Source organism: Haloferula sargassicola, from assembly GCF_040362925.1.
In the GTDB taxonomy this organism is placed as follows: Bacteria; Verrucomicrobiota; Verrucomicrobiia; order Verrucomicrobiales; family Akkermansiaceae; genus Haloferula; species Haloferula sargassicola.
In genome coordinates this window covers 57,672-154,999 of record NZ_BAABRI010000013.1, presented here as the reverse complement: position 1 = coordinate 154,999, position 97,328 = coordinate 57,672, and the positions used below count along the sequence as shown (strand labels likewise).

General features: G+C 64.7%; 73 protein-coding genes and 1 pseudogene (1 of these 74 only partly in view). 31 read left to right on the top strand and 43 right to left on the bottom strand.

All coding sequences use genetic code 11. From position 1 onward, the window contains the following. Window positions 1-409: 409 nt before the first annotated feature. From ABXH26_RS12695 to ABXH26_RS12650, 10 genes and pseudogenes are all read right to left on the bottom strand, one after another. Entirely contained in the window at window positions 410-1,000 is a 591-nt protein-coding gene (locus ABXH26_RS12695) for a hypothetical protein (protein WP_353567446.1), read from the bottom strand. 162 nt (window positions 1,001-1,162) lie between these two features. Further along, the gene (locus ABXH26_RS12690; protein ID WP_353567445.1) at window positions 1,163-4,321 is read right to left on the bottom strand and encodes a type I restriction endonuclease subunit R; all 3,159 of its coding nucleotides are present in this window, start codon (window positions 4,319-4,321) and stop codon (window positions 1,163-1,165) included. A gap of 11 nt (window positions 4,322-4,332) precedes the next feature. After that, complete coding sequence (locus ABXH26_RS12685; RefSeq protein WP_353567444.1) at window positions 4,333-6,453, bottom strand: DEAD/DEAH box helicase; 2,121 nt, start codon at window positions 6,451-6,453, stop codon at window positions 4,333-4,335. A 2-nt stretch (window positions 6,454-6,455) separates the two neighbouring features. Beyond that, the gene (locus tag ABXH26_RS12680) at window positions 6,456-7,397 is read right to left on the bottom strand and encodes a HamA C-terminal domain-containing protein (protein ID WP_353567443.1); all 942 of its coding nucleotides are present in this window, start codon (window positions 7,395-7,397) and stop codon (window positions 6,456-6,458) included. A 19-nt stretch (window positions 7,398-7,416) separates the two neighbouring features. Continuing rightward, window positions 7,417-8,748, bottom strand: a complete 1,332-nt coding sequence (locus ABXH26_RS12675; RefSeq protein WP_353567442.1) for a restriction endonuclease subunit S — start codon at window positions 8,746-8,748, stop codon at window positions 7,417-7,419. A gap of 1 nt (window position 8,749) precedes the next feature. Further along, window positions 8,750-9,706 carry a hypothetical protein gene (locus tag ABXH26_RS12670; RefSeq protein WP_353567441.1) on the bottom strand — a complete coding sequence of 319 codons (957 nt, stop codon included), beginning with the start codon at window positions 9,704-9,706 and terminating at the stop codon, window positions 8,750-8,752. Continuing rightward, window positions 9,696-11,290 (bottom strand): annotated as a pseudogene (locus tag ABXH26_RS12665) (class I SAM-dependent DNA methyltransferase). The gene ABXH26_RS12670 and the pseudogene ABXH26_RS12665 overlap by 11 nt, the downstream one beginning before the upstream one ends. Before the next feature lie 289 nt (window positions 11,291-11,579). Beyond that, window positions 11,580-12,512 carry a hypothetical protein gene (locus tag ABXH26_RS12660; RefSeq protein WP_353567440.1) on the bottom strand — a complete coding sequence of 311 codons (933 nt, stop codon included), beginning with the start codon at window positions 12,510-12,512 and terminating at the stop codon, window positions 11,580-11,582. Between the two features lie 152 nt (window positions 12,513-12,664). Further along, a complete protein-coding gene (locus tag ABXH26_RS12655; protein ID WP_353567439.1) occupies window positions 12,665-13,123 on the bottom strand; it encodes a hypothetical protein in 459 nt (152 codons plus the stop codon). Window positions 13,124-13,260: 137 nt separating this feature from the next. Then, on the bottom strand, window positions 13,261-13,950 hold the full coding sequence (locus tag ABXH26_RS12650) for a PQLLE family protein (protein WP_353567438.1): 690 nt from the start codon (window positions 13,948-13,950) through the stop codon (window positions 13,261-13,263). 122 nt (window positions 13,951-14,072) lie between these two features. Here ABXH26_RS12650 and ABXH26_RS12645 point away from each other — a divergent pair, with 122 nt between their 5' ends. From ABXH26_RS12645 to ABXH26_RS12595, 11 genes are all read left to right on the top strand, one after another. Beyond that, window positions 14,073-14,405 carry a hypothetical protein gene (locus ABXH26_RS12645; protein WP_353567437.1) on the top strand — a complete coding sequence of 111 codons (333 nt, stop codon included), beginning with the start codon at window positions 14,073-14,075 and terminating at the stop codon, window positions 14,403-14,405. A gap of 458 nt (window positions 14,406-14,863) precedes the next feature. Further along, complete coding sequence (locus ABXH26_RS12640; protein ID WP_353567436.1) at window positions 14,864-16,621, top strand: TrkH family potassium uptake protein; 1,758 nt, start codon at window positions 14,864-14,866, stop codon at window positions 16,619-16,621. Window positions 16,622-16,628: 7 nt separating this feature from the next. After that, window positions 16,629-17,318 (top strand): potassium channel family protein, encoded by a 690-nt coding sequence (locus tag ABXH26_RS12635; protein ID WP_353567435.1) that lies wholly within the window; start codon window positions 16,629-16,631, stop codon window positions 17,316-17,318. A gap of 49 nt (window positions 17,319-17,367) precedes the next feature. Further along, the gene (locus ABXH26_RS12630) at window positions 17,368-18,501 is read left to right on the top strand and encodes a glycosyltransferase family 4 protein (protein WP_353567434.1); all 1,134 of its coding nucleotides are present in this window, start codon (window positions 17,368-17,370) and stop codon (window positions 18,499-18,501) included. Further along, complete coding sequence (locus ABXH26_RS12625) at window positions 18,498-19,787, top strand: DUF3142 domain-containing protein (protein ID WP_353567433.1); 1,290 nt, start codon at window positions 18,498-18,500, stop codon at window positions 19,785-19,787. The genes ABXH26_RS12630 and ABXH26_RS12625 overlap by 4 nt, the downstream gene beginning before the upstream one ends. Continuing rightward, on the top strand, window positions 19,784-23,050 hold the full coding sequence (locus ABXH26_RS12620; protein WP_353567432.1) for a hypothetical protein: 3,267 nt from the start codon (window positions 19,784-19,786) through the stop codon (window positions 23,048-23,050). The genes ABXH26_RS12625 and ABXH26_RS12620 overlap by 4 nt, the downstream gene beginning before the upstream one ends. Further along, window positions 23,050-23,490, top strand: coding sequence for a hypothetical protein (locus tag ABXH26_RS12615; RefSeq protein WP_353567431.1), 441 nt, complete (start codon window positions 23,050-23,052; stop codon window positions 23,488-23,490). The genes ABXH26_RS12620 and ABXH26_RS12615 overlap by 1 nt, the downstream gene beginning before the upstream one ends. A gap of 241 nt (window positions 23,491-23,731) precedes the next feature. Continuing rightward, complete coding sequence (gene rnr, locus ABXH26_RS12610; protein ID WP_353567430.1) at window positions 23,732-26,131, top strand: ribonuclease R; 2,400 nt, start codon at window positions 23,732-23,734, stop codon at window positions 26,129-26,131. Window positions 26,132-26,170: 39 nt separating this feature from the next. Beyond that, window positions 26,171-27,202: an NHL repeat-containing protein gene (locus ABXH26_RS12605; RefSeq protein ID WP_353567429.1), complete on the top strand. Its 1,032-nt coding sequence runs from the start codon at window positions 26,171-26,173 to the stop codon at window positions 27,200-27,202. Between the two features lie 98 nt (window positions 27,203-27,300). Continuing rightward, entirely contained in the window at window positions 27,301-28,110 is an 810-nt protein-coding gene (locus ABXH26_RS12600) for an FKBP-type peptidyl-prolyl cis-trans isomerase N-terminal domain-containing protein (RefSeq protein WP_353567428.1), read from the top strand. Between the two features lie 18 nt (window positions 28,111-28,128). Continuing rightward, window positions 28,129-28,812, top strand: coding sequence for a metal-dependent hydrolase (locus tag ABXH26_RS12595; protein WP_353567427.1), 684 nt, complete (start codon window positions 28,129-28,131; stop codon window positions 28,810-28,812). A gap of 24 nt (window positions 28,813-28,836) precedes the next feature. On the opposite strand, the gene ABXH26_RS12590 is transcribed toward ABXH26_RS12595, so the two are convergent. After that, entirely contained in the window at window positions 28,837-29,397 is a 561-nt protein-coding gene (locus tag ABXH26_RS12590) for a polysaccharide biosynthesis/export family protein (protein WP_353567426.1), read from the bottom strand. A 128-nt stretch (window positions 29,398-29,525) separates the two neighbouring features. Between ABXH26_RS12590 and ABXH26_RS12585 the strand changes: the two genes are divergently transcribed. Both ABXH26_RS12585 and ABXH26_RS12580 read left to right on the top strand, forming a co-directional pair. Beyond that, entirely contained in the window at window positions 29,526-30,509 is a 984-nt protein-coding gene (locus ABXH26_RS12585) for an alpha/beta fold hydrolase (RefSeq protein WP_353567425.1), read from the top strand. Then, the gene (locus ABXH26_RS12580) at window positions 30,509-31,714 is read left to right on the top strand and encodes a BaiN/RdsA family NAD(P)/FAD-dependent oxidoreductase (RefSeq protein ID WP_353567424.1); all 1,206 of its coding nucleotides are present in this window, start codon (window positions 30,509-30,511) and stop codon (window positions 31,712-31,714) included. Before ABXH26_RS12585 ends, ABXH26_RS12580 begins: the two co-directional genes overlap by 1 nt. A gap of 53 nt (window positions 31,715-31,767) precedes the next feature. Here the strand turns inward: ABXH26_RS12580 and ABXH26_RS12575 are convergent, their stop codons facing one another. Next, entirely contained in the window at window positions 31,768-32,346 is a 579-nt protein-coding gene (locus ABXH26_RS12575; RefSeq protein ID WP_353567423.1) for a hypothetical protein, read from the bottom strand. A 78-nt stretch (window positions 32,347-32,424) separates the two neighbouring features. Here ABXH26_RS12575 and ABXH26_RS12570 point away from each other — a divergent pair, with 78 nt between their 5' ends. Then, complete coding sequence (locus ABXH26_RS12570; protein ID WP_353567422.1) at window positions 32,425-33,579, top strand: class I SAM-dependent rRNA methyltransferase; 1,155 nt, start codon at window positions 32,425-32,427, stop codon at window positions 33,577-33,579. 515 nt (window positions 33,580-34,094) lie between these two features. On the opposite strand, the gene tnpA is transcribed toward ABXH26_RS12570, so the two are convergent. Continuing rightward, the gene (tnpA, locus tag ABXH26_RS12565; RefSeq protein ID WP_353567421.1) at window positions 34,095-34,406 is read right to left on the bottom strand and encodes an IS200/IS605 family transposase; all 312 of its coding nucleotides are present in this window, start codon (window positions 34,404-34,406) and stop codon (window positions 34,095-34,097) included. A 154-nt stretch (window positions 34,407-34,560) separates the two neighbouring features. Then, the gene (locus tag ABXH26_RS12560; protein WP_353567420.1) at window positions 34,561-36,714 is read right to left on the bottom strand and encodes a DEAD/DEAH box helicase; all 2,154 of its coding nucleotides are present in this window, start codon (window positions 36,712-36,714) and stop codon (window positions 34,561-34,563) included. Window positions 36,715-36,860: 146 nt separating this feature from the next. Between ABXH26_RS12560 and ppnP the strand changes: the two genes are divergently transcribed. Further along, window positions 36,861-37,172 (top strand): pyrimidine/purine nucleoside phosphorylase, encoded by a 312-nt coding sequence (gene ppnP, locus ABXH26_RS12555; protein WP_353567419.1) that lies wholly within the window; start codon window positions 36,861-36,863, stop codon window positions 37,170-37,172. A 1,777-nt stretch (window positions 37,173-38,949) separates the two neighbouring features. On the opposite strand, the gene smc is transcribed toward ppnP, so the two are convergent. After that, window positions 38,950-42,753: a chromosome segregation protein SMC gene (gene smc, locus ABXH26_RS12550; protein WP_353567418.1), complete on the bottom strand. Its 3,804-nt coding sequence runs from the start codon at window positions 42,751-42,753 to the stop codon at window positions 38,950-38,952. 318 nt (window positions 42,754-43,071) lie between these two features. Between smc and ABXH26_RS12545 the strand changes: the two genes are divergently transcribed. Continuing rightward, window positions 43,072-44,148 carry an Ldh family oxidoreductase gene (locus ABXH26_RS12545; protein ID WP_353567417.1) on the top strand — a complete coding sequence of 359 codons (1,077 nt, stop codon included), beginning with the start codon at window positions 43,072-43,074 and terminating at the stop codon, window positions 44,146-44,148. Window positions 44,149-44,205: 57 nt separating this feature from the next. On the opposite strand, the gene ABXH26_RS12540 is transcribed toward ABXH26_RS12545, so the two are convergent. From ABXH26_RS12540 to ABXH26_RS12530, 3 genes are all read right to left on the bottom strand, one after another. Beyond that, entirely contained in the window at window positions 44,206-44,415 is a 210-nt protein-coding gene (locus ABXH26_RS12540) for a dodecin (RefSeq protein ID WP_353567416.1), read from the bottom strand. Between the two features lie 65 nt (window positions 44,416-44,480). Next, window positions 44,481-45,224 (bottom strand): hypothetical protein, encoded by a 744-nt coding sequence (locus tag ABXH26_RS12535; protein ID WP_353567415.1) that lies wholly within the window; start codon window positions 45,222-45,224, stop codon window positions 44,481-44,483. After that, window positions 45,221-48,760 carry a hypothetical protein gene (locus tag ABXH26_RS12530; protein ID WP_353567414.1) on the bottom strand — a complete coding sequence of 1,180 codons (3,540 nt, stop codon included), beginning with the start codon at window positions 48,758-48,760 and terminating at the stop codon, window positions 45,221-45,223. The genes ABXH26_RS12535 and ABXH26_RS12530 overlap by 4 nt, the downstream gene beginning before the upstream one ends. A gap of 106 nt (window positions 48,761-48,866) precedes the next feature. Between ABXH26_RS12530 and ABXH26_RS12525 the strand changes: the two genes are divergently transcribed. The 3 genes from ABXH26_RS12525 to ABXH26_RS12515 all read left to right on the top strand — a co-directional run bounded on the left by ABXH26_RS12525 (window position 48,867) and on the right by ABXH26_RS12515 (window position 52,918). Continuing rightward, the gene (locus tag ABXH26_RS12525) at window positions 48,867-50,069 is read left to right on the top strand and encodes a bifunctional 3,4-dihydroxy-2-butanone-4-phosphate synthase/GTP cyclohydrolase II (protein ID WP_353567413.1); all 1,203 of its coding nucleotides are present in this window, start codon (window positions 48,867-48,869) and stop codon (window positions 50,067-50,069) included. 183 nt (window positions 50,070-50,252) lie between these two features. Then, window positions 50,253-52,262, top strand: coding sequence for a sensor histidine kinase (locus ABXH26_RS12520; RefSeq protein ID WP_353567412.1), 2,010 nt, complete (start codon window positions 50,253-50,255; stop codon window positions 52,260-52,262). Then, window positions 52,259-52,918, top strand: coding sequence for a response regulator (locus ABXH26_RS12515; protein WP_353567411.1), 660 nt, complete (start codon window positions 52,259-52,261; stop codon window positions 52,916-52,918). Before ABXH26_RS12520 ends, ABXH26_RS12515 begins: the two co-directional genes overlap by 4 nt. A 116-nt stretch (window positions 52,919-53,034) precedes the next feature. Here ABXH26_RS12515 and ABXH26_RS12510 read toward each other — a convergent pair whose 3' ends face one another. The 3 genes from ABXH26_RS12510 to ABXH26_RS12500 form a co-directional block, all read right to left on the bottom strand. Beyond that, window positions 53,035-55,020, bottom strand: coding sequence for a thioredoxin domain-containing protein (locus ABXH26_RS12510; protein ID WP_353567410.1), 1,986 nt, complete (start codon window positions 55,018-55,020; stop codon window positions 53,035-53,037). 49 nt (window positions 55,021-55,069) lie between these two features. Beyond that, window positions 55,070-55,957: a glycoside hydrolase family 16 protein gene (locus ABXH26_RS12505; RefSeq protein WP_353567409.1), complete on the bottom strand. Its 888-nt coding sequence runs from the start codon at window positions 55,955-55,957 to the stop codon at window positions 55,070-55,072. A 72-nt stretch (window positions 55,958-56,029) separates the two neighbouring features. After that, window positions 56,030-57,214, bottom strand: a complete 1,185-nt coding sequence (locus ABXH26_RS12500; protein WP_353567408.1) for a cysteine desulfurase family protein — start codon at window positions 57,212-57,214, stop codon at window positions 56,030-56,032. Between the two features lie 269 nt (window positions 57,215-57,483). Between ABXH26_RS12500 and ABXH26_RS12495 the strand changes: the two genes are divergently transcribed. Both ABXH26_RS12495 and ABXH26_RS12490 read left to right on the top strand, forming a co-directional pair. Continuing rightward, window positions 57,484-57,723, top strand: a complete 240-nt coding sequence (locus ABXH26_RS12495) for a DUF3253 domain-containing protein (RefSeq protein ID WP_353567407.1) — start codon at window positions 57,484-57,486, stop codon at window positions 57,721-57,723. After that, window positions 57,720-59,276, top strand: coding sequence for a cryptochrome/photolyase family protein (locus ABXH26_RS12490; protein WP_353567406.1), 1,557 nt, complete (start codon window positions 57,720-57,722; stop codon window positions 59,274-59,276). The genes ABXH26_RS12495 and ABXH26_RS12490 overlap by 4 nt, the downstream gene beginning before the upstream one ends. Window positions 59,277-59,627: 351 nt before the next feature. Here ABXH26_RS12490 and ABXH26_RS12485 read toward each other — a convergent pair whose 3' ends face one another. The 6 genes from ABXH26_RS12485 to ABXH26_RS12460 all read right to left on the bottom strand — a co-directional run bounded on the left by ABXH26_RS12485 (window position 59,628) and on the right by ABXH26_RS12460 (window position 64,965). Beyond that, window positions 59,628-61,766: a polyribonucleotide nucleotidyltransferase gene (locus ABXH26_RS12485; protein WP_353567405.1), complete on the bottom strand. Its 2,139-nt coding sequence runs from the start codon at window positions 61,764-61,766 to the stop codon at window positions 59,628-59,630. A gap of 175 nt (window positions 61,767-61,941) precedes the next feature. Next, window positions 61,942-62,199 carry a 30S ribosomal protein S15 gene (rpsO, locus tag ABXH26_RS12480; RefSeq protein ID WP_353567404.1) on the bottom strand — a complete coding sequence of 86 codons (258 nt, stop codon included), beginning with the start codon at window positions 62,197-62,199 and terminating at the stop codon, window positions 61,942-61,944. A 175-nt stretch (window positions 62,200-62,374) separates the two neighbouring features. Then, window positions 62,375-63,574, bottom strand: coding sequence for a lysophospholipid acyltransferase family protein (locus tag ABXH26_RS12475; RefSeq protein WP_353567403.1), 1,200 nt, complete (start codon window positions 63,572-63,574; stop codon window positions 62,375-62,377). 94 nt (window positions 63,575-63,668) lie between these two features. Further along, complete coding sequence (gene smpB / locus ABXH26_RS12470) at window positions 63,669-64,127, bottom strand: SsrA-binding protein SmpB (protein ID WP_353567402.1); 459 nt, start codon at window positions 64,125-64,127, stop codon at window positions 63,669-63,671. A 43-nt stretch (window positions 64,128-64,170) separates the two neighbouring features. Beyond that, window positions 64,171-64,377, bottom strand: a complete 207-nt coding sequence (locus ABXH26_RS12465) for a DNA-directed RNA polymerase subunit omega (protein WP_353567401.1) — start codon at window positions 64,375-64,377, stop codon at window positions 64,171-64,173. A gap of 192 nt (window positions 64,378-64,569) precedes the next feature. Beyond that, window positions 64,570-64,965, bottom strand: coding sequence for a DUF3147 family protein (locus ABXH26_RS12460; protein ID WP_353567400.1), 396 nt, complete (start codon window positions 64,963-64,965; stop codon window positions 64,570-64,572). Between the two features lie 46 nt (window positions 64,966-65,011). Between ABXH26_RS12460 and ABXH26_RS12455 the strand changes: the two genes are divergently transcribed. The 7 genes from ABXH26_RS12455 (at window position 65,012) to ndk (ending at window position 71,628) form a co-directional block, all read left to right on the top strand. Beyond that, window positions 65,012-65,821, top strand: coding sequence for a hypothetical protein (locus ABXH26_RS12455; protein ID WP_353567399.1), 810 nt, complete (start codon window positions 65,012-65,014; stop codon window positions 65,819-65,821). A 13-nt stretch (window positions 65,822-65,834) separates the two neighbouring features. Beyond that, on the top strand, window positions 65,835-67,520 hold the full coding sequence (locus ABXH26_RS12450; protein WP_353567398.1) for an AAA family ATPase: 1,686 nt from the start codon (window positions 65,835-65,837) through the stop codon (window positions 67,518-67,520). A 3-nt stretch (window positions 67,521-67,523) separates the two neighbouring features. Further along, a complete protein-coding gene (locus tag ABXH26_RS12445; RefSeq protein ID WP_353567397.1) occupies window positions 67,524-68,183 on the top strand; it encodes a paraquat-inducible protein A in 660 nt (219 codons plus the stop codon). Beyond that, window positions 68,180-68,824, top strand: coding sequence for a paraquat-inducible protein A (locus ABXH26_RS12440; protein ID WP_353567396.1), 645 nt, complete (start codon window positions 68,180-68,182; stop codon window positions 68,822-68,824). Before ABXH26_RS12445 ends, ABXH26_RS12440 begins: the two co-directional genes overlap by 4 nt. Then, complete coding sequence (locus tag ABXH26_RS12435) at window positions 68,821-70,479, top strand: PqiB family protein (protein ID WP_353567395.1); 1,659 nt, start codon at window positions 68,821-68,823, stop codon at window positions 70,477-70,479. The genes ABXH26_RS12440 and ABXH26_RS12435 overlap by 4 nt, the downstream gene beginning before the upstream one ends. Window positions 70,480-70,509: 30 nt before the next feature. Beyond that, the gene (locus ABXH26_RS12430; protein WP_353567394.1) at window positions 70,510-71,115 is read left to right on the top strand and encodes a PqiC family protein; all 606 of its coding nucleotides are present in this window, start codon (window positions 70,510-70,512) and stop codon (window positions 71,113-71,115) included. A gap of 81 nt (window positions 71,116-71,196) precedes the next feature. Further along, the gene (ndk, locus tag ABXH26_RS12425) at window positions 71,197-71,628 is read left to right on the top strand and encodes a nucleoside-diphosphate kinase (protein ID WP_353567393.1); all 432 of its coding nucleotides are present in this window, start codon (window positions 71,197-71,199) and stop codon (window positions 71,626-71,628) included. 260 nt (window positions 71,629-71,888) lie between these two features. Here the strand turns inward: ndk and ABXH26_RS12420 are convergent, their stop codons facing one another. From ABXH26_RS12420 to mnmM, 3 genes are all read right to left on the bottom strand, one after another. Beyond that, entirely contained in the window at window positions 71,889-74,276 is a 2,388-nt protein-coding gene (locus ABXH26_RS12420; RefSeq protein ID WP_353567392.1) for a CapA family protein, read from the bottom strand. Then, on the bottom strand, window positions 74,273-75,610 hold the full coding sequence (locus ABXH26_RS12415) for an NADase-type glycan-binding domain-containing protein (RefSeq protein WP_353567391.1): 1,338 nt from the start codon (window positions 75,608-75,610) through the stop codon (window positions 74,273-74,275). Before ABXH26_RS12415 ends, ABXH26_RS12420 begins: the two co-directional genes overlap by 4 nt. Window positions 75,611-75,672: 62 nt before the next feature. Further along, entirely contained in the window at window positions 75,673-76,212 is a 540-nt protein-coding gene (gene mnmM, locus ABXH26_RS12410; protein WP_353567390.1) for a tRNA 5-(aminomethyl)-2-thiouridylate-methyltransferase MnmM, read from the bottom strand. A gap of 119 nt (window positions 76,213-76,331) precedes the next feature. On the opposite strand from mnmM, the gene ilvC reads away from it, so the two are divergent. Together ilvC and ABXH26_RS12400 are read left to right on the top strand one after the other, a co-directional pair. Then, entirely contained in the window at window positions 76,332-77,378 is a 1,047-nt protein-coding gene (gene ilvC, locus ABXH26_RS12405) for a ketol-acid reductoisomerase (RefSeq protein ID WP_353567389.1), read from the top strand. 202 nt (window positions 77,379-77,580) lie between these two features. Next, complete coding sequence (locus tag ABXH26_RS12400) at window positions 77,581-79,236, top strand: MFS transporter (protein ID WP_353567388.1); 1,656 nt, start codon at window positions 77,581-77,583, stop codon at window positions 79,234-79,236. 38 nt (window positions 79,237-79,274) lie between these two features. Here the strand turns inward: ABXH26_RS12400 and ABXH26_RS12395 are convergent, their stop codons facing one another. The 12 genes from ABXH26_RS12395 to ABXH26_RS12340 form a co-directional block, all read right to left on the bottom strand. Beyond that, complete coding sequence (locus ABXH26_RS12395; RefSeq protein ID WP_353567387.1) at window positions 79,275-79,793, bottom strand: hypothetical protein; 519 nt, start codon at window positions 79,791-79,793, stop codon at window positions 79,275-79,277. Window positions 79,794-79,799: 6 nt separating this feature from the next. After that, entirely contained in the window at window positions 79,800-80,264 is a 465-nt protein-coding gene (locus ABXH26_RS12390) for a hypothetical protein (protein ID WP_353567386.1), read from the bottom strand. Between the two features lie 19 nt (window positions 80,265-80,283). Then, window positions 80,284-81,807 (bottom strand): uroporphyrinogen-III C-methyltransferase, encoded by a 1,524-nt coding sequence (gene cobA / locus ABXH26_RS12385; protein ID WP_353567385.1) that lies wholly within the window; start codon window positions 81,805-81,807, stop codon window positions 80,284-80,286. Then, complete coding sequence (gene hemC, locus ABXH26_RS12380) at window positions 81,804-82,733, bottom strand: hydroxymethylbilane synthase (RefSeq protein ID WP_353567384.1); 930 nt, start codon at window positions 82,731-82,733, stop codon at window positions 81,804-81,806. Before hemC ends, cobA begins: the two co-directional genes overlap by 4 nt. Next, window positions 82,730-83,722: a glutamyl-tRNA reductase gene (gene hemA / locus ABXH26_RS12375; protein WP_353567383.1), complete on the bottom strand. Its 993-nt coding sequence runs from the start codon at window positions 83,720-83,722 to the stop codon at window positions 82,730-82,732. The genes hemC and hemA overlap by 4 nt, the downstream gene beginning before the upstream one ends. Further along, window positions 83,722-84,489 (bottom strand): cytochrome c biogenesis protein CcsA, encoded by a 768-nt coding sequence (gene ccsA, locus ABXH26_RS12370; RefSeq protein ID WP_353567382.1) that lies wholly within the window; start codon window positions 84,487-84,489, stop codon window positions 83,722-83,724. The genes hemA and ccsA overlap by 1 nt, the downstream gene beginning before the upstream one ends. Before the next feature lie 124 nt (window positions 84,490-84,613). Continuing rightward, window positions 84,614-85,285, bottom strand: a complete 672-nt coding sequence (tsaA, locus tag ABXH26_RS12365; protein WP_353567381.1) for a tRNA (N6-threonylcarbamoyladenosine(37)-N6)-methyltransferase TrmO — start codon at window positions 85,283-85,285, stop codon at window positions 84,614-84,616. A gap of 38 nt (window positions 85,286-85,323) precedes the next feature. Beyond that, window positions 85,324-86,382 (bottom strand): zinc-binding metallopeptidase family protein, encoded by a 1,059-nt coding sequence (locus tag ABXH26_RS12360; RefSeq protein WP_353567380.1) that lies wholly within the window; start codon window positions 86,380-86,382, stop codon window positions 85,324-85,326. Window positions 86,383-86,475: 93 nt separating this feature from the next. Next, window positions 86,476-88,149, bottom strand: coding sequence for a ribose 5-phosphate isomerase B (gene rpiB, locus ABXH26_RS12355; protein ID WP_353567379.1), 1,674 nt, complete (start codon window positions 88,147-88,149; stop codon window positions 86,476-86,478). A gap of 114 nt (window positions 88,150-88,263) precedes the next feature. Continuing rightward, window positions 88,264-88,740, bottom strand: a complete 477-nt coding sequence (locus ABXH26_RS12350) for an arsenate reductase/protein-tyrosine-phosphatase family protein (RefSeq protein WP_353567378.1) — start codon at window positions 88,738-88,740, stop codon at window positions 88,264-88,266. Window positions 88,741-88,793: 53 nt separating this feature from the next. Beyond that, entirely contained in the window at window positions 88,794-93,341 is a 4,548-nt protein-coding gene (locus ABXH26_RS12345) for an Ig-like domain-containing protein (RefSeq protein WP_353567377.1), read from the bottom strand. Window positions 93,342-93,527: 186 nt separating this feature from the next. After that, window positions 93,528-95,642 carry a RecQ family ATP-dependent DNA helicase gene (locus tag ABXH26_RS12340; RefSeq protein ID WP_353567376.1) on the bottom strand — a complete coding sequence of 705 codons (2,115 nt, stop codon included), beginning with the start codon at window positions 95,640-95,642 and terminating at the stop codon, window positions 93,528-93,530. Between the two features lie 88 nt (window positions 95,643-95,730). Here ABXH26_RS12340 and ABXH26_RS12335 point away from each other — a divergent pair, with 88 nt between their 5' ends. Next, window positions 95,731-96,324 (top strand): HAD family hydrolase, encoded by a 594-nt coding sequence (locus ABXH26_RS12335; RefSeq protein WP_353567375.1) that lies wholly within the window; start codon window positions 95,731-95,733, stop codon window positions 96,322-96,324. Window positions 96,325-96,331: 7 nt separating this feature from the next. Here the strand turns inward: ABXH26_RS12335 and ABXH26_RS12330 are convergent, their stop codons facing one another. Further along, a protein-coding gene (locus ABXH26_RS12330) for an ABC transporter ATP-binding protein (protein ID WP_353567374.1) crosses the window boundary here: on the bottom strand, window positions 96,332-97,328 show its 3' portion. The gene runs 884 nt beyond the window's last position; the window shows 997 of its 1,881 coding nt (coding positions 885-1,881); the start codon falls outside the window, past its right edge; it ends in the stop codon at window positions 96,332-96,334.

Sequence of the window (97,328 nt, the reverse complement as noted above, 5' to 3'; positions counted from 1 at the left end):
TGGTAGATGGTAGATGGTAGATGGTAGATGGTAGATGGTAGATGGTAGATGGTAGATGGTAGATGGTAGATGGTAGATGGTAGATGGTAGATGGTAGATGGTAGATGGTAGATGGTAGATGGTAGATGGTAGATCGTGGATGCTAGATGGTAGCCGTGGCTGCGGCGGCCCGCCGCAGGCCGTGGTGGAAGCGGCCCGCTTCCCTCTTCCGCCTCACTCAAGAAATCCGATCCACCGCCAGGCGCTAAAGGCGCCAAGGAAGAGCAAAGCGGGTGGATCGTAGATGCTAGATGGCACCGTGGCTGCGGCGGCCCGCCGCAGACCGTGGTGGAAGCGGCCCGCTTCCCTCTGCGGCTTCCAGCCGCAGGCCGTTCCGGAGCCATCCTTGCTCCCTCTCACCGCCCACTTCTCACTCGTCCCGCCGGTAAGGCAGCCGCGCATCGCAGAACTCCAGCAAGGCCTTCGCCTCTTCCGTCGTTGCATCCAGCCCGTAGGGGATTCGCAGGAAAGGATAAACCTCCACACTGAAATTCACGCAGCCCCAGCAGATCGCCGTCTCCACGACCTCCTTTCCCTCGCGGTACAGACGAAATCCATACGGCGGGTCATGGCAAAGCGATTGATACCGGATGTCCGGCCGCTGCGCCTCCCACAAGCTGAGGAATTCCTCCACCTCCACCCCCTCGATCGACACGTTGCCGTAGATCTCGTCCCGTCTGCCCACATCCCCCACGGGAAACGTCCGCTCCTGCTTCTGGCCGCCTTCGCCCCTCAACAGGAAAATCTCCACCCGGTCCACGCCATCCACCTCCGAGAAGGTCTCCAATGCCTTCCGATGAGCCCGCCCGAGAAGCACGTCCCTCCACCCATCGAAGACCACCAGATAGCAGACCCCGAGGAGAAAGAAGCTCCACAGTCCGAGGATCACCCCTTTCCGCAGGCAGCCCCTCCCCTGCTTGATGCCGTCGGGCGCCTTCGAAGTCTCGCTGCGTTCATTCATGGTCGATGGTCCCCGAGTGCCTAAGGCAACCGCCGCCCCTTCTCCAGCTCCGAAGAGAGATCGTTGACCGCAACGTCGCTGCGGCTTCCAGCCGCAAACCGTTCCAGAGCCATTTTAGCTCCTTTTGCGGCTGCTCACTCACCACTCCCGCCGCAGGCGGGCTCACACCCACTCCGCACACAGCAGCTCCGCCTGAGCCAGCACCGTCTTCACCGCCTCGGCCTGAAGATCCGGTGGATACCCATACTTCCTCAAAATCCGCTTCACGATCACCTTGATCCTCGCCCGCGCGCTGACCCGCAGCGTCCAGTCGATCGTCACGCTCTTGCGGACCATCGTGATCAGCTCGGCGGCGATGACCTTGAGCTTGTCGTCACCCATCGCCCGCACCGCGCTCTCGTTGGCGGCGAGGGCGTCGTAGAAGGCCACCTCGTCGTCCGTCAGGCCGAGGTCCTCGCCGCGCTTGGTGGCGGCGTCCATTTCCTTCGCCAGCTTGATCAGCTCCTCGATCACCTCCAGCGTGGAGATCGCCCGGTTGTGATAGGCGTTGAGCGTCTTCTTCAACTTCTCACTGAAGACCTGCGCCTGCACCAGGTTGCGCTTCGAGCGCACCTTGATCTCGTCGTTCAGCAGCTTCCTCAGCAACTCCGCCGCCACGTTCTTATGCTCCAACCCGCGGACCTCCGCGAGAAAGCCGTCACTGAGGATGCTGATGTCGGGCTTTTGGAGGCCTGCCGCAGTGAAGACGTCGATCACCTCGCCCTCGGTGGTGATCGCTTTGCTCACCAGTTGTCGGATCGCCGCGTCGATCTGGTCCGGGCTCTTGCGGTTCGCGCCGCTCTGCTTGTTCAGCGCCGCCTGGAGTGCTTGGAAATACGAAACGTCGTCGCGGATCGACACGGCCTCGTCGCTCGCAGCGCAAAGGGCGAAGGCGCGGGAAAGCTCGGTCACCACCTGCACCCAACGCTGCTTGCCGTCCTCTTGTCCGAGGATGTGCTCCTGCCCACCCGGGATCAATTGAAGCCGCTCGCTCGGCTTGCCGGTCGTCCACTTGCTCCAGTCAAATCCATGCATCATGTCGCAGGCGATGTGGTGCTTCTCCAGCATCACCGCGATGGCTTGGGCGGTGTCGAACACTGGATCACCTTTGCCTCCGCTCTGGGTGTAGGTCGCCAAGGCGTGCTTCAGTTGGTCGGCCAGGCCGAGGTAGTCCACCACCAGCCCGCCCGGCTTGTCCTTGAAGACGCGGTTCACCCGCGCGATCGCCTGCATCAGGTTGTGGCCGCTCATCGGCTTGTCCGCATACATCGTGTGCAGGCAGGGCGCGTCGAAGCCCGTCAGCCACATGTCGCGCACGATCACCAGCTTGAACGGGTCCGCCGGGTTCTTGAACCGGTTCGCCAGGTCCCGACGCTGCTTCTTCGTCGTGATGTGCTTCTGGTAGGCCGGGCCATCCGCCGCGCTGCCGGTCATCACCACCTTGAGCGCCTCGTCGGCCCATTCCGGCCTCAGTTGGATCAGCGCCTCATAGAGGTCCACGCAGATGCGGCGGCTCATGCAGACGATCATCGCCTTGCCTTCCATGGCCTCCACCCGCTTCTCGAAATGCGCCACGAGATCCGCAGCAATGAGGGCGATCCGTTTCGAGTCTCCCACCAACGCCTCCAAGGCGGCCCACTTGGTCTTGAGCTTCTCCTTCTTGGTGAATTCCTGACCCTCGGTGATCTGGTCGAACTCTTCGTCGATCTTCGGCAGCTCGCTGGCATTGAGGGCCAGCTTGGCGATCCGGCTTTCGTAATAGATCGGCACCGTCGCCTTGTCCGCCACCGCCCGCTGGATGTCGTAGATGGAAATGTAGTCGCCGAAGACCGCCCGAGTATTCGCGTCCGTCTTCTCGACCGGCGTGCCGGTGAAGCCGATGAATGAGGCATTCGGCAGGGCATCGCGCAGGTTGCTGGCGAAGCCGTAGGTCATCCGCCCCTCGGCGTTCACCTTGCCGCCGAAGCCGTATTGTGAACGGTGCGCCTCATCCGCAATGACCACAATGTTCTGGCGGTCGCACAGTTCCTGCATCGCCTCGCCCCTCTCCGGCATGAACTTGTGGATCGTCGTGAACACCACGCCACCGGAGGCCCGGTTGAGCAGCTCCTGCAAATGCTCCCGGCTCTCCGCCTGCACGGGTTTTTGCCCGAGGAGATCCTCACAGCGCTGGAACTGGCCGAAAAGCTGGTCGTCCAGGTCGTTGCGGTCGGTCAGCACCACCAGCGTAGGGTTGTGCATTTCTGGGAGCCGGATCACCCGCGCCGCGTAGAAGAGCATGGAGAAACTCTTGCCGCTGCCCTGCGTGTGCCACACCACCCCTGCCCGACGGTCGCCCGGCCGACCGCCCTGCATCGAGCCCGACCAGTAACGCCCTTCATCCTCCTGAACTCCGGAGCCAGTCGTCGGTTCCGTCATCCCGCTGGCCCGCACCGTCTCCTCCACCGCTGCGTTCACCGCATGGAACTGGTGATAGCCCGCCAGGATCTTGTGCACCGCGCCGTTGTCCGGGTCTTCCTCGAAGACGATGAAATGCTGCAAGAGGTCGAGAAAGCGTCGCCGCTCGAACACACCGCGCACCAGCACCTCCAGCTCCAGCGATCCTTTCGGCGCGTCTTCCTCCCCGGTGATCGTCCGCCATACCTTGAACCACTCCTCGCTCGCCGTCAGCGATCCCATCCGCGCCTGCAAGCCGTCGCTCACCACCAGCGCCGCGTTGTAGCGGAGCAGGTTCGGGATCTCCGCCTTGTAGGTCTCGAGCTGCTTGTAGGCGGAAAAAATCGTCGCGTCCTCATCCGCCGCGTTCTTCAGCTCGATCAATCCCAGCGGCAGCCCGTTGACAAACACCACGATGTCCGGCCGGCGATTGTGGGAACTCTCGATCACCGTGAACTGGTTCACCGCCAGCCAATCGTTCGCCCGCACGTCGGAGAAATCCACCAGCCAGACTTTATCGTGCTTCGTGCTGCCGTCCGGGCGTTTGTAGCTCACCTCCACCCCGTCGCGCAGCAGCTTGTGAAAGGCGCGGTTCGTCCGCACCAGCGTGCCATCCGCCACCCGCAGCACCCGCCGCAGGACTTCCTCCTGCGCCTCCTCCGGCACCTCCGGGTTCAAGCACCGCAACGCCTCGCGCAAGCGACCTTCCAGAACCACATCACCGAAACCCTCCCGCTCCGCCGCCGCTTCACCCGGAGCCATCTCCGGCCCGTGGCCGATGGCATAGGCCAGCTCCCCGAACCATTCGAGGGCGGCGTCTTCGACGATGGATTCGGTGAGGCTCATGACTCCATTGTTCAAGCAGGCTCAATCCCCTCGAAGAAGTGACGCACGATGTATCTATCGAAGTCAGAAAGCACGGGCAATTGAAGAACAGCATCTTTCCCTATTCGATTTATAACAGCTAGTGCTGCATGAAGGTCTTCATATCGTGTTTCGAAGTCAATCAGCCCGGCGTTTTGAATCTTTCGGGCAATCATCCGAGGAAGCCCAAATTCTTCCAATTGATACACGACAGACGGAAGAAACGCATGAGAAAGCCTGCTCACGAAGCCACTGACATCAACACCAGATTTCAGAATCTCCTTCTGCAATACATTTACATCATGAACTAGAGACGCTAATGCAAACGTAACGTCACGCTCCAGCTTGAAGAACAAATTCACATCCACGTCTGGAGAAAGCGCTTGAAGAATCCTTGGCAGCCTCCAATCCCAGTTCTTAGAGAGAACCTGCACGAACTTAACAAACATATCCCGCTTTCGGCTCCATGAAACGCTCTGGGGAAACGAGTGAACAATTGGCGTCTGAAACCCAATCACCAACCCTAGCAATCTCCCCCAGTCCGCAGGATTCGAGGAATTGAGGTAGTTCAACCCATTCCAGGTCTTTCGATTTTCATGAATATGTTCGGCGATTGTGAGTATGAGCTGAGAATCATTAGATCTTAGCAGGCCGGTGCCATCGTAGATGCGATGGAAACCCTCTACACCTACCAGCTCCGTCATGCGTTCACGGAAGCTGATGATCTGCGCAACCTGCTCCTTTGTGAGGCTCTCCTTGTGCTCCGTTTCGTCGATACCCCCTAGCATTGAATCTGGGAAATCAATATCGAGCTGTGTATCGGCTTCTTCAGGAGGCTTCTCAAGAAGGTAAATCTGCCCGACGAAGTATTTAAACATCCGACCGGCGCGCCCAATGATATTCTTGTAGGTGAAAGCGTTCAACTTGCTTCGGCCGCGACCACTACCGTTTTTCCAAAGCACCACCGCCTCGGCGGAAGTGTTGACGCCCTCGATGAGCGATGAAGTGGAAACAATAGTATCTAATCCCTGAGTGGACTCGAATAATTTAATCTGGATCTGACTCAATGAACGATGAATTTGACCGTTGTGAATCCCGACTCCATGCTTCACCAATTCGATCAATTTCCAGTCGGTGCCGTAAGAGTCCGATAGCCACTTCGCGAATGCCTTCAGCAACGGTCGCTCCAACACCGCCAAGTTTTCAGAGAGAAGCAGACCCACTTTGTCAATTTGACTGTAAGATGCCGCGTATATCAACGTCTTAGTAGCGTTCTTCTTTATCAACTCAACAAGAACATTACCCTTCTCCCCCTCGCTCTTGATCCTCTTATATAGTTCATGCTTTTTCAGAAAGACAGTGCTGAAATCGAGCTTATCCACGAACTCCATCCCGGAAGTAAAAACGTTCTCCCCAAGACTGCGAATGTTGGGGGCCAAAAAATAGCGCTGTTTTGAAATCTTGCTGAGTTTGAGAATCGCTTTCAGCAGTGAGGGACATCTGTCTTGGTCAAAGTTCGAACTCGCTTTGTAGAACTCGTCCACAACCAGAAGATCAATGGAGGAAAGTGTTTCTGCGTATCCAGTGGCTCGCTCTTGAGGAAAAACAAACAGGTTCCGCTCGCCCAGAGAGGCATCTGTGGTTGTAATGATTTTGTAGCTTGCTCCAAATTTTCGATAGATGCGTCTTCGCACCTCGTCCATTAGCGCAATCGTCGGCACGATAATCATCACGTTGGCTGGTTGCGCGATTGCGATGAATGCATCGATCACAAATGTCTTCCCAAAGCTGGTCGGAGCGCTGACTGCCAAACTTTCCCCCGCGAGAAGCTTCTTCAGAACCGCGGACTGCTCGCGATGCAGCGTTAGTTCCTCGGTCTCCCCTGAGTCCACCTTGAAAACCTCAAAAACGAATCTCTCTTGCCACGAAGCTGTCGCCACCTTGAGGTAGGGATATAGGCCGGTCTCACGAATAAGGTGATTGAGGCACTCGGAGTATTCCAGCCCGTGCCTCTCGTGGTAATCCAAGACGGAAATGAGCAGGTCTCTGGCGGCCCCTTCCTTGCGCGCTTCCAGGAGATCGTTGATCTCAGAGCATTTTGTGAAAACATCCATGATCATTGACCTTTGTAATGCGCGACGTTCGCCAAGAATTTCTTAACAATCTCCTCCTTGTTCGGAACCGGGAACAGAATCACATGGAAGTTGATGTCTGAATACTGGACCACAGAGCTTCCAAGACTATTTGCCTGCTTTTTGAAGTAGGCCTTTGCCCGCTTCTTGTGATAGTCGATTATAGAATCCTTGTAAGAATCCGTAAGCGATGTGCAAACCTTCGTAATTTTGCATTCATGCAGCATAAGAATCGGTATGTGCAAATGAGGCTTCAGAGAATCGATTGAATTCTTTTGGCCAAGCGCAGCCTTGATTCTAGCCCTCATCGTTGAATCCCCAATCAACGCATCCAAGTCCCTGATGTTGGTTATGATACTGTTCTCCTTCTTAAGCTTATCTGTCTTAAGCGCATTACCGACTGATTTCACGATTTCACCCAGCCTTGCATCTTCGATGTCATTGTAAAACTTCGCCTCTCCGAGCCATAACGAAAAGTCACCACCCGAAACAACTATATGCACGCTGTCCGCACCCTTGGCGTTGTCTTGGTTATTTTGCTTATAGAAGATCTTGGGGACCACGGGTAACGCCTGGTAGTGGTGCTTCATAATTCCGTACAAGACGATTTCAGCAAGCTCGCTGCCCTTCCCAATGTCTTTCTTTGCTGCGTCCGTCAGTCGTAGAGCCTTGGCTGCCTCGGTTAGCAATGAGTGACTTTGGTGAGACAAGCTCTGCCGTTCGCCGCTCGACAACGCGGTCTCAACAATATTGTCCCAAATAAAGTTCTGAAAATTTGTGTATCTCCACTTAGCATCCTCAAAGTCATTAATCATGCTTAGCACTCGCTTATTCGCCGTTGGCGTGATGCTGGCATCGTCATTGACGACGCTAAATCCCTCGTCGATTAGGACTTCAAATGTCAGCTTTGGCTGGTTGGTTTGCATTGTGGCGTAGAAAGGAATTTCAAGGCCCGACAGGCCGGACTGCTATTTCCCCACTCAGCAGCTTCGGAAGCAGCGTGTCGCGCAGGGTGGCGAGGGTGTGGGATTGGCGAAGGCTGGCGCGGATCTGTTGAAAGATCGGTGCGGCTTGCCGGTCGAAAGCCCGCAGAACTTCGGGAGGCGGAAGAAGAACGCTCGTCGTCTCGAAAGTCCGCGTTGTGATGGTGTCGAAAACAGAGCCGTGGGCGGAGAGGACCATTCGCTCGATGAAATGCCGGGCTTGGCAGTAGAGCGCGAAGGGGGCTTCGACCTTCGTATCCAGGGCATAGCAGGTTTGGTTCATCGCAATCGTCTTGCCAAACATGGTAAGTCGCCCGGTTGTGGCTCCGCGTGCGACAATGACGGTTGCGAACTCCGGGATCATCTTCGTCGCGCTCTTGTCGAGGCCGCGTTGAGTGATGCACCGCTCGGTCGCGATCAGGAAGGCTTCGCCGCATTGAGAAACGTCTTTGGCACTCGCCCAAGGGATATCCCCGTTCCAGTAGTCGGCCACGTCGGTCTTGGGAGTCCCGCCGCTCAGCAACCTAGCCTGCTGCAAGATCGAGCCGACTTCCCACCCCTTCGGAATGTGTCCGAGTTCCGAATCTTGGAAGGAGTCGGGGAAGAGGGCGGCGGTGGCGGGGTCGAGGTTGGGGGACTGGCGGCCGTCGAGTTTGGCGCGAACGGGGTCGAAATCGACGAACCAGCTCTGGAACAGCGCCCGCGCCATCGCCTCCAGCGTCACGTTCATCCGCCGGTTCAACTCGATCTTGTCGTCCAGCGCCCCCAGCACCGCCGCGATCGATTTTTGTGTCGCCAGCGGCGGCAAAAGCACAGGGAGAGCGCGGATTGTCGGCAAATTTAACCGCTCAGCCACTGATCCATCGCGGTAACCATGGATGTGACCGGCCATGATTGGCGAATTCAGCCAGTAGCGAAGGAAGCTGAAATCGAGAATTTCTGGCTTCGGACGAATGAGAACCATTCGTTGGCCCAGGCATACGCGGGTGTTCTCGGGAACCTCAGCGGCGATGCCGAAGTAAGTTCCTTCGCGGCTGTAGAGCAGATCACCACGGCTCGGCGTCACCCGAGCGATCCGTTCGGCATACGTCTCGTCTGAAACATGCGCTGCTTGGTCGGCGCGAAAGACCCCGGTGATGATGTCCTGGGTTCGAACGACGTATAGCCCCGCGTCGGTGAGCTTCGGGGTAGAGTGCGGGCAGTCAAAAACACCTTCGCTGACATCGTCGAGGCGCGACCATGTCCAGCCATCGGGCGGTTCGCCGTAGGTTGCCGGGACATGAAGTGCCTTCAATTCAGGAGAAGATGGCATCATCGACGTCTTCGGGTGTGATTGGTTTGCCGCGTTCGACTGCCACCAGCAGAAGGTCACGAAGGAGGTGAAACGAGTCGCTCATAGCTTGTGAGATCTTTTCCTCAGCGAGCTTCTCTCCGTGGACGACTTTGCTGCGGAGGCCGTAGAGTCGCTTCACTTCTCCAAACTTGCGCTTCCTTGGATCGCCCCGCTCAGCCAGCAAACACGCGGAGTAAAGTGAGATTCGATACACGAGTTCGGAGCTAACTCCAAAAAGCGCTTCGATTCCGCCCCACAGGCGGGCGACTGCCGACCGCGGCTCCTTGGCGAATCTCCAATCGATGGCTGCCTCTAAGGCAAAACGAAACGCTTCATGATCAGAAGCCAAGCGGTTGAATGTGTCGAATCGGTTCCTGATCCATTCGGCATCCGCTTCATTCGGTGCGTCATTCCTGCAACCGGCGTCGACGAAACAAGTGAGATGGTAATCAAGCAAGTTGCCACGAAACGGAGCAAGCGAGTGCTTGGGTTGGAATACGGCTTTGTCGATTCCTTCCGAGGCTGCCTGCTTCTTGAACTGGCCAGAACTTCGTATCTGATGGCCCGCAATCAGATTCCAAGAATAGCCGCAACACGCCACGCCCCAAAGTCGTGTGAAGCCGCGCAGGACCAAGAGACCCGTCGTGAGCCACGCCCGGTTTAGCGTGTCGTAACCGGGAGTGTTGTCGGCATCCTTCGCTGATTCGATTTCGGCGGTGCACGCGTGCGCGAACTGCTCAAGTGCTGCCCATCCTCTAAATCCGACCGCTCCAGCTGCGGCTAAGTCGAAGACACTGAGAGGAGATTCCAACGGGCGAAGACCGAGGCCAGGAGCCAAGACCGACGAGGATTCAAACCGTGGTAGTCCTGCGAGCAGGATATACCAGTTGCCGTCTTCGGCTCGCGATTCATTTTCCATACCGCAGCCCCTTCAGATTTGCTTTGATCGCCTGCTCCAGTTTTGCGGACTCGGCGAACTGGGCGTTCAGCTCCGCGACGAGGCGCGGCATTTTTTCCTCGAAGGGTTCGCCGTCGTCCTCGGCTTCTTCGGCACCGACGTAGCGGCCCGGAGTGAGGACAAAGCTGTGTTTCCCGATCTCCTCGGTGGTGGCGGACTTGCAGAATCCGGGCACGTCTTCGTAGGCGGGTCCAGCGTCACGCTGGTCGCCGCGCCACGCGTGGTAGGTCGCGGCGATCTTGGCGATGTCCTCGCCGGTGAGTTCGCGGTTCACGCGGCTGACCATGCTGCCCATCTTGCGGGCGTCGATGAAGAGGGTTTCGCCGCGGCGGTCGCGGGTGCGAGCCGCACTGGCATTTTCCCGCCGTCCTTGTTGCGGGCGAGGAACCAGAGGCAGACGGGGATCTGGGTGGAGTAGAAGAGCTGGCCGGGCAGGGCGACCATGCAGTCGACGAGGTCGGCCTCGACGATGGCCTTGCGGATCTCGCCCTCGCCGGACTGGTTCGAGCTCATGCTGCCATTGGCGAGGACGAAGCCGGCCATGCCCTGCGGGGCGAGGTGGTGGATGAAGTGCTGGACCCAGGCGAAGTTGGCGTTGCCCTTGGGCGGGACGCCGAACTGCCAGCGCACGTCGTCGTCCTTGCGGTGCCAGTCGCTGTCGTTGAAGGGCGGGTTGGCCAGCACGTAGTCGGCGCGGAGGTCGGGGTGCTGGATGTTCCGGAAGGTGTCGGCGTGTTCCTTGCCGAAGTCGGCCTCGATGCCGCGCAGGGCGAGATTCATGATGGCCAGGCGGCGGGTGGTCGGGTTGCTCTCCTGGCCGTAAATGCTGATGTCCCCGAGCTTGCCGCCGTGGGATTCGACGAACTTTTCCGACTGGACGAACATGCCGCCGGAGCCGCAGGCGGGGTCGTAGATGCGGCCCTTGTAGGGGGCGAGCATTTCCACCAGCAGGCGGACGACGCAGGAGGGCGTGTAGAACTGCCCGCCGTTCTTGCCCTCGGCGCTGGCGAACTGGGTGAGGAAGTATTCGAAGACGCGGCCGAGGAGGTCCTTCGACTGGCCGGCCTCCTCCTTCAGCTCGATGGAGCCGATCAGGTCGATCAGCTCGCCGAGGCGGTGCTTATCGAGGTCGGCGCGGCCGTAGTTCTTGTTGAGTGCGCCCTTGAGCCGCGGGTTGTCGCGCTCGATGGCGTCCATTGCGTCGTCCACGTCCTTACCGATGGTGGGCAGCTTGGCGCGGCCCTGGAGGTGGGACCAGCGGGCCTCCTGCGGCACCCAGAAGATGTTTTCGGCGCGGTATTCGTCCGGATCCTCCGGATCGGCCCCGGCGTATTCCCCTTCCCCAGCGAGGAGTCTGGCGTGGTGGGCCTCGAAGGCGTCGGAGATGTATTTGAGGAAGATGAGGCCGAGGACGACGTGCTTGTATTCCGCCGCGTCCATGTTGTTGCGGAGCTTGTCGGCAGCGAGCCAGAGCTTGGCCTCGAAGCCGAGGTGGGCGGTGGTGTCTTTCTTGGCGGATTTCGCGGCGCGTTTGCGGGCTGGCACGAGTGGAGGTTAGGGAAATCGTCGCAGGGATGACAAGATGAAGTCCGACATCGCTTCGGCGTCGGGTTCGGGGACGATCATGGCTCCCCCCTCCCTTGACCCGGCGGTCGCGGGGGGCGGCCGCCGGGGGCGGGATCAGAGGCCTAGCTTGGCCTGGAGGCCGGGCTTTTTCCGCAGGGCGCCGCGGGCGATGCCTTTGGGTTCCTTCATGTAGGTTTTCAGCGCCTTGTAGGCGGCGTCACGGGTGGCGGTGTCGGCGCGGAGGTCCTTCCGGATTTCTGAGGCGTGATCATTGGCTGTCTCCTTCCTCTTCTTCCGGTTCCGCCTTCAGAAACACGACGTATTCGCTCATCACGTCGAGGGCGAGGGTCTGGCCGGAGCGCATGACCTCAATGTGCCCGTTGGTGAGCGTGACGACATCCCCGCCCCAGCGGTGGCCGAAGGGGGTTTGCGCGCCGTTGGTGGCGTCGAAAGCATCGTCCACGGTTTCGAGTGCGCCAGCCGATCCGGCCGACGAGAGAGCGGACGCCGGCAAGTGCCGGATCAATTTGGCCATCCACGGTTTGAGACCGGCCTTGCGGACAAGCTGGAAGCGGTCGAGCGCGTCGGCCATCTGCCGGAGTTCCGGGCTGACCCATGAGATCACGTCGAGGATGAGCTGGTGCTGGGCGTCGAGGTTCTTCCAATGGACGATCCGCTCGTGGTGGAAGACGTGGTTGCGAAGCACCCGGATGGTCTCCAGATCCGCTTTGCGATCCTTGCGCTTGTGGAGGCTCTTGGGGAGATGGGGAAACACCGGCTTGAAGGCCTTGGGAAGGAACGGGGTGTGCTTCTCGTAATGATCCTCGAACAGGCTGGTCCAGAAGCCGAACTGGAGCTCTGCGACGACCCTCGCAGCAGTCACGGGCTTACCGGCTTTCGTGATCTTGGCTTTGGCCTTGGAGACCTCCTTGCCAGCCCAATGCGTGAGAGGGAATCCGGGGGCGTCATACCAATCATCCCTGCCCATCAGAGACGAGGCGTGACGATGAATGGCATTTCGAAGGGCGATTTCGCAAATCTGGAGCGGAGAATAGAGGCTTTCGCACAGCGCCATATTGAGCAGATACCGGGCGAGGGTGGCGCACGGATCGGGCACCGCCCCGCTTTGACTGACCGCGTAGGCTCCCAGCCTTTCCGTGGAAAGCCCCTGCTCGATTTGCGCGAAAAACACCGGACTCATCGGATCAATGAATACCTCGGCAGCGTGAATGATTACAGGATTGCAGCGTTGACATATCAATCACTGTGGGCCAGTTTCCCCACGTTGACCCCGGAACTCCCTCTCCCGTCCTTGCGGCGGTGACTGGAGCCGGGGTTTCTTTTTGTCTGCATTCAGAGACCATAGCCTAGCCCTTGGAGGTTCTTTCGGATCGCGGATTCAAGTTTTGCGGACTCCTTAAACGGGTCGTTCAGCTCCGCGACAAGGCGCGGCATCTTTTCTTCGAAGGGTTCGTTGTCCTTCGCTACGCTCACGACCTGCGGTGAGGCTTCGCTTTGCTGAAACGCGCAAGCGCGTTGGGCAGTCTGCGGGGCGAGGTGGTGGATGAAGTGCTGGACCCAGGCGAAGTTGGCGATGTTTTCCCCGGCTGTGCCCGCGATCCATAAAGCCGCTTCGTCGACTCCTGCCGCGCTCAGGCGAGGGGCGGTCTTTGACAGTTTGTAACTGCCTGGTTTCAAAAACGGCGGTTGAAAACCGCCGCTCCATAAGGTGCCGTCGTGCCAAGCCTGCGTCGCGTGGAGAACGGTGGAGTCGTTCTTCGCGGCTTTCGCGGCGCGTTTGCAGGCTGGCACGGGTTCGAAGTTAGAGACATCCCCGGAGGGATGACAAGATGAAGTCCGACATCGCTTCGGCGCCGGTTCGGGGAAGACCATGGCTCCCCCCCATCCCTTGGCCCGGCGGTCGCGGGGGGCGGCCGCCGGGGACGGGATCAGAGGCCTAGCTTGGCCTGGAGGCCGGGTTTTTTCCGCAGGGCACCGCGGGCGATGCCTTTGAGTTCCTTCATGTAGGTTTTCAGGGCCTTGTAGGCGGCGTTGCGGATGGCGGTGTCGTCGATGGCCTCGCCCTGGGCCTGATCCTGCTCGCCGCTTTCGGCGGTGAGGTCGTCCAGGTCCTGCTGGAGTGTGGCGAGGCGGGTGGCGGGGTAGCCGCGTTTGCTCATCTTGGTGGCCTGCGGGTCCTTCCGGGCGGCGGCGTAAGAGGCCTCGGCGACGGTGATGAAGCGCTCGGTGTCGTCGGGGACCTCGCCTTTGAGGCCGAGGGTGATCCGGTCGGCCTCGTCGGGAAACGCGGCGCGGGCGATCTCGCGGAAGGCGGCATAGTCCTCGCGCGCCTTCTGGATGGCGGCAAGGAGGGCTTCGCCGGTGAGCTTCTGCTTGCCCATGCCGGCGGCGCGGCCTTGGTAAGCGCTGTCGGCTGCATCGGCGAGGGCGAGGCCTTCGTCGAACTCCGCCTGGTCGTATCCATGGGCTTCGAGAATGGGGCGGATTTCCTCGTCCTCGGTGGCGACCTTGAGGAACTTTTTGGCGTCGGCGATGTAGGCCTCGATCATCTTGTCCTGCGCGCTGCGGGAGCGTTTGGGTTTCGAGGCGTCGGTGTTGGTGTTGGTTTCTTCAGGCATGGTGGTGGTTGGGTGGAGATGGGAGATCGTGGATTGTGGATTGTGGATTGTGGATTGTAGATCGTGGATGGAAGATGGAAGATGGAAGATGGAAGATGGAAGATGGAAGATGGGAGATCGGGATGTCAGCCAGAGAGGTGGCGCGGCGTGGCAGTGGCTCCGGCGGGCTTTCCGAGGGCTCCGGCGGGCTTTCCGAGGACTCGGGCGGGCTTTCCAAGCACTCCGGCGGGCTTTCTGAGGGCTCCGGGAGGCTTTCCGAGGGCTCCGGCGGGCTTTCCGAGGGGTCCGGCGGACTTTCTGAGGGCTCCGGCGGGCTTTCTGAGGGCTCCGGCGGGCTTTCTGAGGGCTCCGGCGGGCTTTCCGAGGGCTCCGGCGGGCTTTCCAGGCACTCCGGCGGGCTTTCCAGGCACTCCGGCGGGCTTTCCAGGCACTCTGGCGAGGAAATCAGGCGCTGAGGAACGACGAGGTCGATCGTCGCGAGGGGCGCGAGGGCGGGCAGACCCGCAAGGGATGGGGAGATAGGAATCCACGGGAACCGCACGGAAGACTCAACTCCCTAACTAGAAAAACCGTTTGGAAGGCGGAAAGCAAAAAATGCGTAATGGGGCGGGCTTGAATGGATCGGAGGGACTGCCGAACGAAAGGCGCTTCGATCATTTCCCAGGGCCGCCGTTCGGGCTGGGAAACGCAGACTCCGAGGTCGGTCCGGCTGGCGCGGATCACTCCAGGTCCTGAGAGACGGCAGCCGTCGGCAGCCGCACCTTTCGCTCCGCGGAGATACCGCAGCAGGCCCGTTCGTCAAAGAAACGGCAGCCGCAGGCAGCGGCTCCGTTCGTTCCGCGCCCCCATTGACGCCCCGCGGTGGTCCCGCTAGCTTCGCCCCCACCCCGCAGACGCCGGGGCTGTTTTTCCCGTGACGCTCTCGCCTCGCTCGGTCCGCATCCTCAACCTGACCGCCCTCGTTTTCGGGATCGCGACCTGCGGGCTGCTCGTCCACGAAATCGGATGGGACATCAGCCGCCACAGCCGCGAGCGCGACTCGCTCCTGACGGCCATCCTCGCCTTCGGCATCCTCGCCACGGAAACGCTGCGACTCATCGGGGTCCGCACCGAGCGCCGCAAATGGCGCAGCCGCGTCACCTTCCTCGCCATTCCCTTCATCGCGCTGCTGGAGATTTTTTTCAGCGAGTGGCTGCGCGATGTCGGCGCCAGCGGCTCGGCGGTCCGCAGTCTCGGGCTGTTCCTGCTGGCCATCAGCCAGCTCACGCTGGTCGGCGACACGCTGCTGCGCTTCGTGCGGCTCACCAGCGAGGGGCGGTTCCGCAAGATCCCGCCCGCGCTGCTGGTGGTCGGCACCTTCCTGCTGGCCATCCTGATCGGCGCCGGGCTGCTGATGACGCCGAACGCCACGACCCGCGGCATCGGCTGGATCGATGCCCTTTTCACCAGCACCTCGGCGGTGTGCGTGACCGGCCTGGCCACGCTCGACACCTCGGCGGATTTCACCTTCACGGGCCAGGCGATCATTCTCGCCCTGATCCAGATCGGCGGCCTCGGCGTGATGACCCTCGCCTATTTCCTGACCGTCATGAGCGGCCAGGGCATTGGCCTGCGCGACCGCGCCCTGCTCGGGGAGATTCTATCGGAATCGAACATCCACCAGGTCGGCCGGGTGGTCTCGCGCATCGTCGGCATCACCGTGATTTCCGAGGGCATCGGGACCCTGCTGCTCTATCTTTGTTGGAGAAATGAAAGCTCGCTCGACAGCCCGTTCTGGCAGGCGCTGTTCCACGCCATTTCCGCCTTCTGCAACGCCGGCTTCTCCACCCTTTCCGCCGGCATGATGAATCCCGTGGCGATCGATGACCACGCCGCCCAGTCGGTGATCATGGCGCTGATCATCATCGGCGGGCTCGGCTTCGTGGTGGCCGGGCAGATCCACCACGTGGTGATCGCCCCGTTGCGGAAAAACCAGCTCATTCCCTGGCGGCGGACCCGCCACCAGCGCCATCGGGTGCCGGTGCACGTGCGGCTGGTGCTGATCACCACCACCGCCCTGCTGGTCGGCGGTGCGGTGGGATTCTGGGTGCTCGACGTGACCCTGAAAGAGCCCGCCGGCCGGGTCTGGACCGCGGTTTTCAACAGTGTGACCGCCCGCACCGCCGGCTTCAACGTCTCCGACATGGGCGCGCTGCCCGCCTCGGCCGTGGTGCTGATGTGCTTCCTGATGGTCATCGGCGGCAGCCCGGGCGGCACCGCCGGCGGCGTCCGCACGACCACCTTTGCGCTCTCGCTGCTGGAGCTGCAGCGTCTCGTCCGGGGCCGGTCCGACGTCCACTTCGGCGGTCGCCGGATGCCCCGCGCGGTGATGGAGCGCTGCCACGTCACGATCTTCCTGTCGCTGCTGTGGATCCTCGTTTCCACCCTCTTCGTGGCCGCCGCCCAGCCGCGCATGCATTTCGATGACGTCCTCTTCGAATGCGTCAGCGCGTTCGCCACCGTGGGCCTCAGCCGCGGCATCACGGCCGAGCTCGGGACCTTTTCCCAGATCGTCATCATGCTCTCCATGCTGATCGGCCGGATCGGCATCTTGACCTTCGCCTTCACCCTCGCCGGCTCGCCGCGGCCGCACCACTATCGCTACCCGGAAGCGCGCCTGCCCCTCAACTGACCACGCCATGAGAATCGCCATCATCGGACTCGGAACCTTCGGCCGCAGCCTCGTGCGGGAACTCACCCGCATGGACCACGAGATCCTCGCCATGGACCTGCGCGAGGAAATGGTCGAGAAGGTCAAGGACGACGCCACCTTCGCCGTGGTCGCCGATGCCTCGATGAAGGAAGTCGTCGACGAACTCTCGCTGCAGTCGATGGACCTGATCGTGGTCGCCATCGGCAAGGGCTTCGAAAACAGCATGATGGTCACCGCCCGCATGAAGCAGGTGAAGGGACCGAAGCTCTTCGTGCGCTCGATTTCCGACCTCCACTACGACCTGCTGGAAATGACCGGTGTGGACGAGGTGATCCGTGTCGAATCCCTCGCCGCCAGCAATTTCGCCCACCGCCTGGACCACCTCGAATTCATCCGCCACATCCTCATCGATGACGTCCACGCCGTGGCCGAAATCCGGGTGCCGGAGGAATTCGTGGGCCGCACCCTGCGCGAGGTGGCCCTGCGGGCGAAGCACAAGCTCAACCTGATCACCGTGCTCTCCCGCGGATCGAACCCCGACAAGGAAGGCCGCCGGGCGCTGGAATCGATCCCCACGCCCGACCACGAATTCAAGCGCGGCGACGTGCTGGTGCTCTACGGCCACGAGCGCGATCTGAGCGAATTTTCCGCCACCTATGCCCCGCAGGAGGCCTGACAAAAGCCCTTCACTCCTGCCGTAAGCAGGTGTAGGCCAACCCGTCCGCTTGAAGCTCCTCTTCTACAACGACCGACCTGTTTTCGGCGGTCATGAGGCGATGACGCTTCATGGCCTGGAGGCATTGTTGGAAAACCCGGCCTGCCGCCTTCATTTCATCGCCTCGGAGGAAAACTCCATCCTCCTCAAGCGCCTCGCCGCCCTCGCCGCGGACCACCCGCAGCTCACCTTTGAGGAGACCGATGAGCAACCGTCGCGCTTCGAGGCGCTGCGCCACATCTTCTGCCGCGGCCGCATCGCCGACCTCGCCGCCACCATCCAGCGCTTCGGCCCGGACGCAGTGATTTCCGTGCAGGGCGGGCTGGAGCTTTCCTCGCTGGGCATCCAGGCCGCCCGCCAGGCCCGGGTGAAGGCGATCAGCTACCTGGCCATGCCGCACACCTATCAGACGATGGGTGCGCGCCTCGCCGGGCTGCTCGACAGCCTCACGCCCACCCTGCTCACCGTCCCGGACGCCTTCATCACGCTGTCCGACGAAATGGCAGAGCTGCTCCGCCAGCGCGGTGCCAAGGGGCCGGTCGAGGTGCTCTACCCGGGCATCGACACCGCGCTCTACTCGCCCGGCGACCGCGCCGGAGCCCGCCGCCATCTCTCCTTGCCCGAAGAGGCCCCGGTGTTCGCCTGCGTCGGGCGGATCGATTTTTCCCAGAAACAGCAGGACCGCCTGCTGCGCGCGGTGGCCCGGCCGAACCTCGAAGACTGCCACCTCGTGTTCGGGGGAGACGGGCCGGACTCGTCGGAGCTCGACGAGCAGATCGAGGCCCACCAGCTCCGCGGCCGGGTCCGGCGCCTGCCGTGGATCGATACCGTCGCGCTCTACCGCGCGGCCGATGCGGTCGTCATTCCCTCCCGCTACGAGGGCGTGCCGCTGGTCATGCTGGAGGCGCTCGCCTGCGGCACCCCGGTCCTGGGCACCGACCGCGATGGCATGCGCGATGTCCTGCCGGAAAACTACCGCATCGACACCAGCTCCAGCCTCGCCCTCTCGCGGGAGCTGCGGAAATTCCTCGACGAAGGGACCCCCGCTCCCGATCCCGCCCTTTGCCAGGGCATCCGCAGCCGGCTCAGCCTCGACTCGTTCCGCGACCGCTTCCGCGAAATCATCACCCATCTGGTCGGGTGAATGCCGCCCGTCTGGCCGCGCTGGTCCTCGTTTTCCAGCTCGCCTCCGCCGCCCCGCCCGCCTTCTGGGTCTGGAACCGGCCCGATCCGCTGCCCGAACCGGCGCTGGCGGAGCTGCGCGAAAACGGATCGCCGCTGCTGTATTGGCAGGCCGCCGAGGTCACCCTTGCGCACGGTTGGCAGGATCGCCTGCCGGCGGAAATGCCTGCCCCGGCGGTGGTTCCGGTGTTCCGCTTCGAGGCGGACCCGGCGATGCTGTTCCGGCCCGAGGGAATCGCCGGCCTGCCGTCGAAAATCGCCGATCCCCGGCCGGGCTGGATTCAGATCGACTACGACTGTCCCGTTTCCCGGCTGCCCGACTACGCCGCCGCGTTGCGTCGCCTCAAGCCAGCTCTCGGGTCCACCCGGCTCTCGATCACCGCCCTCGCCAGCTGGATCGGCTCACCCGGATTCGAGGAGCTGGCGGGCACGGTCGATGAGATCGTGCCGATGTTCTACGACCTCCTGCCCGACCGCGCCGAGGACGTGCGGGCCGGCCACCTCGTTCCGATGTCCGGCCGCGACACCTTGGTGTGGATCCGCCGCTGGAAAACCTGCCCCACCCGGTGGCGGGCGGGACTGCCGAACTTCCAGCGGCTCACGCTGTTCGAGGCCGACGGGAGCCTCGTCGGGCATCTGCCGCCCTTTGATCCCGCCTCGCTCGACGGCCACGCCGGGCTCCGGCTTTCCGCCCCTCCCGCCGGCGGCACGGCCATCTATCAAGTGACCGCGGATTCGATGCCCGCCCACCGCCCGGTTCACCGGAACCAGCTGCTGGTCTGGCGTCGTCCCGACGAAGCGACGATGCGCCAGGCCATCCAGGCCGCCACCGAGGCCGGCGCGGCCGGCGTGCTCTGGTTCGCCCATCCGGCCTCCGCTCCGGCGCCGTGGCACTCGGTTTCCCACCTGATTCATCTCACGGAAAATCCACGGCCCCGCCTCCAGTTGAAGGTGACGGATCAGGGAGCGATCGAACTTTTCAATGCCGGACCCGGCGATCTGCCCTGCCGGCCCGGTGCGAAGCCGTGGACGCTGACCCTCCAAGGCGAGCCGGGTGATTTCGTGAAACCCACGCCCGGCCACTTCGCCGACATCGCGGGGTCAGACGGATCGCTTCATCGACCTCGCTTTTCCACGACGATTTCGCTTCGATTTCATCAACTCCCCGCCGGTCACTCACTCGTCACGGGAACCCATTTTTCAGAAGCCAGCGCCGAGCCGGACTGGCAGATCGATCCCCGCCCATGAACCGTCCGAATCGCCGCTGGCTCCTCCTCACGCCGCTCCTTCTCGCGTGCGGGCCGTTCTTTTACCAGGCACCGCCGCCGCTCGATACCTACCCGGACCGGACCCCGGGAAAGCGCTGGGACGAGCTCGCCGACGAGGCCCTGCCACCGAATGACGACCAGTCGGAGATCCTCCGCGCCGAGGCGTTGGAGCTGTTTCGCGGCATGGAGGGAAAGAACCCGCTCGAGGCCATCGACGCACTCGCCGCGCGCAACCGCAACGCCCCGCGCCTCGACATCCACCTGGCCAACGTCCTGCTCGAAGCGCGGGAACTCGCCGACCACCCTGACGCGGCGACCGTCGCCTACCTCGTTTCGCGATTGGAAAACCCGGACTCCGATCGTCCGCCGGCCCGTCCGGTTCGGAACTGGGGCGACACCGAGGAGGAATATGCCGTCCAGATCAGGAACTGGGAAAAACAGATCACCGAGCGCATCCGCGAGTCCGGCAAGGCGATGGGTGCCGCTCCGCCCAAGCTGGCTCCCTACCTGCGGATCCGTCACGCCGTGCTGCTGAGCCGGCTCGACCGCTTCGAGCCGGCGCGGGCGCTCTACCAGAGCATCCTCGACGAGTCGCCCGATCATCCGCGGGCCGAGGTCGCGCGCTTCATGCTCGGGAGACTCGGGCTCGATGAGTCCAAGCCGCTCACCACGGAAGATCCGCGCCGGCTCGAAGCACTCGATGCCGCCCGCGAGCAGCTCACCGGCTACCTCGCCGACTACCCGGCCGGCCGTTTCCGCGGCGATGCCCTGGGGTGGCTGGGCGCGGTCGCCCTGGCCGAACAGCAGCCCGGCGAGGCCATCAACCAGCAACTCCGCCGGCTCGACGAACAATCCGGCCGCGAGGCCCTGCGCGCCGTGCTCCGCGAGTGCGACCAGATCTTTGCCTCGCTCATCGACGAGGCGTCGGAAAGCAACTACCTGAGCGACTCGGAGTCCTACCTCGACGAGCCCGACTACCGGCTGGTCGCCAAGCATCCCCTGGTCACCCGCCTTTTCCTCTACCACTGCCTCGACCCCGCCTATCAAGTACGGCTTCCGCGGTACTTCGACAACACCAGCGGCGACCGCGGCACGCTCCAGTTCCTGAAACAACGCATCGTGCGCCCGTCCGGCTTTACCCAGGCCGCGCTCAGCCACCTCGCCACCGCGGTGGCCTCCACGCCCACCGCCACCCAGGACCCGACCTCGCTGCTGATCCTCGGCTGGTCGGCGCTGCGCGATGACCAACCGCAGCAGGCGCTGGTCCTGATCGACCGCGGGCTGGCCGCTGAAACCACCGACGAGCTGCTTCACGCCCGCGCGATCGCGCTGGACGATCTCGACCGCCCGTCCGACGCCGCCGAGGCTTTTGCCGTGCTGGCGGAAAAGTTTCCCGACAGCCCGCTGACCGCGCCGTCGCGCTTCGACCACGCCATCGCCCTCCAACGCGCCCACCGCGGCGGCGAGGCCCTGCTTCTGCTGGATGAAATGGACACCTCGGAGGAGCGACCCACGCTGCGGCCCTCCACCGAATGCCTGCAGTGGATCGACACCATCGCCCAGTTCGCACCGATCGACGAACTGGCCGCGCCCCTGCCCGGGCTGCCGCCTGACTCGGAGGAGGCCGTCATGCTTCGCCGGATCGTCCGGCTGCGGGCCCTCGCCGCCGGTGATTTCGGCCGCGCCCATGATTTCCTCGATCCGCCGCTGGCCGCCAGCGAGCCGGTCGACCGGTGGTCGGAACGCTGGATTGCCGACGACTTCATTCCCCTGGACGAAGCCCGTTGGGAAAAGGAGGTCGCTCCGCTGGCGGAGCTTGATGCCGCGGCGTCATCGCCCGCCGACCACCTCGCGCTGGCCCGCCTTTGGACATCGCTGCGCGGACGGCTGACCCTGCCGCTTTACGGCATGTTCGACTACAGCGGCAGCGAGGAGCCGAAACTCGACCAACTGCGCCGGCGCAACGCCCGCGTGCTCGGCATTCCCGACAGCGTCGCCACCGCCCAACTCGATTCCCGCGACGAGCTGTTCCATGCCCTGCGGCACTACCGTCTCGCGGCCCAATCGGACGATCCCGACATCGCCGCGCCGGCGCTGGAAGGTGCCAACGAGGCCGTTCGCTCGCTGGCCGAGTTCTCCCGCTACCGCTGCTCGCGGGCGGTGGAAACCCAGGCCGGCGAGCTGTCGGCGGAACTCGTCGGCCAGCTCCGCAGCCGTTTCCCGAAGCGTTCCGAGGCCCGCCGGGCGATCGCCTTCATCTTTACTCCCCCGCAGGCGATTCCCGACTGGATGCCGGGCGATTACAACCCCGCCAACGCCTCCGCCGCCTTGCTTTCCACCCTGTCCCCCGAGGCCGATGCCGACCACGGGATCGACGACGGAGCCCGGCTGACCCGCGACCTCGACCAACTGGTCTCCCGCGAGCATCCGCTCGAGGAGGTGCGCTTGAAGCTCGACCAACTGGCGAAGGATTTCACCACGGCGCGGCCGACGCTTTTCCCGGAGGATATCAACGGGATCGGCGACCTCATCCGCGACCTGACCGCCGCCGCCGGGGTGGCGGGACTCGATTCCGCCTCGTTCCAGAAGTACGCCATGTCCCGTAGCTCTGAAACCGACCCCGCCGAACCCATCCCGGTGCTGGCGTCGTTCGTCGAGTTCAACCGCCTCGCCCGCGATCCCGAGACCCGGACGCAGGCCTGGCGTGATTATCTGGAGTCGTTTCCGGACAGTCCGAAGACCGCCGCCGTCGAGCTGCGCCTGCTGCGGGCCGACGTCCGGGCCTATGCGCCGGTCCCGATGATCCGCGCCTTCCATTTCCCGGAGGCTCCGATCGCCGGCGGCTACAAGCATGCCGTGATGAAACCCGCGGACGACGCCAAGGACCCGCGGGCCTTGGTGGCAGCGCTCGCCGCCTATCTCCGGAAGTATCCGGAAACGCCCTACCGCACCGATCTCGACCTGCTCGAAGCCGCGGTGCAGGGCCGCAACGGTCATCTCGAAGCCGCCCTGCCCGTGCTTGCCCGGATCATCCGGGATCCGGACCACGCCGAGCTGCGGGTCGATGCCGGCCTCTACTTCGCGTGCTTCGTGCAGGACCTGCTGGATCCCGCGAAACGCCGGCCGGTCATCGAGGCGGTCGCAGGACAGCCCGAAGTGCTATCCGTCGTCGATGAACTCGCCCGCGGCGACACCTTCCTGTTCCGCTTGCTTCCGCTGCTTCCCGCCCTGACCGACTCCTGATGCCCATCGCCGAACCTCACAAGGAACTCCGTTTCACCCGCGCCGGCCAGGCCACCGGGCTGTGGATCCTCGCCGCCATGGCCGCCGCGGCCGCCGTGATTCTGTTCTCGATCACCATCCAGCGCGAAGCCCCGCATCCCGCGTGGGCGCTGCTACCTCTGGGACTGGCCGGCGGGCTGGTTTTTCTCGCGCTGCACTGCACCCGCCACGCCTACCTCATCCTGTCGCCCATCGGCGTGGAGATTTTCCCGCTGATCCGTCCCGCCGCCGGCATGCAGGTCATCGGCTGGAGCGAGATCGCCGCCATCGACATCGACGACCGCCGCATCACGCTTCACTTCAACCGCGACCGCACCGCGGGCATCCACCTCACCCTCTCCCCCATCCCCAAGGCCCGCCGCCCCCTTCTCATCCGCGCCCTCGAAGGCCGGGCCGGATAGGGACGACGGCCCCCGGTCGTCCGCGGAGAGCGGGCTTGCTTTTCCGGAAAACCCGGCCATCTTCCCGCCGTCGCCCGCTTCCCGGGCCACTCCGGATCCGGCCGGTTTTTCCCGGAAAACCCCGCTGCCGATGCCTTTTTGTTGCCGGCAGCGGAACCATCGGCCCTTCCGGCCGTCGCGAGCATCCTGATTCCATGCTTGCCGCCGCGGGGGTCCACGCCTTCCTATCCTTATCGAAAACATGTCTCGCATCCCACTCCGCGACCGCCTCCTTGAAATCCTGCGGTCGCCCGGCGCACGCCCGATGAACAAATCGGAATTCGTCCGCGCCCTTGACCTCCCCGCCAGCGCCCGCCCGATGCTCCGCAAGGAGCTGGCCGCGCTCGAGCAGCAGGGGAAAATCACCGCCACCAAGAAGGGCCGCTACGAAATCTCCAGTAGCAAGCCCGACCAGCTCCGCGGCTCGATCAAGTTCATGCCCAAGGGCAATGCCTGGTTCTTTCCCGACGCCGGGGATCCCGACAACCTCGCCACCGACCACGACCTCGAGGAGCTGTCCCGCATCCACGTCCCGCGCCACGCCACCGGCACCGCCCTCGATGGCGACCGCGTGCTGGTCTCCGTCTCCCGCCCGAAGCAGAACGCCCGCGATTTCCGCCGCGGTCGCCGCAACGACTCCGACGCCGAGCCCGAGGCCCACGCCAAGGTCGAGAAGGTCCTCAACCGCCGCTCCGGCAAGCTGGTCGGCATCTACCGGCAGAAAAACCGGATGGCCTGGATCGAGTCGGACGATGCCGCCATTTCCGGCAATATCGAGCTGATCGGCGACACCACCGCGCGGCCCGGCCAGATGGTCGTGGCCCGCGTCGAACAATGGCAGCACCAGACGCCCCACGCCCGCATCATCGAGGTCCTCGGCTGGCCCGACGAGGCTGGCGTGGATATCCTGGCCATCATCCACAAGAACGGCATCCGCACCTCGTTTCCGGATGAGGTCCTCGAAGAAGCCCGGAATTTCGGCGACAGCGTGGACGCCGCGGAAATCAAGAACCGCGAGGATTGGCGCGACCGCCTGGTAATCACGATCGACCCCGCCGACGCCAAAGACCACGACGACGCCATCTGGGTTTCCAAGACCGACAACGGCTGGCAGCTCGCCGTCCACATCGCGGACGTCTCCCACTACGTCAAACCTCGTACTCCGCTCGACAAGGAGGCCATCGAGCGCGGCAACTCGACCTATCTCGTCGACCGCGTGATCCCAATGCTCCCCGTCGAGCTCTCCAACGGCCTCTGCTCGCTCAAGCCTGACGTCGACCGCTTCACCAAGTGCGCGGTGATGGACGTCAACCGCCAGGGCAAGGTGATCAAGTCGCGCTTCTGCAACGCCGTCATCCACTCGCAGGCCAAGCTTTCCTACGAACAGGCGCAGGAAATCCTCGACGGCGGCAAGGCTCCGAAGGGTTCGATCAAGGGCCTCGCGGAGATGGTCAAGGAAGCCTGGGCGATGGCCTCGAAGATGCGCCAGCGGCGCTTCGCGGTCGGCGCGCTCGATCTCGAAATGCCCGAGATCCGCGTGCGGCTCGATGATGAAGGCAACGCGACCAAGATCGAGAACGTCGTCCACACCGAGAGCCACCAGCTCATCGAAGAGTGCATGCTCGCAGCGAACGAGTCGGTCGCGCGCATCCTCAAGATCCGCAACAAGCCGACCATCTACCGCATCCACGAGGACCCGGACACCGGACGCCTCTTGGAATACGGGGAAACGGCGAAGGCCTTTGGCTACAACTTCGGCGACCTCACCAACAAGGACCACATCCAGAAGCTCCTCGATGCCGCCAAGGGCAACCCCGACGAGCACGCGATCAAGATCGGCCTGCTCAAGTCGCTCAAGCGCGCCGCCTACTCGCCCGACCCGCTCGGCCACTACGGGCTGTCGAAGGCGGACTACTGCCACTTCACCTCGCCGATCCGCCGCTACGCCGACTTGGTCGTCCACCGCTCGCTCCAGCCCTTCCTCGACAACCCGCCGAAGCAGCCGGACAAGACGCCGCGGCAAACCGAGCTGCACGAGATCGCCCGCCACATCTCCGACACCGAGCGCGCTTCGGCCGATGCCGAAAATGAGTCGAAGAACATCAAGCTGCTCGAATACCTCGACCACACCACGCAGCTCGACGAGCCGGTCATTTTCGACGGCCTCATCACCGAGGTCCGTCCGATGGGACTGATGGTCGAGGCCACCGACATCTCGACCCGGGGCGTGGTCAAGCGCGAGGACCTCGGCCAGGGCTGGCGGGTCGATGCCCGCTACGATCGCGCCGAGCACCGCGACGGCCGCCGCCTGCTGATGGGCCAGCGGATCAAGCTCCAGGTCGCGCGCATCGACCACGAACGGAAGTTCGTCGATTTCCGCCTCGTCGATGACGGAAACGCCGGCAGCCCTCCGCTTTCCCAGCAGGACGGGAAGAAGCCGCGCCGCTCCTCCTCGAAGAAGCCCGCCCGCTCGAGGTCCAACTCCGTCCGCGAGCCCGCCATCGCGGGGAAAGCGGGAAAGCCGGGCAAGGCGAAGAACTCCGGCAAGTCCCGTAGTTCGAAGCGCCCCAAGAAAATCGCCCACAAGCGCCGGCGGAAGTAACAACTGCGGCCCCAAAAAGCTGTCTCCCCTCTGATCTCGATGACTCGTCTTTTCCTCGGCGCTGCCGCTTGTTGTTTCCTCCACCCCCTCGCGCTTGCCCACCCGGACCACGACACGGCGCCCGGGCAGGAAATCGACCGGGCGGTGCGGACGGGAAACGGAGAGTGGCTTTTCGAGGCGGTCCCGCACTGGGGTGAGTTCCCTGACGATCGAGACATCGGGCCCACCCATGGAGGGGTGGTCGTGGATCCCCAAACCGGCGAGATTTTCGCCTCCACCGATGCCGCCCACGCCATTCTGGTCTGGAAGCCCGACGGCACCTTCGTGAGATCCATCGCGCCGGAGTGCCAGGGTTTCCATGCCATGGACATCCGGGTGGAGCAGGGAAAAACCGTCATCTACGGGGCCCAGCTCGCGGGTCCGAAGCCCTTGAGGGTTTGCAAGCTCGACACCTCCGGCCGGTTGCTTCTCGAAGTCTCCGAGGCGACCGCCGGCCAGGTGAAAGGTGGATGGGACGGTCTCACCGGAGTCGCCGTGGCGCCCGACGGGTCGATTTTCTGCTCCATGGGCTATGGCGCCCAGTTCATCCACAAGTTCGACGCCGAGGGGAAATGGCTGAGTTCCTTTGGTGGCCGCGGCAGCGGAGATCAGGTGCTGACGGAAACCAGCCACGGACTGAAGATCGACCTGCGCTACGGCGAACCCCGGCTGCTCATCTGCGATCGGGAGAATCGCCGGCTGATCCATACGGACCTCGAAGGACGGTGGATCGGCGAATACGCTTCCCACCTTCGTCGGCCCTGTTCCGTATCCATTTCCGGCGACTTCTGCGCGGTCGCCGAGCTCGAAGCCAGGGTGACCATCCTCGACAAGGACGGCACCCCGGTCGCCTTCCTCGGCGACAATCCGGACCGCGGGCAGTGGGCGAATTTTCCCGTCCCGAAGGAAGACCTGCGCCTGGGCATCTTCACCGCTCCGCACGGGATCAGCTTCGATCAAGAGGACAACCTGTATGTCGAGGACTGGAATGTCTCCGGTCGGGTGACGAAACTCCGCAGGATAAAGCCCTGAAACCTCACGGGAGTTCTGTTTTCCACCATCCTCCCAAATCCGTCATTCCCGACTCCCCGTTCGACAAACCGGCCATCCGCCCTAGCCTCGTTCTCAACATGACCTCCACGATCTTCCCCGGCGCCCTCGCCATCGCCCTCGGTGCCATCCTTCCCATTTCCGCTCAGGAAGACGCCGCCGAAGCTCCGTCGGAGCAAGCCGCGGAAACAAGCTCGGTCGATCCCGCCAGCGTCAAGCCGGACTCCTCCTACGCCCTCGGCTATCGCACCGGCGGCGAGTTCGGCCAACGCTACGGCAACTTCGGCATCACGCCGGGCGACCTCGACACGGACAAGTTCCTCGAAGGCTTCCTTGCCGGTTTCAAGGGCGACGACCCTACCGTTTCCGAGGAACACCTCGGCGCCGCCATGCAGGCCCTCGGCGATCTGCTTCAGGGGCGGGAGAAGGAACTCGCCGGCAAGAACCTCGAAGCCGGCAAGGCATTCCTCGCCGAGAACGCGAAAAAGGAGGGCATCAAGACGACCGACAGCGGCCTCCAGTATGAGATCCTCGAGCCCGGCGGTGAGGAGACCTACAAGGCTCCGAAGGAAGGCGAGGCCGACAAGCAGTTCCTCGTCCACTACCGCGGCACCCTCATCAACGGCACCCAGTTCGACGCTTCGCCGGAGGGCGAGACCGTCCCCATGACGCTGCAGGTCATCGATGGCTTCAAGGAAGCCCTGCAGATGATGCCCGTCGGCGCCACATGGAAGCTCTACATCCCCAGCGAACTCGCCTACGGCGAAGAGCGCCGCAGCGCCGAGATCGGCCCGAACTCGGTGCTAATCTTCGAAGTCGAGCTTGAAAAGATCGAAGATGCGCCGATGCATGAGAGTGGCATGCCTTTTCCCATGCCGGAACAGGAGTAACTCCCACACGAACCCACCATGAAACTCACCTACTACGGACACTCGAGTTTCGCCATCGAGCTGGCCGATGGCACCAGGCTCCTCTTCGACCCCTTCATCTCGCCCAACGAAGCGGCGTCCGACATTGAGGTCGATGCGATCGAGGCGGACTTCGTTCTGCTGACCCACGGCCACGCCGACCATGTGGCGGATGCCGAAAGCATCCTGAAGCGCACCGGTGCCACCCTGATCTCGAACTTCGAGGTGGCGGGCTGGTTCGGCGACAAGGGCATCGAGAAGACCCACGGCATGAATCATGGCGGCGGCTATGATTTCCCCTTCGGCCGCGTCAAATACGTCAACGCCATCCACTCCTCCAGCATGCCGGATGGATCGTATGGCGGAAACCCCGGCGGTTTCGTGATCGAGACCCCGGAGGGCACCTTCTACGTCTCCGGCGATACCGCCCTGCACTTCGACATGAAGCTCATCGGCGAGCGCCACCGGCTCGATTTCGCGCTGCTGTGCATCGGCGACAACTTCACCATGGGTCCGGCCGATGCCGCGATCGCCGCGGAATGGGTCGGCGCGAAAAAGGTCGTCGGCACCCACTACGACACCTTCCCTCCGATCAAGATCGACCACGACCAGGCCAAGGGCGCCTTCGCCGAACGCGGGGTCGAGCTGCTGCTCCCCGCCATCGGCGAAACCCTCGAGCTCTAGGGCGAGCGGCCACCTCCCCGCCCTTCATTCCATCAGCGCCTTCACTTCCGCGTCGCTGCCTTTCCAGCGATCAAAGAGCGCCGGTTTCTGCTCCACCTGCAGCGAATCACCTGCCTTCACCTGGATGTTCTTGTGGGAAAGCCGCTGGAAATCGAGGCAGTACTGCTTGCCCCCGCGGATGAGCATCACGTTGCGCCCGCCGAACTCCGTCCGGCCCCCTGCCGCATCGATCGCCTGCAACACGGTCATGCCCTGGCGGAACGGCACCTGCGAGTTGCGCCGCACCTGGCCGCCGACCGACAGCACCGCTCCCTCCGCCTCGACCGCCTTGTTCGCGACGACTTCGATGGCGGGATTCGAATAAATGCCCGCCTCCCGATAGGCCGCCTCCGCCGAGCGAGCAAAGCTCACCGGGCTCAGGCCCGCCGCGCGCCGCGGGGTCTCCAGCAGCGGCAGCCGGATCATGCCCTGTTCGTCGACCGTATACTCGCCGTCGATTTCCTGGGCCGCCGCCTTCACGCCGCGCATCTTGAGGGTGATCACGTCCCCCGGCACCAGCTCCGCGCCCGAAACCAGTCCTGACATTGCGATACAAAGTAACCATTTCATACAGGCAGAGCGTCTAACCCGAGCCTTGCTTTGTGTCAAAAAGTAACTGCGGATTCGGTCATCCAGGCATTGCCCTTTCGTGGATTCCGGGAGATGCTGCGCCCGTGATCGGGAATGAAACGAAACGCCTCCCTCGGTGGATCACCTGCCTTGCAGCCGGCCTCCTCGCCGTGCTGGCCGTTTCCTGCGCCCCGGACTACCGGCTGGTGACCACCGGCCCGGACCAGGCCACCCGCGATGAGACCTTTTCCTATCGGAAATGGCAGCACCATGGCGTGGAGCCGGATGTGATCGTGATCGCGCTGCACGGCTTTTCCGGGGCCTCGATCGACTACGAAAACCTCGCGCACTACCTCATGCGCCACCAGCCGAAGAGCGCGGTCTATGCCTACGAGGTCAGGGGTCAGGGCCGGGATCCGAAAAAGGAGCGCCGGGGCGATATCGACGATCCCGCCAATTGGTCGAACGACCTCCTCACCTTCACCCACCTGATTGAGCTCCAGCACCCTGATGCCAAGATCGTCTGGTTCGGCGAGAGCATGGGCAGCCTGATCCTTTCCAAAACCTACCACGACCTGGTGGCCGAGGGCGAAAAGGCTCCCTGCGACGCGCTGGCCTTGTCCTCGCCGGTGGTGAAGCTGCGCGACGACTTCCCGCTATGGAAGCGCGACCTCGTCCGCACCTTGTCGAAGGTCGCCCCCGGGGCCCGCATTTCACTCGATGTCCTCTCCGGCGGTCAGGACGTGCAGATGACGGAGACCTCCTTCCACTCCGAGCAGAGCGAGACGAACTCGTGGAACCTCGAGACCAACACCCTGCGCCTGCTTTCCGCCCTCGGCGACCTGATCGAAGACATGCCGGAGAATGCCAGCACCTTCGACGAGCCGACGCTCATCCTCCACGGCGGCAAGGACTTCTTCACCACCGCTGAGGACGTGAAGTCCTTCGCCACCCATATCCCGGACTCGACCCGCCTCACGGAGCATTATTATCCCAAGGCGCATCACCTGCTGATGTATGACGTCGGCAAGGACGAGGTGATCGAGGACATCGCCGACTGGCTCGACACCCTGCGCCAGGACTCCTGATGCCGGCCGCGAGCATCGCGGTCGTCGGCGGCGGACCGGCCGGACTTTTCGCTGCGGAAACGGCGGCCCGTGCCGGAGCTTCGGTCACGGTTTTCGACGCCAGCCGCTCGGTCGCCCGGAAACTCCTCGTCGCCGGTTATGGCGGGCTGAACCTGACCCACGGTGAACCGATCGGGAAATTCATTTCCCGCTACCGCGGCCCGGATCTGCCGAGCTGGTTCGGGGAAATGATCGGCGAGTTTGCTCCAGACGCTCTGCGCCAGTGGGCCGCGGACCTCGGCATCGAAACCTTCGAACAACGCACGGGACGGGTTTATCCAAGGGTCATGAAAGCCGCGCCGCTGGTCCGGGCCTGGCTGCGGAGACTGCATGAACTGGGCGTCACGATCGAGGTCCGCCACCGCCTCACCGACATCGCCCCGGGCCCGACGCTCACCTTCCATGACGGTCCCGCCCTCCGGTTCGATGCCGCCATTCTGGCCCTCGGCGGTGCCTCCTGGCCGCGCACCGGCTCCGACGCCTCGTGGATATCCCTGCTGCAGAAGCACGGCATCCGCATCACTCCGTTTCAGCCCGCCAACTGCGGATGGGAGGTCGATTGGCCCGAGGACCTCGTTTCCGAAATCGAAGGTCGCCCGCTCAAAAACCTCGCCGCCACCGCCGGCGGTCGCACGGTTCGCGGCGAACTCATGCTCACCCGTTACGGCCTTGAAGGCGGTGCGATCTATCAGCTGGGACCCGAGTTGCGAGCCTTGGCGGCACCCGTGTTGTCGGTCGATTTCAAACCGGAGACCTCGCTCGATGTTCTGGTGAGGAAAATGGAGAGCGTGCCGCGCGACTTCCTCGAAGCCGCTTCGGTGCGATGGAAGTTGCCGCCCCAGACCTGCGCCTTGCTCAGGCTCCTCGGCCCCTCCGGAAGCGCCCTCGATTTGGCCCGGACGGTGAAAAGCTACCCCATACCCCTGCTCGGTCCCCGCCCCATCGCCGAGGCGATTTCCTCCGCGGGCGGCGTTGCCTGGACCGAACTCGACGAGAACCTCCGGCTCCACAAGCTCCCCGGGATTCATCTCGCCGGAGAGATGATCGACTGGGAAGCGCCCACAGGAGGCTACCTGATTCAGGCCTGCTTTGCCACCGGTCGGCGAGCCGCCATCGGGGCGGCGGGCAGCGACCGCCGGGCGGGGCCTTCCACGCCCTGCTGTTGATCGGGCGCCGTCGCATGAATGCCGGCCCTCATTTCAGCCCACCGCCAAGGGGATCACTCCACCACCAGCCGGGCATCCTCCACCAGCACCCCTTCCTCCTGACCGAGCCGAAGGGTCCCCTGAAAACGTACGGCATCCCCGCGCGAGGTCTTCAACATCACGTCCCGATCCTCAGGGCTCAGCAACACCCTGGCCGCCAGGGTCATTCGCTCCCGTCCGGCTCCGTTTTCCAGACCCTTGGGCTCCAGCAGGTAATCGCAATACATGCCCGCCTGAAGTTGACCGCCGGTTTCATTGACGTCGGCCAGCTTCATCGTCCAATCGATCAGGGCCCCGTCCGCCAATTCCTCAAACTCCTCCCTCGCCAGCGTCGTGAGGGTCCGGTCATGGGTAAACCCCAGATATTCCCGGATCGAAATGTGCGGCCTTTCCCCACGAGGAAGATCTCCGGACTCGTCCGCGGTGATCACCATCGGTCCCTGCTCCGCCTTTTCATGGGTTTCTTTTGCCCGGCTTCCTGAGCCTTCGGTCAGCCGCACCAGTCCGTAGATGATCCCCGCGACCATGAAAATGACGATCCCCACCGACGCCACGGCCACCACCCAGCATCCCACCGGCTTGTTCGACTTCATGTCTCGAACATGGGAGCCGTTGCCCCTCTCCGCGAGCTTTAGCTGGCCCCGGGGACCACCATTTTCCACGCTTCGCCCGTGCCCACTGTCTCCATCAAGACCTTCTCCTACCACCCGTCGATCTGGCCCAAGATGATCGGCGAGGCTTCCTCCGACGCCAAAGCCGGCGACCTCGTCGAGGTCCTCGACAAGGACGGCGCCACCTTCGGCTGGGGCTTTTTCAATCCACGCTCGAACATGCCGCTGCGCATCGTGAAGCACGGTGCCGAGCCGATCGACGAGGACTTCTTCCTCGATGCCATCCGTCGCGCCGCCGACCTCCGCCGCGGGCTTTTCCACCTCGACGACGAAACCGACGCCTACCGCTGCATCCACGGCGATGCCGACCAGCTTCCCGGGCTCGTCGCCGACCGCTTCGGCGACATCCTCTCGGTGGAAATCACCACCCTCGCTGCTTGGCGTCGCCTCGACCGCTGGATCCCCGCGCTGCACGAGGCCTTCGGCACCGAGCGCGCGCACATCCGCATCGACCCCGCCCTCGCCCGCGTCGAGCGCATTCCCACCCACGATCACCCTCTCTCCGCCACCGACCTGCGCCGCGTGAAGATCCGCGAGCACGGCGTCACCTTCGAGATCGACTTCGCCGAGGGCCACAAGACCGGCTTCTTCTGCGACCAGCGCGACAACCGCCGCAAGCTCGCCGCGCTCGCGAAAGGCCGCACCCTCCTCGACCTCTGCTGCTACACCGGCGCCTTCAGCGTCCACGCCGCCCTCGCCGGCGCGGAGGAAGTCACCGCCGTCGACCTCGACGAAAAGGCGGTCGCCATGGCCAAGCGCAACGCCAACATCAATGGCGCGAAGATCAAGTTCACCCACGCCGACGCCTTCACCTGGGCCCGCACCATGGTGGAAAATGGCCGCCAGTGGGACCTCGTCCTCGCCGACCCGCCGAAGTTCGTCACCGGCCGCGAGGACGACAAGGGCCGCGGCAAATACAACGACCTCAACCGCCTCGCTGCCCAGTTGGTGAAACCCGGCGGGCTCCTCGTCACCTGCTCCTGCTCCGGCATGGTCAACGAGTTCGAGTTCGAAAAACTCGTCACCACCGCCGTCCACAAGGAACAGAAGCGCCTCCAGATCTTCGACCGCACCGGCGCCGGACCGGACCATCCGACGCTCTCGAACTACCCGGAGTCGCGGTATTTGAAGCTGATCTGGGGGCGGGTCCTGTAGTAGCGCCTGGATTCAAGCTCCAAACGGACCAACGGACCAACGGACCAGCGGACCAGCGGACCAGCGGACCAGCGGACTAACGGACTAACGGGGCTATGGTCTTGGTGCAGGCTCTTTCCAGCCCAAACGGGGCGCAGGGCCGTAGCCGCGGGGTTCACCCCGCGGACCACCGTTCCCACATGATACCCGGAGCCCCGCGAGGGGCGCAGGCGAGGCCCGCCTCACCCTACCAAAGGTGGCGTTCGTTAAACTCGATGCCGGGGACTTCCTCCAGCCCCAACGGGGCGCAGGGCCGTAGCCGCGGGGTTCACCCCGCGGACGCCGTTCCCCCCTGATACCCGGAGCCCCGCGAGGGGCGCAGGCGAGGCCCGCCTCACCCTACCAAAGGTGACGTTCGTCGAACTCGATGTCATGGACTTCGAGAAATTTTCGGAACTCCTCCTGGAAGGAGGTCTTCCGGTGATGTTCGGCCTGGCTTTCAATGTAGCTTTGAACCCGGCCGAGGTCCGATTTGCTCACCGCAAAGCCCCGTAACCCGGCTGCCATGCGAACTTCGACGATCCGGGAAAGGTCTCGTGCACCCAACCGGACGACTTCGATTTCAGGGCACGCATGAAATCGGAGAGGCACACGGAGGGCGACAGCCGGGCGAGGAGGTGCAGGTGATCCGGCATGCCACCGATGGAAAGGAGCGTGCCGTTTTCCCTCCGAATCACTCCGCCGATGAATTCGTAAAGGCGCGGTTGGAGATCCGCGTGAATCATCGGAACGCGGTCTTTGGTGGAGAAGACCAGATGAAAATGGAGGGCGGTGTGGGTTCCGGCCATGGTGGATGTTAGGGCGGGATCGAGCGTGACGTCGAGGCCTCCCCTGCGCCCCGTGCGGGGCTTGACGGTGTTGGGGGACGTCGTAATCCCCGGGGTGAACCCCAGGGCTACGGCCCTACACCCCGTTGGGGTTTGGAAGAACGGAGCACGGACTTTAGTCCGCATCCTCCATAGGACCGCCTTCCACGGGCCCGCCCTCCGTCGCCTGCATCTCCCGCATCCGTTCCCACTCATCCAGCAGGCTGGAATCGACGCCTCTCACGGTCTTCTCCAACAACTCCTCGGCCTTGTCCAACTCGTCGGTCTTGAGCGCGGGCGGGATGGTTTGGACGAGGACTTTATACACCTCCGACAGATACCGTAGCAGCACACCCTCGCTGCGTTCGAGGCCGTAGCGTTTCACGTAGTCCTCGAAGCTCTCCCAGCGCTCGACCATCTCGCGGGCCACCGATTTCGGCCGCACGCCGGCTTCCTTCGCCCAGGGATGCTTCAACACGAACTCGTTGTAGGTCGCGTAGATGAATTCCTTCCCCGGCTTCGGATGCTCGACCTCCATCAGCCGCTCCATCCGCTCCTCATACTCGACGCCCTCGGCCTTCAGCTCGGCAAGCAGCTCGCCCTTGGCCTTGTCGACCTGCCTCTTCAACACCGCCCCCGGGTCTTCGAGGATCGCCTCGACCAGCGACAGCACGTTCAGCGCGTAGTCGCCGTCCTCCGGGTTGAGCTGCGGCAAGGTGTCGAGCAGCCACAACCCCAGCGTCTGGTGCATGGAAAAATCCTCCGGCAGTTGCTCCTGCAACACGACCTTCGCCGGACCGGTGCGCTCGTCCTTCGGTAAAATCCGCAGCACCCCGCCGCGAACCAGCGCCTTGAACAGCTCGAAGCCCCGCCGGCGCAGCGCCGTTTTCCCGGCGTCCGTCTCGTGGCAGTCGCGGATGATCCGCCGCAGCGCCTCGCAGCCGTCCTCGTCCTCACGGCCGAGCACGTTGAGCAGCATGCCGTGGCTGATGCGGAACTGCGATTGCAGCCGCTCCGGCGGCGAGTCCTGGAGCCGCTGGAAAGTCTTGTCGTCCCAGTTGACGAAGCCCTTCTCCGGCGGGCGCTTCTTCATCGCCTTGCTCTTGCCGCCCTTCGCCGCCGCCTTTTCCTCGGCCTTCTTGTTCTCGATGACATACTCCGGCGCCTGGGCGACGACGTAGCCGATGTCATCGAACCCGCGCCGCCCCGCCCGGCCGCAGATCTGTTTGAAATCCCGCACCGCGAGGGTGTTGGTACTATCTCCCCCGTATTTGAACAGCTGGGTGAAGAGCACGGTGCGGATCGGCACGTTGACCCCCACCCCGAGCGTGTCCGTCCCGCAGATCACCTTCAGCAACCCGGCCTGGGCCAGCCTTTCGACCAGCACCCGGTATTTCGGCAGCAGACCGGCGTGGTGGATCCCGAGCCCGTGCCGCAGCAGCTTCTTCACCTCCTTGCCGTAGGGGCTCTTGAAGTCGGCGTCCTCGAGCATCTCCGCGATCGCCGCCTTTTCCTCCTTCGTGCAGAAATTCCGGCTGGTGAGCTTCTGAGCCGTTTCCGCGACGCTGCGCTGGGTGAAGTGGACCAGATAGATCGGCGCGCGGTTCGCGTTCACCAGCTCCTCGACGCGTTCCTCAAGCTGGGTGAGACTGTATTCAAACTCCAGCGGCACCGGCCGGTCCTCGGATTTCACCAAGGCCGTCGGCGCGCCGGTCAGCCGGATGAGTTCCTTTTCGAAAAACTCCGTGTCGCCCAGCGTCGCGGACATCAGCAGGAACTTCGCCTGCGGCAAGGTCAGCAGCGGCACCTGCCAGGCGACGCCCCGCTCCTTGTCCGAGTAGTAGTGGAACTCGTCCATGATGACATCGTCCACCGCCGCCCGGGCGCCCTCGCGCAGCGCGAGGTTGGAGAGGATTTCCGCGGTGCAGCAGATGACGGGCGCGGACGGGTTCACCGTCGCGTCGCCGGTGATCATCCCGACCTTGTCCGGGCCGAAGGTCTTGCACAGCGAGAGGAACTTCTCGTTCGCCAGCGCCTTGATCGGGACCGTGTAGTAGGAGCGCCGGCCGAGGCAGATCGCGCGGAACTGCATCGCCATCGCGACCAGCGATTTCCCCGAGCCGGTCGGCGTGTTGAGGATCACGTTTTTTCCCGCGAATACCTCGAGGATCGCCTCCTCCTGGTGGCCGTACGGTTCGATCCCGGCCTCGATCAGGTAGTTGAGAAACGCCTCGAGCACCGCGTCGTTGTCCGACGGGTTTCCGAGCGCGGCGGGGTCGAGGGCGGCCATGGGCGGGTGACCATGGAGGCGGACCCGGGATGTGGCCAGCGATAGGTGCGCCACAGAATGCACAGGAATCCCAAATTTCTGACTTTGTGCGCCTTGTGCCTTTTGTGGCCATTGACCGTTCACTGTCGCCCCACTACGGAACCCGCATGGAATTCCGAAACGTGACCGCCCACGCCAAGGCCAACGTGTATTTCGATGGCAAGGTCGTCTCGCATGCCATCGTCACCGCCTCCGGCGAAAAGAAGACCCTGGGGGTCATCCTGCCGGGCAGCTACCACTTCGGCACCGACGCGCCGGAGCTGATGGAGATCGTGGGCGGCAAGTGCACCCACCTCGTCGACGGCACCGAGGAGGTGATCGCGACCGAAGCCGGCAGCTCGTTCAACGTGCCCGGCAAGAGCGGGTTCACGATCACGGTGGCTGGCGAGCCGTGCCACTACGTGTGCAGTTTCCTGTGACGGAGCGTCGGGGATTTGGAGCGCCGATGATGAAATCGGCACGAATGGTCCCTTGAGGTCGCCTATCAAAGAGCGTCGAAAGTCGCCGAAACCGCGGTACTGGCCCACTCCGCTTCAGCTGGAGAGCCCCGCGCCAAGGGACCACTCGGCCGATTTCATCATCGGCGCTCCTTGCCGAACGGCGCTCCTTGCCTCCACGGCACGAAAAAAGGCCCTCCGGTGGTTTCCCGCCGAAGGGCCTTGTTCCGGATCATCCGATCCACCTCTCTCCCCCCACCCTCGCGGGTGATGAAAAAAAGGAGGGGAGTGGGAACTCGCCACGTTCTCTTTCCCCGGTCGACTGGCATTGGGCGCCCAAGTCCGCCCGTCGAGCTTCGTTGGCTGCCAGTTCCCCGACGTCGCGTCGGCCTGCGAGGACGATTCGCCTGCTTTTCCGGCTCCGCGACGGAGCCGGCCGGGATGTCGCCATCCGCGGCATTTCGGGTGAGACTTCTTCGCCCGGATCCCCGGCATCTGCCGATGCCCGCTCTCCGAACCTCGGAGGGCCGACCCCGCTGAGAACGGTGCCTTCCTTCCTTTTCCCCCTGGGTCGGCATCGCGGCTTTCTTGCTCACGATCGTTGGCCCAGGGTGACGGGTCTTGTCTCTTACCCCTCACGTTGCTTTTTCCTCTTTCTCAGTCGGACGACCCCGTTTCCGGTTGGCCTCCCGATGTTTCGGACTTTATCGCCCGCTCCGTGGTCATCGCCGTTTGCACCGGCGCCTTCCATTTTCGGACGGACTCATTCCGCGATGGTTGGATCCCTTTTTCTCCACCCGGTTGCGATTCCCGGGCAATTTCCGCGGCCTTTCGCTTCGTCCAGCGACCGCAGGATCTCGGCTTTTTCCACCACACTGGCTCACAGTAGCAACGGTCCGGTCTCTTTCCGACCGACTGTGTTCGCGCCGTTGTCCTTCGTTCAACCGTTCGGACTTTCCGCGCGTGACTCGGCTTCGCGATTGGTTGCGTGGCGCGCGATCCCTTTCGATTTTCGGATCCGCTCTCCACATCGCTCGCCGCCTGACTTCCTTTTCGTGTTTCGCGGAAAGGCACGACCCTCTCCGCCGGAAGCCGGTGACATTGGCCTCGGACTTGCCGCGGTGAGTCAAAATGAATGCACCACGCAGTTTCCGAGGGGCCGGGAACGCCAGTTCGTCCCGACCGTTTGCCGGACTTGCGTCCGGTCTCTATCCCAAGCGCGCTCGAAACCTTGCAGCTCCTTCCCGCGCTCCTTTCTGTCAAAGATCAACGCCCCTTGCGAGGCGTCCGTTATGTAAGCAAGAGCCCTTGACAGAGTCAATGAGATTCCTGCATAAAATGTTGGCAGCAAATAAGTTGTGAATATCTTGTGAACAAGTGGAGTCGACTCTCTGAGCCTCAGAATGTTGTGCGTATCCTCTGATCGGCCGGAGTCGGACGACGGCCTGGAGGGCGGGCATTTTTTCGGTCGAGGGACGGAGAAAACGGAGCCCTTTAGAGAGCGGCGATTCATCGCCGCTCTCGACTCGCCGAAAGAGCACTCCCCCCCGGCAGCCCGGCGATGAATCGCCTCACGGGAAAGCGGTGATGAATCACCGCAGTCTAAATCCGCTCCGCGTACAAAATGTGGGGGCGGCGGCGGGATCCACTCGGATGCCTCGCCACCGCCCCCGTCCCTCTCCTGTCTAGGAAATCGGTGAAGTCGGATGGGTTCGGTCTTTTCGCCTGCTACATGCTTTTTGCTACCAGCTCCTCCGTACTACGCATCCAGTCGTAGCGCGGCCTTCTGCGCGGCGCTTTTGGCCTCGGCTTTCGGGGCGTTGTCGTCGCCGACCGTGAGGCGCATGCCGACGGGCTTGGAAACGCCGAACTCCTCCATGGTCACGCCATACATCACGTCGGCCCGGCTCATGGTGCGCTTGGAGTGGGTCACGATGATGAACTGCGAGTTGTCGACGAAGCGGTCGAGCACCTTGACGAAGCGGCCGATGTTCGACTCGTCGAGTGGGGCGTCGAGCTCGTCGAGCACGCAGAACGGGCTCGGCTTGATCATGTAGATCGAGAACAGCAGCGCGACGGCGGTCATCGAGCGCTCGCCACCGGAGAGCAGCGTGATCGATTGCAGCTTCTTGCCCGGTGGCTTGGCGATGACCTCGATGCCCGACTCGAGCGGGTCGCTCTCGTCGACCAGGTGGAGATCGGCCTTGCCCTGCTCGCCGAAGAGTTCCTTGAACATGTCGCGGAAGTTCGCCTTCACCTGGGTGAAGGTTTCGCTGAAGCGGCGCTGGGTTTCCTCGTTGATCTTCTCGATGACCTGCAGCAGCTCCTCCTTCGAGTTCACGAGGTCCTCGTAATTACTACGAACGTCGTTGTGGCGCTGCTCGAGTTCGTCGTATTCCTCGATGGCGTCGAGGTTGACCGGGCCCATCGAGTCGAGGCGGCGCTTGAGGTCGCCGACGCAGGCTTCAACGAAGTCCCAGTCGGGCTCGCCCTCCATCATCGGCGGCAGTTCGACCTCTTCGTCGCCGGTGGCATCGACCACCGTCACCGCGGGCTCGTCGGATTCCTCGCCGTCATCCCCGGCCTCGACCACCGTCATGCGGCCGCGGCCGTTGTTTTTCTGCGAGGAAATGCAGGCCAGCAGCGCGTGGGCGTCCGGCTCGAAGCTGGCCAGCTCGACATTGTGGCGCTCGAGGATGGCGTTCACCAGCGCCTCGATGCGCAGTTCGATCTTGGTCAGCGCGACCTCCTCGCGACCGCGCTGCTCGGCGGCGCGTGAGTGGCCCTTGCGGACCTCGGCCAACTCGCGCTCGGCGAGGTCGATCGTTTCCAGCAGCTCGTTGCGCTGACCCATCCGCTCCTCAATGTCGGCCTCCAAGTCCTCGGCCTCGGCGCGGTGCTGCTCGACCTCCTCGGCCAGCGCGGCGTTCTCGCCGGTGGCGGCCTCGATCCGCTGCATGAAGGCGCCGATTTCCGTCTCGCGGCGGACAGCGATTTCGCGCAGCTCGGAGAGGCGGGCCTCCATCGGCTGCTGCTGCGCTTCCTGCGCTTCCTTGGCGCGACGTTCTACGGCGATCGCCGTACGAATCTCGTTGAGCGCCTCGGCCAGCTCGGCTTCCTCGCGGCGGGCATCCTCCAGCTCGCCGTTGAGGCGGGATTGATCGCCCTCACAGGCATGCAGCCGGTCGCGGGCGGAGACGAGCTCGGCCTCCATCGAGCCGCGGCTCTCCTGCGTGGCGGCCTCGCGTTGGTCGAGGTCGCCACGCTCCCAGCGGACGTTTTCCAGCTTCGTCTCGACCGCCTCGACCTCGCGCACGGCGAGCGAGCGCTGGCCTTCGAGGGTGGAAAGCTCGACCTTGTGACGCTGGACGCGATCGCGTGCCGTTTCGTGCTCCTCCTGGAGGCGGCTCAGCTCGCTCTCGAGGTGCTCGACCCGGGCCTTGGCCTGCGTTTCCGCCTCGGTCAGCGCGGCGACCTCGGTCTCCAGCTCGCGGACCTCGTTCTGGCGCTCCAGCACCGACACGGAACCATCGCCCGCCTTGCCGCCGGAGACGATGCCCTCGGCACCGACCCACTCGCCGGCCAGCGTGGCCATGGAAACATCCGGGAAATCCTTCCGCAGCCGCAACCCGGTGGCGAGATCGGGCACGACCAGCACGCGATCGAGCAGGCGCTCGACCACGCTGCGGACCTTGTCATCGACCTTCACCCGGTCCAGCGCCCAGGCGATCGCGCTCTGCGGCACGGTCTCCATCTGGGTGCCGCTGGAGGCGGAGATGAACTCGCGCGGCAGCACCTTCGCCTGGCCGAGCTTCTTCTCGGTCAGAGTGGAAATGACGGCCTCGGCAAGCGCGGCATCCTCCACCAGCACGGCCTGCAGGTGCCCGCCGAGGGCGGCCTCGATGGCGCGGGCGCATTCCTTGTCGGCATCAATGAAGCCGGCGAGCACGCCGTGGATCCCGGGCGAGAAGCGATCCGGCTCACCGAGTCCCTCCAACACCTTGCGGGTCCCCTTTTCAAAACCCTCGCCGCTGGCCACGAGCTGGCGCAGCACCTCGAGGCGCGACGACCGCTGGGCGAGCGTCTTGTGCGCCTCCGAAGCGGCGGCGCGGGCGGCATCGAGATCGCCGCGGGCGTGCTGATACTGGCGCTCGGCCTTCTCGCGGGCTTCCTCGATCTCGCCGGTGCGGCGGGTGTGCTCCTCCAGCTCGGCGAGGATCTGGTCGCGCTGCATCACCGCCTCCTCCATTTCGTTGTGGAGGCGCTGTTCCTCATCGGCCAGCTGGCGGGCGCGCTCGCGGCTGGTCTCGAGCTGGGCCAGCGAGCTTTCGATCTTCGCCTGCATCGCGGCGATGACGGTCTGCGTGCGGTTGGCCTCGGCGCGCGACTCGCGTTGCTGGCTTTCCAGCATCTCGCGGCGGGCGCGGGCCCCGGCGGTCCGCTCTTCCTGATTGGAAACGGAGATCTCCATTTCCGCGATGCGGCGGGCGAGGGCCTCAAGCGCCTCGTTGGCGGCGACCACGTCGAACTCCTGCTGGGCGAGCTTTTCGCGGGTCGCGTCGATCTCCGACTTGTTCTGCTCGATCCGGCCCTCCAGCTCGGCGCGGCGTTCCTGGTTGAAGGCGATCCGGCCCTCGGCGCTGGCGAGCTGGTTGCGGTGCTCGTTGAGTTCCTGGCGGCGCTCGGCGAGCAGCCCCTCGAAGCTGCGCGCGGCCTCGCGGGCCTCCGCCACGGCCTCCTCCTTCGGCGCCATCTGGCGTTCGAGGTGGCCTTCGTTGGCCTCGAGCGAGCGGATGGAAGTGGTCAGCTCGGCCTGCTGGGCCGTCATTTCCACGAACTTCTTGTGGCCGAGGTGGGTATCAAGCACGCGCACGTCGGTGGCCAACGTCTGGTAGCGGCGGGCCTTCGAGACCTGGCGCTTGAGCGAGTTCATCCGGCGCTCCTGCTCGGCGAGCACGTCGCTGACGCGCAGCAGGTTGGCCTCGGTGTAGTCGAGCTTGCGCAGCGCGTCCTTCTTCTCGCGCTTGTATTTCGTGATCCCAGCTGCCTCCTCGAACACCGCCCGGCGCTCTTCCGGCTTCGACGACAGGATCTGGTCGATCTGGCCCTGCGCCATGATCGAGTAGGCGGTGCGGCCGATCCCGGTATCCATGAACAGGTCGTGGATGTCCTTCAGCCGGCAGAGCGTGCCATTGATCCGATACTCGGATTTCCCGTCGCGGAAGACCCGGCGGGTGATCGCCACTTCGTTGTAATCGACGCCGAGCGACTGCTCGCAGTCGGCCATCGTCAGCGTGACTTCGGCCATGCCGAGCGGCTTGCGGCGTTCGGTGCCGTTGAAAATGACGTCGGCCATTTCACCGCCGCGGAGCGCCTTGGCGGAGGTCTCGCCGAGGACCCAGCGGATGGCATCGACCACGTTCGACTTTCCACAGCCGTTGGGACCGACGATGCCGGTCACGCCTTCGTGGAACTCGAACCGCGTCTTGTCCGCGAAGGACTTGAAGCCGTGGATGTCGAGGGACTTGAGATACATGCAGACAGGAGTGGGTTGGAGGTTCACGCTCGGGAGGGACTCCGGGCAGCGGGCAGCGTAGGGAACGCAGGGCTCCGGGAAAGCTCACGCTGCCGAAAACACTGCATTTGGTATCCAATCACACTCCCATATACCTCATATTGTGCTTGATGATACCTAAGACTTCTGAATCAAACTACACGAGACGGTTCGTGGCGCAAACCTCTGGGTTGTGAGAGTCGGGGCGGGCTTCCAGTCTGCCGGTCCGAGACCGGCGCTCCTCTCGCAGACCGGAGGTTTGCGCCACGCACACACTCCCCGCTTGAGTTGTCGGACAGCTTTGCTTGGCTCGCTGCCACCAAAGCCATGTCCGATTTCCTCACCATCTCCCGCGAAGCCCACGACCGTCTCGTTTCCGCCACCTACCAGTCGCGCGGCTTCACCGCCGACGAGGCAGCCGAGGGTGCCAAGCTGGCCGCCGAGGCTGCCCGCCACGGGATCCGCACGCACCACGCGCTCAAGGCGCTGCACCTCGACCACTTGTTCGGGTCGGCCGTCGGGGGGTGCACGCCGGGGGCGGAAATCGAGGTCGTGCCGTCGCGATTCGAGGGCTCGGAGATCTGGAATGCCAACAAGAAGCTCGGCCAAAGCGTCGCCTACCGTGCGATCGATCGCTGCATCGAGCTGGCCGACAAGTATGGCATCGGGCAGGTCGCCGTGGACAACGCCTTCCACTACCTGTGGGGCGGCGGCTACGTGATGGAGGCCGCCGAGCGCGGCTACATCGCCTACACCAACTGCACCTCCGCGCTGGCCGAGGTCGTCCCCTTCGGCGGCAAGTTCCCCACTCTCGGCACCAACCCGCACTCATGGGGCCTGCCGACGCAGGACGCCGTCGGTTTCCCGCTGGTCAGCGACTGGGCCACCTCGGTCGTCGCCATGGGCCGCGTCCAGGCGCTCAAGCGGGAAGGCAAGACGCTGCCGCCGAACGCCGCGGTCGACAAGGACGGGAACCCCACCACCGACCCGAACGAGGTTGCCGCGCTGCTCCCCTTCGGCGCGCACAAGGGCTACGCGATGTGCCTGCTCAACGAACTTTATGGCGGCCTGATCGGCGGCTCGCTGCCGACCCTTCGTGGCCGTGCCGCGCAGGCTCCCGACGGCGAGAAAACCACGACCGCCTTCTATTTCCACGTGATCCATCCGGAAGCGATCTCCGGCGGCGCTTTCGCCAAGGGCCGCAGCCAGATGGAGAACCTCAAGGAAGTCATCGCCGACATCTTCGGCCACGGCAACGAGGGCTGCATCCTCCCCGGCCAGTTCGAGGCCGAGGCCCGGAGGCGCTCCGACGAGGCGGGCGGCCTGCATTTCACCGCCGCGGAAATCGCCGAATTCAACCAGCTCGCGGAAGAGATCGGCCATGCCGGGCTGGAGCCGATCTGAGGTTCCCTCTGATCCGCGCAGGGATGCGTTGGCCTTCAACGCATCGACCGGGACGCATCAATCGTCGAGGGTGAAGCCGATCTTCACGCCGACCTGCCAATGGGCGACGGCTTCATTTTCCAAATGGCAGCGGATCTCGGTGACCTCGGCCCAGCGCATGTTCCGGACGCTCTTGGCAGCCTTTGCCACGGCGTTGCTCACCGCTTGCTCAATGCCCGCGGGAGATGATCCCACCAATTCGATCTTCTTGTAGATGTGTTCGCTCATGGTGATCGACCCTAACCGAGGCCCGGGGATTTTCCAACGGATCGATGGAATTCCGGCCCGCAGCATCAAAGACCCAGCCGAACGACGGTCGTTTTCACAGGCTGGCGGGGTTTGACGCCATCGGCGCGACAGAAGACCACCAGCGACCACTCCGTGGCGGATTGCTCGATGGTGCGCTGCGCCAGCCGGGTGGGCGCTCCTGCATCGGAAAGCAGGTTGACCCGGAGGGCCTGCGGGGCACCCGCCGTGCGGGAAAAGGCCTGCTGCCCGGGCTTCAGGCCCAGCTTCCGGTCATCCCATTCAAGGCCGAGCGTGCCCGGACTGAGGTTGAGAAACACCACGAGCCCGGGTTTCTCCTCGATCGGCAGGACCTTCGCGGCGGGCTGGGTCCAGTCCTTTCCCCCCCTCCAGATCACGATCACGAAATCCCCCTTCTCGGGCGTGGACACCTCCAGCCAGCTCTTCTCGTCCCCCTCGCGCAGAACGAGTTTCCCTTGTCCTCCGGCCAGTTCGTAGGCGGGAGAAATCCTCCCCAGTGCCAGCGAGACCCCGCCCGCCACCTCGCCGGTCCCGGCACCGGAGACCGTGATCGTGCGGGGAGGGATGCTCCCCGGTGGCGGGGGGAGTTCCCGCCTGACGCCGTTCTCGATGACCTGACGAAAGGGAGGAGACTCCCCCACCGCCAGCAGCCACATCCTGCGCTTGGATTCCGGATCGGGTTTCGCCCTTTCCTCGGCCTCCACGCCCGGGAGGAGGCCCGCCACGATCCAGGCCGTCACCAGCCCGGCTTTCAGCCGCCACTTCGTCATACTTCGTCCGGATTCAGCCAGCGGAATGACACGACGTCAAACCTGCGACCGAAATCCTGCGGTTCGCCCTGATCGTCGGAGTCGAGCCCATCCGCGTCCGGCGCGATCGGCACCGGCGTGCGCTGGACCTGTGCCTCGCACCAAGCGCGGGCCGTCACCTTGCCTGCGGCATCGAGCGCTTCGCCATAGGCCCGCACCACGAAGGTATCCGAGCGGACGGAAAGCACCGGCCCGATCGCCTGCAGCAGATCCGCCTGGGTGAGGAAACCCGGTGCTCCCCAGGCCTTGCTCGCGGGTTTCAGGGTCTGTTCGAGCCGGGTGGCGTCGTCGATGCCGTCCGGATGACGGTAGTCTCCGAGACTGCGATCGTTTTCAAGGGGATAGCGGTCGTTGAAGGAAGCGTTGATGCCCGCCTGATCGATCGCCGCCTGGAGCGCTCCTTTCCTGCCGTGCTCGTCATTGACGAGGCGGCGGTTCACGAAATCCGCCAGCGAAAGGAACGGGCCGCGGGCCCGGACCTCCTCCACCACGGCCTCGGCGAGACGGTCGATCTCGTCGTCGGTCAGCACGCGGCGGCCGGACCACGCATCGCGGTCGGTGGCGCTGGTCACCTCGTCGCCGGGAGGATCGAGGAAGCGCACGAAGGGCGTGCCCGTTTGCTCCTCCGAGCGGGCGGAGGCGAACAAGGCCCGCCACGCCTCGACGCGGGTCGAGTTCACGTTGAAGGCCCCGGCCACCATCAAATGCCGCGCGGCGAGGTCGAGATCCTCGAGGTCGCTGGCGCCATCCGCCGGCCGGTCGAAGAGGCGCATGCGGCCGTTGGGAAGCGGACTGGCCGAGGGGTTCGCGAAAAACGACGCCTTCTGCGACGAATCGCCGGTCGAGAGGAAGTAGCGGTCCCAGAGCGCCTCATTGGCCTCGAACGACAAGTCGTAAACGACCGGCTCGTCCTCGGGCAGTTCCTGAAGCAGGGCCCGGCCGGTGGCGGCCCAGGAATCGCGGCTTTCCGACCGCTCCGAATCGCTCGACCAGCCGATGGCATCGGCATGGAAGCCCCCCCATTTCGCCGCCGCCTCGGACAGGTCGGAGGGCACGGTGGATTTCAGCCCGTCCAGCCCGAGCCGCGGATCCGCCAGCGAATTCCCCACCGCACAGGAGGGATGCCAGACGAATTCCGACAAGCGCGCGTTCTGGAACTGCGCCAGGGAGACCACTCCCACCCCTTGCCGGGGCAGATCGAAGAGCACATAGCGGGGCTCGCCCTCCTGCGGCTGGCCGAAGGGGTTTCCGTGATAGCGGCCATCGCGAAAGACCGGCGTCTCCGCCTCCCAGCTCACGGCCTCGTCATACAGGTCGCGGGTATAGGCCCCGAAAAACCATGGCCCGCTGGCGTTTCCGGATGTCGGCAGCGTCCCCGCCAAGTTTTCCCACGGCGACCGCACCGCATAGGCGGCCCGCGGATTCCAGTTGGCGAGGATCGCCTCCTGGAAGTGCTCGGGAAATGCGTTCAAGGCGCCGGAGTTCAGCAAGTTCGAGGGATGCTCATCGAACCAGCGCATCCGCATGCCATCACGCGTCCTGACGTCCGGCACCAGCGTGGGACGGGGATCGGTCGCCTCCAGCTTCTCCATGGGCATCGGATTCCGTTCGTCCCAGGCGATCCGCGGTTCGCGCCCTTCGCCGAACTGGAGCGAGGCCGACAGATAGGAAATCAACGGAAGCTGGTCGAACTTCTCGAAAGTCACCGCCCCGCTTCCGTCGAGCGCCTTCATGATGGCCCGCGTGTCCTCCCCTTGGTTCTCCACCCCCTGACGACCGCCCTGCGACCAGTAGGGGGTGGTCTGAAACCAGAACTTCGCCGGACGATACGAGAGCCCGCCGTTGATGTCGGAGGCCGAAATGTAAAAGCTCCGCGAGACATCCGGCGGGACCTCGCAGCTCAGTTCATTCGCACTCAGGTCATAGGGCCCCGGCCGATAAGTGCTCAGCCCGTTGTACTCCGCGGATCGAGCAGGGGAAAAAACGAGGCACTCGCCGGGGCCGAACTCCGTTTTCGGGACCGAGTAGTAGTAGGATCCCATGTAGGGATCGTTGTACCCCTCGGTTTCCATGATCAGGTTTCCCGAATTCGCGGGATCCCCGAAAGCCGTGCTCCGCCCTCCCTCAAAGAACAACCATTGCGACGTCGTCCGGAGCGGAAGCTCGCGACCGCTTGAGGAATACATGATGTTTTCCGTCCACACCTCCTGGCGCCCGTTGCCTTGGATCATCACGATGGCCGGATGCATCTCGATCGCCACGGCGTAGGGATTCCACAGCACCACCCTCGGGTACTGGTGGGTGCGCATGCGGAAACTCTTCGCGCCCGTCCTCGGATCCGGGGGATCTTCGTAAACGCTGAGCTGCATGAAATTCGAGGCCTCCACCAGCACCGGCTGCAGCCCGGAGGCCATTCTTTCCCGCAGGCGGACCGGCAGGTCGTTGCACAGCGTCCGGCCCTGCCCGTCGCGACGGCTCCCATCGGTCGGCGGTGGCACCACCGGCGTCTGCGCTCCTGCCAGCGCCACTTCGTTTTCCGCCCACGATCGGAGCAGGCCGAAAGTCGGCGCCCCCTCGCGCCAGCGCGAACCCTCCCGATCGTCCACCATCGGAGTGGAATCGAGCAAAGGGCTGCGGCCCGCGACCGACCCCTCGCCACGACCGGCGAGGTAGGCCGTCAGATCCCGTCGCAAGCCACCATGCTTGGCATCCGCCAGCACCCCGAACACTCCCGTCGCATAGTCGAAATACCGGTCCTTGGCCCGATCGCGTCCCGCCACCAGCTGGCCGGATTTCTGCGTTACGAGACGTCCGCGCATGCGCTCGTCCCATTCGCCGTCCTCGGCCAGCATCCTCGCGTCCGCCTGCTGGCTCAGCATCAAGCTCGCAGGTTCTTCGTCGGGCTCCCGCTCATCCGCGACGGAAAGATCCGCCCGGCTCCCGAGGTCGCCGGTCCACCAGGCGATGCGCCCTTTGGAAACGCCATCCACCCCCACCCGCCCGGCCTTCACCGTGTCGCCTTCGAGATCGACCGAACCCAGGCCGACCAAAGTCACCGGATCGGTATCAAGGCCGCTATCGAGCCATGTCGAGACTTCGGCGGCGGGGTCCGGTTGGTCGGAAGCGCGGAGATCCGTCCATGCACCCGTCTCCGGATCCCTTCGGACCCATGGCAAGCCGTCGCTGGCCACGGTCGACCAAACGCCGATCCGGTGCGGCGTCCGACTCGCTTCATTCACCACCGCATCGCTGGCGCAGACGCGCTGGTCGGGCCCGAGTTCTTTTTGCAGCTGCCCCACCGCCAGCATCAGCGCCAGCCGCGCCTGCGCCCGGGCCTGGGCCTGTGAGGCGACGCGCTGGCTCCCTTGGAGGCCCACTGCCGCCAGCCCTGACACCGCCACACTGAGCAGCCCGAGGAGCACCATCAGCATCAGCGCCGCCACGAGCGCGAATCCGCCGGACTCCCGCATCCTCCGCGCTTTCGGAATGCTGTTCATCGAGAATCCACAAGCTAGCGAAGATCGAGGGCAGGTCGCAAGCCAACTCGCAGCCGCGCCCCTCCCTTGACCTCGCCGCTCCCGCATCCGAGGCTCGCACCGCGCCATGGCCTCCGCCCTTCAATTCAGTCCCATCGACGAAATCATCGCCGATGTCGCCGCCGGCAAGCTGGTGATCGTCGCAGACGACCCCGAGCGTGAGAACGAGGCCGACCTGATCGGAGCCGCCGCCCTTTGTACGACGGAGGTCATTTCCTTCATGGCCGTCCACGGCCGCGGGCTCATCTGCGCGCCGATCACCGCCGAGCGGGCCGAGCAACTCGAACTCCCCCAGATGTCGCGCCGCAATCGGGAAGGCCAAAAGACCGCCTTCACCATCTCGGTCGATGCCGCCACCGGCATCAGCACGGGCATCTCGGCCGCCGACCGCGCCCGCTGCGTCCGTCTCCTCGCCGCTCCCGCCGCCACCGCGGAGGACTTCGTCCAGCCCGGGCACGTCTTTCCCATCCAGGCCATGCCCGGCGGCACCCTCCGCCGCACCGGCCACACCGAGGCCGCGGTCGATCTCGCCCGCCTCGCCGGCCAGCCCCCTGCCGGCGTGATCTGCGAGATCATGAACGACGACGGCTCCATGGCCCGCGTCGGCGAGCTCGGCGACTTTCAGGAAAAGCACTCCCTCAAGGCCTGCACCATCGCCCAGCTCATCGAGTGGCGCCGCCGGTCGGAGAAACTCGTGGTCCGCGAGGAAACCATCAAGCTCCCCACCGACCACGGCGACTTCGATTGCCATCTCTACCGCATCGAGACCGACGGCACCCACCACCTCGCCCTCAGCCGCGGGGAAATCGATCGTGACCGCCCCACCCTCGTCCGCGTCCACTCCGAGTGTCTCACCGGTGATGTTTTTCATTCGAAACGCTGCGACTGCGGCGGCCAGCTCGACGCCGCGCTGGAGCACATCGCCCGCGAAGGGGGCGTCCTGCTTTACCTTCGGCAGGAGGGCCGCGGCATCGGCCTGCCGGCGAAGATCCACGCCTACAAGCTCCAGGAACAGGGCCTCGACACCATCGAGGCAAACGAGAAGCTCGGCTTTTCCGCCGACCTCCGGGACTACGGCATGGGTGCCCAGATGCTCCAGGACCTCGGAGTCGGAAAAATCCGCCTTCTGACCAATAATCCTAAAAAAGTCGTCGGACTCGACGGCTACGGACTGGAAATCGTCGAGCAACTGCCCATCCGTCAGTCGGCCAACCCGCACAACGAGCACTACCTGAACACCAAGCGCGACCGCATGGGGCATTCCCTTTGAAGACCCCCCACGGAAAAACCGCAGGTCGACCGACGTGATCCCGTAATCCGGAAACACGTCATGGGCAGCGGCTTTCAGATCGTCTACATAGTCAGGACGACCCCCAAATTTAGGAAACGTTCAAAAAAAGTTGCCTAAATTTTTAAAATTGGTTAAGCACATGGGCGCTGACCCCTTAGTCCCATGTTGTCCCACAAAACCAGCCTGATCACGGCCGGCACACTGATGGTAGGTGTGACCCCGCTGTTAGGGAGCCCTCCGCTCTCCGCCAGCGAGGCCCAGTCCACCAATCCGATCAGCAGGATGGCCCGCATCATCAATCCCCAGCTCACCGAACTCGAGCAGCGGATTGATGCCCTGAACGACCGAGTCCGCTCCATGGCTCCTTTTTCGCCGAAGCCGGTGAGGGAGGAACTCGGATGGCGCGCCATGCAAGCGCAAGGCGGCGACAAGCCGACCCTCACGCTCGACTTGGGCGAGGTCTACCCCTTGAGCGACATTTACGTCATCCCGGCGCTCCCTCCCTTCGGTGAAACCCGCCGCCTGTTTCCGCTGAAGCTCACCCTCGATACCGCCCGCTCGGCCGATTTTGCGGACGCCCGCAAAGTCTACTCGACTCCGGCCAACACCAACGAATCGCAGGACGGCTATCCGCTGCGGGTCAACACCCGCGACCTCGACGCCCGCTACGTCCGCCTCACCGTGGATACCGGCTACTCCCGGGGCGACTACTCGATTTCCATGATCTCGGAGCTGATGGTGCTCTCGGGCGGCCAGCCCGTTTCCCTGACCGCCACGGCCACGGCCACCGGCTCGATGAATTCCGGTTTCGACTGGAGCCCCAAATACGCCATCGACGGCCAATCGCCCCTCGGCATCTGGCAATCCGGCCCTTGGAACACCTCCCGCGGACAACTCATCAAGCTGGCCAATTCGTCGGATGTAGTGACCTGGCAGTTCGATCTCGGCCAGTCCGAACCGCTCGATCGCGCCACCCTCTTCCCCTACGAGCTTCCGGAAATCGGCGGCACTTCCGCCCTGCCCAGCATCATCAAGGTGGCCGTGAGCGACACCCCCGAGCCCGCGGAGGACAGCTTCGTTTCCTGCACCGGAGGAGAGACCTTCAGCCCCTCCACCCTGCCGCTACGGGGAAAAACCGGTCGCTACGTGACCATCTCCGGCAGCCTCTTCCCGCTCACCCTCGGCCGGGACAACATCATGGCGGTGTCGGAAATCGAGATCTGGTCGCTCGGCCGCAACCTGGTCTCCGGATCCACGCCCAAAGTTCTGGTCAACGGCAACCCCGCCAGCCCCTCCCCGGAGTTGACGGACGGCCGTGCCAACGGCCACGAGATCATCCCGGTCGGTGACTGGCTGCGCCAGATTCACGAACGCCAGGGAATCGAGGAGGAGCTCGCCTCCCTCATCCCCAAGCGCAACAACCTCGTCTCCGAAGCCGAAATCAACGCCACCTGGGGCGCCTCGGTCGCCATCGGCCTGACCTTCCTGATCCCGGTCGCCATCTTCGAGCGCCGCCGCCTGGTTTCGCGCAAGCAGATCGACCAGCTCCGCCGCCGGATCGCCTCCGACCTTCACGACGACATCGGCAGCAACCTCGGCAGTATCTCGCTGATCGCCCGCTCGGCGAAGAAGGACCTCGAACGCATCCACGACCCGGATACGCTCGCCGAGGACCTCGCGGAAATGGAAACCATCGCCCGCGAAAGCTCGCTGGCCATGCGCGACATCGTCTGGCTGCTCGAACGCAACCAGGACAGCATCGGCGATTTCGTCGAGCGCATGCGGAGCACCGCCGACCGCCTGCTTCGCGAGATGGAGTTCGAAATGACCTGCAAGTCGAACCGGACCGCCCTCAAGCTGACCCTCGAGGCCAAGCGTCACCTGTTCCTCTTCTACAAGGAAGCGCTCCACAACATCCTCAAGCACTCCAAGGCCCACAACGTCCGGGTCAACATCTTCGACGATCGCGATAGTCTTATCATGGAAGTTACCGATGACGGCATCGGCCTGCCCGTCGATGAGGCCGGCAAGGCGGCCGCGGTGAAGAAGCTGACGGCCCGCGCCGCGGTGCTCGAAGGCCGTTTCGACGTGGAATCGGCACCCGGGCAAGGGACGCGCTTGCGTCTTGAGGTGAAAAGAGCAAACCTCATCGCGACCAAGGCAGCCGCATGAACGAAGAATCTTCCAACTCCACGATCCGCATCTGGCTTCTCGAAGACCACCCGCAGTTTGCGAAGCAGATGACGCGACTCATCTCCGCGGAGGACGATCTCGACTGTGAGAAAGTCTTCACGCATCCCAACGAACTCTACTCGGAAATCAACTTCGGCACCCCGTTGCCTGACCTGATGATCTTCGACCTCGGCCTGCCGGGGAAGGACGGTCTCCAGGTCCTCCGCGAGGTGAAGGAAAAGTATCCGCAGCAGAAGATCGTCATCCTCACCGCCTTCGACGACCGCGAGCGCGTCTACCGCGCCCTCTGCAACGGCGCCTCCGGCTACCTGCTGAAGACCGCCGAGCCGGATGACATCGTCAACGGCATCCGCGACGTGATGCACGGCGCGGCCCCGCTCAGTGGAGCGATCGCGAGCATGATCCTCGACGGCTTCGCCAAACTCGGCCCGGTCGAGGAAACCGAGCCGCTCACCAACCGCGAGGAGGAAGTCCTCCGCGCCATGGTCCGCGGGCTGATCAAGAAGGAGATCGCCGACGAGCTCGACATCTCCCTCCACACCGTCGACATGCACCTGCGCAGCGTCTACCGGAAGCTCCACGTCCGGACCCAGACCGAGGCCGTCTCCAAGGCCATCCGCAAGGGCCTGGTCTGACGCAGCGCTCTCTTTCGGAGCGCTGGCTTCAGCCGGCGCGTCCCAATCGGACATCGTTCTCCCTCGCAGACGGCGACCTCATCGCCGTCTGCGTTTTTGTTTTTGGAGCGCTGGCCTCAGCCGGCATCCCACAAGCGGCAACTCTCGCCCTCGCAGACCGTCACCTCGGTGCCATCCACTTTTTCCTGCACCCCCCGCGGCTCGTAGGCCATCCGCAGCGCGGAAACATCGGCCGTCCTCCCGAGCGACAGCTTCCTCACCCCCCTCAGCCTCAGATCCAGCGCCCCGAGCAGCACGGGGCCGTAAAACCCGTGCTTCTCGATCACCAGCGAGCCCGCGCGCAGCAGGGCCTCCGCCTTTTTTCCGAAACCCGCCTCCCCCGTCAGCGCCTCCAGCTTCAGCAGGTTCACCGCCGCCACGTGGTTCGGCGAAGGCTCCGCGCCATCGTGGTCCTCGCGGATACTCATCAGTTCCTTGCCGGAAAGGGTGGGCCGCATCACGTAGCCGATCCGTTCCTCACTCCAGCACTCGCGATCAAAAATCCCCTGCAGCTCCACCGCCCACTCCAGCCAGCCGCCATCATCGATCCCGTGCAGGTGCAGGAGCCCCTCGATGAGAAACGCATAATCCGCCGGGAATGCGTCCACACCCGAACTCCGCTGCCGCCACGAGCGGAAAAGCTTCCCGTCCTCGAAAAGCTCCGCCTTCAAAAACCCGGCAGCCTCCATCGCCGCCTTCCCAGCCTCTCCGCGATCCAACACCTGCCCGGCCCGCGCCAGCGCCCCGATCATCAACCCGTTCCAAGCCGTAATGATCTTGTCGTCGCGATGCGGCAGGGTTCGCTTTTCCCGCACCTCCAGCAGTCGTTGGCGGATCTCCTCAAGCCGCGCCACCGCATCCTCGCCGAAAGTCTCCCTCAATCGCGAGTCCCCCATCGCCCGAAACAAAGTGTTCCGCCCTTCCAGCTCGCCGTGCGGATCACTCTCCGGGCGGGCATTTCCCTCCAGCTCCACCCCCCACGCCGCGCAGGCCAGCGCCGCATCCTCCGGGGAAAGCAAGGACTGCAAGTCGTCGGCCGTCCACGTCCAGTAGGCCCCCTCCTTCTTTTCCCCCTCCGGATCGATGCTGTCCGCATCTTCCGCCGCATGGAATCCGCCCGCCGGATCGCGCAGGTCGCGCAGCACGTAATCGACGATCCCCGAAGCCACCCTCGCATACCGGGCTTCACCGGTCGCCTGACAGGCATCGAGATACAAGTGCAGCAGCTGCGCCTGGTCGTAGAGCATCTTTTCGTAATGCGGCACATGCCAGTAGCGGTCGACCGAGTAGCGATGAAACCCGCCTCCGACCTGGTCGTGCATCCCGCCGGCGGCCATCAGATCCAGCGTCCGCTCGACCATCTGCAGGCAGCTCCCGCCTTCGTCGCTGTCCGCCCCGAAGCGGTCCGAAAGCTGCAGCAACACCCGCGGCACCGACGGACGCGGGAATTTCGGGGCCCCGCCCCAGCCACCCCAATCCGGGTCGAACATCGACTCGCAGCGGTCGATGAAGTCCCCGAACACCTTGGCATCCGGCAGCCCGCGAACCACGGCATCCGCCGTAGTGGGCTGCTGCATGTGCTCCGCCACCCGCTCCGCCGCTTCCTTCATCTTCACCCGGTCCTCCTTCCACAGGCGCGCGATTTCCCGGCATAGCCGCGGGAAGCCCGGCCGCCCGTGCCGGTCATCAGGCGGGAAATAGGTCCCGCCCACGATCGGCTCGCCGTCGGGCGTGAGCCACACGCTCATCGGCCAGCCGCCCTGGCCGGTGGTCGCCTGAACGAAGGCCATGAAGGCCGCGTCCACGTCCGGCCGCTCTTCGCGGTCCACCTTCACGCACACGAAGCCCTCGTTCATCACGGCCGCGATCGCCTCGTTCTCGAAGCTCTCGCGCTCCATCACGTGGCACCAGTGGCAGGTCGAATAGCCGATCGAGAGAAACACCGGCTTGTCCGTCTCGCGTGCTTGGAGAAACGCGGCCTCGCCCCACGGCACCCAGTTCACCGGGTTGTCCTGGTGCTGGAGCAGGTAGGGCGAGGTTTCATCGGCGAGGGCGTTCGGCATGCCGCCACCCTAACCGCGATCCCCGCGGATGCATCCCTTCAGGCAGCCGTTAGTAGGGCAGCTCGCCCCCGCCGCGTGGCTTCAGCGGCGTATCGCCCCGCTGGTAGACCCGCACCCAGTCCACCTGCATTTCCGCCGGGAAGGGCGTGGAAGCATCCGGGTTTCCCAGGAACTGGCCTCCCACCGCCACGTTGAGCAGCAGATGGAAAGGCCTGTCAAATGGCGCCGGCCAGGCGTTCAGTTCGTCCTCCGACGCCGGCATCGCCCCCTTGCCATCCACCACCTTCGAGGAGCTCCACCAGAAGTTCCTGGTCGAGAAAAGATTGCCATCCACATACCAGCGCAGCTCCCCCGGTTCCCACTCGAGGCCGTAGATGTGCCACCCGTCGATCCCCTTGCCTTCCGGGAACACGTACTCGCCGCCGCTGTGCTGGTTCGCCGGCCAGCGGGACCCGTAGTGGATCGTGCCCAGCACCTTGCCCGGCTCCTGGCCGCGGGCCTCCATGATGTCGATCTCGCCGGAGGCCGCCCAACCGCCGTAGCCTTCCGTTTCCGGCAGCATCCAGATCGCCGGCCACACGCCCTGGCCGATCGGCAGCTTCGCCCGGATCTCGAACTTGCCGTATTTCGCGGTGAACAGCGGCGCCCCGTCCCGTTTCACCGTCCGCAGGCGGCCGGAAGTGTAGCCGCAGCCGTGGAGCGACTCCTTCATCGCGCGGATCACCAGGTGACCGTCCGTCACCGACACGTTGCGTTCGTTCTCAGTGTAGTACTGAAGCTCGTTGTTGCCCCAGCCATGGATCCACTGGTTGGCCGCGTAGTTGTAGAAACCGTTCCCAACCTGATAATCCCACTTCGCCGGATCCAGCCGGTCGCCGTCGAATTCATCGCTCCACGTCAGCTTCCATTCGTCCGCAGCGAAGGCCGAAGCCACCATGCAACTTACTGCAATTTTTTGAATCATCGTGAGCCGTTACGCGGGGTTTTCCTCCATCTTTCGTCGCGCGGGTCATGGCGAATAAACGACCACCGGCCCGGTCCCGCCGCCGCCCTGCACGCGGCGCAGCTTGGCCACCGCCCGCACCACGCAGGCCGCCGCTTCCGCCGCTTCCTCCCGCGTGTTCAGCCGTGAGAATCCGAACCGCAGGCTGCTCCGCGCCTTCGCGTCGGAGAAACCCATCGCCTTCTGCACGTGACTCGGCTGCTGCTTGCCGGTCATGCACGCGCTCCCGGCCGAACAAGCCACGCCCATTTCATCCAGCAGGATCAGCAGGCCCGCCGCCTCGCAGCGGTCGAAGGACAGGTGACTGGTGTTCGACACCCGGTGGATCAGGTCGCCGTTCACCGTCACGCCCTCGCAGCCCTCCACCACCTTCGCCTCGAAATCATCGCGCAGCGCCCGCAGGTCGCGGCCTTCATCGACCCATGCCTTCGCCAGCTCCGCCGCCTTGCCCATCGCCACGATCCCGGCGACGTTTTCCGTCCCGCTGCGGCGCTCCTTTTCCTGGCCCCCGCCGCGCAACAGCGGCTCGAACCGACAGCCCTCCCGCACGAAAAGCGCGCCCACACCCTTCGGCCCGTGGAACTTGTGCGCGCTGAGGCTCAGGAAATCCACCGCCACCTCGCGCACGTCGATCTTCACCTTTCCCGCCGCCTGGATCGCATCCGTGTGAAACGCCAGCCCCTGTGATTTCGCCACCTCGCAAGCCTCCGCCAGCGGCTGGATCACGCCGGTCTCGTTGTTCACCCACATCACCGAGGAAAAGCCGCCGCCCTCCTTCGCCTTCGTACAAGCCGTCTCGAAGCCCCCCATTTCCAACCTCCCGCCCGCGTCCACGCCGCACATCTCCGTCGCGTAGCCGACCTGGGCGAAATTCTCGATCACCCTCAACACCGCGCTGTGCTCGATCGCCGTCGTCACCACCGTGCCGGTTTTCCGACCCACCAGCCTCGCCAGCCACTTCAGCGCCGCGTTCGTGCTTTCCGTCCCGCCGCTCGTGAACACGATTTCGGCCAGCTTCGCCGAAATCAGGGCCGCCACCTGCTCGCGCGCCGTCTCGATCGCCTTCCGCGCCTCCTTGGCCGCGCGATACGACGCATTCGGGTTCGCGAACCGCTCCGTCAGCCATGGCATCATCGCCTCCACCACCTCCGGCAGCACCGGCGTCGTCGCATTCGCATCCAAATAGATCACCCCCGCAGCCTAAACGCCCCCACCCGCGCCGCCAACATCTGTATCTCCTCCCGCCTCCAGAAAGCCACGAAGCCCGAGCCTCCCCACACAACACACCCCGCCACCATCCGTACGTTGTCCCGCCTTCAGGCGGCCGCAGAGCACGAGCCTCCCCACCCCACACACCCCGCCTCCAGACATCCCCAGAGCCCGAGCCCCTCGCCTCAACAAACCCTATCTCCCCCAAGCCCCCGCTGGCCCCCCCCCGATCCCCGCCTATCAGAAACAACGTGCCCACCCCCGGCGAAGCCATCCTCACCCTCCTCTCCCAGCGCCAAAAGGGCTCCTCCATCTGCCCCTCCGAAGCCGCCCGCCTCATCGACCCCGAAAACTGGCGCCCGCACATGGTCGCCGTCCGCACCGCCGCCGGCGACCTTTCCGCCTCCGGCGAAATCGAGATCTGCCAGGGCGGCGAGCCGGTCGATCCCGCCTCCCTCCGCGGCCCCATCCGACTCCGCCTTCCCTCATGAGAAACCTCGTCCTCATCCTCGGCGATCAGCTCGATGCCGACAGCCCCGCCCTCGCTGCGGCCGATCCCGAACACGATCTCATCTGGATGGCCGAAGCCGCCGAGGAGTCCACCCACGTCTGGTCCCACAAGCAGCGCATCGCCCTCTTCCTCGCCGCCATGCGGCACTTCCGCGATCACCTCCGCGACCAGGGTTTCACGGTGGATTACACCGAGCTCGACGCCCCCGACCACGGCGGCTCGCTCTCCTCCGAGCTTTCGCGGGCCATCGAAAAACACCGACCCGAAAAGGTCGTCCTCGTCGAAGCCGGGGAATACCGCGTCCAGCATTCCATCGAAGGCACCTGCAACCGCCTCAAGACGCCCGTCGAGTTCCTCGATGACACCCATTTCCTCTGCTCCATCGACGACTTCCGCCGCCACGCCGAGGGCCGCAAATCGCTTCGCATGGAGTTTTTCTACCGCGAGATGCGCAAGCGCCACGGCATCTTGTTAGACGACGGCAAGCCGGCCGGCGGCGACTGGAATTACGACCGGGAAAACCGCAAGTCCTTCGGCAAGGACGGCCCCGGCGAGATTCCCGAACCCACCCGCCACGAGCCCGACGAGATCACCCGCGAGGTGCTCGAGCTCGTCGAACGCCGTTTCCCCGGCCATCCCGGCTCGCTCGACACCTTCCACTGGCCCGTCACCCGCCGCTCCGCGCTGGCCCGGCTGCGCTCGTTCATCGACGACTTCCTGCCGAACTTCGGCGACTTCCAGGACGCCATGTGGGCCGACCGACCGCACCTCTACCACTCACTCATTTCCTCCAGCCTCAATCTCAAGCTCCTCCACCCGCGCGAGGTCATCAAGGCCGCGGAAAGCGCCTGGCGCGAGGGCAAGGCGCCGCTGGCCGCCACCGAGGGCTTCATCCGCCAGATCCTCGGCTGGCGCGAGTACGTCCGCGGCATCTACTGGCTCCACATGCCCGACTACCTCGAGCGCAACGCGCTCGGCGCCGACCAGCCGCTGCCCGACTTCTACTGGACCGGCCGTACTCCGATGCGCTGCCTGTCGCAGGTCGTCGGCCAGACGCTCGAGTTCGGCCACGCCCACCACATCCAGCGCCTCATGGTCACCGGCCTCTACGCCTTGCTGTTAGGCGTGAAACCAAAGGCCGTCCACGAGTGGTATTTGGCCGTTTACGTCGATGCCATCGAATGGGTCGAGCTGCCGAACACCCTCGGCATGTCGCAGTTCGCCGATGGGGGTGTGATGGCTTCCAAGCCCTACTGCGCCTCCGGCAAATACATCCAGCGCATGAGCAACTACTGCAAGGGCTGCCCCTTCGATCCCGCCAAGCGCACCGGCGACCAGGCCTGCCCTTTCACCACACTCTACTGGGACTTTCTCCTCCGCAACCAGCCCCAGCTCGAGGGCAACCCGCGCATGAGCATGCAGCTGCGCAACCTCCAGCGCATCTCCGACGAAGAAAAGTCCGCCATCCACGACCAGGCCGACCGACTCCGTGCCGATCCCGCGGCCAGCCACGCAGTTGATCTTTGGTTCTGAATCCGGCCTGCGGATGGAACCCGAGCGCTTCCGCCGGTGCCGTGGGTTCCGGGATTGAAACTTCCGTCCGCAGCCCCGACGCTCCGCGCATGAAGTCCTGCCTCGGCATGCTGATCACCCTGCTCATGCTCGTCGTCGTCCTCGGCACTCTCGGTGGAATCTACTACCTCAGCGCCACGACCGAGTTCGAGCGGGTGGAAAAGTAGGACCAGCCGCACGGGCCCGGAAGGACACCCTCGGCAGCTTCACGCATACTCGGCGGGCGAGGCTGGAGCTTCCCGGTCCGTTTCCAAGGAAAAGCCGCCACCCCTTGCGGAGCGACGGCTTTTTGAATCAATCGATCTCGAACGGTCAGGCTTCGGCCGGCTGTTCGGCTTGTTCGGCCTTCTGATCGCGGAGATAGGCGCGGCGGCTCATCTTCACGCGGCCCTTCTCATCGACGCCGATGCACTTGGCGGTGATCATCTCGCCCTTCTTGACGACGTCTTCCACCTTCTCGGTGCGGCCTTCGGCCAGCTCGGAGACGTGGACGAGGCCGTCCTTGCCGGGAAGCACTTCCATGAACGCGCCGAAGTTCGTCACCGAAACGACCGGGCCGGTGTACACCTTGCCCACCTCGATTTCCGCGAAGATGCGGTCGATGAGTTCCTTGGCGCGCTGCAGGCCTTCCTCCTTGGAGGCGTAGATGTGCACGGTGCCGTCATCCTCGATGTTGATGTCGGCCCCGGACTCGGCCTGGATGCCCTTGATGTTCTTGCCGCCGGGCCCGATGAGTTCGCCGATGCGGTCGGCCGGGATTTTCACCGACACGATGCGCGGCGCGTGCGGGCTGAGGTCCTGCGGACCGGCCACGGCCTCGTTCATCTTGGCGATGACCTTGGTGCGGCCTTCCTTGGCGAGCTTCACGGCTTCCTCGAGGATGCTCAGCGGCAGGCCGGGCAGCTTGAGGTCGAGCTGGTAGCCCGTGACACCGGCATCGGTGCCGCAGAGCTTGAAGTCCATGTCGCCGTAGAAGTCCTCGGAACCGATGATGTCGAGCAGCACCTTGTGCTCCTTGAGCGTGCCGTCCTCGTTCCACTCGGTCACCAAGCCGCAGGAAATGCCGCCGACCGGGGCCTTGAGCGGCACCCCGGCGCAGAGCAGCGACATGGTGCCGGCGCAGACGGTCGCCATCGAGGTGGAGCCGTTTGACTCCATGACCTCGGAGGAAACGCGCATCGCGTAGGGGAATACGTCTTCGTCCGGGATGACCGGGGCGATCGAGCGCTCGGCGAGGGCGCCGTGGCCGATCTCACGGCGGTTCAGGCCACCCATGCGGCCGGTTTCACCCACCGAGAACGGAGGGAAGTTGTAGTGGAGGATAAAGCGCTTGCTGTCCTCGCCACCGGCGTAGTTGTCGAAGAACTGCTTCTCGTCGGCCGGAGCCAGCGTGCAGATGCCCATGGCCTGCGTTTCGCCGCGGGCGAAAATGGCGGAGCCGTGAACGCGTGGCAGCGAGTTGGCTTCGGCGAAAAGGGGCCGAAGGTCGCCGATCTGGCGACCGTCGGCACGCACGCCCTTCTCCATGATGGAGAGGCGGAAGGCCTTCTTCTGGATGTACTCGAACACCTGCTCGATCTCGAACTCGGTGGTCTCCGGGAATTTCTCCATGATGGCGGCTTCCACCTCGTCGCGCAGCGCGCCGACCTTCTTGCCACGCTCGACCTTGGAGGCGGCGTAGATGGCGTCCTCGATGCGGTCGCCGGCGACGGCGTAGCCGACTTCAAGAAGCTCGTCCTTGGCGACGGTCACGGTGTATTCGCGCTTCTCCTTGCCGGCGAGCTTCACCAGTTCCTCCTGGGCTTCGACGAGCTTCTGCACGGCGGCCTGGGCGAAATGGAGGGCCTTCACGAACTCTTCTTCCGGGAGCTCGTTGGCGGCGCCTTCGATCATGATGACGTCGTTCTTGTTGCCGACGTAAACGAGGTCGAGGTCGCTTTCCTCACGCTCGTCGAAGGTTGGGTTGATGACGAATTCGCCATCGACGCGGCCGACGCGGACGGCACCGATCGGGCCGGCCCATGGGATGTCGGAAATCGCGAGCGCGGCGGACGCGCCGTTCATCGAGAGAATGTCGGAGTCGTTGATCTGGTCGGCGGCGAGCAGCAGCGCGACGATCTGGGTGTCATAGAGGTAGCCCTTCGGGAAAAGCGGGCGCAGCGGGCGGTCGGTCATCCGCGAGGTCAGGATTTCCTTTTCGGTCGGGCGGCCTTCGCGCTTGAAGTAGCCACCCGGGAACTGGCCGGCGGCGGAGGCTTTTTCCTTGTACTCGACGGACAGCGGGAACCAGGTCTGGCCCGACTTGACCTTGGTTTGGGAAACGGCGGTCACCAGGACCACGGTTTCACCGGAGGTGACGACGACGGCGCCGTCGGCGAGTTTGGCGATCTTACCCGTCTCGAAGGTGATCGGGTTCGAGCCGACCTGGCTCGTGATGGTATGGATGTTCATTCTGTGTGTTCTTACTGACTTCAGTGTCCCGTCCACCTGGACGGGGGCATGGGTTCGGGGCCTCCCTGGATTTGGTTGGCGGGAAAAACCCCGCGCCGGACGGCCAACCGTGCCACCCGGCGCTTAAAACGAAACGGCCACGGGTGAATCCGTGGCCGTCTCGGAGAGTGTCGGGTTAGCGGCGCAGGCCGAGTCCCTTGATGAGCTTCTGGTAGCGTTCTTCGTCGCAGGCCTTGATGTAATCCAGGAGCTTGCGGCGCTGGGCGACGAGCTTGAGCAGACCGCGGCGGGACGAGGTGTCCTTCTTGTGGGTGCCGAGGTGCTCGGTGAGGTGCTTGATGCGGACGGTCAGGTTGGCGACCTGGAAGTCGGCGCTGCCGGTGTCGGTGTCATGGACCTTGTAGTCCGCGGGATTGATGGTGCTTTCGCTCATGTGCTTGTTTGGTTCGGTCCAGCCACCTTGGCCGGTCCGCCCTTGGTCGGGACGGCGGAGGAAAGCGGAAAACGCCCGGATTGCAAGGACAGAATCTTTTGGGAAAAAAGGCTCGCGGGGGATTTTCGCAGGATGGATCGGATAGGAAGGATGACTGGGATTTGCTGACGGGATTTCACTCTGGCACCGGCAGGAGGGCGGTGAGTTTCTCCTCGAGCATCGCGGTGAGCGGAGCGGCGCCGCCCTTGGACGGAAGGGTTCCGTTTTCGAGGAAATCACTGACCGGGATCGGATCGGCGGCGGTCACGGTGGCGTCGCGCGGGGTCGGGTAGGTCGGGAACCCGAAGAGATCCTCCTCCAGCTTCATGAGGGTCTCGGCGCGGCGGTCGAGGCTGGGGTGCGAGAGCAAATAATCGCCGATGTAGCTGTGCGACTGGAGGGCGGTGAAGACGGCATCGAGGTCGTCGAGGAGCGTCACCCGCTCGGTGGTCGAAGCCGGGTTTTCCGCATCCAGCAGCCGGCGGCGGATCCGATACCGCAGCGCCCGCACGCGCTCGGGGGCGGTGGTCGCACGCGGATCGCGGCCGTGTTTTTCCTCGGTCGCCGAAAGCAGCCGCTCGCAGAGCACCTCGAGCCGCGACTGGATGCCCCCCTGCCCCGCTTCGCCGAGGAATTCGGTTTCCTTCAGCGCCAGCACGCCGGTGCCGAGGCGGATGATCCGGTCGTCCACCGCCATGGCCGGCCGCGGGGTCCAGCCGATGCGGTCCTCCAGCTTCGACAAGCGCTCGCCGAAGGTCGCCTCGACCTCGGGCCGATGCTGGAAGCAGATCCCCACCGGCACCAGCCACGCGCGGCGCCCGTCCTTCAGCCGCCCGGCGGCCTTGAGCAGGATCGAGGCCACGCCCTCCATCAGCGGGTCGAGCCGCTCGTGGTGATGGTAGATTTCGCCCTCCGGGTAAATGACCAGCGGCGTCCCCGCCTCGAGCAGCCCGATCGCGGTCTTGATCGCCGACAGGTCCGGCCCGTCGCGATCCACGGAGAAGACGCCCATCGATTGCAGGGCCCAGGCCGCGGCGGGCGAGCCTTCGAACACCTCCCGCGCGGCCATGAAATGCAGCGGCAGCGCGTGACGGCGGCCCATTTCGATCATGAGGTGCGGGTCCGAGTGATCGGCATGGTTCGGTGCCAGCAGCACGGCGTCGCCTTTCTTCACGAGGGCTTCGACCTGCTCCATCCCCGCCTCGGAGATCCCCTCCAGCCGGTATTTCCGCCGCAGAAAGACCCGCTCGTTCGCCCACAGCCCGAGCGGTCGGAACCACCCGCGCCCCTGCGGCGGTCGAAAGGTGTAGGGCAGATCGGTCCTCAGCCGGCGCATGGCTGAACGTGCCAAGGTCCGCGGGCCAAGCGCCAATCAAATCCGCGGCTCCGCCTTTTCCTTTCCCTTTTCGTGGTCCTGCCGCGCAGCGGTTCTACTGCCGGTTGAAGCGCGCCACCTCCCGCTGCGCTTCCCGCAGCTCGACCTTCTTCTTCAAATCATGGCGCTGGTCGGAGTGCGTCTTGCCCTTGCCGACGCCCAGCTCGACCTTCACCCGGCTGTTCTTCCAATACATCCTCAGGCAGGGCAGCGTGGAGCCCTTGACCTCGAGCGCGTGCTCCAGCTTGCGGATCTCCTCCTTGTGAAGCAGCAGGCGGCGCGGCCGGCGGGTATCGTGCTGGAACCACTTGCCGGCGGTCTCCCACGGCTGGATGTGGCAGCCGAAAAGGAACATCTGCCCCCGCTCGACCCGGGCGAAGGCGTCGGCGATGTTCACCTTGCCCTCGCGGATCGACTTCACCTCCGTGCCTTTCAGCTCGACCCCGGCCTCGTAGGTCTCGGAGATGTGGAAATCGCGACGCGCTTTTCGATTGCTGGCGATTTCCGCACTCATGGGCGAAAAAGTGTCCCGGAACCGGGCGGCCGCAAGGGCGACCTCAGCCGTTGATGGCCTCGCCCGAGAGCTTGATCTTGCCCTCGATGATCTCCTGCAGGGCGATGTCGGCGGCTCCCATGCTCGGCACCGTCGGGATCAGCGGCGAACGTCCGCTGTTCAGTTGGCGGACGCGCTTGGAAACCATATTGATGAGAACCAAGGGATCGCTCACGACTTCGGACGCCTTCTCGACAAGATCGCTTTTCATGGGTGTGCCTGCAAACCGGGAATGGGGCTTCGGCTGATCGAAGGGGATGATGTTTTCTTCAGACATGCCAAGCCATCCGGCCCTACGCGGCCGGAGGGCGGACACAATCGGCTTTCCACCCCCTTGACAAGGCGAAACTCAATGCTTGGGGAGTTTTTCCGGCCGAGCGGGCGATGACCAGCGGGAATCCCGTCACTTCGGCATCAAATCCAGCCCGAACTGCCGCAGCCCCACCACGGTGAGCCAGAAGCACCCGATGGTGATCAGGCAGTTCGCCCCCAGCGCCGGCCAGAAGGTCCAGCCGTGGCGCAGCATCCATGGCAGGATGAGAAACATCGGCAAGGTCGGCAGCACGAACCAGAAGGTGCCCTCGGCGTGGCCCGCGATGCGGGAGGCGGACTGCTTTTCCTGGTGCATCCACACCATGGCGATCAGCGAGGTGAAGGGCAGCGCGATCAGCAGCGCCGACATCCGGTCGCTGAAAACCTGCACTTTGGTCACCACCACGATCACCAGTGCGGTCACCAGGATCTTCACGAGGTCCTTGGGACCGAAACTTAACACGTCCTGCCAGGGTATCCGGTTCATCATCACTCTCCTTGCGGGGCCCGACATTCGGGTTTTAGCCTGTGGCATGCAACTCCCGCGCGCCGCCGCACTCTCCATTCTGCTCCTCGCCGCCTGCGGACCCGCCGTCCCGACGGCTGCCGCCGGGAATCCATCGAGCCTCTCCCCCGCCCAGAAATCCGCCATCGGCCGCAAGATCTGGCAGAACGAATGCGGCGGAACCGTCGATGGCCTGACCACCTGGAACGCCGGCGAAAACTTCCCGTCGCTCGGGATCGGCCACTTCATCTGGTACCCCGCCGGCGTTTCCGGGAAGTTCGAGGAAAGCTGGCCGCGCTTCACCGCCTATGCCGCCTCGCGCGGAGCCACCGTGCCGGCGATCGGCCGCAGCGCCGACGCCCCGTGGCCCGGCAAGGCCGCCTTCCAGGCCGCTTTCCGCAGTGCGGAAATGAACGAACTCCGCCAGTGGCTCGCCGCCAACGTGGCGCTGCAGACCGACTTCATCATCGCCCGCTCGCGCGCCGCCCTGCCCAAAATGATGGCGGCCGCCCCGGCTTCCGACCGGGCCCGCATCCAGGCCAACTACCAGAAGGTCGCCGCCACCGGGCACGGCCAGTATGCGCTGATCGACTACGTCAATTTCAAGGGCGAGGGCACCAACCCCGCCGAGCGCTACCAAGGCCGCGGCTGGGGCCTGCTGCAGGTGCTCGCCGGCATGCGCGACGTGCCCGCCGGCCAGCCCGCCGCCGCCGAGTTCGCCGCCTCCGCGAAACGGGTGCTCGGCCGGCGCATCGAAAATGCCCCCGCAGACCGCGGCGAGGCCCGATGGCGCGCCGGCTGGTTCAATCGTTGCGACACCTACGCCCGCCCCCTCTGAGCTCCGGTTCCTGATGTTCCGCTTTCTTCCCGGCCGCCTTTGCCTCGCCATCCTGCTGCTGGCGATGCCGCTGGCCGCCCAGGACCCGCCGGCTGCGGGGGCGGAGAAGCCCACCGCCGCCCAGCGCGGCCTGGCCGCCATTGAGGCCCAGCTGCCGCTGATCGCCCGGGAAAAAGAAGACCTCACCCACCTCCGGGCCGAGCTTGAAAAGGCCGGCTCGGAAGAGGAGCAGCAGGAGATCCGCCAGCAGATCACCGAGAAACGCGCCCGCATCCGCGAAATCGAGGCCAGCATCCGCTCGCTGGCCTCCGGGGTGCCCGAGGATGCCTGGGTCGAGAAACCCGCCGCCCCGCGCACGCTCACCGAGGAGGCGCAGGATGCCCTCAGCCCGGTGCTCGACCTCATCCGCAATGCCACCTCCGGCCCCCGCGAGATGTCGGAACTGCGCGACGACATCGAAAACTGGGAGAACCGCCTCAATCTGGCCAACCAGGCCGTCGAGCGCCTGGGATCGCTGCCGCCCGACGAGCAGCTCGACCCCGCCATCGTCGCCCAGCTGACGAAGGTCCGCGAGGAGTGGAACAACCGCCGGGTCGAGGCCACCGGCGAACTCGAAGCCCTCCGCGCGCAGCTCGCCGAGCGGGAAAGCAAGAACCGCGGCTTCGTCGAGACCTTCTCCGACACCGTCTCCGGCTTCTGGCGCAGCAAGGGCATCAACCTGCTCCTCGCCATCGGCGTGTTCATCGTCGTCTTCCTCGCCGGCCGCCGCGCGCTCGACCTGCTGCGCCGCCACAGCCCGCTCCACAAGCGCGAGGAGACGCCCGTCTACACCCGCCTGCTCGACCTCCTCGCCGGCCTGCTGATCGGCCTGCTCGCCACCGCCGGGGCCCTGCTGGTGCTGTATTTCCGCGGCGACTGGCTGCTGCTTTCCATCGCCACCATCATCATCGTGGCGGTCATCATCGGCTCGCGGAACTCCATCCTCCCCTACGCCGACCAGATCCGCACCATCCTCAACCTCGGCCCCGTCCGCGAGGGCGAGCGCATCGTCATCGACGGCGTCCCGTGGCGGGTCGACAGCCTCGGTTTCTACTGCACCTTCAGTAATCCGCAGCTCGGCGATGCCCGCCTGCGCCTGCCGATCAAGGAGGTCATCGGCCTGCGCTCCCGCCCCCTCGGCAAGAAGGAACCGTGGTTTCCCAGCGCCGAGGACGACTGGGTGATCCTCTCCGACGGCGTGTTCGGCAAGGTCCTCACCCAGACGCCCGAGGCGGTCGTGGTCCTCCAGCTCGGCGGCAGCCGGCGGCAGTATCTGGTGGGCGATTACCTCTCGCTCGCGCCCGAGGACCTGTCGAAAGGCTACCGCATCTCGGTCACCTTCGGCATCGACTACGCCCACCAGCCGATCTGCACCACCGAGGTCCCTGACGTGTTCCTCAAGGGCGTCCACCGGGCGCTGGTGGGCGCCGTGGAGCGGGAAAACGTGAAGAGCGTCAAGGTGGAGTTCATGGCCGCCGGCGCCTCGTCGCTCGACTACGTCATCCTCGCCGACTTCACCGGCGAGGTGGCCCGCAGCCGCAACGTGCTCGAACGGCTGATCCAGAAGACCTGCGTCGAGGTCTGCAACGAGCAGGGCTGGATCATCCCCTTCACCCAGATCACCCTTCATCAGGCCCCCGCCGAAGAAACCCCCGCCTGAACCGTGCCCTTCACCCGCCATCACCACGGACTTCCCTGGCCGCGCCTCGAACGCCACGAGCGCATCGCCTGCCATTTCTGCGATGCGCTCCAGCCCGCCCCGAGGCTGCGCGAGGGCGAGATCGCCCTCTGCGGGCATTGCGGCGAGGAGCTGTTTCAAAACCGGCCCCGATCGCTGTCCCGCTGCGTCGGCTGGTCGCTCGGCGCCGTGTTTTTCATGATCGTGGCGCACAGCTTCCCCTTCCTCACCATGGAAGCCGCCGGGGCCCGCACCAAGCTCGGCCTGTGGCGTGCGGCCAAGGCGCTCTACCACGATGACTCGCTGGTGCTGGCCGTGCTGACGGTCATGTTCACCATCGTGGCCCCGGCGGTCCTCTCCCTCGGACTGATCTACATCTGCGCGCCGCTGATGCGTGGCCGGGCCTTGCCCGGATCGGTGGCCATCGCCCGCTGGATCCAGTTTTCCGAGCCGTGGTCGATGCTCGAGGTCTTCCTCCTCGGCTTCATCGTCTCGCTGCTGAAGCTCGGCCACCTGGCGCACATCGAGTTCGAGATCGGCCTGTGGGCGCTGGTCGCCGTCGTCATCTGCCTGGCTGCGGCCATGGCGGGTATCGACCGCCGCGAACTCTGGGACCGGCTCGAAATCGCCATCAAACACCGATGATTGAAGACGCACCACCCGGCGATTTCGCCGCCGACCACGGACTCGCCTCCTGCTCCTGCTGCGGGAAGCTCAGCCCGGTGGAACTCGGCCACTGCCCGCGCTGCGGCAAGCGCCTCCATTTGCGCAAACCCCACAGCCTGGCCAGGACCGTAGCCCTGCTGGCCGCCGCGATCGCCTTCTACATTCCGGCGATGTCGCTGCCGGTGATGGATGTGGAGGGCGTCGGCACCGCCGCGGCCGGCGGCTCGACCGGGGGCTCCACCATCATTGCCGGCGTGATCACTTTCTGGAAATCCGGGTCCTACCCGGTGGCGATCATCATTTTCACCGCCTCGGTGCTGATCCCCATCCTGAAAATCCTGGCGCTGATCTGGTTGTGCCTGGCCGCGGTCGGCCGCGCCAACGGCTCCACCCATTCCCACGCCTTGGCCTACCACATCACGGAGCTGGTCGGGCGCTGGTCGATGGTCGATGTTTTCGTGGTCGCCATCCTCGTCTGCCTCGTCCGGCTCGGCAACCTGATGACCATTACTCCGGGACCTGCGGCCATTTCCTTTGCGACCGTGGTGATCCTGACCATGCTATCCGCCATGAGCTTCGACCCACGCCTGCTGTGGGACTACAAGCGCCACCCCGCATGACCGAAGAAGAAGACAAGGAAATCCGCGAGCACCGCCCGGCCGTCCGCACCCGCCGCCGCATCAGCAGCGTGTGGGTGGTGCCATTGATCGCCCTCGCCCTCGCCGGCTGGCTGATGTGGAAAAACAACGTCGATCGCGGCCCGCTGGTGTCCGTGCAGTTCGAGACCGCCGAGGGCATCGCCGCCGGGAAAACCGAGCTGCGCTGCCGTTCGGTGCCGATCGGCATGGTCGAGCAGGTCCAGCTGACCAAGGAGCTGAAGACCGTGGTCCAAGTCCGCGTGAAGCCGAGCTACGGCGACCTGCTGCGCGATGACAGCCGCTTCTGGGTCGTGCGCCCCCGCGTTTCCACCAGCAACGTGTCCGGCCTGGGCACGCTGATCACCGGCGCCTACATCGAGCTCGATCCCGGCACCGACGAGGAGCACGGCACCGACTTCGTGGGCTTGGAAGAACCGCCCGTGACCAGCCAGTCGGTGCCCGGTCTGCGGCTCACCCTGGTGGCCGATGAAGCCGGCTCGCTGGCGGCCGGGTCACCGATCTCCTACCTCGGCTTCGAGGTCGGAAAGGTCGAGCGACGCATCCTTTCCATCAAGGAGGAACGGGTCGAGTTCCGCATCCTGATCCGCGAAAGATACGCCTCGCTGGTCCACAAGGGCACCCGCTTCTGGAATACCAGCGGCTTCGATGTCACCGCCGGAGCGGATGGTTTCAAGTTCCGTACGCCGTCCGTACAAACGCTCGTTTCCGGGGGCGCCACCTTCGGCACCACGGATGAGCTGATGGACACCCCGCCGGCCGAGGATGGCGACGTGTTCGTCCTCTACGACGACGAATCCTCGGCGGAAGACGCCCACTTCATCGCTGACACCAAGGCGCTGCTGATGTTCAACGAGTCGATCCGCGGTCTCCAGCGCGCGGCCACCGTCGAGTTCCGCGGCGTGCCGATCGGACGGGTGACGGACATCTCCTTCAAGCTCGCCTCTTCCGGCGATGCCCGCATTCCGGTCTCCATCGAGCTGGAATCGCAGATCCTCCGCAACGCGCTCAACCTCGACCCCGGCTCGGACTTCGATGTCGCCGCCGCCGTCAGGAAAGGACTCCATGCCGAGCTGACCTCCGCCTCACTCCTCACGGGCTCGCTCTACGTTTCCCTCGATATCGATCCGCAGCAGGCGCCGGAGGATGTCGAAGTCGTCAACCAAGTGGCCGTCATCCCCTCCAGCGCCGGCGGCCTGAACCAGATCGAAGCGCGGCTCAACGGCATCCTCGCCAAGATCGAGGCCCTGCCGCTCGACGAGACCCTCGACAAATTCGGCAACGCGGCCGACGAAACCGCCATCACGGTCGCCGAGGCCCGCGACACCCTCGCCTCGATCGAGGAAACCGTGGCCGAGGCCAAGTCCATCCTGGCCTCCGATTCCACCAGGAACCTCACCGCCGAGCTGAACAAGACGCTGGCCGAACTGCAGAAATCCGTGAACTCGCTCGGGCCCGAGGGCTCCGTCCAAGGCGACCTCCGACGCGCGCTCGACGAATTCCGCGCCGCCGCCCGGTCCTTTGACAACCTCTCCCAGACGGTCGATGAAAACCCGAACTCCCTCCTTTTCGGACGCGAGGACTCCGGAAACCCGATCCCCCGCGCCCGCCGCCGCTGACACCGCCTCCCGTCTTTTCCGATGCCGCCTGTGAAAACCTTCCGCCCAGCCCTCAGCCACGTCCCCGCCCGCCCGGCCCGCTTCCTCGGCTCCCTGGCCTGCATGCTCGGGTGGGTGCTGGCGGTCGCCTCCTGCTCGCCCGCGAACCAATACTACCTCCTCACCCCGGAAGGCCCCGCGCCCTCCTCCGGCGGCATGGGCATCGGCGTCGGGCCGGTCTCGATCGCCTCCTACCTGGAGCGCGACAACATCGTCTTCCAGGAATCCAGCAATCACCTCGCCGTATCGGCCTCCCACCGCTGGGCGGGCGATCTCGACAACAACATCGCCCAAGTCCTCGCCACCAACCTCGGCCGCCGCCTGCATACCGGAAACGTCACCACCTATCCGTGGTACAACGACCACGAGCTGCGCTACCAGATCACCGTCGATGTCCGCCAGCTCCATGGCACCGCCGATGGCGATGCCTTCCTCGACGCCGCCTGGCGCGTCTATTCCCTGCCCGACCGCCGCATGGTCGCCAACCGCAACTGGTCCGGCACCGAGCCCCTGGAGGTGGATGGCTACAACTCGCTCGCCGCGGCGGAATCGAAGCTGCTCGCCCGGCTCGCCACGCAGATCGCGGAGTCGATGTGAGCCGCTTGCGGCCGCCGGCATGGCCGTCATGGCATGGGAAAGGGCTTGCCTGTCCGCTCCCCGCCGCCTAACTCCCGGCCCATGGCCATCGAGACCACCCTCATTCTCTTCAAGCCCGACGCCGTCGCCAAGAACCTCGTCGGAACCGTGCTTTCCCGTTTCGAAAAGGAAGGCTTCAAGATCCGCGGCCTCAAGATGATGAAGCTCAGCGATGAAATCCTCGCCGAGCACTACTCCCACATCGCCGACAAGCCCTTCTTCCCCGACGTCCGCGGCTTCATGCAGGAAACCCCGGTCATCGCCCTCGCCCTCGAAGGGGACGACGTCATTTCCAAAGTCCGCGACCTCCTCGGCCCGACCGATTCCAAGACCGCCGACGCCGGCACCATCCGCGGCGACTTCGGCGACAAGGAAAGCGACTCCAAGATGCGCAACGTCTGCCACGCCTCCGACGGCCCCGAAGCCGCCCAAGCGGAGATCAAGCGCTTCTTCGCCGAAGGCGAGATCTTCTAAACGGAGCGCCGGTCTCCAGACCGGCATCTTCCCTTTTCCCCAAACGGCCGCTTCCCCACCGGGCAGCGGCCGTTTTCGTATCCCCACCGCGCGACCGTCCGCCATCATTCCACCGCCACCCGCGTCCAGATCGCGGTCTGCTTGACTCGGATCAGCGCCATCCGTCCTCAGATCACGCCGATCTGCCCTCAGACCACGGCGATCTGACTCAGATTACGGCAATCTGAGTGCTCCCTGCCTCTCCACCCCCGCCGCCCGCACTACCTCCCCCGGGAAACCACCTTCCACTCCCCCACCCTCCCCGAATCCATCCCTTTCAGGCCTTTCGGAAACACCGCATTCCCCAGCGAATGCGCCACCACCGCGCCGGCGAACCTTTCCTCCCGCTGCACCACATGCGGACCCGCCCCCGCCACCAACCGGGCCCCTCGCGCCACCAGCCACCGAGACCAATGCCGCTGCTCCTCGTTCACTTCGGCCACATATTCGTCGCCCCCGTGGAGCAGCACCACGATCGTTTCCCCACGCTCTCGCGCCTCCGCCATTTCCCGCTCAAGCCGTCCGGCATGCCGCGGAAGTGACGCCACCCCGGGCGACGCCTTGCCGGCCTCCATCGCCGTCACGATGGAAACCCCGAAACACGCGATGCCCTCGCGACGCCACGGCCGGCAGGCCTCCCCTTCATCCCGGCCCGCGCCGAACACTCCGATCCCGGCCCGCTCCAGATTTGCGAGGGCATCGATCAGCCCCTCCCGCCCGGCATCGCCCGCGTGATTGTTCGCCAGTGAGACCGCATCGATTCCCCACTCGCGCAGCCATGCCAGCCGAACCAGAGGGAAACGAAAGTCATAGCGTCCGTCCCCCACCGCCGGCAGGTCCGTTGGCACGCCTTCCAGGTTCGCCAGGAAAAGTCGGGCCGGCCCCTTTTCGAAGCCATCGATCGCCGCGAACTCTCCCACCGGCACCACATCCCCGGCCACTCTCACTGCCACGGTTTTCCGCTCCGGCAGCGTCCACAGCCGGAAGTCCGGCCGCCCTTGCTGGAGCTCCGCCAGATCTACGATCTCCGCCGTACCTCCGAGCTGGTGGAACACCCGATCGCCCGGCCCGACCGTGCCCACCGGCTCCCGATCCTCCATCAACGCCGCCACGTGGGAGCCGAAGTCGATCATCACCCCGCGCGCGAGATCCTCCTCATCGACCGCGCCCGACACCGGCACCATTTGCCGCCGGAGCGCTTCGGGATCTCCCCACGTGAGCGTTTCCCCGCAGCGACGCCAGGCGGCGATCAAGACATTCGAGCAATCCGCCCCCCAGCCACTTTCGACCCCTGAGCGCCCGCCCTCTTTCACCTCCGCGATGCCGAACACGTAGGGCATCCCCATCGATGCCTGCAGCTCCCGGCGGAAGTCGCCGCCTCCCTCGGTCGCCAGCTCGATGATCCCCGCGGGCAGCCATCGGCCGTCCTTTTCATGAAGCGCCTCCAACCGCATCCGCGACGAAACCGCGCCCTGCCACGCGAAGTCCGTCGTCTCACCCGCGGCACTACGTTTCTCGTAGATCCAGCGACCGGCACCGCGCGAGAAGCCCTTTCCCAAGCCGGTCTCCGGCACCCGATCGTAGGCCACCCTAGCCGCCGCCAACGGGAACCACCGCACTCTTCCCGTCCCGTCGCTTCCCACCAGTCGGATCACGACTTTCTCCCCGGCCGGCACCCGCCACACGCCGTCCAGGTCCTGCCCGGCACCATCCACCACCAGCTGCACCGGGCTTTGCGGGAAACGATGGCTCCGCCGGCGGTCCGTCACCCGGCAGCGGTCGCCGAGCCCGGAGATCCACGCCCCGACCTCGGGTGAAGCTTTTGCCAGATCCCATCTGTGGACCTCGCCCTCCCGCGACTTGAGCGACGCATCCGGCCGATCATCCACCGTGGCGTCGATCTCCAACACCGCCCCGCGCGTCCGCATCACCGCCGACAAGGCCATCGATACCAGCCGTTCCGCCTCCGCATCGCTCGTCAGCCATGGCCGCGAAACCGCCACCGTCACCGCCCGCAAGCCCGGCCAGTCCATCGCTGCAATCCACATCCGCTCGAATTCCTCCGCGGCCCGCGCCGCCGGCATGCCGGCGAAATAATCGAGGTCGAGGCTCCACACCACGGGCCGCGAACCGGGGTTCCAGCCCTCCATTTCCCTGATCCCACCCACTTGCCAGCGGCCCGCCAGCTCGCCGCTCGACCTCGGCTCCACCTCCAGCCGCCCGTCGCATTGACGGCCCGCCTTTTCCCTCATCGCCTCAAAGTCCCCGTCGGGAGCCACCCAGAAAACCTGCCCGAACGGCCGCGGCATCAGCGGCTCGATCCAGTTGAAGGCCTGGATGCGACCTTCCGTCCGCCACGCCTCGATCCTCTCCGCCCGCTGCTTTTCGGAAACCACCCGCCGCAGGCCCTCGCGGATCTCCTCCGAGCGCTCGGCGGCGCTGGCGTCGGAATGGGCATCGGTCAGCACCAGCACGGCCTCCGCATCGAGATCGAGATTTCCGGCAATCCAACCGAATGACTCCGCGTGATTGTCCGCCAGGAAGACCGGCAGCGTCGGGTTCCCGCACGCAGCATCCGCCAGCAACACGGCGAGCAGTGCCGCCTTCACCGCGCCGGCTGAATCTCCGGTTTTTCGTCGAGTGCCACCTCCAACTGAAGGCCGCTCACGCAGAGATCCTCATACTCCGAACCGGGATAGACCTCCTTGAAAACCAGCCTCGCCGACTTCACCGGCCGGTCATAACCCGCCACGGCGATTCGTTGCTCCTCCCGCGTGTCCTCGAGTTCTGCTTCAAACCGGTGCTCCCCATTCAACACGACTTCCACCCGCTTCGGCCGCGCATTCTTGGTAAAGAGGGAAGGGTCATCGCCGTCATAGCCCGCCCGGATCCGGATCGCCTTCAGCGGCTTCGGCACCTCCGGCTTCATCTCGATCCACTCACCGATTCCCGGCCCCTCCGCGCCTTCGCTCCACGCGGTGGTCCAGCTCTTCACGTTCTCCGCATCGTAGTGGTTCGAGCCATCCGCCGGCAGCGTCGAACTCGCATGAACCTCGTAGTTCTTGTGGGACATCGACCACTTCCCGCCGCGATCGATGAAGTCGACCCGGTCATCTTCGCTTTTGGCGTCGTAGGGCCGGTGAAAGCCCCGCTCTTCCGGCCGGGCCTCGATTTCCAGATCGTCCGCCAGCGTCGGCTCCAGATCGTCGAACTGCCACACCCAGCGGTCGCCCTCCCGCTTGAACCGGTTGACCGGCTTGATCACCCGCAGCTCCGCCGGGTCAATGCCGTCCGGAATCAGCTCGATCCTGCCCTGCGCGATCGATCCCGCCCACGCGGCGCCCGTCGACAACCGGTAGCGGAAAATCCCCTCCCCCAGATGGGAATCATCGCTCACAAACCAGTTCTCCTCCGAGTAGCCACTCTCGAAGCTGATCTTCACTTCCGTTTCCTGATGGGGCGGAAAGGTCGCGGTCGAAACCAGCCAGCCCTGGATGCCTTCGAAGCGGTGGTCCTGGATCTTCTGCTCCTTTCCAGCCTCGTCGGAAGCCGGTTTCTTTTCCTCCTCCCACTTCGCCTTGAGCGCTTTCCCGCCCACCTCCACGCGGTAGTTCTGGCAGTATTTCAGCCCCTTGGTCGGCTCCGGCTTCTCGCCGCCATAGCCGTAGTCATCGCGGTCCTTGCTTTCCTCCACCGGAAAGCCGAAGCGGACCTTCGCCGCCTGGTCGCCCTCGTTTTTCATCACGTATCGCACCGAAACCTCGGCCGACTTCGGCCCAAGCTTCACCTCCAGCCGCTCGTCCATGATCCTTACGTGATCCGTGTTCTCCGGCTCGAAACCGGCCACGTCGCCCACCTGCTCCACCCCGCCACGAAAGTAACCGCCCCCGTTTCCGAAAACCGACGCGACCAGCCCGAGATGAATGATGATGAGATGCTTCATGATTTTTTCCTCCGATGCTTCTTAGCGATCTCGCCCGCCTCCTTCATCTACCAAGTTCGCCACTACGAACTTTGGGAAACCACCACAAGAAACGGCGCTCCTTCCCTCGCCGCGGGAAACACCTCGCCGCCCGCGTTCCGGGCCCACTCCGTCACCGCCGCCGCTTCCTCGTCCCCGCCCGCATGCCCGGGGTAGCATACGACGGTCAACACGCCTCCCGGTTTCAGCAGGGAAACCGCGGCCGCCAGCGCACGCAGCGTCTCGCCCGTTTCCGTGATGACCCCATGATCCGCGCCCGGCAAGTAGCCGAGGTTGAACATCACCGCCGCCACTCCCTGCGACACCCGATCCGCCATCGCCGCATGGCTTTCGCAGAAAAACTCCACCCGCTTCCCGAAGCCCGCCGCTTCCACCCGCGCCCGCGCCGACTCGATGGCCGCCGCCTGCACGTCGAAGGCGACGACCTTTCCCGACTCCCCGATCCGGGCCGCGAGAAACACCGTGTCGTGCCCGTTGCCGGCCGTCGCATCGATCACGACATCGCCTTCACGCACCACCTTCATCACCACCTCGTGCGCCCTCACCGTCGCCCGTTTCGTCATTGTCGCGGCACGATGCCTTGAAACTGAGAACTTGACACTTGAAACCTGCCCGATTTTCGCCAGCTTCCGCCCTCACTCGCGAGGCAAGCGCCTCGTTTTTCCGAACTACGACGACTCCCATGGCCGCCAAAATCTACACCAACAAGGACGCCACCCTGACGCCCCTCAAGAAGAAGACGCTCGCCGTCATCGGCTTCGGCTCCCAGGGCCACGCCCACGCCCTCAACCTCAAGGACAGCGGCCTCAAGGTCGTCATCGGCCTCTACAAGAAGTCCAAGTCCCGCGAAGTCGCCCAGAAGCTCGGCTTCGAAGTCATGGACACCGCCGATGCCGTCAAGGCCGCCGATGTGATCTTCATCGCCGTGCCCGACACCAAGATCGCCGCGGTCTATGAAAACGACATCGCGCCGAACCTCACCAAGGGCAAGACCCTGCTCTTCTCCCATGGCTTCGCGATCCACTTCAAAACCATCGAGGTCCCGACCGACATCAACGTCATCATGGTCGCCCCGAAGGGCCCGGGCCACACCGTCCGTTCGCAGTTCGTCGATGGCAAGGGCGTGCCCGGCCTGATCGCCGTCCACAATGATGCCGACGGCAAGGCCAAGAAAATCGCCCTCGCCTGGGCGCGCGGCGTCGGCTGCACCCGTGCCGGCGTGTTCGAAACCAACTTCAAGGAAGAGACCGTCACCGACCTCTTCGGTGAGCAGGTCGTCCTCTGCGGCGGCGCTTCGGCTCTCGTGAAAGCCGGTTTTGAAACCCTCGTCGAAGCCGGCTACCAGCCGGAAATGGCCTACTTCGAGTGCCTCCACGAGCTGAAGCTCATCGTCGATCTCATGAACGAGTCCGGCATCGCCGGCATGCGTTTCTCGATTTCCGAAACCGCCGAGTGGGGCGACGTCAGCGTCGGTCCGAAGATCATCAACGAGTCGGTCAAGAACCGCATGCGCAAGCAGCTCAAGGAGATCGAATCCGGCAAGTTCGCCCGCGAGTGGATCAAGGAAAACGAGAACGGCTGCAAGCGCTTCAACGAGATCCGCAAGGAGGAAGCCAAGCACCAGATCGAGAAGGTCGGTGAAAAGCTCCGCTCCACCATGAGCTGGATCAAGCAGAAGAAGCTCAAGAAGGGCGCCGCCCAGGCCAGCTACGTTTCCTCCTCGAAATAACGGGAGCACGGGCGTCCCGCCTGTGAATCGTTTCGAACTCCGAATCTCCAAGCCCGGTCCTCCCTGCGAGGACCGGGCTTTTTCGAGTTTCCGTCGACAGAACGGTCACGCTCCCGCCGTTCCGTCCCCGCCCGTCCCGGAAACTTGCCAAGCCGCCCCTGGCTCGTTAGAGACCCCAAACCCATTTCCACATCACCAACCCATGACCACTGCCACCCTCGACGACGCGGGCATCGCCCCGAACGCCAAACGCCTTCTGTGGGCGGGATTCACCGCCATCCTAGCAGCTGGTGTCGGCTTTGCCATCCGCAACGGCACCCTGGCCACCTGGAGCCACGAGTTCGGCTTCACCAACCTCCAGAACGGCCTGATCGGCGGCGCGGGTTTTTCGGGCTTCTGTTTCGGCATCATCATTGGCGGCGTGATTGTGGATAAAATCGGCTACGGGAAACTCATTATCAGCGCGTTTCTGCTGCACGTCCTCTCCGCCATCGTGACGCTGATGCCCACGACGGGCATGGAACAACAAACCGCGTTCCTCCTGCTTTTTACCGGCACCTTTATCTTTTCCCTCGCCAACGGCACCCTCGAGGCCGTGGCCAATCCTTTGGTGGCCACCTTGTTCCCACACAATCGGACCCACTACCTCAACATCCTGCATGCCTCCTGGCCGGCGGGGATGATTCTCGGAGCCCTGATCACGCTCGCCGTGGGCGGCCAGTGGACCTGGAAGGCGCAGCTAGGCCTGTACCTGCTGCCGACCGTGGTCTATGGCCTGATGTTCCTAGGCCAGAGTTTCCCGAAATCCGACGCTTCGGAAAAGGGTCTGTCGCTCGGGGAAATGATGAAGGAGGTGGGCATCCTTGGCGCAAGTGTCGCTGGATTCCTGATCTATCTTTTCACCCGCGACGCCGTCGGGGCCAACATCCTCCATGGCCTCACCCAATCTGACTTTTTCATCGGAAGCTCCTGGAACATGATTTCACTCGCCGTCGGCCTCGGGTTCGTCGCCTGGGTCGCGGTCATTACCCGCTTTGCCATCGGTCACTGGCTTCTTTTTGTTCTTTTCATCGCCCACGCGATCCTTGGATCCCTTGAGCTCGGGACGGACTCGTGGATTGAAAACATCAACGGCACGATCCTTTCGCCCGCCCAGGGGAAGATTCTCTTCATCTTTGCCTCGGCGATGATGTTCGGGCTCCGGTTCAGTTCGCACTGGATCGAGAACAAGCTCAAGCTATCGCCGGTAGCGCTGCTGTTCACCTGCTCGCTGCTGGCCATCATCGGGCTGTTCTCCGCTTCCGGTGTGAACGGCATCACGGCGGCCTTCGGCGCGATGTTTATTTACAGCATCGGCAAGACCTTCTTCTGGCCAACCATGCTGGCGGTGGTGGGCGATCGTTTCCCCCGCACCGGCGCGGTCGCCATGAGCATCATGGGCGGCATCGGCATGCTCTCGGTGGGCCAGCTAGGCGGCCCCGGCTTGGGGTATGCCAAGGACCGCTTCACCGCGGAGCACTTGGTCGAGACCGGAAATGCTCAGGTTCTCGAGTCCAACCGGTCGGAACAACCCAGCAAATGGCTCGGCTTTTCCGAAGTCACGGCGCTGGACGGCAAGTTGCTTGAAGAGGCAAAAAGTCTGCCCGTGGCCGAACGCAGCCCCACCCAGCAGGCGATGGTCGAAAGCGAGATTGCTGGAAGCCGGAAAACCCTCCGTTTCGACGCCATTCTCCCCATCGGAATGGCCGTCATCTATCTGCTTCTCTTGATCTACTTCAAGGCAATCGGTGGATACAAGCCGCTCAAGATCACGCCGGAGGAGGCCAGCGGCGGTTCACAGGGGCCCGCCGGCTACTGAGTCCATGGCCCAAGTTCCGGGAACGACTTCCCGTTCCCTTACTCCTCGGGCCCCGGCACGTCGATCTGGAGGTCGGCGCGCCGTTGGGCGTGCTCGGAATGGAGGATCAGAAGTTCCTGCCCGTACTTCTGCCAGCGCCAGCGGCGGAACCACCAGACCGCAGTGACAAACATGCCCAGGGAGAGCACGAAGCATCCGGATGCGACATAGACTCCCGGCCAGGTGTGGATTTCGTGGCACCAGCCGACAAAGGTGACGACCGCTTCGAAGATGGCCAAGGTCGTCCAAAGCTTCGGACCTACCTCGTCGAGATGGTGGAACAAGAACAGGACCGGAAGAAGGATGAATCCATTGAGACAAATGGATTCATTCATCCACAATACGGGAGCGAAGAGCCCGACCAAGAGGAAATCCGTGCCTATGCGCTGGTGCGCCACGAGCAAACCTGGGACCAGCGAAATATAGGCGATGGACGAGCCGATCCAGATCGCCGCCAGATAAAGGGTCCCTCGAATCGGCAAGCAGCCCCAGAAATGCTCTGACCGCTCCTCGCTCATGCGGGTTCAACCCTCCCCGTTCGGATAGATCACCGCCACGCGCTCGACGCCGTTTTTGGAAAACTCATCCCAGTAGCGCTTCTCGATGTCCTGGGTGCGGGCCCGCCGTTCCTCCTCGGTGAGCTGTTCCCATGCGGCCATGCCGATGTGGCGGATCAGGTCGCGGTCGGCCAGGCGCAGCACCATGTCCTCCCAGAAGCTCTCGTTGCGGAACTCCTCGTAGCACTCGCGGAAGAACGACTTGTCCTGCTCCTCGGCCTTCACCTGGAAGCGCTGCTTTTCCTCGTCCCACTCGATGATGTCCGCGAAGCCGGCGTTGTGGGCCTTTTCGAGGATCTTGTTCTCGAGGTCCTCGTAGGCCGCGACTCCGTCGTCGGAACCTTGCTTGCGGTTCCACGAAGCCACGTCGGCCGCCAGGCTGACCATTTCGATCAGCGTCGCCAGTTCCTGTTCCGTGAAGCGCAGATGCACGCGCGGAAAGAATCACTCCTCACCCGGTCGGGCAAGCCTCCGCCCACTTTCGGATCGCGGAAACGAGGCCCGGAATGTCGTGCTTCTTGGCCTCGAAGGCCGGCTCGACGCCGTGCTTGCGCAGGGTCTCGCTGGTCACCGGGCCGATGCTTCCCGCCACGCAACCCTCGGGCCAGGGCAGATCGAGCTTGAAGAAGTTGTCGACCGTCGAGCTGGAAGTGAAGGTGATCAAATCCGCGCCCTCGTCCTTCAAGCGCGCGGCGGCGCCGGTCGGGTCGTCGGTTTCCGGCACGGTCTGGTAGGCGATGCATTCGTCGATGATCGCGCCCTGCTTGAGCAGGCCGTCGTAGATCACGTCGCGCGCTTCCTGCGCCCGCACCCAGAGCACGGTCAGGTTCTCGATCGACTCCTTTTCAAACGCCTCGACCAGCCCCTCGGCGACGAAGCGCTCGGGGATCAGGTCGACCGCGAAACGATACTCCTTCACCTTCGCCGCCGTCCCCTGGCCGATCACCGCGATCTTCGGGTTGCCCAAACTACGGGCGTCCTCGTAGACCGCGAAGAAGGCGTCGAAGAAGCGCTCGACCCCGTTCGGACTGGAAAACACGAGCCAGTCATATTCGTGCGCATGGGTCACCGTTTCGGCGAAGCCGTGACGATCGTCGGGCTTCTCGATCCGGATCGTCGGCAGCTCGACCACGTCGGCACCCAGCCCGCTCAGTTCGCGGCTCAGGCCGCCGGCCTGCTCGCGGGTCCGCGTGACCACGATCCGCTTGCCGAACAAGGGCCGCTTTTCGAACCAGTTGATCTTCGCGCGCTCCTTCACCACGTCTCCGATCACCGCCACGGCCGGGCTTTGGAAATCGGCCTTCTCCGCGATGTCGGCGATGTCCGCCAGCGTGCCCTCGATGGTTTTCTGCGATCCGGTGGTCGCCCAGCGCACCAGCGCGATCGGCGTTTCCGGCTTCGCGCCGCCCTTGACCAGCGACTCGCAGATCGAGCGCAGCCGCGCCACGCCCATCAGGAAAACCTTGGTCCCGGGGGCCCGGGCGATCTGCGCGTAGTCGATCGAGCTTTCGCCCTTCGTCGGGTCCTCGTGGCCGGTGAAAATCGTCAGCTGCGAGCAGTGGTCGCGGTGGGTCACGGGAATCCCGGCGTAGGCCGGCCCACCGATGGCCGAGCTGATGCCCGGCACGATCTCGAAGGCCACGCCCGCCTCGGCCAGCTCGGCGGCCTCCTCGCCGCCGCGGCCGAAGATCATCGGGTCGCCGCCCTTCAGCCGCACCACGTTGTGGCCGGCCTGCGTGCGCTCGACGATCAGGGCGTTGATCTCGTCCTGGCTCATCGCGTGGTTCTTCGCTCGCTTGCCCACATAGACCTTTTCCGCGCCCCGCTTCATCCAGCGCAGGATCTCGGGACTACTAAGGGCGTCGTAGATCACCACGTCGGCGTTCTCCACGCACTCCTTCGCGCGCAGCGTGACCAGGCTGAGGTCGCCGGGCCCGGCGCCGATCAGGTAGCAGATTCCTTCGCTTTTGCTCATGCCAGTGATTCGAAAAGTTCCTTCGCGACCTCCAGGGGATCGCAGCCCTCGGCCTTGCCGGTTCTCGGCTCGCCGCCTTGCTCGGGGAAAACCCGAGCCTGCATCGTGATCAGTCCGCCATCGAGCGCGGTGAAAACCCCGACCGGCGTGTGGCAGCCGCCTTCAAGCAAGCGCAGAAACTCCCGCTCCGCCGTGACGCGCACGAAGGTCGCCGGGTGGTTGATCGCCTTCACGATCGCCACCGCATCGGCATCGTCGGCGCGGATCTCGAAGCCCACCGCCCCCTGCCCCGCGGCCGGGTAAAACACCTCCTCGGCCAGCGGCGCGAAGTGCAGCTCGACGTCATCGACGAGCTCCGTTTTCGACAAATCATGTCCCAGCCGCACCAGCCCGGCCTCGGCCAGCATGATCGCGTCGTAGTCCTCGCCCGCGACCTTCGACAGCCGCGTCGGCACGTTGCCGCGGAGGTCGATCACCTCCAGATCCGGCCGCAGCCACAGCAGCTGCTTCGCCCTCCGCACGCTGCTCGTTCCGACCGTCGCGCCGGCCGGCAGCGTGTCGAGGCCGCCCGGGACCTTGGTCACCAGCACATCACGGATCGGCGCGCGCTCGAGCACGCCGGCGATCGCGAAATGGTCGGCCAGGACCGTCGGCACGTCCTTCAGCGAGTGGACGGCGAGGTCGATCGTGCCCGCCTCCAGCGCGAGTTCGAGCTCCTTGGTGAACACGCCCTTGTCGAGCACGCCCTCGACCTTCGCCACCTGGCTCAGGGCCACGTCGGTGCGGCGGTCGCCGGTCGTCTTGATGATCTCGCGCACCACCTGCAGCGCGGGGAAAGCCATCCCCAACGCCGTCTCGGTCAGCTCCGCCTGGGCCAGCGCGAGCGCGCTGCCGCGGGTTCCGATCACCACCTGCTCCATCGTCATGTTCCCGGCAAATTCAGTTTCTCCAGCTCGTGCGCGATCATCTCCCGGCAGTCGGCGATCTGCTTCTCCCGCCGCCCGCGCGCATCCCGCGCAAGCTGGTCCAGTGTGTCGATGTCGTAAAGATAGACTTCCTCGATTTCCCCAACCTCGGGGTCGATGTCGCGCGGCACCGCGATGTCGATCAGGAACAGCGGCCGGAATTTCCGCACCCGCCGGACCGCCTCCACGTGAAACGGCTGCACCACGTGGTGCGGCGCGGCGGTCGAGGAAATCACCACGTCCACTCCGGCCAGCACGCCCTGCCACTCGTCGAACTTCACCGCGCGCCCGCCGAGTTCGTCAGCCAGCTCGACCGCGCGCTCGTGCGAGCGATTGGTCACGAAAACCGTGGATGCCCCGCGGGAAACGAGCGCCTGAGCGGTCTGCCGGCTGGTCTCGCCGGCGCCAATCACGATCACGCGGCAGCCGTCGAGGCGGCCGAAAATCTTCTCCGCCAGCTCGACCGCGGTGCCGGCCACCGAAGTCGCGCCCTCCTGGATCGCCGTCTCGGTGCGGACCTTTTTTCCCACCCCGAACGCGCGCTGGAACAGGCGGTTGAGCACGCCCCCGGTCGCCCCGGCCTCGTGGGCGTGGCGGTAGGCGGTCTTCAGCTGCCCGAAGATCTCCGTTTCCCCGAGCACCATCGAGTCGAGCCCGCTGGCCACCTCGCACAGGTGCTGCGCGGCGGCCGCACGCTGGTGGTCATACCAATGCTCGTCGGCACCCTCGCCGAGCCGCGCGCGGAGCGAGGCCAGCGCGCGCGCGGCCGATTCGCCGGCGAGGTAGAACTCGGTGCGGTTGCAGGTGGAAAGCACGACCGCTTCCTCGATGCCGTCCATTTCCAGCAGCGCCTTCGCGTGCTCGCCGAGGCGGGTCGACGCGACGGCATAGCGTTCGCGGATTTCCACCGGAGCGCTGCGGTGATTGAGGCCGTAGCAAACCAGTTCCATCAGACCGACGCGAAAACCGAAAGCGAGACGACGAACAGGATCACCGTGACCAGCGACAGCCGCTTGCCGGTGATCCCCCTCAACTGCAAGACCCCGAGCAGGATCGTGTAGGCCAGCCACACGCCCGCGGCGACCACCAGATGCGCCTCCGCGCCCTCGCTCCGCGGCATCCGCACGCCGGCGACGACGCCGACGCTGAGCGTCAGCCAGCCGAGCCACAGCAGGCGCTTGAGCGAGATGAGCAGCTCGCGGACCGGCGGCAGGTTCTTGAAAAGCCCGGATGCCAGATGGTGCGTTTTCAACTGGCGGTTCAGCACCAGGAACATCACCGCGGCGACCGAAGCCAGCGCCAGCGCGCCGTAGGCCAGCACCGACATGGCGGCGTGCGTTTCCCGCCAGGCATCCGTTTCAGGCAGCCGCTCGGGCGTCGGGTCGAGCACGCCGGGGATGAGGGCGATGATTTGAAAAACGACCACCACCGGCGCCGAGAACACACCGAGCAGCGACAGGCGGTAGGTGGTGCCGACGAGCAGGTAGAACAGCGTGAGCGACCAGGCGAGGAAGACGAGGATCTCGCCGGTGCCCATCAGCGGGCAGGCCGCGCGCTCCTGGCCGCGGAGGTAGAGAAACACCAGCTGCCCCGCCAGCGCGCCGGCCATCCAGAAGATCGTCGCCTTCGAGCGGTGCCCGTGGCGCAGCGACAGCATCCCGTTCACCCCGCCGATGGCGGCGAACAGGGTGGCGATGATGAGTGCCCAGCGGTCCACACCCCCCTTTGCCCTGCATCCCGCTCACGCGCAACCCCATAGAGTGCGGCGATTCATCGCCGCTTTTCGAGCCGGTCCATGGTTCCACCCCGCCAGCGAAAAAGCGGCGATGAATCGCCGCAGTCTAAATCTCGTCGACCCCGGTGATCCGGCAGACGCCGTCCTCGATCCGGAAGCGGACGTTTTTTCCGCACATCAGGACGCCGAACTCACGCTCCGGCTCGTCGCGGCCGGCCGGCGGTCGCGGGTCCAAGGACAAGGCCTCGACCACGACCCGCTGGCTCCGATCGTCGAGCACGGCCAGCATTTCCTGCCCCGTCACCTCGATCCGCGCCGGCTCGGCCTCCGCATAGCCTCCGCGGGCATTCGGCAGGGTCTCGGCGTACGGCAAAAACGGCTTCACGTCGAAAACCGGGGTGCCATCGACCAGGTCCACGCCGCCGAGGTGCAGCACCGGGCCTTCGTCGGTCAGCGCCACCCGCTCCAGCGCTACCAGCGAGAGCCCCAGCCCGTTCGGCCGAAAGGTCGAGCGGCTGGCGAACACGCCGATGCGCTGGTTTCCCCCAAGCCGCGGTGGCCGGACGGTCGGCGACCAGCCGCGGTCAGCGGTCAGGTGGAAACCGAACACCAGCCACACGTGGCTGAAGCCGTCCAGGCCACGGACCGACTCGTCATTCCGGAATTCCGGCGCGAAACGCAGCTCGCCCCAGGCCGACGGACACAGTCCGGGCTGTCGCGGCACGCCGAATTTTTCCCCGAAACAGGTCCGCACCCATCCCACCGGCTCAATCGTCATGAGGGGACGATCCGTTTCCGCGCCCCGCGGGTCGATCCTCAACTCGCGGATCGAATCACCCGATGGATGAACCGCAGCTTGTCGATGACCGGTGCCGACAACACGAACGGATAGGCGTCGTTGAGACCGATGCTGCGATTGAGCGAATTGAGCGCATAGGTGACGGGCAGCCAGGCACGGATCAACTGGTCGAAGGAGCCCTCGCCCAGCTCGTCGGGCAGGTCGTCGGCGTCCACCGCCGGCTTGCTGTGGTGCTGGGGCTCCAGCGACAGCCCGCAGCTCGCCGCGGTCTCCAGCACGGCGGTCAGGTGAAGGTAGTGGGCCCACGTTTCCGCCCAGTCCTCCCACGGATGCATCGAGGCGTAACGGCTGATGTGCGTCTGCTCCCAGCCCGCCGGCGCGCCTTGCGCGTAGTGGCGCTGGAGGGCGGCGTTGTAATCCTCCCGCTCGTCGCCGAAGCGCTCGCGGAAGGCGTCGAGCCGGCCGCCATCGCGGATCAGCCGGTCCCAGAAATAATGGCCGACCTCGTGCCGGAAGTGCCCGAGCAACGTGCGGTAGCGCTCGCCCATCTGCTCGCGGCGGCCCTCGCGTTCGGCGTCGTCGGCCTCGGCGATATTGAGCGTGATCACGCCGTTCTCGTGGCCGGTCATCACCTGCTCGGCGGTGTCGGCGAGGAAACGGAAGCCCAAGCCGTTGACCGGGTCCTGCATTCGGTTCTTCAGCGGCAGGTCAAGTTTGGTCAGCGAGTAGAGCAGTCGACGCTGGGCGGCGTTGAGCTTCCGCCAGCGGCCGAGGTTTTCAGGAAACGACAGGTCGGGAATGATCTCGGTGAACTGGCACCAGCGGCACAGGGGTGAGTCCGAATCGGCAGGAATGGCTTCATTGCAGAGCTGGTGGTCGAGGCCGTTCCGGCACAACCGGTAGCCCGCCTTCGCCGCTTCATTCCGAGGAGACCGCCACAGCCCGTCGGCATCCTGCTTCACCGCGCCCACGGCGAGGACCTCGGGCAGGAAGGCCAGCTTGGCCCCGCACGAAAGGCAGCTGTCGTTTTCGAAAAACACGACCGCCGAGCACTCGTCGCAATGGAAAATCTGCATGGATCCCCGCAGCTTACACGACCTTCGTGCCAGCGAAAGAGCCCGCCTGATCTTTCGTGCGGACGCCGAACGGCCGGGGCCCGCGAGCCGGCCTTACATCGGCATCGGGAACGCGCGCATGAAGTCGTGCACGCGGTCGCGGATCGCGTGGAGGGCTTGCTCGTTGCCGACGTTCTTGAGCGCTTCGTCGATGAAATCGGCCACCTTGACGATGTCGTCCTCCTTCATCCCGCGGGTCGTCACCGCCGGGGTGCCGATGCGGATGCCGCTCGGCTTCATCGGGGTGCCGGTGTCGAAGGGAATCGAGTTCTTGTTCACCGTGATGCCCGCCTCGTCGAGCGAGGTCGAAGCTTCGGAACCGTTGAGATTTTTCGGCCGGAGGTCGACCATCATGAGGTGGTTGTCCGAGCCGCCGGAGACGATGCGGTAGCCGTGCTCGGTCAGGCGCGCGGCGAGCGTCTGGATGTTCGTCACCACCTGCTGCTGGTAGGCCTTGAACTCCGGCTTGAGCGCCTCGCCGAAGCACACCGCCTTGGCGGCGATCACGTGCATCAGCGGTCCGCCCTGGATGCCGGGGAACACCTGCGAGTCGATCTTTTTCGCAAACTCCTCCTTGCACAGGATGATCCCACCGCGCGGGCCGCGGAGCGACTTGTGGGTCGTCGAGGTGACGAAGTCGGCGTGCGGCACCGGGTTCGGGTGGACGCCCGCGGCGACGAGGCCGGCGATGTGGGCCATGTCGACGAACAGGTAGGCACCGACTTCCTTGGCGATGGCTGACATGCGTTCGAAATCGATGATCCGCGAGTAGGCCGAGGCGCCGCAGGTGATCAGCGCCGGCTTGGTCTCGCGCGCCAGCTCGGCGAGGTGGTCGTAGTCGATCCGCTCGTCCTTTTCGCTGACGCCGTAGTGGGTGACGTCGTAGAAGCGACCGGAAAAGTTCGCCTTGTGGCCGTGGGTCAGGTGGCCGCCGTGGGCGAGGTCCATGGTCAGGATCTTGTCGCCCGGCTTCAGCACGGAGAAATACACGGCCGTGTTGGCCTGCGAGCCGGAGTGCGGCTGGACGTTCGCGTGCTCGGCACCGAAGAGCTTTTTCGCCCGCTCGATCGCCAGCGATTCGACCACGTCGACATTCTCGCAGCCGCCGTACCAGCGCTTGCCGGGGTATCCCTCCGCATACTTGTTGGTCAGCACCGAACCCTGGGCTTCCATCACCGCCGGTGAGGCGAAGTTTTCCGAGGCGATCAGCTCGATGTTGAAACGCTGGCGCTTCTCTTCATCAACGATCGCGGCGTAGATCTCGGGATCGTTTTCCGCGATCCGGGAACCGGAGGCCTTGCAGATGCGGCGCTCATGCCGACCGCCTTCGAATTCGGTCGCGAGAAACGCGTCGACCATGGCCTTGCCAGTCTCGATGTCGACCACCTTGCCGCCGAGGCAAAGCACGTTGGCGTCGTTGTGTTGGCGGGTGATGACCGTTTCCTCGACCGTGCGGACGTTCGCGCCGCGGACGTGCTCGAAGCGGTTGGCGGCCATGCAGACACCGACGCCCGAGGTGCAGCAGAGGATGCCGCGGTCATGGGTGAAATCCGAAACCGCCCGGCCGACGAGGTTGGCGAAATCCGAGTAATCGACCGACTCGCTGCCATGGGTGCCGAAGTCGGTCACCTGATGGCCCTTTTCCTTGAGGTAGGCGACGAGGGCTTCCTTCAGTTCGACTCCGCCGTGATCGGCGCCGACGGCAATGTTCATGGTCTTCTCGCTCATGGGCTGGCCGCAGGGAAATGGCCCACCAGCCCGGGAAATGCAACCCCTGAACCTTGGAACGCGAGCTTCAGCTCGCCGACGTCCCGTGCGAGCTGAAGCTCGCATTCCAATCCTTTAGGCCGAGGTCTGGTCGATGAAGGCAATGAGCGTCGGAATCGCCGCATCGAAGGTTTTCTCAACCTCCTCGTAGGCCTTCCGGCCCATGCCGATCGGATCCGGCACGTCGGCCCCGATGCCGCGGCCGGGGAGATCGACGAATTCGCACATCAGGTAAAACTTGTCCTCGTGCTCGGGCCATTTCGAGTGGAGCGCGGCGAGATGGCCGCCGGTCATGGCGAAAACGTGGGTTGCCTCGGCGAGCAGTTCGTCGCTGACCGGTTGGCTGAGGAACTCACCGGGATCGACGCCCCGCTTTTGCAGGATGGCCATCGACTCTCCGCTCATCGGCGAACCCGGGTAGGCGGAGACGCCGGCCGAGGCGACCTCGAAGTCGTCGCGATCCTTCACCGCGTCGCGAAAAAGCGCTTCGGCGAGCGGGCTGCGGCAGGTGTTGCCCGTGCAGACGAAGAGAACCGATTTCTTGGCAGCCATGGCCGGTGAGCGTGGTGTCCCACCGGCCAACGGTCAAGCGACCGCAAGACGGACTACGGCGAGGGGTAGCTGACTTTGACACGCCCGAAGCGGGCGGCGGACGTCCCGATCGACTCGCTGTCGCTCACCGTCACCCGCTCCCAGGTGGCATCGATGCTTTCCACCACCGGCGCCCCGGTCGCAGGCGAGAAGGAACCGGGAGTCGGTCCGAACTGCGCCTCGTAGATGAGGCCCGCCATGTCCTTCCGACGCAGGAAACGCAGGGCGAGCCGCGCATTTTCTCCCGTGTCCACCATTTCGGCCACCGGCAGACCGGACGGCGGCGATACCGCGGGATCATCGACATGTCCATCGGCGCGATCGGGACGCAGGCCGAAGGCGAACTCGAGCAACTTGGCCACGCCATCGCCATCTTCATCGGCCAGCAAGCTGGCAGCCGAGCCATCGACGCCATAGGTCTGCGCCCACTGGAGATAGGGCGTGAGATAGGTCACGCTGATGGAGTTCGAGGCGAAATTGAGGGCGCCCTCGCCGTCGGTCACGACGTCGGCCGGCAGTACGAGCGACACCGGCGTGGCCGAGGGACTCACGTCGACGAAATAGCTACTTCCGCCGCCCGTGACCGCCGTCACCACGCCGCCGTGGATCGTGAAGTCCGTCGGATCGAGGCCGCTCACCGGCTCGGAGAAAACCAGCCCCGCAGTGAAGGCTCCGCCGACCGATCCGGGCGGACCACTCAGCGTGGCAAGCGGCCGCACGCTTTCAAGTTCGAGCCGGTCCAAGCGCGTGCCGTCATCGCGACCATACACCGTCACGACGCGGGCCCCTTCCGCGAGGTTCAGCACGACCGGATCCGCCCCGTTGCGGTCGCTCAAATAATCCCACTGATAATCCGGCGCACCGACCGGCTGGGTGTCCCAGAGATACACGTCGCCCAGCGCCTGGCTGCCGTCGATTTCCACCCAGAACGAGTCGCTCGACGCATCGGTCGACCGGATCAACCCGCGCAGGCGGTAATCGCCCGCCCTCCGGATCACGAAACCGTATTCGGCGCGGTGATCGGTCTTCACCGGCGGGTCGAAGTTTCCGGGGTAACCTCCCTCGGGCAGCCAGAGGTACTCGCCATGCGGCGCGGCGGCGTCCGGCACCACCGCCATGCCTCCGCCGAGGAAGGAAGCCTCGCCGGCGTTTCTCGCGAGAAGCTCTTCAAGATAGAGCACGGAGACCGTGGTGCCCTCGACCATCACATTCGCAGCCGCATCGACGACCGCTCCCGGCAGGATCGAGATCGCCACCAGCCCCTCGGAATCAGGCGTGACGGTCAGCCGATAGTCATCGCCGTCGGGCGAGATGGCATCCAGCCGGCCATTGACGATGGAGAAATCGGCGGCCTCCAGCCCGCTGACCGGTTCGCCGAAGCCAAGTCCGATCTGGAATGGCCCGGCGACCTGCGACGGCACGCCGGTGAACACGGGCACGGGGGGCAGGGTATCGATAAAATGAAAACTCAGCGTTTCCGAGGCCAGACTGCCCACCCCGGACGGATTGACGGCATCCGTGGCGACCGAGACCTGCACGGTCGGATCCACCGGGGAAATCGTCGCGACATAGTAGTAGCCGGAACCCCGCAGGTCGCTGACGCCACCGCCCGTCACCTGGATACCGGAGGCATCGAAGCCGGCGACGTCCGTGTCGAACACGATGCTGACTTCGAAGCTGCCGTCGACGGTGCTTTGCGGTCCCGCGATCTGGCAACGCGCCGGCCGGCGGGCGACCAGTCCATCGAAACGCTGCACCGCCGCGCTGTCCGGCCAGGTGCCCTCGTCCATCACCGTCCACGTCGAAGCATCCAGGCTGTAGGAAACCTGATAGTCGGCGATCCGGCCGTTGGCGAAATCCTGGCGCGGGGTGTAGACGTAGCCGCCGAGTTCGCGGCTGGAGCCGAGATCGAGCGTGATCTGGTGGGGATGGGACGGCGTCGAAGCCGACCATTCGGTGTGCCAGTAGGTGTCCGGGTCGTCATCGACCGCGTTGCTGGCGGGGGCGAATTCTCCAACCAGCTCCTCGGAGTCGAAGTCGGAAACGTCGACCGAAGCGGCCGGCACCGCGTCTCCGTTTCCGTCGAGAATCGTGAATTCGCCCACCGTGGTCCAAGGATTGCCATTCACTTCCGACCAGGCGACCAGCCGGACGTAGCGCGCCTGCGGCGCTCCGATCGTCTCGAACTCGGCCGGATCGAGCCCGTTGATCCAGGCATTCAGGGCGGTCACCGCCTTGTCATCGACGACATTTTTCGCCAGAGGCGGCATGGCATTGCCATCGCCCACCGCGGCCAACCGCACGTGCAGCGCGGAAAGCGACGGATCGCCCGGCTTGATGTAGCGGCCGTCGGGCCCGAGATCGAAATTCCCGCGCAGCACGGCATCGATCAGGCCCTGCTGCTGGAGCGGCGTGCCGAGACGGGCGTCGAAACCCTCGAACTGGCCGCCCGGCCGGTGGCAATGGGAGCAGTTCGAGTCGAGATACGAGCGAACCCGGTGCTCCAGCGGTGCCGTGGTGTCGTCCAGCGGGCGCGCCTCGATATAGTCGGCCAGCTCTTCCGCGGTGAGCGTTCGATCGAACATGCCCAACGAGTTGAAGGTCGCGAGCTGGTTGGCCGTCCTGCCGGTCGATGGATAAAGGTGCGGTCGGTTGAGCTGCGCGGTCCGGAAACCGAGCGCCTGCCCGGCGGCGGGATTGTGGCAGAGCAGACAGTCGCCGCGCGATGGGTAGTCCCAGTTCCTGGTTTCCGTGACACCGGCGGCCGAGACGACCTCGTAGGCTTCGCTCAATCCGCCCGCGAGCAGTTCCGCATCGGTCCCTGCCTCGTTCCATTTGTAGGTCATCCCGTACTTCCCGCCGTTCTCGGTGCAGACGAGGAAACGGGTCTCCAGCCGCTTGACCTGCGAGGGGTCAATTTCGCTCAGCGAAACCTCGAAGTGCTTCACAAACACCGTCCCGGCAGGAAAAACCCAGTTTCCCTTTTCGCTGAAAACGATGTCCTCCGCAGCGCTGTCGTGGGTGCCGTCGTTCGGCAGGATCACCCACCGCTGCTTGGCCGCGCCATCCGACCACAGCGGATTGGCGACCTCGTAAGGAATGACTCCCGGAGCGGTTTCCAAAGTGGCCAGGTTGGTGAAAACGCCCGTCTGCGAAAGCAGCGCGGGAGGCTCGGAGGAGATCCCGGCGGTGGTCAGCTTGCGGATCGTCCCGCCCGATTGGTTGGTGCCGTTGACCATCATCAGGTAGACCTCGCCGGACGCGTCGGTGCAAAAATTCGCCAGCCCCGCTTTGTCGCCGGTTGGCAGGCCGGCGACGATTTCCTCCATCACCGGCGGGGTGTTTTCCTCGACCGAAGCCGTCCAGACCCGGCCGCGGGCGTGGTCGCCGAAAAGGATTTTCCCTCCCAGCAAGTCCTGCCATTTCGCCCCGCGATAACGCATTCCCCCGATGATGCAGCTCCCGACCGAGCGCGGATACACGAGAAACGGCGGACGGTCGTTTCCGATCAGCTCGGCGGGCCGTTCGGCCGGGCCGCCGATGTCACCCTCGCGGTATCCCCACTGGGCGTTGTCGCCCGCCGTCGCACGCGTCATTTCCTCGCGCGAGCCCTCGCCGACATCGCCCACCCAGACCTCCCCGGCGACGGCGTCGTAGTGCGCGGTATGAGGGCTGCGCCAGCCGAGCGAGGCATACTCCTCCAGCACCCCGCCCGCCGGATCCTGCCATGGATTGTCGTTCGGAATGCCGTAGCCCTTCGTTTCGCTCGGCGGCCAGCCCGCCGGCTTGTTCGTGGGGCTGGCAGGCTGCCTCCGGATCGGATGCGAGCGGGAGGGGTCGTTATCGACATCGATGCGGAACAACCCGCTGAACAGCCCGCCGTCGAGCCGCTGCGTGCGGCTCAGTGCCCCGTCCGGCCCCGTCAGCCCGCCGCCCTGGCTGCTGTCCCCGCCATCGCCGCAGGTGATGTTGAGAAAGCCCTCGTTGTCGAAAAACATGGCCCCGCCATTGTGCCAGCGGCAGCGGTCATACTGGTTCATCAGCACGAACTCGCTCGCCGGATCGAGCGTTCCGGTGGCGAAGTCCCAGGTGAATCGCGAAACCCGCCAATAGGAGTGGTTGGCATCGGCCCCGGCCAGCGCGGGGCGATGGTTGTAGCAGACGAAAACATAAGGCACCTCGCCCGTTGCCGGACCGAACCGCGGGTGGAAGACCGCGCTGTAAAAGCCCTGATCCTCCGAAAACTGGGTGTGCTCCCGCCAATCGAGCACCTCCACCACTTCAGCCGCGGCCACCTCCGGGTCCTTCGGGAAACGCCAGAGCTGGCCACTTTTTCCGACCACCAGCAATTCGTCGGCCCCGGGCACCTCGGCGAGCCAAAGAGGATCGACAAACGTCAGCGCCGGGAAGGCATTCACCACCTGCCAGCCCGACGCCGTGCCAGGCGGTGAGACCGGAAACACGCCATTGGCGAAGCCGCCGATCGGCACGGGTGCATCGAGGCCCGGGAGTTGCCCACTGGCGGCGGTCACGCCGCCCCATGCGATCGCCCAACGGAACACTTGGGCGCTCCATGAAATTAAACTTCTTCTCCCGAGCATTCGCACCGGCTAGCTGGATCCGCCGGTCACGACAAGCAAAGACATCCGACACCGGATCTCCCACCGACTCTCTCCAACGCGTTCATGTTGTGGAGGTCAAGCGGCAGAGCGCTTCCTTCGCGGACCTCCGTCATCCACGCCTGGCGGTCACTCCCACCGCTGGATCACGTCGAGAAACCCTCGCAAGAATCGTTGCGCTTTCACTTCGCCCACTCCGGGCACGGCCATCCCTTCATCGAGGGTCTTCGGCCGATACCGGCACAGCGCCTCCAGCGTTTTGTTGCTGAAAACGACGTACGGCGGCACCTGCTGCGCGCCGGCGATCTTGCCGCGGAGCGCGCGCAGCTGTTCGTAGAGGCCGGGGTCGAAGCCGTGGTCGTCGAGCTGCTGGACGGCGGCGGCCTCGGCCGGGCTATGGGCCTTCGGCCAAACGAGCCGGTAGCTCTTGCTGCCGCGCATCACCCGCTCGCCGCGATCGGTCAGGGTGACCAGCGGATACTCTCCCACCTCGACGCGCAGCAGTCCGGCATCGGTCATCGCGCGGAACAGGCCGTTGACGTAGCCGCTGCCCTTGTCGGCGAGCAGCCCGTAGGTGCTGAGCCGATCGAGCCCCGCCGCGGCGATCTCCTGCGAACGGCTGCCGAGCAGCATCAGCACGATCTTGCCGCGGCCGAATTTCCCCTCCCAGCCATGCGCGGTCTGGCGCGACATGCGGGCCACCCCGGACAAGGCCTTGCGGACGGTCAGGTGCTCCTCCTCGGTCGGCGCGCGATCTTCGCCGCCGTCGTCCTGGCAGACATCGCAGCAGCCGCAGGTGTCGGCGTTTTCCTCGCCGAAATACTCGAGGATCCACTGCTGGCGGCAGACGCGTGCATAGCACATCTCGACCATCGCCTTGAGTTTCTCGCGGTCGCGCGCGTCCTTTTCCTCCAGCGCGGCTTCATCGATCTCAAGGGCTTCGGGAAACACCTCGGGCTTGCGCAGGCGGGTGCCGCGCATCCGTTTCCCGGGAATATCGAAGCGCTCGATGTAGCCGGCCCGCGCCAGGGTCGCCAGCGCACTGCCGACCGCCATGCCGTTTTTCAGGCCGGCGCCGTCGGTGATGTCCTCGATGCTGCGGTGCACCTCGTGCTCGGCGTCGGCCTCGTCGCGCAGGTAGCGGTAGATGTCGCGGATCGCCTGCGCGCCGGGGTTGGCGCCATCAATGAAGAATTCCTGGGTACGAGTGTCGGCGTAGTTGAAGAGCAGCTCGCACACGGCCGACTCGCCATCGCGGCCGGCGCGGCCGGCTTCCTGATAGTAGGCCTCGACGCTTCCCGGGACCTCGTAGTGGATCACGAAACGGACGTCGGCGCGGTCGATGCCCATGCCGAAGGCGTTGGTCGCCACCGCCACGTCCGCTTTTCGCGAAAGAAAGATCTCCTGCGCCCGCTCGCGCTCCTTGTCGCTCATCCCGCCGTGGTAGGCGATGACCTTCATCCCCCACGAGGCCATCGTTTCGCTGACCTCCTCGACCTTCTTGCGGGTGGCGCAGTAGACGATGCCGGTGCGGTGCTGGCTGACGATCGCCTGCACGCGCTCGAGCTTCTGCTGTTTCTTGTCGACCGGCGTGATCGCCAGGGAAAGGTTCGGTCGCGAGAAGCCGCTGACCACCTCGAAAGGCTCGCGCAGCCGCAGCACATCGAGGATGTCCGCGCGGACCATCGGCGTGGCGGTCGCCGTCAGCGCCACGCACTGCGGGCGGCCGATCTTGTCCAGCGCCTTGCCGAGGCGCATGTAGTCGGGCCGGAAATCGTGGCCCCATTGGCTGAGGCAGTGCGCTTCATCGACGGCGAACAGGGAGACCTCCACGCCGTCCAGCGCGCGCACGAAGGACTCCGCGCGGAAGCGCTCCGGCGCCACGTAGACGAGCTTCCATTTTCCCGAGCGCATGCCGTCGAGACGCGCCCGCTGCTCGTCCCACGGCACGGTCGAGTTGATCAGGGTGGCCGGAATGCCCTTGGCGACCAGCGCGTCCACCTGGTCCTTCATCAGCGCGATCAGCGGGGAAACGACCAGCGTCACGCCGCGGAAACACATCGCCGGCAGCTGGTAGCAGAGCGACTTGCCGCCGCCGGTGGGCATCACCACCAGGCCGTCCTTTCCCGAGACGATCCGGGAAATCACCCGGTCCTGGCCGTCGAGAAAGCCGCCGTGGCCGAAGTGCTGCTTCAGCGCTTCGAGCGGCTCGAGGACGAGGGGCTTTTCGGCGGTGTCGGCCATGAATGCGTGTTCAAATGAATAAGCGAAGCGTTCGCCGGTCAAGGCCGGCTTGCCGGCGGGGAGCGGGTCGCTAGGGTTCCCCGCGTCCATGACAATCCTCTTCGACATCGGCAAGGTCCTTCTCGATTTCGACTTCGAAAGTTCCCTCCGCCGCCTGATCCCCGCCGGCGATCCCGACCCGGAGGGGCGGATGAGGCGCATCCTCGGCGACAAGGACGCTTTCGAGCGCGGCGATATCTCGCTGGAGGACTACCTTGATGAGGCCGAGCGCCAACTGGGACCCGGGGCGACGCGGCAGAACTTCATCGCCGCCTGGCGCGGCATCTTCACGCCCAACCGACCGATGTGGGAGACCATCGACCGCCTTGCCGCCGACGGCCACCGGCTGCTTTATTTCTCGAACATCAACCCGATCCACGCGCCGTGGCTGTTCGAGGAATACGAGGTCTTCCGCCATTTCGAAGGCGGGACCTGCTCGTATCTGGCCCGCCTCATCAAGCCGGAGCCGGCGATTTACCACCATGTGGTGGAAAAGCACGGTCTCGTCCCGAAGCACACCCTCTACATCGACGACCTGCCGGCCAACATCGCCACCGGGGAGGCCCTGGGTTTCCGCAGCCATCTCTACGACCTGCACCGCCACGATGCGTTTGAGTCCTGGCTGGCGGCGCAGCTGGGCTGACGGCGCCTCAGTGCTGCTGGTTCTGCAGCAGGCTTTGGAACAGCGGGTTGGTCGCTCTCAGCGATTCAAAGTCGCCATCGCCGACGATGCGCCCGTTTTCGAACACCAGAATCCGATCGGCGATGCGGATGGTGCTGAAACGGTGGGCGATGATCAGCGTCGTGCGGCCGCGGGCGAGATCGGCGAGTTCCTTCTGGATCTGCGCCTCGCTGTCGGCATCGAGCGCGGCGGTGGCCTCGTCGAGGATCAGGACCGGGGCGTTTTTCAAGAAGGCGCGGGCGATCGAGATCCGCTGCTTCTGGCCGCCGGAAAGCTGGGCGCCGCGCTCGCCGACGGGGGTTTCGTAGCCGTCCGGGAAACCCTCGATGAAGGGGTGGGCGTTGGCCAGCTTGGCGGCTTGCTCCACCTCGGATCGGCTGGCCCCGGTGCGGCCGAGTTCGATGTTTTCCCCGATGGTGCCGGTGAAAAGCACGGCCTCCTGCGGCACGAGGGTGATGTGGTCGCGCAGGTCCCTGAGGCGCAGGTCCTTCAAATCCACGCCATCCAGGGTGATGCGCCCTTCCACGGGGTCGTAGAAGCGCGGGATCATCGAGGCGAAGGTCGTTTTCCCAGCTCCGGAAGGCCCGACCAGTGCCACCACCTGCCCGGCGGGGATATGGACATCGATCGAGTTCAGCGCCGGCGCCCGATCGTAGGAGAATTCGACGTTTTCGAAGCGGAGTTCGCCTTTCACCCGCGGCAGGGCGACGGGGTGCTCGGGATCGGTGACGCCGTCGTCGGCGTGGAGGATCTCCTCGAGGCGGTCGAGCGAGGCTTCGCCCTGCTTGATGCGGTTGTGGATGTCGCCGAGCTTCTTGACCGGCTCGTAACACATGTAGAGGGCGATCACGAGCGGCACGAACTCCGTGAGGGTCATGCCGCGGGTGGATCCGATGGCCAGGGCCGCCGCCACCGCCCCGGCGGCCAGCATTTCGATGATGGGCGGGATCGAGTAGCGGTACTTG

What these genes read in the sequence shown, in the direction of transcription:
- ABXH26_RS12435 (WP_353567395.1), top strand. Translation starts at nt 68,821, where the DNA reads ATGACCGAAGAAGAAGACAAGGAAATCCGCGAGCACCGCCCGGCCGTC.
- ABXH26_RS12530 (WP_353567414.1), bottom strand. Translation starts at nt 48,760, where the DNA reads ATGAACAGCATTCCGAAAGCGCGGAGGATGCGGGAGTCCGGCGGATTC.
- rpsO (WP_353567404.1), bottom strand. Translation starts at nt 62,199, where the DNA reads ATGAGCGAAAGCACCATCAATCCCGCGGACTACAAGGTCCATGACACC.
- ABXH26_RS12635 (WP_353567435.1), top strand. Translation starts at nt 16,629, where the DNA reads ATGAGAATCGCCATCATCGGACTCGGAACCTTCGGCCGCAGCCTCGTG.
- ABXH26_RS12510 (WP_353567410.1), bottom strand. Translation starts at nt 55,020, where the DNA reads ATGCCGAACGCCCTCGCCGATGAAACCTCGCCCTACCTGCTCCAGCAC.
- hemA (WP_353567383.1), bottom strand. Translation starts at nt 83,722, where the DNA reads ATGGAACTGGTTTGCTACGGCCTCAATCACCGCAGCGCTCCGGTGGAA.
- ABXH26_RS12645 (WP_353567437.1), top strand. Translation starts at nt 14,073, where the DNA reads ATGTCAGCCAGAGAGGTGGCGCGGCGTGGCAGTGGCTCCGGCGGGCTT.
- ABXH26_RS12680 (WP_353567443.1), bottom strand. Translation starts at nt 7,397, where the DNA reads ATGCAAACCAACCAGCCAAAGCTGACATTTGAAGTCCTAATCGACGAG.
- tnpA (WP_353567421.1), bottom strand. Translation starts at nt 34,406, where the DNA reads ATGGCCGGAACCCACACCGCCCTCCATTTTCATCTGGTCTTCTCCACC.
- ABXH26_RS12475 (WP_353567403.1), bottom strand. Translation starts at nt 63,574, where the DNA reads ATGCGCCGGCTGAGGACCGATCTGCCCTACACCTTTCGACCGCCGCAG.
- ABXH26_RS12505 (WP_353567409.1), bottom strand. Translation starts at nt 55,957, where the DNA reads ATGGTGGCTTCGGCCTTCGCTGCGGACGAATGGAAGCTGACGTGGAGC.
- ABXH26_RS12340 (WP_353567376.1), bottom strand. Translation starts at nt 95,642, where the DNA reads ATGGCCGACACCGCCGAAAAGCCCCTCGTCCTCGAGCCGCTCGAAGCG.
- ABXH26_RS12525 (WP_353567413.1), top strand. Translation starts at nt 48,867, where the DNA reads ATGGCCTCCGCCCTTCAATTCAGTCCCATCGACGAAATCATCGCCGAT.
- ABXH26_RS12615 (WP_353567431.1), top strand. Translation starts at nt 23,050, where the DNA reads ATGCCCATCGCCGAACCTCACAAGGAACTCCGTTTCACCCGCGCCGGC.
- ilvC (WP_353567389.1), top strand. Translation starts at nt 76,332, where the DNA reads ATGGCCGCCAAAATCTACACCAACAAGGACGCCACCCTGACGCCCCTC.
- ABXH26_RS12515 (WP_353567411.1), top strand. Translation starts at nt 52,259, where the DNA reads ATGAACGAAGAATCTTCCAACTCCACGATCCGCATCTGGCTTCTCGAA.
- ppnP (WP_353567419.1), top strand. Translation starts at nt 36,861, where the DNA reads ATGGAATTCCGAAACGTGACCGCCCACGCCAAGGCCAACGTGTATTTC.
- ABXH26_RS12595 (WP_353567427.1), top strand. Translation starts at nt 28,129, where the DNA reads ATGAAACTCACCTACTACGGACACTCGAGTTTCGCCATCGAGCTGGCC.
- ABXH26_RS12695 (WP_353567446.1), bottom strand. Translation starts at nt 1,000, where the DNA reads ATGAATGAACGCAGCGAGACTTCGAAGGCGCCCGACGGCATCAAGCAG.
- ABXH26_RS12580 (WP_353567424.1), top strand. Translation starts at nt 30,509, where the DNA reads ATGCCGGCCGCGAGCATCGCGGTCGTCGGCGGCGGACCGGCCGGACTT.
- ABXH26_RS12400 (WP_353567388.1), top strand. Translation starts at nt 77,581, where the DNA reads ATGACCACTGCCACCCTCGACGACGCGGGCATCGCCCCGAACGCCAAA.
- ABXH26_RS12575 (WP_353567423.1), bottom strand. Translation starts at nt 32,346, where the DNA reads ATGAAGTCGAACAAGCCGGTGGGATGCTGGGTGGTGGCCGTGGCGTCG.
- ABXH26_RS12360 (WP_353567380.1), bottom strand. Translation starts at nt 86,382, where the DNA reads ATGCAGATTTTCCATTGCGACGAGTGCTCGGCGGTCGTGTTTTTCGAA.
- smpB (WP_353567402.1), bottom strand. Translation starts at nt 64,127, where the DNA reads ATGAGTGCGGAAATCGCCAGCAATCGAAAAGCGCGTCGCGATTTCCAC.
- ABXH26_RS12660 (WP_353567440.1), bottom strand. Translation starts at nt 12,512, where the DNA reads ATGAGTCCGGTGTTTTTCGCGCAAATCGAGCAGGGGCTTTCCACGGAA.
- ABXH26_RS12670 (WP_353567441.1), bottom strand. Translation starts at nt 9,706, where the DNA reads ATGGAAAATGAATCGCGAGCCGAAGACGGCAACTGGTATATCCTGCTC.
- ABXH26_RS12620 (WP_353567432.1), top strand. Translation starts at nt 19,784, where the DNA reads ATGAACCGTCCGAATCGCCGCTGGCTCCTCCTCACGCCGCTCCTTCTC.
- ABXH26_RS12560 (WP_353567420.1), bottom strand. Translation starts at nt 36,714, where the DNA reads ATGGCCGCCCTCGACCCCGCCGCGCTCGGAAACCCGTCGGACAACGAC.
- ABXH26_RS12590 (WP_353567426.1), bottom strand. Translation starts at nt 29,397, where the DNA reads ATGTCAGGACTGGTTTCGGGCGCGGAGCTGGTGCCGGGGGACGTGATC.
- mnmM (WP_353567390.1), bottom strand. Translation starts at nt 76,212, where the DNA reads ATGACGAAACGGGCGACGGTGAGGGCGCACGAGGTGGTGATGAAGGTG.
- ABXH26_RS12535 (WP_353567415.1), bottom strand. Translation starts at nt 45,224, where the DNA reads ATGACGAAGTGGCGGCTGAAAGCCGGGCTGGTGACGGCCTGGATCGTG.
- ABXH26_RS12690 (WP_353567445.1), bottom strand. Translation starts at nt 4,321, where the DNA reads ATGAGCCTCACCGAATCCATCGTCGAAGACGCCGCCCTCGAATGGTTC.
- ABXH26_RS12545 (WP_353567417.1), top strand. Translation starts at nt 43,072, where the DNA reads ATGTCCGATTTCCTCACCATCTCCCGCGAAGCCCACGACCGTCTCGTT.
- ABXH26_RS12415 (WP_353567391.1), bottom strand. Translation starts at nt 75,610, where the DNA reads ATGAAGCATCTCATCATCATTCATCTCGGGCTGGTCGCGTCGGTTTTC.
- ABXH26_RS12335 (WP_353567375.1), top strand. Translation starts at nt 95,731, where the DNA reads ATGACAATCCTCTTCGACATCGGCAAGGTCCTTCTCGATTTCGACTTC.
- ABXH26_RS12350 (WP_353567378.1), bottom strand. Translation starts at nt 88,740, where the DNA reads ATGGCTGCCAAGAAATCGGTTCTCTTCGTCTGCACGGGCAACACCTGC.
- ABXH26_RS12650 (WP_353567438.1), bottom strand. Translation starts at nt 13,950, where the DNA reads ATGCCTGAAGAAACCAACACCAACACCGACGCCTCGAAACCCAAACGC.
- rpiB (WP_353567379.1), bottom strand. Translation starts at nt 88,149, where the DNA reads ATGAGCGAGAAGACCATGAACATTGCCGTCGGCGCCGATCACGGCGGA.
- ABXH26_RS12685 (WP_353567444.1), bottom strand. Translation starts at nt 6,453, where the DNA reads ATGGATGTTTTCACAAAATGCTCTGAGATCAACGATCTCCTGGAAGCG.
- ABXH26_RS12520 (WP_353567412.1), top strand. Translation starts at nt 50,253, where the DNA reads ATGTTGTCCCACAAAACCAGCCTGATCACGGCCGGCACACTGATGGTA.
- ABXH26_RS12600 (WP_353567428.1), top strand. Translation starts at nt 27,301, where the DNA reads ATGACCTCCACGATCTTCCCCGGCGCCCTCGCCATCGCCCTCGGTGCC.
- cobA (WP_353567385.1), bottom strand. Translation starts at nt 81,807, where the DNA reads ATGAGCAAAAGCGAAGGAATCTGCTACCTGATCGGCGCCGGGCCCGGC.
- ABXH26_RS12485 (WP_353567405.1), bottom strand. Translation starts at nt 61,766, where the DNA reads ATGAACATCCATACCATCACGAGCCAGGTCGGCTCGAACCCGATCACC.
- rnr (WP_353567430.1), top strand. Translation starts at nt 23,732, where the DNA reads ATGTCTCGCATCCCACTCCGCGACCGCCTCCTTGAAATCCTGCGGTCG.
- ABXH26_RS12490 (WP_353567406.1), top strand. Translation starts at nt 57,720, where the DNA reads ATGAGAAACCTCGTCCTCATCCTCGGCGATCAGCTCGATGCCGACAGC.
- tsaA (WP_353567381.1), bottom strand. Translation starts at nt 85,285, where the DNA reads ATGACGATTGAGCCGGTGGGATGGGTGCGGACCTGTTTCGGGGAAAAA.
- ABXH26_RS12540 (WP_353567416.1), bottom strand. Translation starts at nt 44,415, where the DNA reads ATGAGCGAACACATCTACAAGAAGATCGAATTGGTGGGATCATCTCCC.
- ABXH26_RS12395 (WP_353567387.1), bottom strand. Translation starts at nt 79,793, where the DNA reads ATGAGCGAGGAGCGGTCAGAGCATTTCTGGGGCTGCTTGCCGATTCGA.
- ABXH26_RS12450 (WP_353567398.1), top strand. Translation starts at nt 65,835, where the DNA reads ATGTTCCGCTTTCTTCCCGGCCGCCTTTGCCTCGCCATCCTGCTGCTG.
- ABXH26_RS12460 (WP_353567400.1), bottom strand. Translation starts at nt 64,965, where the DNA reads ATGAACCGGATACCCTGGCAGGACGTGTTAAGTTTCGGTCCCAAGGAC.
- ndk (WP_353567393.1), top strand. Translation starts at nt 71,197, where the DNA reads ATGGCCATCGAGACCACCCTCATTCTCTTCAAGCCCGACGCCGTCGCC.
- ABXH26_RS12455 (WP_353567399.1), top strand. Translation starts at nt 65,012, where the DNA reads ATGCAACTCCCGCGCGCCGCCGCACTCTCCATTCTGCTCCTCGCCGCC.
- hemC (WP_353567384.1), bottom strand. Translation starts at nt 82,733, where the DNA reads ATGACGATGGAGCAGGTGGTGATCGGAACCCGCGGCAGCGCGCTCGCG.
- ABXH26_RS12465 (WP_353567401.1), bottom strand. Translation starts at nt 64,377, where the DNA reads ATGAAAAGCGATCTTGTCGAGAAGGCGTCCGAAGTCGTGAGCGATCCC.
- ABXH26_RS12605 (WP_353567429.1), top strand. Translation starts at nt 26,171, where the DNA reads ATGACTCGTCTTTTCCTCGGCGCTGCCGCTTGTTGTTTCCTCCACCCC.
- ABXH26_RS12440 (WP_353567396.1), top strand. Translation starts at nt 68,180, where the DNA reads ATGATTGAAGACGCACCACCCGGCGATTTCGCCGCCGACCACGGACTC.